Origin of the sequence: Rhizobium indigoferae, from assembly GCF_034554815.1 — a bacterium.
GTDB classification, from domain to species: Bacteria; Pseudomonadota; Alphaproteobacteria; order Rhizobiales; family Rhizobiaceae; genus Rhizobium; species Rhizobium leguminosarum.
On sequence record NZ_CP140639.1, the window covers coordinates 115343 to 230070 of the forward strand.

96 protein-coding genes and 27 pseudogenes (2 of these 123 running past the window's edge) are annotated in these 114728 nt (G+C 58.0%); 67 read left to right on the plus strand and 56 right to left on the minus strand.

What is annotated here, in order from left to right; translation table 11 throughout:
• On the minus strand, positions 1–820 hold the 5' portion of the coding sequence (gene repB / locus U5G49_RS35815; protein ID WP_193444891.1) for a plasmid partitioning protein RepB. The gene continues 218 nt to the left of window position 1, outside the view; only the first 820 of its 1038 coding nucleotides appear in the window; its start codon is at positions 818–820; its stop codon lies beyond the left edge, outside the window.
• Entirely contained in the window at positions 817–2079 is a 1263-nt protein-coding gene (gene repA, locus U5G49_RS35820; RefSeq protein WP_193444890.1) for a plasmid partitioning protein RepA, read from the minus strand. The genes repB and repA overlap by 4 nt, the downstream gene beginning before the upstream one ends.
• A gap of 336 nt (positions 2080–2415) precedes the next feature.
• Between repA and traI the strand changes: the two genes are divergently transcribed.
• From traI to U5G49_RS35885, 13 genes are all read left to right on the plus strand, one after another.
• On the plus strand, positions 2416–3051 hold the full coding sequence (gene traI, locus U5G49_RS35825; RefSeq protein ID WP_193444882.1) for an acyl-homoserine-lactone synthase: 636 nt from the start codon (positions 2416–2418) through the stop codon (positions 3049–3051).
• Complete coding sequence (gene trbB / locus U5G49_RS35830) at positions 3048–4025, plus strand: P-type conjugative transfer ATPase TrbB (protein ID WP_193444881.1); 978 nt, start codon at positions 3048–3050, stop codon at positions 4023–4025. The genes traI and trbB overlap by 4 nt, the downstream gene beginning before the upstream one ends.
• Positions 4015–4398 (plus strand): TrbC/VirB2 family protein, encoded by a 384-nt coding sequence (locus U5G49_RS35835; protein ID WP_193444880.1) that lies wholly within the window; start codon positions 4015–4017, stop codon positions 4396–4398. The genes trbB and U5G49_RS35835 overlap by 11 nt, the downstream gene beginning before the upstream one ends.
• The gene (locus U5G49_RS35840; protein WP_193444879.1) at positions 4391–4690 is read left to right on the plus strand and encodes a conjugal transfer protein TrbD; all 300 of its coding nucleotides are present in this window, start codon (positions 4391–4393) and stop codon (positions 4688–4690) included. The genes U5G49_RS35835 and U5G49_RS35840 overlap by 8 nt, the downstream gene beginning before the upstream one ends.
• Positions 4691–4700: 10 nt before the next feature.
• Positions 4701–7151: a conjugal transfer protein TrbE gene (locus U5G49_RS35845; protein WP_193444878.1), complete on the plus strand. Its 2451-nt coding sequence runs from the start codon at positions 4701–4703 to the stop codon at positions 7149–7151.
• Positions 7129–7926: a P-type conjugative transfer protein TrbJ gene (gene trbJ / locus U5G49_RS35850; RefSeq protein ID WP_193444877.1), complete on the plus strand. Its 798-nt coding sequence runs from the start codon at positions 7129–7131 to the stop codon at positions 7924–7926. Before U5G49_RS35845 ends, trbJ begins: the two co-directional genes overlap by 23 nt.
• Positions 7923–8123 carry an entry exclusion protein TrbK gene (trbK, locus tag U5G49_RS35855; protein ID WP_193444876.1) on the plus strand — a complete coding sequence of 67 codons (201 nt, stop codon included), beginning with the start codon at positions 7923–7925 and terminating at the stop codon, positions 8121–8123. The genes trbJ and trbK overlap by 4 nt, the downstream gene beginning before the upstream one ends.
• Positions 8117–9298, plus strand: a complete 1182-nt coding sequence (gene trbL / locus U5G49_RS35860; protein WP_193444875.1) for a P-type conjugative transfer protein TrbL — start codon at positions 8117–8119, stop codon at positions 9296–9298. The genes trbK and trbL overlap by 7 nt, the downstream gene beginning before the upstream one ends.
• A gap of 20 nt (positions 9299–9318) precedes the next feature.
• Positions 9319–9981, plus strand: coding sequence for a conjugal transfer protein TrbF (locus tag U5G49_RS35865; protein ID WP_193444874.1), 663 nt, complete (start codon positions 9319–9321; stop codon positions 9979–9981).
• A 17-nt stretch (positions 9982–9998) separates the two neighbouring features.
• Positions 9999–10811 (plus strand): P-type conjugative transfer protein TrbG, encoded by an 813-nt coding sequence (trbG, locus tag U5G49_RS35870; RefSeq protein ID WP_193444873.1) that lies wholly within the window; start codon positions 9999–10001, stop codon positions 10809–10811.
• A 3-nt stretch (positions 10812–10814) separates the two neighbouring features.
• A complete protein-coding gene (gene trbH, locus U5G49_RS35875; protein ID WP_193444872.1) occupies positions 10815–11255 on the plus strand; it encodes a conjugal transfer protein TrbH in 441 nt (146 codons plus the stop codon).
• Positions 11256–11266: 11 nt separating this feature from the next.
• Positions 11267–12565, plus strand: a complete 1299-nt coding sequence (gene trbI / locus U5G49_RS35880) for an IncP-type conjugal transfer protein TrbI (RefSeq protein WP_193444871.1) — start codon at positions 11267–11269, stop codon at positions 12563–12565.
• A gap of 310 nt (positions 12566–12875) precedes the next feature.
• Positions 12876–13580, plus strand: a complete 705-nt coding sequence (locus U5G49_RS35885; RefSeq protein ID WP_193444870.1) for an autoinducer binding domain-containing protein — start codon at positions 12876–12878, stop codon at positions 13578–13580.
• A 3-nt stretch (positions 13581–13583) separates the two neighbouring features.
• Here the strand turns inward: U5G49_RS35885 and U5G49_RS35890 are convergent, their stop codons facing one another.
• On the minus strand, positions 13584–13874 hold the full coding sequence (locus U5G49_RS35890) for a transcriptional repressor TraM (protein WP_193444869.1): 291 nt from the start codon (positions 13872–13874) through the stop codon (positions 13584–13586).
• 255 nt (positions 13875–14129) lie between these two features.
• Here U5G49_RS35890 and U5G49_RS35895 point away from each other — a divergent pair, with 255 nt between their 5' ends.
• On the plus strand, positions 14130–14378 hold the full coding sequence (locus tag U5G49_RS35895) for a helix-turn-helix domain-containing protein (RefSeq protein WP_193444868.1): 249 nt from the start codon (positions 14130–14132) through the stop codon (positions 14376–14378).
• 276 nt (positions 14379–14654) lie between these two features.
• On the opposite strand, the pseudogene U5G49_RS35900 reads toward U5G49_RS35895, so the two are convergent.
• Positions 14655–14825, minus strand: a pseudogene (locus tag U5G49_RS35900) (transcriptional regulator); the annotation flags it as partial.
• Between the two features lie 29 nt (positions 14826–14854).
• Between U5G49_RS35900 and U5G49_RS35905 the strand changes: the two are divergent.
• Together U5G49_RS35905 and U5G49_RS35910 are read left to right on the plus strand one after the other, a co-directional pair.
• Positions 14855–14983: pseudogene (locus tag U5G49_RS35905) on the plus strand (transcriptional regulator); the annotation flags it as partial.
• Positions 14976–15893, plus strand: a complete 918-nt coding sequence (locus U5G49_RS35910) for a nucleotidyl transferase AbiEii/AbiGii toxin family protein (RefSeq protein ID WP_193444867.1) — start codon at positions 14976–14978, stop codon at positions 15891–15893. The pseudogene U5G49_RS35905 and the gene U5G49_RS35910, both read left to right, overlap by 8 nt.
• Positions 15894–15992: 99 nt before the next feature.
• Here U5G49_RS35910 and U5G49_RS35915 read toward each other — a convergent pair whose 3' ends face one another.
• The 4 genes from U5G49_RS35915 to traA all read right to left on the minus strand — a co-directional run bounded on the left by U5G49_RS35915 (position 15993) and on the right by traA (position 21669).
• Positions 15993–16610: a TraH family protein gene (locus tag U5G49_RS35915; RefSeq protein ID WP_193444866.1), complete on the minus strand. Its 618-nt coding sequence runs from the start codon at positions 16608–16610 to the stop codon at positions 15993–15995.
• A 16-nt stretch (positions 16611–16626) separates the two neighbouring features.
• A complete protein-coding gene (locus tag U5G49_RS35920) occupies positions 16627–17790 on the minus strand; it encodes a conjugal transfer protein TraB (protein ID WP_193444865.1) in 1164 nt (387 codons plus the stop codon).
• Complete coding sequence (gene traF / locus U5G49_RS35925; protein ID WP_322790966.1) at positions 17780–18277, minus strand: conjugative transfer signal peptidase TraF; 498 nt, start codon at positions 18275–18277, stop codon at positions 17780–17782. Before traF ends, U5G49_RS35920 begins: the two co-directional genes overlap by 11 nt.
• 65 nt (positions 18278–18342) lie before the next feature.
• A complete protein-coding gene (gene traA, locus U5G49_RS35930) occupies positions 18343–21669 on the minus strand; it encodes a Ti-type conjugative transfer relaxase TraA (protein ID WP_193444863.1) in 3327 nt (1108 codons plus the stop codon).
• A 246-nt stretch (positions 21670–21915) separates the two neighbouring features.
• Between traA and traC the strand changes: the two genes are divergently transcribed.
• From traC to U5G49_RS35950, 4 genes are all read left to right on the plus strand, one after another.
• The gene (traC, locus tag U5G49_RS35935; RefSeq protein WP_193444862.1) at positions 21916–22209 is read left to right on the plus strand and encodes a conjugal transfer protein TraC; all 294 of its coding nucleotides are present in this window, start codon (positions 21916–21918) and stop codon (positions 22207–22209) included.
• 4 nt (positions 22210–22213) lie between these two features.
• On the plus strand, positions 22214–22429 hold the full coding sequence (traD, locus tag U5G49_RS35940; protein WP_193444861.1) for a type IV conjugative transfer system coupling protein TraD: 216 nt from the start codon (positions 22214–22216) through the stop codon (positions 22427–22429).
• Positions 22416–24350: a Ti-type conjugative transfer system protein TraG gene (gene traG, locus U5G49_RS35945; protein WP_193444860.1), complete on the plus strand. Its 1935-nt coding sequence runs from the start codon at positions 22416–22418 to the stop codon at positions 24348–24350. Before traD ends, traG begins: the two co-directional genes overlap by 14 nt.
• Before the next feature lie 440 nt (positions 24351–24790).
• Positions 24791–25237, plus strand: coding sequence for a thermonuclease family protein (locus U5G49_RS35950; protein WP_376770325.1), 447 nt, complete (start codon positions 24791–24793; stop codon positions 25235–25237).
• A gap of 240 nt (positions 25238–25477) precedes the next feature.
• On the opposite strand, the gene U5G49_RS35955 is transcribed toward U5G49_RS35950, so the two are convergent.
• A complete protein-coding gene (locus tag U5G49_RS35955) occupies positions 25478–25714 on the minus strand; it encodes a hypothetical protein (RefSeq protein WP_322790967.1) in 237 nt (78 codons plus the stop codon).
• A 204-nt stretch (positions 25715–25918) separates the two neighbouring features.
• Positions 25919–26986, minus strand: a complete 1068-nt coding sequence (locus tag U5G49_RS35960) for an IS110 family RNA-guided transposase (RefSeq protein ID WP_130751121.1) — start codon at positions 26984–26986, stop codon at positions 25919–25921.
• Positions 26987–27562: 576 nt separating this feature from the next.
• Here U5G49_RS35960 and U5G49_RS35965 point away from each other — a divergent pair.
• Positions 27563–27862, plus strand: coding sequence for a WGR domain-containing protein (locus U5G49_RS35965; protein WP_193442116.1), 300 nt, complete (start codon positions 27563–27565; stop codon positions 27860–27862).
• A 550-nt stretch (positions 27863–28412) separates the two neighbouring features.
• Here the strand turns inward: U5G49_RS35965 and U5G49_RS35970 are convergent.
• On the minus strand, positions 28413–28964 hold the full coding sequence (locus tag U5G49_RS35970; RefSeq protein WP_193446705.1) for an N-6 DNA methylase: 552 nt from the start codon (positions 28962–28964) through the stop codon (positions 28413–28415).
• Between the two features lie 68 nt (positions 28965–29032).
• Between U5G49_RS35970 and U5G49_RS35975 the strand changes: the two are divergent.
• Together U5G49_RS35975 and U5G49_RS37350 are read left to right on the plus strand one after the other, a co-directional pair.
• Positions 29033–29266 (plus strand): annotated as a pseudogene (locus U5G49_RS35975) (tyrosine-type recombinase/integrase); the annotation flags it as partial.
• A 6-nt stretch (positions 29267–29272) separates the two neighbouring features.
• Positions 29273–29404 (plus strand): annotated as a pseudogene (locus U5G49_RS37350) (IS91 family transposase); the annotation flags it as partial.
• A gap of 273 nt (positions 29405–29677) precedes the next feature.
• Here U5G49_RS37350 and U5G49_RS37245 read toward each other — a convergent pair.
• Positions 29678–30276, minus strand: a pseudogene (locus U5G49_RS37245) (transposase); the annotation flags it as partial.
• A gap of 243 nt (positions 30277–30519) precedes the next feature.
• On the opposite strand from U5G49_RS37245, the pseudogene U5G49_RS35980 reads away from it, so the two are divergent.
• Positions 30520–30702: pseudogene (locus U5G49_RS35980) on the plus strand (IS630 family transposase); the annotation flags it as partial.
• A 295-nt stretch (positions 30703–30997) separates the two neighbouring features.
• Here the strand turns inward: U5G49_RS35980 and repC (U5G49_RS35985) are convergent.
• The 6 genes and pseudogenes from repC (U5G49_RS35985) to U5G49_RS36010 all read right to left on the minus strand — a co-directional run.
• Positions 30998–32206 carry a plasmid replication protein RepC gene (repC, locus tag U5G49_RS35985; protein ID WP_322790968.1) on the minus strand — a complete coding sequence of 403 codons (1209 nt, stop codon included), beginning with the start codon at positions 32204–32206 and terminating at the stop codon, positions 30998–31000.
• A 155-nt stretch (positions 32207–32361) separates the two neighbouring features.
• Positions 32362–32646: pseudogene (locus U5G49_RS35990) on the minus strand (plasmid partitioning protein RepB); the annotation flags it as partial.
• 16 nt (positions 32647–32662) lie between these two features.
• A pseudogene (locus U5G49_RS35995) lies at positions 32663–32852 on the minus strand (nucleotide-binding protein); the annotation flags it as partial.
• A gap of 387 nt (positions 32853–33239) precedes the next feature.
• Positions 33240–33815 (minus strand): annotated as a pseudogene (gene repC, locus U5G49_RS36000) (plasmid replication protein RepC); the annotation flags it as partial.
• 155 nt (positions 33816–33970) lie between these two features.
• Positions 33971–34255: pseudogene (locus U5G49_RS36005) on the minus strand (plasmid partitioning protein RepB); the annotation flags it as partial.
• 16 nt (positions 34256–34271) lie between these two features.
• A pseudogene (locus U5G49_RS36010) lies at positions 34272–34461 on the minus strand (nucleotide-binding protein); the annotation flags it as partial.
• A gap of 138 nt (positions 34462–34599) precedes the next feature.
• Between U5G49_RS36010 and U5G49_RS37250 the strand changes: the two are divergent.
• Positions 34600–34734: pseudogene (locus U5G49_RS37250) on the plus strand (conjugal transfer protein TrbE); the annotation flags it as partial.
• A gap of 605 nt (positions 34735–35339) precedes the next feature.
• Here U5G49_RS37250 and U5G49_RS36015 read toward each other — a convergent pair.
• Both U5G49_RS36015 and U5G49_RS36020 read right to left on the minus strand, forming a co-directional pair.
• A complete protein-coding gene (locus tag U5G49_RS36015) occupies positions 35340–35501 on the minus strand; it encodes a hypothetical protein (protein ID WP_193446239.1) in 162 nt (53 codons plus the stop codon).
• A 298-nt stretch (positions 35502–35799) separates the two neighbouring features.
• Complete coding sequence (locus tag U5G49_RS36020) at positions 35800–36111, minus strand: DUF736 domain-containing protein (RefSeq protein ID WP_193446234.1); 312 nt, start codon at positions 36109–36111, stop codon at positions 35800–35802.
• A 457-nt stretch (positions 36112–36568) separates the two neighbouring features.
• Between U5G49_RS36020 and U5G49_RS36025 the strand changes: the two genes are divergently transcribed.
• On the plus strand, positions 36569–36778 hold the full coding sequence (locus tag U5G49_RS36025; RefSeq protein ID WP_193446233.1) for a hypothetical protein: 210 nt from the start codon (positions 36569–36571) through the stop codon (positions 36776–36778).
• Here the strand turns inward: U5G49_RS36025 and U5G49_RS36030 are convergent.
• The 6 genes and pseudogenes from U5G49_RS36030 to U5G49_RS36055 form a co-directional block, all read right to left on the minus strand.
• Positions 36751–37677: an ArdC family protein gene (locus U5G49_RS36030; RefSeq protein ID WP_193446232.1), complete on the minus strand. Its 927-nt coding sequence runs from the start codon at positions 37675–37677 to the stop codon at positions 36751–36753. The genes U5G49_RS36025 and U5G49_RS36030 overlap by 28 nt on opposite strands.
• A 298-nt stretch (positions 37678–37975) precedes the next feature.
• A complete protein-coding gene (locus tag U5G49_RS36035) occupies positions 37976–38560 on the minus strand; it encodes a hypothetical protein (RefSeq protein ID WP_193446231.1) in 585 nt (194 codons plus the stop codon).
• A 783-nt stretch (positions 38561–39343) separates the two neighbouring features.
• On the minus strand, positions 39344–40084 hold the full coding sequence (locus tag U5G49_RS36040) for an NPP1 family protein (protein ID WP_193446230.1): 741 nt from the start codon (positions 40082–40084) through the stop codon (positions 39344–39346).
• Positions 40085–40683: 599 nt separating this feature from the next.
• Entirely contained in the window at positions 40684–41796 is a 1113-nt protein-coding gene (locus tag U5G49_RS36045; protein ID WP_193446229.1) for a TlpA disulfide reductase family protein, read from the minus strand.
• 277 nt (positions 41797–42073) lie between these two features.
• A pseudogene (locus U5G49_RS36050) lies at positions 42074–42214 on the minus strand (nitrogen fixation protein FixA); the annotation flags it as partial.
• Between the two features lie 367 nt (positions 42215–42581).
• Entirely contained in the window at positions 42582–42782 is a 201-nt protein-coding gene (locus U5G49_RS36055) for a hypothetical protein (RefSeq protein ID WP_193446228.1), read from the minus strand.
• 211 nt (positions 42783–42993) lie between these two features.
• On the opposite strand from U5G49_RS36055, the pseudogene U5G49_RS36060 reads away from it, so the two are divergent.
• A pseudogene (locus U5G49_RS36060) lies at positions 42994–43692 on the plus strand (transposase); the annotation flags it as partial.
• A gap of 227 nt (positions 43693–43919) precedes the next feature.
• Here the strand turns inward: U5G49_RS36060 and U5G49_RS36065 are convergent.
• The 7 genes and pseudogenes from U5G49_RS36065 to U5G49_RS36095 form a co-directional block, all read right to left on the minus strand.
• A pseudogene (locus tag U5G49_RS36065) lies at positions 43920–45668 on the minus strand (ParB N-terminal domain-containing protein).
• Positions 45669–46146: 478 nt separating this feature from the next.
• A pseudogene (locus U5G49_RS36070) lies at positions 46147–46540 on the minus strand (hypothetical protein); the annotation flags it as partial.
• A pseudogene (locus tag U5G49_RS36075) lies at positions 46537–46788 on the minus strand (DUF1419 domain-containing protein); the annotation flags it as partial. The pseudogenes U5G49_RS36075 and U5G49_RS36070, both read right to left, overlap by 4 nt.
• A gap of 64 nt (positions 46789–46852) precedes the next feature.
• The gene (locus U5G49_RS36080; RefSeq protein WP_246289409.1) at positions 46853–47881 is read right to left on the minus strand and encodes a DUF3991 and toprim domain-containing protein; all 1029 of its coding nucleotides are present in this window, start codon (positions 47879–47881) and stop codon (positions 46853–46855) included.
• A 1166-nt stretch (positions 47882–49047) separates the two neighbouring features.
• Positions 49048–49388 (minus strand): annotated as a pseudogene (locus tag U5G49_RS36085) (SIS domain-containing protein); the annotation flags it as partial.
• A 29-nt stretch (positions 49389–49417) separates the two neighbouring features.
• Entirely contained in the window at positions 49418–50182 is a 765-nt protein-coding gene (locus tag U5G49_RS36090; protein ID WP_193446225.1) for a GntR family transcriptional regulator, read from the minus strand.
• Entirely contained in the window at positions 50179–51060 is an 882-nt protein-coding gene (locus U5G49_RS36095) for an N-acetylglucosamine kinase (RefSeq protein ID WP_193446224.1), read from the minus strand. Before U5G49_RS36095 ends, U5G49_RS36090 begins: the two co-directional genes overlap by 4 nt.
• Before the next feature lie 160 nt (positions 51061–51220).
• On the opposite strand from U5G49_RS36095, the gene U5G49_RS36100 reads away from it, so the two are divergent.
• The 4 genes and pseudogenes from U5G49_RS36100 to U5G49_RS36115 all read left to right on the plus strand — a co-directional run.
• Positions 51221–51487, plus strand: coding sequence for a hypothetical protein (locus U5G49_RS36100; RefSeq protein ID WP_193446223.1), 267 nt, complete (start codon positions 51221–51223; stop codon positions 51485–51487).
• A gap of 91 nt (positions 51488–51578) precedes the next feature.
• Complete coding sequence (locus tag U5G49_RS36105) at positions 51579–52301, plus strand: Crp/Fnr family transcriptional regulator (protein ID WP_193446222.1); 723 nt, start codon at positions 51579–51581, stop codon at positions 52299–52301.
• Between the two features lie 144 nt (positions 52302–52445).
• Complete coding sequence (locus tag U5G49_RS36110) at positions 52446–53657, plus strand: NADP-dependent isocitrate dehydrogenase (RefSeq protein WP_164049599.1); 1212 nt, start codon at positions 52446–52448, stop codon at positions 53655–53657.
• A 101-nt stretch (positions 53658–53758) separates the two neighbouring features.
• A pseudogene (locus U5G49_RS36115) lies at positions 53759–54538 on the plus strand (transposase); the annotation flags it as partial.
• 79 nt (positions 54539–54617) lie between these two features.
• Here U5G49_RS36115 and U5G49_RS36120 read toward each other — a convergent pair.
• Genes U5G49_RS36120 through U5G49_RS36135 form a run of 4 tightly spaced genes read right to left on the minus strand, consistent with a single transcriptional unit; the run spans position 54618 to position 59324 of the window.
• On the minus strand, positions 54618–55541 hold the full coding sequence (locus U5G49_RS36120) for a sugar phosphate isomerase/epimerase family protein (protein ID WP_193446221.1): 924 nt from the start codon (positions 55539–55541) through the stop codon (positions 54618–54620).
• Between the two features lie 17 nt (positions 55542–55558).
• Positions 55559–57268, minus strand: a complete 1710-nt coding sequence (locus tag U5G49_RS36125; RefSeq protein ID WP_193446220.1) for an ABC transporter permease — start codon at positions 57266–57268, stop codon at positions 55559–55561.
• Positions 57265–58269, minus strand: a complete 1005-nt coding sequence (locus tag U5G49_RS36130) for an ABC transporter ATP-binding protein (protein WP_193446219.1) — start codon at positions 58267–58269, stop codon at positions 57265–57267. Before U5G49_RS36130 ends, U5G49_RS36125 begins: the two co-directional genes overlap by 4 nt.
• Before the next feature lie 50 nt (positions 58270–58319).
• Complete coding sequence (locus U5G49_RS36135; protein WP_193446218.1) at positions 58320–59324, minus strand: extracellular solute-binding protein; 1005 nt, start codon at positions 59322–59324, stop codon at positions 58320–58322.
• Between the two features lie 141 nt (positions 59325–59465).
• Between U5G49_RS36135 and U5G49_RS36140 the strand changes: the two genes are divergently transcribed.
• Positions 59466–60623: an ROK family transcriptional regulator gene (locus tag U5G49_RS36140; RefSeq protein ID WP_193446217.1), complete on the plus strand. Its 1158-nt coding sequence runs from the start codon at positions 59466–59468 to the stop codon at positions 60621–60623.
• A gap of 115 nt (positions 60624–60738) precedes the next feature.
• Here the strand turns inward: U5G49_RS36140 and U5G49_RS36145 are convergent, their stop codons facing one another.
• Positions 60739–61998 (minus strand): ROK family transcriptional regulator, encoded by a 1260-nt coding sequence (locus U5G49_RS36145; RefSeq protein WP_193446216.1) that lies wholly within the window; start codon positions 61996–61998, stop codon positions 60739–60741.
• Positions 61999–62284: 286 nt separating this feature from the next.
• On the opposite strand from U5G49_RS36145, the gene U5G49_RS36150 reads away from it, so the two are divergent.
• The 10 genes and pseudogenes from U5G49_RS36150 to U5G49_RS36195 all read left to right on the plus strand — a co-directional run bounded on the left by U5G49_RS36150 (position 62285) and on the right by U5G49_RS36195 (position 73515).
• Positions 62285–63739, plus strand: a complete 1455-nt coding sequence (locus U5G49_RS36150; protein ID WP_193446215.1) for an ABC transporter substrate-binding protein — start codon at positions 62285–62287, stop codon at positions 63737–63739.
• 70 nt (positions 63740–63809) lie between these two features.
• The gene (locus U5G49_RS36155) at positions 63810–64739 is read left to right on the plus strand and encodes a carbohydrate ABC transporter permease (protein ID WP_193446214.1); all 930 of its coding nucleotides are present in this window, start codon (positions 63810–63812) and stop codon (positions 64737–64739) included.
• Position 64740: 1 nt separating this feature from the next.
• The gene (locus tag U5G49_RS36160; RefSeq protein WP_027681768.1) at positions 64741–65574 is read left to right on the plus strand and encodes a carbohydrate ABC transporter permease; all 834 of its coding nucleotides are present in this window, start codon (positions 64741–64743) and stop codon (positions 65572–65574) included.
• Between the two features lie 28 nt (positions 65575–65602).
• Positions 65603–66628 (plus strand): Gfo/Idh/MocA family protein, encoded by a 1026-nt coding sequence (locus U5G49_RS36165; protein WP_193446213.1) that lies wholly within the window; start codon positions 65603–65605, stop codon positions 66626–66628.
• Between the two features lie 79 nt (positions 66629–66707).
• Positions 66708–67874 (plus strand): ABC transporter ATP-binding protein, encoded by a 1167-nt coding sequence (locus U5G49_RS36170; protein WP_193446212.1) that lies wholly within the window; start codon positions 66708–66710, stop codon positions 67872–67874.
• A 182-nt stretch (positions 67875–68056) separates the two neighbouring features.
• Entirely contained in the window at positions 68057–69976 is a 1920-nt protein-coding gene (locus tag U5G49_RS36175) for a methyl-accepting chemotaxis protein (protein ID WP_193446211.1), read from the plus strand.
• Positions 69977–70128: 152 nt separating this feature from the next.
• On the plus strand, positions 70129–70725 hold the full coding sequence (locus U5G49_RS36180) for a TetR/AcrR family transcriptional regulator (RefSeq protein WP_246289408.1): 597 nt from the start codon (positions 70129–70131) through the stop codon (positions 70723–70725).
• Between the two features lie 492 nt (positions 70726–71217).
• The gene (locus U5G49_RS36185; protein ID WP_193446210.1) at positions 71218–71802 is read left to right on the plus strand and encodes a 2-hydroxychromene-2-carboxylate isomerase; all 585 of its coding nucleotides are present in this window, start codon (positions 71218–71220) and stop codon (positions 71800–71802) included.
• A complete protein-coding gene (locus U5G49_RS36190) occupies positions 71799–72497 on the plus strand; it encodes an SDR family NAD(P)-dependent oxidoreductase (protein ID WP_018482080.1) in 699 nt (232 codons plus the stop codon). Before U5G49_RS36185 ends, U5G49_RS36190 begins: the two co-directional genes overlap by 4 nt.
• Positions 72498–72669: 172 nt before the next feature.
• Positions 72670–73515, plus strand: a pseudogene (locus tag U5G49_RS36195) (transposase).
• 129 nt (positions 73516–73644) lie between these two features.
• Here U5G49_RS36195 and U5G49_RS36200 read toward each other — a convergent pair.
• Positions 73645–74919, minus strand: a complete 1275-nt coding sequence (locus tag U5G49_RS36200; protein ID WP_193446209.1) for an ROK family protein — start codon at positions 74917–74919, stop codon at positions 73645–73647.
• A 454-nt stretch (positions 74920–75373) separates the two neighbouring features.
• Here U5G49_RS36200 and U5G49_RS36205 point away from each other — a divergent pair, with 454 nt between their 5' ends.
• The 5 genes from U5G49_RS36205 to U5G49_RS36225 all read left to right on the plus strand — a co-directional run bounded on the left by U5G49_RS36205 (position 75374) and on the right by U5G49_RS36225 (position 80817).
• The gene (locus U5G49_RS36205; protein WP_193446208.1) at positions 75374–76660 is read left to right on the plus strand and encodes a DegT/DnrJ/EryC1/StrS family aminotransferase; all 1287 of its coding nucleotides are present in this window, start codon (positions 75374–75376) and stop codon (positions 76658–76660) included.
• A 140-nt stretch (positions 76661–76800) separates the two neighbouring features.
• Positions 76801–77472 carry an HAD family hydrolase gene (locus U5G49_RS36210; RefSeq protein ID WP_193446207.1) on the plus strand — a complete coding sequence of 224 codons (672 nt, stop codon included), beginning with the start codon at positions 76801–76803 and terminating at the stop codon, positions 77470–77472.
• Positions 77473–77626: 154 nt separating this feature from the next.
• A complete protein-coding gene (locus U5G49_RS36215; protein WP_246289406.1) occupies positions 77627–78154 on the plus strand; it encodes a GNAT family N-acetyltransferase in 528 nt (175 codons plus the stop codon).
• 536 nt (positions 78155–78690) lie between these two features.
• Complete coding sequence (locus U5G49_RS36220; RefSeq protein WP_193446206.1) at positions 78691–79698, plus strand: glycerophosphodiester phosphodiesterase family protein; 1008 nt, start codon at positions 78691–78693, stop codon at positions 79696–79698.
• A gap of 36 nt (positions 79699–79734) precedes the next feature.
• On the plus strand, positions 79735–80817 hold the full coding sequence (locus tag U5G49_RS36225) for a hypothetical protein (protein WP_376770338.1): 1083 nt from the start codon (positions 79735–79737) through the stop codon (positions 80815–80817).
• A 342-nt stretch (positions 80818–81159) separates the two neighbouring features.
• Here U5G49_RS36225 and U5G49_RS36230 read toward each other — a convergent pair whose 3' ends face one another.
• From U5G49_RS36230 to U5G49_RS36255, 6 genes are all read right to left on the minus strand, one after another.
• On the minus strand, positions 81160–81918 hold the full coding sequence (locus U5G49_RS36230) for a hypothetical protein (RefSeq protein WP_376770337.1): 759 nt from the start codon (positions 81916–81918) through the stop codon (positions 81160–81162).
• Between the two features lie 203 nt (positions 81919–82121).
• Complete coding sequence (locus U5G49_RS36235; protein WP_193446205.1) at positions 82122–82835, minus strand: GntR family transcriptional regulator; 714 nt, start codon at positions 82833–82835, stop codon at positions 82122–82124.
• Positions 82836–83040: 205 nt separating this feature from the next.
• Positions 83041–83607, minus strand: a complete 567-nt coding sequence (locus tag U5G49_RS36240) for a hypothetical protein (protein WP_193446204.1) — start codon at positions 83605–83607, stop codon at positions 83041–83043.
• A 1541-nt stretch (positions 83608–85148) separates the two neighbouring features.
• Entirely contained in the window at positions 85149–86135 is a 987-nt protein-coding gene (locus tag U5G49_RS36245; protein ID WP_193446203.1) for a molybdopterin-dependent oxidoreductase, read from the minus strand.
• 4 nt (positions 86136–86139) lie between these two features.
• Complete coding sequence (locus tag U5G49_RS36250) at positions 86140–87159, minus strand: carbon-nitrogen hydrolase family protein (protein ID WP_193446202.1); 1020 nt, start codon at positions 87157–87159, stop codon at positions 86140–86142.
• 63 nt (positions 87160–87222) lie between these two features.
• The gene (locus tag U5G49_RS36255) at positions 87223–87606 is read right to left on the minus strand and encodes a RidA family protein (RefSeq protein ID WP_131714257.1); all 384 of its coding nucleotides are present in this window, start codon (positions 87604–87606) and stop codon (positions 87223–87225) included.
• A gap of 180 nt (positions 87607–87786) precedes the next feature.
• On the opposite strand from U5G49_RS36255, the gene U5G49_RS36260 reads away from it, so the two are divergent.
• On the plus strand, positions 87787–88707 hold the full coding sequence (locus tag U5G49_RS36260) for a LysR family transcriptional regulator (protein ID WP_193446201.1): 921 nt from the start codon (positions 87787–87789) through the stop codon (positions 88705–88707).
• 158 nt (positions 88708–88865) lie between these two features.
• A complete protein-coding gene (locus U5G49_RS36265) occupies positions 88866–90071 on the plus strand; it encodes an aminotransferase class V-fold PLP-dependent enzyme (protein ID WP_193446200.1) in 1206 nt (401 codons plus the stop codon).
• Positions 90072–90360: 289 nt separating this feature from the next.
• On the opposite strand, the gene U5G49_RS36270 is transcribed toward U5G49_RS36265, so the two are convergent.
• The 5 genes from U5G49_RS36270 to U5G49_RS36290 all read right to left on the minus strand — a co-directional run bounded on the left by U5G49_RS36270 (position 90361) and on the right by U5G49_RS36290 (position 93717).
• Entirely contained in the window at positions 90361–90504 is a 144-nt protein-coding gene (locus tag U5G49_RS36270; RefSeq protein WP_193446199.1) for a hypothetical protein, read from the minus strand.
• 77 nt (positions 90505–90581) lie between these two features.
• Positions 90582–90881, minus strand: a complete 300-nt coding sequence (locus tag U5G49_RS36275) for a transposase (RefSeq protein ID WP_210262400.1) — start codon at positions 90879–90881, stop codon at positions 90582–90584.
• 103 nt (positions 90882–90984) lie between these two features.
• On the minus strand, positions 90985–92583 hold the full coding sequence (locus U5G49_RS36280; RefSeq protein WP_193446197.1) for an asparagine synthase-related protein: 1599 nt from the start codon (positions 92581–92583) through the stop codon (positions 90985–90987).
• 72 nt (positions 92584–92655) lie between these two features.
• The gene (locus U5G49_RS36285) at positions 92656–92814 is read right to left on the minus strand and encodes a hypothetical protein (protein ID WP_193446196.1); all 159 of its coding nucleotides are present in this window, start codon (positions 92812–92814) and stop codon (positions 92656–92658) included.
• Positions 92815–93162: 348 nt separating this feature from the next.
• Positions 93163–93717 carry an acyl-homoserine-lactone synthase gene (locus tag U5G49_RS36290; protein ID WP_193446195.1) on the minus strand — a complete coding sequence of 185 codons (555 nt, stop codon included), beginning with the start codon at positions 93715–93717 and terminating at the stop codon, positions 93163–93165.
• 577 nt (positions 93718–94294) lie between these two features.
• On the opposite strand from U5G49_RS36290, the gene U5G49_RS36295 reads away from it, so the two are divergent.
• Together U5G49_RS36295 and U5G49_RS36300 are read left to right on the plus strand one after the other, a co-directional pair.
• Positions 94295–94990, plus strand: coding sequence for a protein rhiA (locus U5G49_RS36295; RefSeq protein WP_193446194.1), 696 nt, complete (start codon positions 94295–94297; stop codon positions 94988–94990).
• A 49-nt stretch (positions 94991–95039) separates the two neighbouring features.
• Positions 95040–95699: a phage tail protein gene (locus U5G49_RS36300; RefSeq protein ID WP_193446193.1), complete on the plus strand. Its 660-nt coding sequence runs from the start codon at positions 95040–95042 to the stop codon at positions 95697–95699.
• A 755-nt stretch (positions 95700–96454) separates the two neighbouring features.
• Here U5G49_RS36300 and U5G49_RS36305 read toward each other — a convergent pair.
• Positions 96455–96907, minus strand: a pseudogene (locus U5G49_RS36305) (helix-turn-helix transcriptional regulator); the annotation flags it as partial.
• 82 nt (positions 96908–96989) lie between these two features.
• Between U5G49_RS36305 and U5G49_RS36310 the strand changes: the two are divergent.
• Positions 96990–97139: pseudogene (locus U5G49_RS36310) on the plus strand (transposase); the annotation flags it as partial.
• Positions 97121–98092 carry an IS3 family transposase gene (locus U5G49_RS36315; RefSeq protein ID WP_322790971.1) on the plus strand — a complete coding sequence of 324 codons (972 nt, stop codon included), beginning with the start codon at positions 97121–97123 and terminating at the stop codon, positions 98090–98092. The pseudogene U5G49_RS36310 and the gene U5G49_RS36315, both read left to right, overlap by 19 nt.
• A gap of 51 nt (positions 98093–98143) precedes the next feature.
• Here U5G49_RS36315 and U5G49_RS36320 read toward each other — a convergent pair.
• A pseudogene (locus tag U5G49_RS36320) lies at positions 98144–98437 on the minus strand (autoinducer binding domain-containing protein); the annotation flags it as partial.
• A gap of 1336 nt (positions 98438–99773) precedes the next feature.
• Here U5G49_RS36320 and U5G49_RS36325 point away from each other — a divergent pair.
• The 11 genes and pseudogenes from U5G49_RS36325 to U5G49_RS36375 all read left to right on the plus strand — a co-directional run.
• Positions 99774–99983: pseudogene (locus U5G49_RS36325) on the plus strand (HigA family addiction module antitoxin); the annotation flags it as partial.
• Positions 99984–100463: 480 nt separating this feature from the next.
• On the plus strand, positions 100464–101048 hold the full coding sequence (gene msuE, locus U5G49_RS36330; RefSeq protein ID WP_193446191.1) for an FMN reductase: 585 nt from the start codon (positions 100464–100466) through the stop codon (positions 101046–101048).
• An 11-nt stretch (positions 101049–101059) separates the two neighbouring features.
• Positions 101060–102163 (plus strand): dimethylsulfone monooxygenase SfnG, encoded by a 1104-nt coding sequence (gene sfnG / locus U5G49_RS36335; protein WP_193446190.1) that lies wholly within the window; start codon positions 101060–101062, stop codon positions 102161–102163.
• 124 nt (positions 102164–102287) lie between these two features.
• Entirely contained in the window at positions 102288–103202 is a 915-nt protein-coding gene (locus U5G49_RS36340; protein WP_193446189.1) for an ABC transporter ATP-binding protein, read from the plus strand.
• Entirely contained in the window at positions 103202–104098 is an 897-nt protein-coding gene (locus U5G49_RS36345) for a branched-chain amino acid ABC transporter permease (RefSeq protein WP_193446188.1), read from the plus strand. Before U5G49_RS36340 ends, U5G49_RS36345 begins: the two co-directional genes overlap by 1 nt.
• 3 nt (positions 104099–104101) lie before the next feature.
• Positions 104102–105142 (plus strand): branched-chain amino acid ABC transporter permease, encoded by a 1041-nt coding sequence (locus U5G49_RS36350; protein ID WP_193446187.1) that lies wholly within the window; start codon positions 104102–104104, stop codon positions 105140–105142.
• A 98-nt stretch (positions 105143–105240) separates the two neighbouring features.
• A complete protein-coding gene (locus U5G49_RS36355; RefSeq protein ID WP_193446186.1) occupies positions 105241–106575 on the plus strand; it encodes an ABC transporter substrate-binding protein in 1335 nt (444 codons plus the stop codon).
• A gap of 130 nt (positions 106576–106705) precedes the next feature.
• Positions 106706–107488: an ABC transporter ATP-binding protein gene (locus U5G49_RS36360; RefSeq protein WP_193446185.1), complete on the plus strand. Its 783-nt coding sequence runs from the start codon at positions 106706–106708 to the stop codon at positions 107486–107488.
• Between the two features lie 23 nt (positions 107489–107511).
• Positions 107512–108759: an SfnB family sulfur acquisition oxidoreductase gene (locus U5G49_RS36365; RefSeq protein WP_193446184.1), complete on the plus strand. Its 1248-nt coding sequence runs from the start codon at positions 107512–107514 to the stop codon at positions 108757–108759.
• A 51-nt stretch (positions 108760–108810) separates the two neighbouring features.
• Positions 108811–109038: pseudogene (locus U5G49_RS36370) on the plus strand (histidinol dehydrogenase); the annotation flags it as partial.
• Between the two features lie 61 nt (positions 109039–109099).
• Positions 109100–109327, plus strand: a pseudogene (locus U5G49_RS36375) (integrase core domain-containing protein); the annotation flags it as partial.
• Between the two features lie 23 nt (positions 109328–109350).
• On the opposite strand, the gene U5G49_RS36380 reads toward U5G49_RS36375, so the two are convergent.
• Together U5G49_RS36380 and U5G49_RS36385 are read right to left on the minus strand one after the other, a co-directional pair.
• Positions 109351–111414, minus strand: a complete 2064-nt coding sequence (locus U5G49_RS36380) for a recombinase family protein (protein ID WP_284200498.1) — start codon at positions 111412–111414, stop codon at positions 109351–109353.
• The gene (locus U5G49_RS36385; RefSeq protein ID WP_065283532.1) at positions 111404–111601 is read right to left on the minus strand and encodes a hypothetical protein; all 198 of its coding nucleotides are present in this window, start codon (positions 111599–111601) and stop codon (positions 111404–111406) included. The genes U5G49_RS36380 and U5G49_RS36385 overlap by 11 nt, the downstream gene beginning before the upstream one ends.
• A 517-nt stretch (positions 111602–112118) precedes the next feature.
• Here U5G49_RS36385 and U5G49_RS36390 point away from each other — a divergent pair.
• The 3 genes and pseudogenes from U5G49_RS36390 to U5G49_RS36400 form a co-directional block, all read left to right on the plus strand.
• Positions 112119–112268: pseudogene (locus tag U5G49_RS36390) on the plus strand (transposase); the annotation flags it as partial.
• A complete protein-coding gene (locus tag U5G49_RS36395; RefSeq protein WP_322790971.1) occupies positions 112250–113221 on the plus strand; it encodes an IS3 family transposase in 972 nt (323 codons plus the stop codon). The pseudogene U5G49_RS36390 and the gene U5G49_RS36395, both read left to right, overlap by 19 nt.
• Before the next feature lie 168 nt (positions 113222–113389).
• Entirely contained in the window at positions 113390–113665 is a 276-nt protein-coding gene (locus tag U5G49_RS36400) for a hypothetical protein (RefSeq protein ID WP_193446044.1), read from the plus strand.
• Positions 113666–113745: 80 nt separating this feature from the next.
• Here U5G49_RS36400 and fabG read toward each other — a convergent pair whose 3' ends face one another.
• Positions 113746–114483: a 3-oxoacyl-[acyl-carrier-protein] reductase gene (gene fabG / locus U5G49_RS36405; protein ID WP_193446043.1), complete on the minus strand. Its 738-nt coding sequence runs from the start codon at positions 114481–114483 to the stop codon at positions 113746–113748.
• Positions 114484–114513: 30 nt separating this feature from the next.
• On the minus strand, positions 114514–114728 hold the end of the coding sequence (gene fabD / locus U5G49_RS36410; RefSeq protein ID WP_193446042.1) for an ACP S-malonyltransferase. 712 nt of this gene lie beyond the right edge of the window; only the last 215 of its 927 coding nucleotides appear in the window; its start codon lies off the right edge, out of view; the stop codon is at positions 114514–114516.

Consider the following 114728-nt stretch of genomic DNA (forward strand, 5'->3'; position numbering starts at 1 on the left):
CACGCTGAAACCTTTGATCAGAGGTCTCGGCCGTCTCGCCCTTCCTAACCAGTACCGCCCGCAGTGCATCGAGCGCTCCCGCGTCGCCCGCAACCGTCTTGGCAAGATCCAGCCAACGTGGCCGCCCGATCTTTGGCGCCCGCCCAATGGCCTCAATGATGTCCGCGGGAATGATCCTGTAGACACTCCTCATCCGAGCCAGTTCTGCGTCCTCGATCGAAAGCGCAGCGTAGATGTGCCGAGGCTTGATCCCCGCATCATCCATTCGGGAGGCAAACAGCGCGCGCTCGATCCAGGTGAGGTCTTGGCGACCAGCGTTTTCGATGCCTTGTGCAAGAACTAGGTCGAGGTCGGAAATCTCGACTTCGAGAGCGCGAACAGGCCTATCAAGCTGCCTGGCAGCGAGCCACCGTCGATGACCGTAGACGATCTGATAGCGACCTGGGGACGAGGGGTGTTTGCGGACCTGGACGGGAACCTGTTGCCCCTCAGTCTCGATCGATCGCTTGAACGCCTCGAAGCTTGTTGCGTCATCGTCCGGCAGTCTGTCCGGATAAGGGGAAGGGTCGATGAGCGACGGATCCAACTCGCGAACCGCACCACCGCCCGACTCGACGATAGCCTTCAAGCGATCTCGCTCTGTCCGAATGTCGTCGATTGCTCGGTGAGCAGCACCGATTACACCTGCTCCGACACGATTTCCGGGAACCGGGGCAGGGGCCTGCGACGGCTGCTGTTGATCCGCAGCCTGATCGCTCTCGAGCTCTGCGGAAAGCAACCCGAAGCTCGCGACAATCGACTTGCGAGGGGATTTGCTCATGTCCGCCCCCAGCAATCATTGACCAGGCGAACAATCGCCTCGTTCACAGCATCTACCGCCTCGCGGGCACGCTTGTGAGTATCGCGTCCGATCTGTCCCAATTCGAGCTCGTATACCGAGCGTTTCGCCAAACCGGCTGCTTCCACAGCGGTGCTTTCAATGGCAGTGGGCAATAACACATCCGAGCCAAACAAGTGCCGAAGCATCGCAACGACTTGCGACTGTGGCGCGTCATTGGGGTCGTGTCGTGTAACCAGATACCGAATGAAGTCCTGGTCCAACTGAGCGCCGCTCTCGTTCAGAACACTAATCAGATCCCCCATCATGAGAAGGAACTGGCTCATCGACGCGACGTCCAGCATGGCCGGGTGGACCGTAATGATCATGCTAGTCGCGGCGTATATTGCGCTCAACGTCAGAAAGCCGAGGGACGGCGGAGTGTCGAGAATCACGATGTCGTAGTCCGCCTCGACTTCCGAAAGGGCGAGTTTCAGTCGCTCAAAGAAGATTGCGCCGGAGTTGCCCTTGTTCGCCAAGATCCGTGGCGTTTCGTGCTCATACTCCATGACCTCGAGATTGCCAGGAATGAGGTCGATGCTATCGAAATATGTCTTGCGAATTATATCGCGGATGGGACGACGCTCGGCGTCATCGTAACGCAAAGCGGCATAGATCGTTTCATTCGACCCGACGTCAATTTCTGGCTGAGCACCGAACAAAGCGGACAAGGATGCTTGCGGGTCCAGGTCGAGTGCGAGGACGCGATACCCATGAAGGGCGAGATAGTGGGCAAGATGGACACAGGTTGTCGTCTTCGCGCTGCCGCCCTTGAAGTTGGCTATGGCAAGAACCTGGAGGTGCTCGCCCGCACGACGACGAGGAAGGAACCGCAAGGCGTCTGCAGGTTTCTGAATCGCGAACAATTCACGCAGTTCATTGATCTGGTCCAGCGTGTAGACGCGATGGTTATTTTCCAGCCTACTGGGAATCGGCCCTCGTCCTTCGGTGGACATGAGCTTCAGGGTGGAATCGGGTATAGACGTCAGCTTCGACACTTCGTTGGTCAGAAAGGGACGCAGGGTCTTTTCCGATTTTGGCGGATACATACGAGTTCTGAGCTGTTGCAATTGCCCGGACAGAAGCCCGGCATGGCGCATGATTTTGCTGCCGGCATCTTCCTTTGAGCCAACACTTGCTTCTACTCGGTTTGCTATCGCCATCTGTCCCTCTTGGCGGCTTTTCACCGGTTTACCGGCCATTGCCCGCCAAAAATAGAACACGATTCTCCAACCTGGTCCAGAGGTTTAGGGTTAACAAAAGGTAAACGACCGGGGACAATCTGCATAAGGCTGTTCGGATTTTTTCTTTTCCGCTCCGGGAGTTAGCCTCAAATGCCCGGCTCGCTGATCCCGGAATGTTCTCCTGTGAATCCTACAAATCCGAACAGTGTAGCAGCAAGTAGATTAGGCGGTTCTGTAGCGCCACACCACTCATGAACCGCGACTCACCTCGCTACGTGCATGTTGAATCCTACAACTGCCCTCCGATTCCAAACTGTGCTGATTTCCGCCGACCAACAACGACGGAGAAAAATCATGCAGGCTCTCGCGCTCTCAACACCCCGGACGATCCAAGAGGCGCATCTCCTACACATCCACTACCAGCTTCGTGCTCGGGTCTTTTCCGATCGCCTGGGTTGGGAAGTCGATGTAACGGCGGGGTGCGAGTCCGATCGTTTCGACGCGCTTCGGCCGACCTATATTCTCGCCATCGCAGAGACCGGCCAATTGGCGGGGTGCGCGAGGCTTCTTCCTGCGCTTGGACCGACAATGGTGGCCGACATTTTCTCGTCGCTTCTCCCAGACGGTCAACTCAACGGTCATGCCGCGATGATTGAGAGTTCTCGCTTCTGCGTCGACACGGCACTTGCGGAGGGGAGGGACGGCTCGGTTCATGAAGCCACGCTGACCATGTTCGCTGGGATCATCGAATGGTGCATGGCTAATGGCTATACCGAGATTGTCACGGTGACCGATCTTAGGTTCGAGCGAATCCTCGCTCGCGTCGGATGGCCGCTGCAGCGTTTGGGCGAACCCAAGAAGATTGGCGTGACGATGGCCGTAGCAGGCACACTGGCCGCCGACGCAGAGAAGTTCCTCAGGCTCCGTCCCTCCAACTACCGTTCTGAACTCGCCCCCTGTCAGCCGGGCAGCCTAAGGAGAAATCCGTGAACCAGCTTCGCTCTCACCCTCGGCTCGTCCGCAAACTTCAGGAGGCGCTCGGCGATCAGCTTTGTGTTGCCCTGGACGACGCGAACGTCGTCGAAATCATGCTCAATCCGGACGGCAAATTATTCATCGAACGGCTAGGTCACGGCGTTGCGCCCGCCGGCGAGATGTCATCCGCTGCCGCGGAGATGGTCATTGGGACAGTGGCGCACGCGCTTGGGTCAGAGGTCGACACAGAACAACCAATCATCTCCGGCGAGCTGCCGATCGGTGGCCACCGCTTCGAGGGGCTGTTGCCCCCCGTTGTCACCAAGCCTGCCTTCACGATTCGTCGCCGGGCAGCGCGCCTCATTCCGCTCGAAGACTATATTTGCGCCGGCGTGATGACAGAATACCAAGCCGCAACGATCCGCAGTGCCATTTCCACGAGGCTGAACATCATCATTTCCGGGGGAACGGGCTCGGGCAAGACGACGCTAGCGAACGCGGTCATCCACGAGATCGTCAAATCTGCGCCCCAGGATCGTCTCGTCATTCTTGAGGATACCGCGGAAATCCAATGCGCGGCCGAAAACGCCGTTCTCCTCCATACCAGCGATTCGATCGACATGGCCCGGCTCTTGAAGAGCACCATGCGCTTGCGTCCAGACCGGATCGTGGTCGGCGAAGTCCGCGACGGCGCAGCCCTGACACTGCTCAAGGCCTGGAACACTGGCCACCCTGGCGGTGTGGCGACGATTCACTCAAACACTGCCATGTCAGCGCTGCGCCGTCTTGAACAACTCACGGCGGAGGCAAGCCAGCAGCCGATGCACGAGGTGATCGGAGAGGCCGTCGACCTGGTCATCTCGATCGAGCGGACGCCGCGCGGCCGGCTTGTTCGCGACATCATCCAAGTCGAGCGGTTCATCAACGGACAATATGAGATCGAATCCGATCAACTCACCGAAAAACAGGAGTCGCGCCATGTCGCGTAAGCACGCATTCATCGCCGTAGCACTCTTGGCGGCGCCCATCGTACTTGCCTCGGTCGCGCCGTCGCTTGCCAGTTCCGGCGGCAGCCTTCCGTGGGAGGGGCCGCTGCAGCAGATCCAGGAGTCGATCACCGGCCCGGTTGCGGGCGCAATCGCGCTTGCAGCCGTGGCTATCGCGGGCGGAATGCTCATCTTCGGCGGTGAGCTGAACGATTTCGCGCGGCGCCTTGTGTACGTCGTTCTCGTCGCCGGCATCCTGCTCGGCGCCACCAACATCGTCGGCCTGTTCGGTGCGACCGGCGCTTCGATCGGACTGACCGACGAGCAGGTCACGTCAATTGGTTCGAACGGGGAAGGGGAGCGAGTTCATGGCTAAGTCCGTGTCCGGCTTGCGAAGCAATCGCATCCATCGTGCCCTCTCGCGCCCGAACCTTCTAATGGGCGCGGACCGTGAATTGGTGCTGATAACCGGCCTTGCGGCCGTGATCCTGATCTTCGTGGTTCTCACGGTTTATTCTGCGCTCTTCGGTGTAGCCATCTGGATCGTCATCGTCGGGGCGCTCAGAATGATGGCCAAGTCGGATCCGCTCATGCGGCAGGTCTATATCAGGCACATTTCCTACAAGCCTTATTACAAGGCGACCGCCTCGCCGTGGCGGCGGTATTGAGGAGGCGGCCATGGTAGCTCTCAAACGCTTCCGGGTGACCGTCCCATCCTTTGCCGATCTCGTTCCCTATGCCGGCCTCGTCGACAATGGTGTCCTCCTCTTGAAGGACGGAAGCCTGATGGCCGGCTGGTACTTCGCTGGCCCGGACTCCGAAAGCGCGACAGACCTCGAGCGCAACGAGCTGTCGCGGCAGATCAATGCCGTTCTGTCTCGGCTTGGAAGTGGCTGGATGATTCAGGTCGAGGCGATCCGCATACCGACAGTCGATTATCCATCGGAAGACCGTTGCCATTTCCCGGACCCAGTGACCCGCGCGATCGATGCCGAGCGGCGCACACATTTCGCACGCGAGCAGGGGCATTTCGAGAGCAAGCATGCGCTGATCCTGACCTACCGGCCACTCGAGTCCAAGAAGACTGCTCTCAGCAAATACATCTATTCGGACGAGGAAAGCCGGAAGAAGTCCTACGCGGACACGGTACTCTTCGTGTTCAAGAACGCGGTGCGAGAGCTTGAGCAGTATTTTGCTAACACACTTTCGATCCGACGAATGGAAACCCGCGAAACGGTCGAAAGGGGAGGGGAGAGGATTGCCCGATATGACGAGCTCCTCCAGTTCGCCCGGTTTTGCACCACCGGCGAAAGCCATCCAATCCGCCTTCCCGATGTTCCCATGTATCTCGACTGGATCGCCACCGCAGAGCTTGAACACGGACTAACGCCAAAGGTCGAAAATCGTTTCCTCGGCGTCGTTGCGATCGACGGTCTGCCGGCCGAAAGCTGGCCGGGCATTCTGAACAGCCTTGACCTGATGCCGCTCACCTATCGGTGGTCATCGCGCTTCATCTTCCTTGATGCCGAGGAAGCCCGACAAAAGCTCGAACGCACACGCAAGAAATGGCAGCAGAAAGTCCGGCCGTTCTTCGACCAGATATTCCAGACACAAAGTCGATCCGTCGACCAGGACGCGATGACCATGGTGGCCGAGACGGAGGATGCGATCGCACAGGCCTCGTCGCAAATGGTTGCCTATGGCTATTACACACCGGTGGTCGTGCTATTCGACAGCGACCGCGAAGCACTCCAGGAGAAGGCCGAAGCGATCCGGCGGCTGATCCAGGCGGAAGGTTTCGGTGCGCGGATCGAAACGCTCAATGCCACTGACGCCTATCTCGGCAGCTTGCCGGGCAACTGGTATTGCAACATCCGTGAGCCGCTGATCAACACCGGCAATCTCGCCGACCTGATCCCGCTGAACTCGGTCTGGTCCGGAAACCCAGTCGCGCCATGCCCCTTTTACGCACCGAATTCCCCGCCCTTGATGCAGGTTGTGAGCGGCTCCACAGCCTTTCGTCTGAACCTGCATGTCGATGATGTCGGCCACACACTGATCTTCGGGCCGACCGGTTCTGGCAAGTCGACTTTGCTCGCCCTGATCGCCGCACAGTTTCGCCGGTACGAAAATGCGCAAGTCTTCGCCTTTGACAAAGGCAGTTCACTTCTGCCCCTGACGCTCGCAGCCGGCGGCGATCACTATGAGATCGGCGGCGACAATTCGGACCAGGGGAGGACGCTGGCCTTTTGCCCATTGTCCGAACTCAAAAGTGATGCCGATCGGGCTTGGGCGACGGAATGGATCGAGATGCTGGTCGGCTTGCAGGGCGTTACCATCACACCCGATTATCGTAACGCCATCTCTCGGCAGGTCGGGCTGATGACGAGCGCATCCGGTCGCTCGCTCTCGGATTTCGTCAGCGGCGTGCAACTGCGCGAGATCAAGGACGCGCTGCATCACTATACCGTCGATGGCCCGATGGGCCAACTCCTCGATGCGGAAGAGGATGGCCTCACGCTTGGCGCCTTCCAGACCTTCGAGATCGAGCAACTGATGAATATGGGCGAGCGTAACCTCGTGCCAGTGCTGACCTACCTGTTCCGCCGGATCGAGAAGCGGCTGGATGGGTCGCCAAGTCTGATCGTGCTTGACGAGGCGTGGCTGATGCTCGGCCACCCTGTGTTCCGTGACAAAATTCGCGAGTGGCTGAAGGTGTTGCGCAAGGCGAACTGCGCTGTCGTCCTTGCGACCCAATCGATCTCCGATGCCGAGCGGTCCGGGATCATAGACGTACTAAAGGAATCCTGCCCGACAAAGATATGCCTCCCAAACGGCGCCGCACGCGAGTCGGGGACGCGTGAATTCTACGAGCGCATCGGCTTCAACGAGCGGCAGGTCGAGATCGTCGCTACCGCCATGCCGAAGCGCGAATACTACGTCGCCACACCGGAAGGCCGGCGGCTCTTCGACATGTCGCTTGGGCCAGTCGCGCTGAGCTTTGTCGGCGCGTCGGGCAAAGAGGACCTCAAACGCATCCGCGCACTGAAATCCGAACATGGCCGCGACTGGCCGGTCCACTGGCTTGAAACGAGAGGAGTTCACGATGCCGCATCGCTACTCAAATAGATGGCTCGCCTGCTTGGCGGCCGCAGCTCTCACGATCGGCGCTGCAGGCTCAGTGTATGCCGGTACAGCCACCGGTGCTGCGACGGAATGGACGCAGCTCGCCAACAATGCGCAGCTCGTGGACCTCATGAAAAGCTCCGGCATCCAAGTCGACAATCAGCTGACGCAGATCAGCCAACTTGCAGAGCAGATCCAGAACCAGCTCAAGATCTACGAAAACATGCTGCAAAACACCGCGCAGCTTCCTGATCATATCTGGGGGCAGGTCGAAAGCGATCTCAACCAACTGCGCAGTATCGTCGACCAGGGGCAGGGCATCGCCTTTTCGATGGGGAATGCGGACGACGTTCTTCAGCAGCGCTTTCAGAGTTATGCCGATCTGAAGACGAATTTGCCTGATAACGCGACGTTCTCCTCAACCTACCAGTCCTGGTCGGACACCAACCGTGACACGATCGCCAGCTCGCTGAAAGGGGCGAGCCTCACGGCCGAACAGTTCGATAGCGAGGAAGACACAATGTCCTCGCTGCGGTCGATGTCCGAAACGGCCGACGGGCAGATGAAGGCTTTGCAGGTCGGACACGAGATTGCCGCCCAGCAGGTTGCCCAGATGCAGAAGCTTCGCGGTCTGGTCTCCCAACAGATGACAATGATGGGAACCTGGCTTCAGACGGAGCAGACCGACAAGGACCTCGCGCAGGCGCGGCGGGAAAAATTCTTCAATGCCGAGGTCAAGAGCGTTCCGGAAGGCCAGAAAATGGAGCCGCGCTGGTGAGCCGCCCGGTCCTGATCGCCTTGCTGCTGGCTATCGCCGCCGCATCCGCTGTCGCGACAGCGCTGATCCTCAATTCCCGAAACACAGGCAAACCTGCGCTCACCGAGGAGCAACGCGCCGTCAGGGAAAAATTCTTCGGCTCTAGCAAGGAGCTGCCGCCGATCAAGGAAGGTCAGGAGATGCGCCCAAGATGGTGAAGGTAACTGTCGCACGCTCGTTCCTGATTACAGGTCTCTTTTTGCTCGCCTATGCTGTTCCCGCATTCGCGCAGGAGGGACAGGTCCTCACGGAACTGGAAAACCAGGTCTCGTCTGCTGCTAAGGGGTGGGAGACCACCATCATGGAGGCGGCGAAATCCCTGTTCTGGATCCTTGCAACGATCGAGATCGGCATTGCGGCCGTTTGGTTGGCGATCCAGTCGGCCTCACTGGACAGCTGGTTTGCTGAGCTGGCGCGGCGGATCATGTTCATCGGGTTCTTCGCGTTCGTTCTGACCCAAGGTCCGACCTTTGCGCGAGCTGTGGTCGACAGCCTCTTCCAAATTGGCGCCGGCGGTGGTTCGGCCTCGCCCGCCGAAGTGTTCGATGCCGGCATCCGCGTCGCCTCGCAAATGTCCCAACAGGCGCAGTTCGGTGTGTTCGAGGATAACGCCCTCGCGATTGCCGCCGTTCTCGCCATGGGCGTCGTGGTCATATGCTTCTCGCTCGTCGCCGCGATTTTCGTATCGGTGATGGCGGAGATGTATGTCGGCTTGCTCGCGGGTATGATCATGCTCGGGCTGGGTGGTTCGTCCTTCACCAAAGACTTTGCCGTCCGCTATCTCGTCTACGCCTTCGGCGTCGGCATGAAGCTCATGGCCTTGGTGATGATCGCCAAGATCGGGTCGCAGGTCCTCTTGGGTCTGGCCAATGCCCCGACCGCATCCTCCGACCAGTTTGTCACCACCTTGGCCACCGCCGGTATCTCCGTCGTGGTCTTCATCATCGCCATGTACGTGCCGAATATCATCCAGGGCGTCGTCCAGGGCGCATCGGTTTCCGGTGGCATGGAAGCGATCCGCCACGGCGGGCAAGCGGCGTCTTTTGCCGCCGGTGCTGGCTTCCTCGCCGCCGGCGCTGCAGGCGCGGGGTTTGCGGCCGCGCAAGCCGCACGAGCTGGCGGTTCATCCGTTGGAGGTGCTGCTCTTCGCGGCGTGGGCGCGAGCTTCACTTCCGGCGCGCAAGCAGCCGGATCTGCCGCGAAGGAAAAGGCAATCGGCTCTCCCGGCGCCTATGCGGGGTCGATTCTCGGACTGGCCAACGCCAAGCTCGATCAACAGCGCGGCGGTCATAGCGGACCGAAACCTCCTCCCGAACGCAACGACAAACCGTAATCGAGACAAGGGAAGAATAAATGGCAGCGAACCGCGCCCCGGAAAACCCGTATCTTGCCGCCCGCCAGGAATGGAGCGAACGCTATGGCTCCTACGTGAAGGCCGCAGCCGCATGGCGCATTGTTGGTGTCCTCGGTCTGGTCATGGCCGTTATCGGCTTCAGCTACGCGATGTATCTCAGCACCCAGCTCAGGCTCGTGCCTTACATCGTCGAGGTCGATAAGCTGGGGACGGCGGTCACGGCAGGTTTCCCCGAGCAGATCGAGTATGCCGATGTCCGCGTGGTGCGCGCCACACTCGGTAACTTCGTCACGAGCTTTCGCTCGATCACTCCAGATGCGGTGGTGCAGAAGCAATATATCGACCGCACCTACGCCCTTCTTCGCACGTCCGATCCGTCGACGGAGAAGGTCAACGCCTGGTTTCGAGGCAATTCTCCATTCGAGAAGGCGAAGTCTTCGACAGTTGCCATCGAGGTCAACAACATCGTGGCGCTCTCGAACCAAACTTATCAGATCGACTGGACGGAATACGAGCGGGACCGCAAGGGCAAGGAAACCGGCACGAGGCGGTTCCGCGGGATCGCAACGGTGACGCTCACCGCGCCACAGGATGAGACGACGATCCGCCTCAATCCGATCGGCCTCTACATCCGGGATTTCGACTGGACGGCACAGCTTTAAAGGCAGGGATTCTTTCAATGAAAAAAACAGGATTGATCGCAGTCGCCGGCTGCATGGCCGGACTCTTGCTTGCTGCGGGCGCGCAGGCGCAAAGCATGACGAGCAACGAGGTGAAAGGAACAAATCTTTCCAGAAAGTGGCGCGGCACGCCGGGACTGGTCACGACAGGTCCGGACGGAAAGGTCATTTTTCTGTTCGGCGAGACCCAGCCGTCCGTCGTCTGCTCTCCTTTACAGGTGTGCGACATCGAACTTCAGGGTGGCGAGATCGTTCGCGACGTCCTCGTCGGCGACACTGTGCGCTGGAAGGTGGAGCCGGCCACCTCGGGGGCCACAGGCGGGCAGGCGATCCATCTCATCGTCAAACCGTCGGAGCCAGGCCTTCTCACCTCAATGGTCGTAACCACTTCACGGCGAACCTATCATATCCAGCTCAAGTCCCATCCCAGCCAGTACATGGCGCGCGTTGGTTTCGAGTACCCTGAGGACGCATCCACCAAGCTCGCCGACATCAATGCCCGTCTCGAAACCGGGGGCATTCCCGGCACGCCGCCGGACAAGCTGAACTTCTCCTATTCGATCAGCGGCGGTGCTTCGTGGAAACCGAAGCGGGTCTATTCGGACGGGGTGAAGACCTACATTCAGTTCCCGAAATCGATCTCCGGCCAGGACGCGCCTGTGCTCTTCGTCGTCTCCAGCGGTCAAAATCGCATCGTCAATTATCGCATGAAGAACGACATGATGACCGTCGACTATGCGATCGACAAAGCGATCCTCGTTTCCGGAGTCGGTTGGCGGCAGCAGAAGATCACCATCCGGCGGGGAGGCTGAACCATGCGGAAGCTATTCGCGTTCTTCATCGCGGTCGCGCTGCTCTCCAGCTGCCAAACGGCCGACGACGCGCTCACCACCAGCTCGACCCCTGTGGCCGTCACCGGACCGGCTGCAAGCGCCATCGCCGGCGACATTGCAAGTCGTCTGGCCGAACAGATCGGCCCGGCAGGTGCTACGACCACGATCAAAATGGAGACGGACACATCGGAGTTCGCATCCACCCTTGAGGCGGCCCTGAAGGGGTGGGGCTACACGTTCGTCACGGACGGCAAAGTCGCCAAAGACGTCAAGCCGGTCGAGCTTGCTTATGCAATCGAGGGCTTCGACGGGCAAGTGCTGGTGCAGGTCTCGACGCCTTCCATCGCTCTTGGCCGCGCTTACACGCCGACGGCGGCCGGCGCGACGCCGGCCAGTCCCCTTTCGATCATGCAGCGCAACTGACGGAGATTAACATGGTTCAGTCGCTCCAGCTTGGCACGTCGAGCCAAGCCGACGATCAGCAGGGCATGCGGCGGCTCAACCGCCTGCCGATCATCGTCGCCATCATTGTCATCGTGCTGTTCGTCGGCGTCGTTGTGATTGGTCTGTCGCTGCGCGGACTTTCCTTCAATCGTGGCGACATCGAGAGCGCTTCCAACAGCCCTGCGACCAGTTTCGGCGACCAGCTTAAGCGGGGCGTCACGGACGGCATTATCGGTGACCCAGAAAAGCAGGAGGTGTTTCAGCCGACGCCCGTCGTCGTGGAGAAAGAGGAAAAGCACGAGCCGGTCGTCGAGCGCCGACCAGAGGAGCGACAAGACCATCGACAAAGGCTCGAATCCGAGGAGGAGTGGAAGGCGCGCCTGAAACGGGAGCAAGATGAGCAATATATGCGAGAGGTGCAGCGGCAACGGATGGCGCGTCTCCAGGCTCGTTCCACGGCGCTTGATTCACCGCTAAAGGTAGACATTTCCGAAGTCGAGAAGGCTGCAAGCTCCACCAATGCCACCGGCCGCCAGCCGACAAATGCCGTGGCGAACAGCGCCTCAGACCTTTATGTCGAGGCCATGAAATCCGACCTGATGGGGCAGAATGTCGATCAGAACGGGCAGACGTCGAAGGAGGATTTCTTCAATCAGGACATCAAGGATCTGGGCTACCTGCCAAACCAGGTCGTGCCGCAGATGTCACCCAATGAATTGAAGCGCGATTCGGTCATCCCGGCGACATTAATCACCGGCCTGAATTCCGACCTGCCAGGGCGCGTTACAGCTCAGGTCAGCCAGAATGTCTACGACAGCGCCACCGGCTATCGCCTTCTCATCCCGCAAGGCGCAAAGCTGTTCGGCCGTTACGATTCCAAGGTGTCCTTCGGCCAGGAGCGCGTTCTTGTCGTCTGGACCGACCTCATTTTTCCGAACGGGTCTACACTGCAGATCGGTGGCATGGCCGGCACGGACGCCGAAGGATTTGGCGGCTTCCAGGACAAGGTCGACCGCCATCTCTGGAGGACGTTCGGTTCGGCGGCGCTAGTAGCAATCATCGGGACCGGGATCGATATGTCTATGCCCGAGAGTTCGACGCTCGCGACGCAGGACACCGCCTCGGATGCAGCACGACGTAATTTTGCCGAAGCATTCGGCCGGGTAGCGGAAGAGACGATCTCGAAGAATCTGAATGTTCAGCCGACGATTCGCATCCGACCGGGCTACAAGTTCAACGTCGTGGTCGATCAGGATATTGTTTTTCCGTCTGTCTATAGCGGCCGCTAACCAGCTAAAGGACCCTCAGATTTTCGTTACTTTGCTGAACGTCGCAAGATCATTCCGAGTGGCGGCGCAGGTGTGACTAAAAATCTCTATAAACATCATCGTCTTTAGATCAGAAGGAGTTGAATACTCCGCAGAGGTGAATAGACCTAAGCCATGCAACGACCGTGGATCTGCTTCGCGTAGAAGCAACTGCCGTATCGTCCAATGTTCCATGTGGCACCGGCTGGCCGAACGTGGCAACCGGTACCTCGCGGCGTCAGAACGGCGCGACGAGTGGGAGGCTTGCACCGTCGCAAAAGGAGAAAAGTTAATGGACGGTGACCTTCGCTCTCTCATCGATATGACAGAAGCCGCGCATGATGAACGTATGATCAAAAGTGCTCTTAAGACATTTGCGCACGCATGTGGCTTCGACCGTTTTGCTTTTCTGCAGACTGAGGGGCTGGAAATCCGCACATTCAACTCCTATCCGGAGGAATGGCAGGGCGTTTATCTCGAAAGCCAGTATTCCCGTATCGACCCGGTCGTCACGGAAGCCAAGCGTCGCATGGAAATGTTTTCCTGGACGGCCGACGATTGGCCCGCTCGTGGAACCTCAGAACTCAGGCGTTTTCGGGACCAGGCGATCGATTACGGCATTCGGAGTGGGGTGACTATACCCGTCGAAGGAAGTTTCGGGTCGACGATGATGCTGACGTTTGCATCCTCAGCACAAACGGCTGACGTTAAAAAGCTGCAGGATGCGAAAAAAGCGATCCGGGCGGTTCTGGTGATCCATTACCGCCTGAAGATCATCGCTGCGACGACGATTGTCGCTCCGAAACGGTTGCTTTCACCAAGAGAAGCAATGTGCCTGATGTGGGCGGCAAAGGGCAAAAGCGCTCCGGAAACCGCAATGTTGACAGGCATCAATCCGAGGACAGTGCAGCATTACCTCGATAAAGCGCGCGAAAAGCTCGAAGCGGCAACCGTTCCGCACCTTGTCGCGATCGCCAAAGATCACGGTCTGGTATGAGCGTCATTCTTCACCATCTGGGGCAACTTCAGGGACGTAGCCAAGCGCATCGATGATTTCCGACAACGCCTCCTGCTGGGCTTCGGATTTTTTCTGACGTGCGACATACTCATCCTGCAGGCTTTTGAGTACGGCGGCGGAGATCGACGGATCGGCGCTCGCGCGAGTCCATTCCTCATAGACAGCCTCATCGGCGGCAATAAGATGGCGGTGCTCACGGATCGCAGCAACTGCCAGCACCTCTAGTTCTGACTCTTGCATCCAACTGTAGCGAGATGAGCCCACATCGTTCATCCGCTTCTCCCTAACTTCATTCTGCTGCCCGAACCTAAGGCTGCGGCCTTATTATATCGGTTGAGCGCCACCACAATATCCGCTGAGCATCATCTGGGTCCTGTGCGATTCTCGCGCCTCTCCATACCGACGTCGATGAGTGCAGGGACTTGAATGAGACGGCCTTGCTTATTTGCTCAAAAGGATTCGGCCCTCGCTTGAGCTGTAGAGAATACTCCGTGGTAGGATACTCATCAAGCCGCTGTTCTCCGGATCATGGAGATTCGAGAGGTATTTGCGCGAAATTTGCGAGCTGCGCGGCAGGCTAAAGGCTTGTCCCAGGAGGAACTCGCCCATCGCGCGGATATCGATCGCACCTACATCAGTTCGCTCGAGCGTAGCGTCTACAATGCAAGCATCGATGTTGTTGACCGTTTGGCGACCGTCTTGGGCATCGAAGCCTGTGAGTTGCTGAAGCGGCCCCCGATGGAGTCACAGATGCCAACCGCCGAGCTTGACGATTAAGAGAAGTTGTCCTGCGGACTGACGGGTTCATACCCAGGCGGCAATGCTTTCACGTCTGGCTAGGTCCGTCGTCAAGGCTACATCTTTACTCTTGACGACCACTGGATTTGTCAGCTCTCATGCAGTCGAGGCATTTATTCGTGGTGAAGAATTCACAAAGCGAGGACTTTCTCCACCTCAGGGATTGTGATACAAATCCTAGGATAATAGATCCATTTTTTCGAGCTTTTATATCAATGCCCGGTTCCGTCACGCAACGCCAAATCGCCCGGACCGGCAGATAACGGCTTTGGGCGCGCGTTTGGCAACCTCCGCTAGGCTGTGGTTGACGTCGAGCTGCGCATCAGGAAGTTGATAAAGACCGCGGGCAAGCCGCAGTACTTCAACATCTCGTTCCATTCGGCTCATAGTGGCAGCCGTCACACCTGCGTTCCGCAGTTCCACCAAACGTGCTATTCCGCGCTCAGTTAGCACCGATAGAAGGGCTGCAGGAGGCGCTGCGGCAACGAAGGGCTACTCCTTGCGAAATCGCCAACCAGGCCGAACGCGGTGGCGTCGGATCGGTGATCCGGCCGTATCTCGAGGCGCTGGCCGCCAATGGCTAAAGAAATCAGAAACGTCGGCGCCTCGGTGCGCGCCCGACTGTTGCAACTCGCCAAGGCAAGCGGGCAAAGCTTCGATCTGGTCCTGACGCGTTTCGCTCTTGAACGGTTATTGTTCCGGCTTAGCCAGTCGCCCCACGCCGGTCGCTTCGTTCTAAAACGGGCGATGTTGATGATGAGTTGGTTTGACAATCCGCACCGAGGCACGCGCGACCTCGATCTTTTGGGTTTCGGTGATCCGAGTCCGGACCCGATGCTTGAGACATTTCGGGAAATTCTGGCGCAAGAGGCCGACGATGGCGTTACGTTTGACGCTGATACGCTGCATGTGGATCGTATTCGCGAGGCATTGGATTATGGTGGGCTCAGGCTGCGGGTGATCGCTTCGATCAGCGGAGCCCGGATCAACCTGACGATCGACATCGGTTTTGGCGATGCGCTTGAGCCTGGGGTGGAGGTTTTGGATTATCCTTCTATGCTCGATTTTCCGATGCCGCGGCTTCGGGCCTATGCGCGAGAAACGGTCATTGCCGAGAAGTTCCAGGCAATGGTGATGCTGGGGCGAGGAGACAGCCGCATGAAGGATTTCTACGACATCTGGATCCTCAGCAGGTCTTTCGACTTCAGCGATGATCGGCTGGCGCACGCAATAGCCGCTACCTTTGATCGCCGCGAGACATCGATCCCCATTGACCTCCCCGACGCCCTAACGGACGCCTTTGCCAAGGACCAGCAAAAGCAGCGGCAATGGCGAGCTTTCGTTGAAGGCGTTGCACACAATCCTAGCGATCTGACAGACGTCATCGCGGAGATTGTCACATTCCTGATGCCGCACGCGGTCGCGGCTACGAGGCTACGAGGCTACGAGGCTACGAGGCTACGAGGCTACGAGGCTACGAGGCTGGACGAATGAGCGGTTTGGTCGCAATCTGTCTCACTTTAATTTCATGCTTTGGAGCCTAAATTCTGGCTTGGCCGGAAGATGCCCCGCGAATGCAGGATAAACTCAACGCTATTGCTGACCACCAATGCGGGAAAGATCGATCCGCATCCCCGCGCGTCCAACATCCTGCACCGTCTCTGGCTGTACGTCTTTCGGCGTTGCTTCCTCGCCATCCACTGACTCGGCGGGACGGGTCTCATCTCTTTTCTGCGGCGCTTCGATGGGTACGCCAGGATCCTCCGCCTGAAACACGCTCACGCCCTCGAACTCACCGGTCTTCCATGCGTAAACCCCATCCTCGAAAATCTGCGGGAAGACATCTTCGCTCGTGGGGTTGCCATACCATTTCGCAACGATCCTGAGGATCTTGGCGAACATCGCCGTGCCTTTGCGGAGGTTCTGGCAAGGATCGACGAGATCAGGCTTCAAATCAGCGGGCTCCTTGACTCCAACCTGAGCAGGAAACTGGGTCAGGCCGACTCGGACGACCGCCTGACCAGCGTATTGGCGCACGATCGCCATCGCCTCCTCAGAAGATGTGGCTTTCGGAACGAGGATCAATCGACCGCCCGATTTGACGGTAACGGCGAGGGGATCATCCGAGCCCGCTGCCATCACGAACTGCCCGACGATCGCGGGCTTGAGAGAAGGGTCTGCACATTCTTTTATGAGGGCTGCGTCGATCATGGTGTCTCCTGGGCACTCAGGTGTTGAAGGCTATAACAAGCGGTTTTGCGAAGAGTTTCGCCCAAGCCGTGGTAGAGGCGCGCTGGATGGCGATGATCGACGTCCCTTCGGTCCACCAGCCGTTTCCCACGGCGACGACAAAATCCGGATCGTGGAGCATGGACTGAAGGATCGGCCAAACGATCAGTTGCTCGTAGCAGATTAGCGGTGCTGCCCGGCTGGCACCGATCGGGACGACCGGGTTCGCGAAAAAGTCCGCCCTGGCACCGCCACTCTCCCCAGACAACAAATCCCACGGCTGCCACATGGAGCCGGGAACAGGCATGCGTTCGCGATAGAAGATGCGGCCGCCCTTCCTATCGATCGCGACAAGGACATTGTCGTAGCCCCCTGCGTCGAGCAGCGCGGCACCAGCGATGGCCGTCGCATCGCCGTCGCGGAGGACGCCTACCCAAAGCCGCTCCACGGTCGGTGTCCAGAAGCCAATCGCACTTTCCGGCAGCACCACAAAGCGGGCGCCATCTCCCGCTACCCCACGTACCGTTGCTATCAAGTCACGCTGGCGTTGAAGACCGGCCTTCCGACCAAGCGAAGCCCCCATTTCCAGATCGACGCCGCGCCAGCCTTCCGGTAGTTTCGGGTCGGTCCACAAGACGGCGGACCACAGCCAAAGGCCTGTCAAGGCGATGGCGACAGCTGGCCAAATGCGGGTTGCGAGGCCCGCAAGGCCGGCTGTCATAAGCCACAGTCCCCACCATCCCCATCCCGGAAACAGAGCACCCGCAGCCGTGACAGGATGCGCCCATCCCGTGATGCCGAACGGTGGGATGGCCATGATGATGGTCGCGATGAGATAGCGAACCGGACGAACGTTCGGGTTCTTCGTCCAGAGGACGGAATGCACGGTAACGAAGCTCAAAGACGCACACAGCCAGAGCAGGAGGCCCGGCCAGATATCGGACGAATAGAAGGTGGCCACGCCTTGCGGCAGACCGCGCGACGCGGCCAGGAAATATCCGGCGGAGACAAGTGCCGCCACTAATCTCGTTCGCGAGATCGACCATAGAAGCGGAAACCCCAGCGCGACGGGTAGAAGCGACACATGGCCGCTCCAGCCCACCGCGCCGATCGCGATCGAAGCGAATATCAGCAGCGCCGGCCGAAGGTAATCACGGCACATAGGTGAACACCTTCTGCGCCAGCCCGAGAATGCCAGAGATCGGCACTGGGCCAAAATATCGAGAGTCGTAGGAGCCGGAAAAACCGGAATGCAGGAAGACATATCCTGGCGGGACGATGCCGCTAGGAAAGGGCGTCAACGGCCGGCCTTTTCCATCTCGTGGTGCGAGTCTAGAAGAGGAAATCACCCTCCCATCCACGCTCACGCTGGCGCCGATTTCGGCATTCTGTCCTGCGACGGCGATCACTGTCTTGATCAACGGTGCGACGCCGCCCGGGCAGGAACCAGAACGGAGATATCCTCGTACCCTCGCTACCCGCATCGCAGCCGTTTCCGGAGGGCAGATGAACACCAGGTCGTCTATAGCCACCGGACGATGAAGCGGAACGATGCGCCACAGGCCGAGTGGCTCGCTCGGCGTCAGATTAATGCGGTACCCGCCGACGAAGCCGGTGCCGATCGCCAGTATGACGACCAATGCGGCCATAAAAATGATTCCAGCCGCTCGTCGTTGTTGTGCGGTCATCGCCCGCCGCGTTCCAGCTCCCGCCGTCATTTAAGCGAGAGCCCTTGGCTCTTCGTCTGACGCAGCGTCTCGGCCTGCTTCAGCGCTTCGGTCGTACGCTCATGAGAGCTAAGTTGCTGGACCGTGCGCATTGAATTCCACGCGGACTGGACCTCGGCCTTCTGGCCAGCCGTCATGCCCGATGTGACGGTCTCGAAGGTCTTGCCACTCGTGTCTTTCGCGACCAAAGGCAGGAAGGTCCGTTCCCCGAAACGCTCGGAAACCGCTTTGGCGAAACCTTCGAGTTCGGCCTTCACCATTCTGTCGGCCAGAGCATATTCGAGGCCAGCCGGAAGATCGTTGCGGTCGATCGCATCGCGCACGCGTTCGAGCGTTTGCTTGGCGGCTGGAGAGAGCGCCGGGATGTCGACCGAAACCTTGAGCCGGACCGCGCGCTCCTCCGTCTCATGTTTGAATTCGGCCTCGGCCCGCTCACGAAGGTAGCGTTCAAGATTTCGGGCGAGCGCCGGCACGTTGGCGATGGCTTTTTTCCGGTCCTGCCTGTCGGCACGGCTGGCGAGAAGACCGGTCTTGCCCTTCAGCGCACCGAAGCTTTCGGGGGCGCCGGCGACCTTCGCGAGGGTGGACTGCGCGACCGACTGGTCCTTGACCATGGCGTCGACATTGATCGCCTTGAAGGCGGCTTCCGGCTGCGCGTAGACGAGATGGAAGCGCGTCGAGACGTCCTCCCATTGCGTCTTGAGGCCGGGATCGGCGGCGAGCTTATCCTCGACAGCCTGGTCGAGCGATTTCGGGAAGGTGGTGATGCCTGATACCATGGGCTTGGCCTCCTTGATTGTGTCCGGGATGGAGTGTTTGTTGCTGCCGCGGACCAACCCGAGTGCCGCACCGATGGCGGCTAGACGGGCGCCGAGGTCGGCGAGTTTCTGTTTTTGCCGAACGGCCCATTGGAGGCGATCGTGTGCGATCGTGCGGGCGACGTTGACAAGATGAAGGCCCCGCGCTTCCGCGAAGCGCAGCGCCTGGCCATAGAACGACGCCTTCTCGTAATCGAGGGTCGTCTCCTTGGCGTTTCGGCGCGAAAGGATCGGGATGAGGCCGCCGGATTTGGCGAACGAGCGACTGCCGTAGTAGACGGCGAGATCCTCACGATGGCGCGTCATGGCCACATAGGTGAGATGCCGGTCCAACGAGAGCGAAGCAAGCACCTTCACCCGGTCGACCGTCGCGCCCTGGCTCTTGTGGATCGTCGTCGCATAGCCATGATCTAGATTGTTGTAGAAGCGCTGCTCGATCGTGACCTGGCGGCGGTGCTCGCCGTCACCAATCTCTGCAACGATCCGGCCAGGTGCGGCTTCAAGCACCTTTGCGAGCATGCCGTTCTTGACGCCAAGGCTGCCCTCGTTCTTGAGGAACACGATCTGGTCGCCGGTGGCGAACATGCGGGTTCCGTCCTCGGTCTTGAACGGTAATCCTTCTGCGACGACGCCGCGCTCGACCAGCTTGGCGCGCGCCATATCGTTGAGCATTCGGACGTCGCGGCGGAGGTGTGCAAGGATCAGGCTGGTCTTCGAAGAGTCGTAGTCGCGGTCCCACGCTGCGATCAGGCTCTCGACCGCGTCGTCCTTCAGTCTCAAACCAATCATTCGACCATGAGCGGTGTAGGCGTCGACAGCCCTGCGGATATTGCCACGAGCGAGATCGAGCGAGGCATCGCGCATCCATTGCTGGCGCTGACGATAGATTGTCTCAAGTTCTGCATAGCCGATGCGATCGGCAATGGCGCGGAACGCGGCACCCGCTTCGATCGGTTGAAGCTGTTCCGGATCGCCGACAAGTACGAGTTTGGCGCCGGCCTTGGTTACGGCTTCGACAAAGAGCGCCATCTGCCGTGACGACACCATGCCGGCCTCGTCGAGTACGAAAACAGTTTTGTCGTCGAGCTGGTTGCGACCCTGGTTCCAGCGAAGCTCCCACGACGACAGCGTGCGGGAGCCGATGCCAGCTTCCTTCTCCAAACCTTCGGCGGCTTTGCCAGCCAAGGCACCGCCGACCACACGATAGCCGGCCATTTCCCACGCCTCGCGCGCAGCCTTCATCATCGTCGTCTTGCCGGCGCCGGCGCGACCGACAACGGCGGCAATCCGCGTGGCCCCGGCGACATGCTCGATCGCCGTTCGCTGCTCATCCGACAGACGGGAATGGTGCGCAAAGGTCGCCTGCACCACCACCACCCGGACGCCATGTGAGGCGCGAGCGGAGAGCCAGATCGCGCGATTGGCCATCTCGGCTTCAAGCCGGATCATTTCGCGCGTGGTGTACTTCGCGGGTGTCCGAACACCTGTCGCAAAGTTGATCCGCTCGCGTTCGAGCCGGAGCGCTTCTGGACTTTGCAGAATGCGGACCATCAGACTTTGGAACAGGACGGCATCGTCGATATAGCGATACAACACCTTCGCAACATCGCGTTCGTCGAAGACGCTCTTCTCCCGCGTGATCAGGTCGAGCACGATCTCCGGACGGCGCTGGATGCGGCGGGCGTTCTCGCTGCGGCGCTGCTCCTGAAGCTCGACGCGTTCGAGCTTGCTCGCCGAGGTCTCCTGCATCCGATCGAACTGCTCGGCCTTGCGCTCGATGGCTTTGACGCCGACGCCGAGGTGAATGGTTGGCTCGAGGTCGATGCCCTGCTTTTCGTAGGAACGGCCATCGATGAGGATATCGAGGTCGGCAAGCGCCAGATGTTTGTTCTGGCAGGCAAACCAGCCGTCGCGAAACGCATTGAAATCCTCAGTGCCGCCGGCCCAGAGCTGATAGACGATCTTGCCGGCATCATTGCGGATCGGCTTGCCGTCCGGGCTGAGGACCGCAACCTTCTTCGAACCAAAGCCATCCTCAGTCAGCGGCCGCAATGTCGTCATCAGATGGACATGCGGATTGCCCGGTGCGTCGTGATAGACCCAGTCCGCGACCATGCCATGCGCGGTGATATGCCGCTCCACAAAGTCGCGCATGAGCGCGATGTTCTGCTCGGCCGTCAGCTCGAGCGGCAGGGCTATGGTGACGTCCTTGGCGAGCTGCGCGTCGCATCGCTTCTCGAAGCCCTCCACCTTGTTCCAGAACATCTCGGATGCGCCGGCGACCGAACGATCGGCAATCATGCTGCGCACCCATTCCGGCGCGTCGGCAGAGATCACGAACTCCTCATGCAGGAGCCCCTGCTTTCGCGTGTAGTCGATCGTCCGGCCTTCCCGCTCAAACTCCATCTTAGCGCAGTGCCGGTAGGCCGCCGACAAGACGGCGCTGCGGCCGGAGCCACGGGCGACAACGCTGACAGAGAAGTGAGGGACGGCCACGGCGGAGTTCTCCCGGAACGAAATCAAAGAGTTCGTTGGGAGCGGCGGCCCCACCAGGCTCTCAGCAACACGTCGCGCCAGCGACGTATAATTGCGCCCTTGGAAGCCGCTCCTTCGGAACGGCCGGGATCATTCCCGAAAGCATCGCCGCTGGCGATTGTAGGATTCACAGTAGTGCGTTCCGCACCCCGGTCCGAAAAACTGGCTTCGAAAGACACGCTTTCTCAGCCAGGGAGACAGACGGACATGAAGAAGCCATCCGCGAAAATCCGCGACGAAATCGCCAAACTGCAGGAACAGCTCAAGAACGCCGAGACAAGGGAAGCCGAGCGGATCGGCAGAATTGCGCTCAAGGCCGGCCTTGGTGAGATCGAGATCGACGAGTCGGAGCTGCAGGCAGCTTTCGAGGAAGCAGCCAAGCGGTTTCGCGGAGGCAAGGCCGCTTCGAACGGAAAGGAAAGGGGAGGGCAAGGGAACGTCACGCAGCAAACCCCGCCGAACTCAATTGGCCCGGGCGCGGGCGGCGCTGGCGAGGCTTGAGCGCATGGCGAGGACGATGACATCCGATGCCCGCAAAAAGGACACGCGCGAAAAGATCGAGCTCGGCGGCCTGATCGTCAAGGCCGGTCTGCGCTACGAGAAGCGAACGCTGTTGCTGGGCGCGCTGATCGATGCAGCGCGCCGCATCAAGGGTGACGATGGTGAGCGGTCCAGGCTCACGGCAATCGGCGTGGAGGCCTTTGGCAATGACGATCAATAGGATTGCGCTCGTCGTCGTGCCAGGGACGCTGATGATCCTGGTCGTCATCGGAATGATCGGGATCGAGCAGTGGCTTTCAGGCTTCGGAAAGACCGAGGCCGCGCGACTGGCATGGGGACGGGCGGGGATCGCCTTGCCCTATATCGCCAGTGCGGCGATCGGAATTCTGTTCCTGTTCGCGAGCGCCGGCTCGATCAACATCAAGCAGGCAGGTTGGGGTGTCCTTGCCGGATGCAGCGGGACGATCCTGATCGCGGCTACACGCGAAACGATGCGCCTTGCCGCTTTCACGAAGGCGCTCAACGCCGACAAGTCGGTCTTGACCTATCTCGATCCAGCAACGTCGATCGGAGTGGGCGCAGCGTTCATGTGTGCCTGCTTCGCGCTCCGCGTGGCGTTCATCGGCAATGCGGCCTTCGCAAGGGCTGAGCCGAAACGCATTCAGGGGAAGCGAGCACTGCATGGTGAAGCAGATTGGATGAAGCTCACGGAAGCGGCAGATCTGTTCACTGATGCCGGCGGCATCGTCATCGGCGAGCGCTATAGGGTCGACAAGGACAGTGTCGGGAGCCAAACGTTCCGGGCCGATAGCGCCGAGACATGGGGCGCCGGCGGCAGGTCGCCGTTGCTCTGCTTCGATGGCTCCTTCGGTTCATCGCACGGGATCATCTTTGCCGGTTCCGGCGGTTTCAAGACGACGTCGGTGACAATCCCGACGGCACTGAAATGGGGCGGCACGCTGATCGTACTGGATCCATCGAACGAGGTCGCACCCATGGTCTCCGCGCATCGCGGCGGAGCGGGAAGAGACGTGTTCGTCCTCGATCCCAAGAAGCCGGGCATGGGCTTTAACGTCCTTGATTGGGTCGGGGGTTTCGGCGGAACCAAGGAAGAGGATATTGCCTCGGTCGCATCATGGATCATCAGCGACAGCGGCGGCGCGCGCGGAGTCCGTGACGACTTCTTTCGCGCGTCAGCACTGCAGTTGCTGACGGCGCTGATCGCCGATGTCTGCCTGTCCGGCCACACGGATGAAAAGGACCAGACGCTTCGGCAGGTGCGCATGAACCTCTCGGAGCCGGAGCCGACATTGCGCAAACGGCTGCAAGACATCTACGACAATTCGGGCTCGGATTTCGTCAAGGAGAACGTCGCTGCCTTCGTCAACATGACGCCGGAAACCTTCTCCGGCGTCTACGCCAACGCGGTCAAAGAGACACACTGGCTTTCCTATCCGAACTATGCCGCCCTCGTATCGGGAAAGAAATTCTCGACCAGCGATATTGCGGCGGGAAACACCGACGTCTTCATCAACATTGACCTCAAGACATTGGAGACCCACTCGGGTCTTGCGCGCGTCATCATCGGCTCGTTTCTCAACGCGATCTACAATCGCGACGGACAGATCAAGGGGCGTGCGCTGTTTCTTCTGGATGAGGTCGCCCGCCTCGGCTACATGCGGATCATCGAGACCGCGCGCGACGCCGGCCGCAAATTCGGGATCACGCTGACGATGATCTATCAGTCGATCGGCCAGATGCGTGAGACCTATGGCGGCCACGACGCGGCAAGTAAGTGGTTCGAGAGTGCCAGCTGGATTTCGTTTGCCGCGATCAACGATCCCGAAACCGCGGCCTACATCTCCCGACGCTGCGGCATGACAACGGTCGAGATCGACCAGGTGAGCCGCAGTTTCCAGGCAAAGGGATCATCGCGGACACGCTCGAAGCAACTCGCCGCCAGACCACTCATCCAGCCTCATGAAGTTCTGCGCATGCGCGCCGACGAACAGATCGTCTTCACGGCCGGCAATGCGCCGCTCCGATGCGGACGAGCCATCTGGTTCCGGCGCGACGACATGAAGGCATGCGTCGGCACGAACAGGTTTCACATGATCGGGGATGCGCCAAAGCCTGCATGATCCAAGCCGGCGCGCAGTACAACCGGGCAAGGCTGATCCAGGAAAATGAAGAGTATCGGAGAAATCAGCATAGCGACGCCTGACGGGCGAGATTTCGGGAATTCTCGTCGTGCGATGGGTGGGAACAGGGCAGCCGCAGGAGCCTCAACATAGTGGCCCGAAGGGGAGGCGGGATCGACTGCTCGCCGCCCCTCGCGCACCATTTTGCCGGCCACACTGCAGCCGGGAGCCAAGCTCGTCCGTAAACGCAGATGAAACCGAGTCCGACATAGGCTGAGCCGAAACGAGGGGATCGGATAGTGGCGAAATCGAATGTGGTTCCGTTCAGAAAGCCGCCGAAGGCCGGAGGCGGCCGCGATCGACAGCGCCGGGGGGGAGGACTGCTGAGATCCGGGCAGAACAGATGGCGTAAACACTCGACGGCAGTTCTATGCACCGTAATCATTGCAGTTGCAGGTTGGCTTGCCTATGGCGGCGCCGACGCTCTCCCTGGTTTCGCCACTTTGGCCAAGGTACCGACGACGGATTCATTGTCGGCCGCATTTTCGATCTGCGACGGAAGCCATCGAGCGAACTGCGTCGTCGACGGCGACACATTCTGGTTCAACGGCCAGAAAATCCGCGTCGCCGACATCGATACGCCTGAACTCAGCCCGCCCCGGTGCGAGGCGGAACGGATAAGGGGTGAGGCGGCAAAATCCCGCCTGCTGTCGCTGCTCAACGCCGGCAAATTCTCGCTAGCGGCCGGGTTCCGTGACGAAGACAAATATGGACGCAAACTGCGGACCGTATCCCGTGCGGGCAACTCGCTGGGCGACGCCTTGATCAAGGAAGGGCTTGCCCGATCATGGTATGGTGCCCGACACGGCTGGTGCCAGGGCGGGTGACAGCCATCATCACCTTCCCTGCACGGGAGAGGGATAGGGGTTTGGGGAAAGGGAGGAGGGAACCGTCCCCTTTCCTCATGGGAGGAAGTTTGAAGGAGGGGCATTGCCCTTCCTTCATGGGGTGAGGTTGAGAGGGGCGGCGGAGCCCCTTTCATAGCCGCTCTGGTTGGTCGATCCGGCTGGAGCGGCTCATGTGAAGAGGCAGAGACCAGAGGCGACAAGCCGCCTCTGGTCTCTGCCTCAATCGCCCGGGTCGAAGGGTTCTTTGTCCTCAAGGCCGATGTGCCATCGTTTGTTGGACCACCGCGACGGGAGGTAGATCTCATCACCGCCAAAATGCGCAATGATGATCTCGTCCGCCTCGTGGAACAAACCGAAATCGACCTTGTTGTCGACTGCCCAAAGCAGCGCTGCAGACAGAAACTCCCGCGAGATATCGGCGGGAAGATGCACTTCCGCATCGAAATTTCCGCGCAATCGTTCAAGCCATCGGCATTCGTACCGATCGGCAAAGTCTCTCTTTCCGCCGGACAGATCGCTTTGCTGTCCTTCGGTTCTTGAACCAGTCTCCAATGCGTGACCTGATGCCTGGGGCTTCGGTCACAGAGTGGCGTTCGGCTCCCGGTTTCCCATTCTCCTTGAGAAGCGCAACCCAGTTCTACCGGGCTCGCTAGACTGCCATCAGGACAACCGGGATATCGTCGACGCGCCTTCCATGGTGGCGGTGCCGCGCGGCTCGTAGGCGCGCTGGTCACGCAGGATCTGGAAGGCGATCGTCAGAAGCTTGCGCGCGATGGCAACCCGCGCCTTGTTTATTCCTTTGATCTTCAGATGCTCGTATTGGGCGCGCAGCTGTGGATCGCTGGCGATGGCAGGTGTTACCGCCTCGACGAAGGCCCAGCGCAGCCACTTGTTGCCCTGCTTGATGATCTTGCCGTGGAAGGTCTTGCCGCCGGAGGAATAGGTCGAGGGCACAAGCCCGGCATAGGCGGCAAGCTTCTTCGGTTGGCGGAACCGCGATATGTCGTCGATCTCCGCATCGATCAGCCGGGCGAAGAACTCGCCGATGCCGGGGATCGTCTTCAACAGCTTGACGTTGGCATTGGCCTTGGTCATCGCCCGGATCGTTGCTTCCGACTGTTTGATCCGCATGTCGATGTCGCCGATGAAGGCGAGACCACGGTCAATCTGGATGCGGTCGATCTCAGAGACGTTCACTTGAGCCAGCTGGACGCGGCCGGCCTTGCCAAACAGGTCGCCAAGCTTCTTCAATTGCGCCGTCTGCTCCGGATAGCGGTCGAACACCGTGACGATCCGGTTCTTCGTCATCGTGCGCAGCCGCACGTAAAACATCCGTTCGCGTAGCGCGACGCGAAGGTCCCGCGATCTCTCGCTTGGCGCCCAGGCTTCGGGTACCAGATCGGCTCTGAGCAGATGTGCCAGCACCGTCGCGTCGATCTTGTCGGTCTTGATCTTGGCGTCGGCGATCGCCTTAACCTTCAGCGGATGGGCGAGAACGACATCATCACAAATGTCGTCGAGCCAGTCGTACATCACCATCCAGTTGCGCGTCGCCTCGACAACCGCATGCGAGTTCTCTCGATAGCGTTCGAGAAACCCGCCGAGCGACTGTCGGTCGTTCTTCACCCGGCCGGATCTCAGCGTCTTGCCGCTGCTGTCCTGAACCACCAGGTGGCTGTAGGATTTGTGGTAGTCGACCCCGATATGGTATTCATAAGAGGCAGTCATGCTTCCAACTCCCTTATTGAGATCTTCGAAACCCCAATAAGATAAGCCGAAAGGCTGGAAGTGTGACTGTCCCTCGATCATCATCTGCATCTCAGTGATCCGTTCTCTCAACGGCCGCGGCCTCTTTCATGCCACCTCCTTTTCGTTTTCTGACGAAAGGTGTCCGCACTGTAGCCCGTGAGGGGTCAGGGACCGCGGGACGCGGCCGCGCTGCGGCGAGCGGAGGAACCGATTTTGTCTGTGCCGCTTGCGGTGTTGGGAAAATTGGAGGGGCCGCGATGTCCTTGACGCCGGAACGGCGGGTGCAAAAATGGGGGGTCAGAGAGAGATAGAACCGCGTCCTGAAAGGACGCGACCGCTTGCCATCTCCGATGGCCACGAGACCTTCCGGCTGTCGCCTGACAACGATTTTTGACAGAGGCACGCTTTTAGTGCTGCGAGAGGATCGTGACCCAACGGGGTGGAGACCGCGTGCGGGCTCCGGTCGCAGCGCGACTAGAGCCGCGCGCCATCGGCGCCTCGCCCGAAACGCCATTCTTCACGAAAATGAATCGGTCGCACCTGTAGGATTCACATATGTCGTTGGACGTGGCGGCACCGTGCGACGATCATGTGGACATGATTTCGCAACCCTACCAGCTCTATGTCGAACGAACGGATCCAGCCAAGAACATGGCGCGGTACTATGCCATGGAGATCGAGCAGACGATGTTCGGAGAGGCCTGCCTGACCCGGCGATGGGGACGGATCGGCAAGCGTGGCCAGGAGAAACAGCATGTGTTCGAACGGGAAGAGGAAGCGGTTCGGTTGTTCCTTGAGTTGCTGAAGCAAAAACGTGGTCGCGGCTATCGGCCAAAAGCAACGCTCCGATATTAGGGAAGCTGACCATAATTGTTTTCCGCGTTCCAGCTGGTAGAGGAGGGGCCGACGAAGCGGCCCTGGTGACGCATCACTCGCGCCGGTTCCAGTCGGTCTCGAACGACGCCTCGATTTCGACGACGAAGGGAATCTTGATGGCCAGTTTGAGGCCGAGTTTTCCCTTGCGGAAGAAGTGACCAGATCACCTTGCCGAGAGTGCGGAGCCGACGGCCGGTCGCGGTGAGGAATTGAGCGAGCTGTTGCACGGTGCGGATATCGCGGGGATAGGCCGTATGACGGACAAGGAGGCGGCGCACCTGAACGGCCGAAACGAGAGTGAAGGACCTGCCGGCGACAAAATTTTGGCGCGCGAGGAGCCGCAACGCAGTGAGGAAATTCTGGCGCCGGCAGGTTGCGGCGCGAGGTACTGGATGCAGCATCCCCGATGTCGGACAGGGGGTCGGAAGGAGGAGTGCTGTAAGACTCCCGCTACATCGCCGGACGATCCCGTTGCTCTTGATGAAAAGCTAATCGAACCGCTCGGAAGTTCGGCCCGACGCCACGCCTTTCAGAACAGACGCAGTTGTCCATTCCTCTCGACAGCGGTTGCCGATGGCTCCCGCTCGGGCGCGGAAGAGTTGGCAGCAAAGATCGCAGCGGTTCGCGGCATTGCAGGGAGAAGCCATAGCCCCCGCGCCGGGTGCTTTGCCTCGCTCCTCCCGGAACCCCACGCTAAGCTATCGCCCACGATCAGGGTCGCGGGGATATGAAGAAGCGAAAACTGGATGTGGGCCATATGGACGGCGCGCGAGTCGATATCCACGGCGGTTACATGGAGAAACTGCTGGTCCTTTAATCCTGCCTCAAGGATGGCTTCGGTAACCGCAATGATCATCGCTCCGCTGCCGACTGCGGGTTCCTGCGCGATCATTAAGCCGCGTTCCGCAATCACCTTCTGGATATCCTCAGCCCTTCCGGCAGCCATTCGAGCTATCATTTGGTAGATGGGATATGGCGTGAAGAACTGTCCTTGCGCCTTGTTGTGCAATTCGAGCGCATGGAACGTCGCGAATCCCGGCGCGCAAAGTCGGCGCCGGCCGGGATCTCGAACGCGAGGCAAACGTGTCGCTGGCGAAACTGGCTCATTGGGTCAGGCGGCATATCTCCGATGATGAGATGCGGACGTCGCAACTCGCGCAGCATCTGAGAGTCTATTGGAAGCTGGCGCGACTGCAGGTTTGGCTGTTTCCCGGGCTAGACCAGAGCAAGCCCATCGATGTTCCGGTTTTAAATTCAGCCTGCCGTTCGGCGTGCGATGCGGCCGGCATCGAGAAACGGGTGACGGTGCATACGCTTCGCCACAGCTTTACCACCCATCCTCTGAAAAGCGGAACCGACATTCGCATCATCCGGGTTTTGCTCTAGTGTCAAATTCGTCACTATGGCAACTCCCAAATGGTCATCGGCAACTGAAGTTGGACCTTTGCCGAAGCCTGCTCGACGTCCTGCCGCCGGCAGCGGCCAGTCGAAGAACAAGACGTAAAGCCACCACCTTCCGCGCTTGGAAACCGCTCCAGCCGGCCAGCATGGAACGAGGTCATAATCATATCGTACGTGGTATCGTTGCAATGATATGGCAGGCGGAAGAGCCGGCGTGATCGCCATCCAGTCGCGATAGAGGATCTCAAGGGCCGATTCCTTACGCCAGGCTTTCACCGCCATCTGCACCGTCTGCAGGCTGAACCGTGCTGATCGACGTTCATCTGCAGCCGCAGCACTATGGCTGCCGAGAGTGGCGGCTCAGCCTCCAGCCATACTTGGATCTGAGCCTCCGGCAATCACAAGACCGCGTTCTCGCGTCCGCACTGGCACGCACTCGGCCCAACCGGTGGCGATATCGGTGAACACTATTGTCTATACGAAGCCGCCGGATGAAGAGGTGACGGATTGGGCCACGAAATCGAACTCGACTGACCTGGCGGCGGATCGTTCCACTCCCCAAACGTGCGCATAGGAACCAACCGCCGATCCGCAGAACTCATTCCGGCACGAAGGCGTCGTTCGCCGCGGGCTACAGCACGCATTTCCGACCGAAGGCGATCCATGGTCGCTTGCGCTGATCGTCAACAGCTTGTCGCGCAGCTCGATACCAAGATCCAGCTGGCCATGCCGCTCAAGGACCGGCAGCAGGATGGGGATCAGCGGCTTGAAGGTGTTTCTAGAAGAGGCGGTCAGATGCTTCCCACATCGCTGCTACCAATGCCTCCTGAACTTCAGCGCGATAGCCCACGGGAATACTGTCTAGCGGTGACGAACCGGTCGCCCGAACTCGCCTAGAATCCGTTGGTTGTCGGCCCGGCAGCTCGCTCGATATCACTCGACAATTGCTTCGACCAATTCCGATGTGTCGCCATGCTAACCCGCCTCGCCATCCATCTCCGGACCAGGAAGACAGCAACGGCTTCTTCGCCTCGGGTCGTAGACTCTACCGGTAGCAACCAAGTGAGGCAATGCGCCTCTCCAGTTTCTCAGTTCGCCTAACACACGCTCGATGAGTTGTGCATCGGACTGGCGTGACGCGGTCTGCTGGTCCACGCTCTACAGTCGGCCGATCACGCAACCAATACCAAGCCGACCAGGCGCGCCGGATTGGCATCCAAGGCGAGCGCTATCGCACCCACGCGCCCTTCGGCCATTGGAATACGCAGACCTTCAACGCCGGCCTGCGCTGAAATAGCCAGATCGCCCCTTGGATCGTCACTGCACCAATGAACCGGCGCATCTTCGAAGCTTGGATCGAAACACAACTCGCTACGACGCTGTCAAGCGGCGACGTCGTCATCCTCGACAGTGAAGCGGAAAAGCAAATGATCCTGTGAATCATTTGCCCGCCGAACGGCTTCGACAAAAGCGACAGGAGCTAGTCAGTTGGTTAAATCCAAGGCGCCGGGCTCCTCTTCCTGCCGCTTATCCGCCCAATCTCACCGAAATGGCATTTTCCAAACTCCAGACCTTTGGGGCGCAAACGACCAACCCGAAGCTTCGATTTCATCACTCCAAGCCCTCGGCGAGATCGTCAGCGTCTTCTCGCTTTCAGAATGACGACACTTCTTCAAAGCTCCCGGCTATGGGGCTGAGTAAATGCGAACGCTTTTAACCTGACTCCGCCTTCAGTCTCCTCTGCCGACGTGCGTTTATCATCGGCCCAAGTGAAAATTCGCCCCGTGCCGCCCTGCGTGTGAGATCTCGGAGATATCCCCCAGGCGAGTTGATGACCCCTGCCTGCTCGAGGATGCAAGCCACTACGACCGCCGCATTTTCCGGCTCCATCACCTCGCAGGCCTCTTGATAGGCCGACGGGCTGACGCCCAGCATCGACCGGACGACCTCCCCTGCATGCATCATGTCGCGCCAACTTCCGATCATACCGCCCGGCCCATATATCGCGATCTCGGGGCAAGCCCGCAGCACCACCTCAAGAGAAAGCTTCTGGAGTGGCTTCCTCTGCGGCCGATCATCGTCCACCGCCTTTGCGCCCAGCTCGTTTTCGGAGCGTGTTTCAAGTTCAAAGATGGATTCGGTATTTGAATTCTGTATGTGGCGCTCATTATGGTCACCATTGGTGCTATAATTCTCGTCTTTTTGCTGCATTTCCAGGATGTTGGTGACCTCCTGCCGCAAGAGCTCCATCTCGTCCAAGATTGAATTCACCTCACTGAGCGTCGGAGAGCGCGGAATCCTGCCCACGAGACCGCTGTACATCGCTTCGATGCTTTCCCAGTTGCCGGACGCACCTCCCTCGATCGCAGCAGAAATGAGCTTTCGAACGTCACGCCGGCATATCGTTAAATCTTCCTTCGCCCGGCGGAGGGCAAAGCGATCGGAAACGACCTGTTGCGCCATCACGGCAAGCTCTTCCGCTCGCATGAGCAACGGTGACAGATCAAAGCCGAATGCGCTATCGATCGCACCGGCCTTGTCCTTCCGGGCGAAGCGCTTTCCATTCGCACTGTCCTTCCGCACGATCAGTCCCGCCTCTACGAGAAGGGCCAGATGTCTACGAAGCGTGGCACCTGCTATACCGTGCGCACGAAGGGCCAATTGCACGTTGGACGGGAAAACAATGAGCTGCGCGTCTTGGCGCAATTCGGTGTCCGGATAAAAGCTCAGGAGCGCGTCCAGGACGGCAAGGCTGCGATCTTGCAGTCCAAGCAACTCCCTCGCTTCGGAAGCATCCCTAAACACCTTCCATTTGTCCGCGGTCTTACCTGGCTTGATCTCGGCCGTCGCAAGCTGTAGCTTCACCGAGCCAAGCGTCATCGGCCGCCGCCCAAAGGGCGTCGTCACACTTCCAATCTGCATTTTCTTCACCTTCAAAAAGGCAATAGAAAGCTGCTCACCAAATTACGGTGCCAAAGACTCTTGACTGGGATTCGGGGAAATGCGATTTCTGTTCGTGCTAAGGAAACAGAAGGGCTTCCACGACGGCAAGGTTTGGGAGCTCTTTTTCTTTGCCGTTAAATTCCCTGTTTCAGTTGATGCTTTGCACGGTGCGCCTCATAGAGCGCCGGCAAATGTTCCAAAACGAATGCTGCAAAGTCCGGCGTTGCTTTCCTGTCGATCGTGACCTCCACCTTGGACTTGGTCTGTTTTACCTGCGCTAGTCTGCCTCCACCCGGAGTTGACATGACGTCCGGCAGTCCACGCACAATTCGACGTGGCTTCAGGTGGTCGACCACCGCCTTGAATCTGTCTGCCGATCGCAAGGCTTGCACCTCTACCGAGGCTGCGAACAAAGGCGCGGCGGCGTAAAAGCTGCTTTTCGATCGGCACCTGCTCATCATCGTACCTAATAGCCCCATAAAGGGTTTCGTTTTGCCCGACATCAGCGGGCTGACGTAACCGCGCAAAGCGAGATACTGCGCTGGATGCGCAGCGGTGGTGGTCTTCCCAGACCACCTTTGAAATTCATGATAGCCGCGATCTTTTCCATTCCAGAATCCATCCGTTTGCCCCTGATTAGAATCGTTAAATTTTGTTTTTAGAGAAAGGCATAAAAGGCATAAGGTGAATATTTGATTGCGCAGATTCTCAGGTTGTGCATTAAATTGCCTCATGACGGTTTAAATACGCCTTGGCGTATATCTTCCGTCACGCAATCTAATGATTCGCCTGGACCAGTCAATAGCCAACAACATTTGCCGCCAACAAACTTACCCGCTCCATCGGAGCAGCCTTCGTCAGCCTCATTGAGTTTTGGTGTATTCCCTCTTAGTCGGGGCACAGCGAGGCAATTTCCTTGGCGATCCGCTCCGCGGTCCGGCGTGAACTAGCCTCCGACCGGGATGAGCGCTCCTCCATGCGGGCGACGCCTTCGCAGCGCGCCACGACTGCTCGACGCACCTCCCTCGATCGCAGCAGAAATGAGCTTTCGAACGTCACGCCGGCATATCGTTAAATCTTCCTTCGCCCGGCGGAGGGCAAAGCGATCGGAAACGACCTGTTGCGCCATCACGGCAAGCTCTTCCGCTCGCATGAGCAACGGTGACAGATCAAAGCCGAATGCGCTATCGATCGCACCGGCCTTGTCCTTCCGGGCGAAGCGCTTTCCATTCGCACTGTCCTTCCGCACGATCAGTCCCGCCTCTACGAGAAGGGCCAGATGTCTACGAAGCGTGGCACCTGCTATACCGTGCGCACGAAGGGCCAATTGCACGTTGGACGGGAAAACAATGAGCTGCGCGTCTTGGCGCAATTCGGTGTCCGGATAAAAGCTCAGGAGCGCGTCCAGGACGGCAAGGCTGCGATCTTGCAGTCCAAGCAACTCCCTCGCTTCGGAAGCATCCCTAAACACCTTCCATTTGTCCGCGGTCTTACCTGGCTTGATCTCGGCCGTCGCAAGCTGTAGCTTCACCGAGCCAAGCGTCATCGGCCGCCGCCCAAAGGGCGTCGTCACACTTCCAATCTGCATTTTCTTCACCTTCAAAAAGGCAATAGAAAGCTGCTCACCAAATTACGGTGCCAAAGACTCTTGACTGGGATTCGGGGAAATGCGATTTCTGTTCGTGCTAAGGAAACAGAAGGGCTTCCACGACGGCAAGGTTTGGGAGCTCTTTTTCTTTGCCGTTAAATTCCCTGTTTCAGTTGATGCTTTGCACGGTGCGCCTCATAGAGCGCCGGCAAATGTTCCAAAACGAATGCTGCAAAGTCCGGCGTTGCTTTCCTGTCGATCGTGACCTCCACCTTGGACTTGGTCTGTTTTACCTGCGCTAGTCTGCCTCCACCCGGAGTTGACATGACGTCCGGCAGTCCACGCACAATTCGACGTGGCTTCAGGTGGTCGACCACCGCCTTGAATCTGTCTGCCGATCGCAAGGCTTGCACCTCTACCGAGGCTGCGAACAAAGGCGCGGCGGCGTAAAAGCTGCTTTTCGATCGGCACCTGCTCATCATCGTACCTAATAGCCCCATAAAGGGTTTCGTTTTGCCCGACACCAGCGGGCTGACGTAACCGCGCAAAGCGAGATACTGCGCTGGATGCGCAGCGGTGGTGGTCTTCCCAGACCACCTTTGAAATTCATGATAGCCGCGATCTTTTCCATTCCAGAATCCATCCGTTTGCCACGGGATTTAGAAATCGTTAAATTTTGTTTTTAGAGCAAGGGCACAAGTTGAATATTACGCAGGTTTAATGTACGTATTCGCACGGTAGATAGCCGCTAACACAAGCGCGGGCACGCGCGGCCCGACTCACTCCATCGGAAGACCGTTGCCATTTTCCCGACCCAGCGACCCGCGCGATCGATGCCGAGCGGCGGGCGCATTTTGGGCGCGAGCAGGGGCATTTCGAGAGCAAGCATGCGCTGATCCTGACGTCCCGGCCACTCGAGTGTGAGTTGCTGAAGCAAAAAGCGTGGTCGCGGCTATCGGCCAAAAGCAACGCTCCGATATTAGGGAAGCTGACCATAATTGTTTTCCGCGTTCCAGCTGGTAGAGGAGGGGCCGACGAAGCGGCCCTGGTGACGCATCACTCGCGCCGGTTCCAGTCGGTCTCGAACGACGCCTCGATTTCGACGACGAAGGGAATCTTGATGGCCAGTTTGAGGCCGAGTTTTCCCTTGCGGAAGAAGTGACCAGATCACCTTGCCGAGAGTGCGGAGCCGACGGCCGGTCGCGGTGAGGAACTGAACGAGCTCTTGCACGGTATTTTCTCCTTTCGAAATGCGGATATCGCGGGGATAGGCCGCATGATGGGCAACGAGGGACGCACCTGACGGGCCGAAAGGAGAGGGGAGGACCTGCCGAAACCCGAATTTTGCGTCCACGAGGAGCCGCAACGCGGCGGGCAAAGCTCTGGAGGCGGCAGGTTGCGGGCGACGGACGGGATGCAGCATCCCCGATGTCGATGACAGGAGATCGAAAGGAGAGTCGCAGTGGATCGCTCCTCTCCGTGCTGTGGATGGCGGCGGTCCCCAGCGCTGGTGATATGCCGCCCTCAGAAGGGCGGCTCGACGTCGATGGAACCGTCCTGTTCACCAAGCATCACGATCAGCTCGGCCTGGGCGATTTCGAGCTCGGCCTCGATCTCGCGACGCTCGGCGGGCTCGATGCAGGCGTTCAGCTCGGCGCGCAGTTCTTCGATGTGTTGTTCGATCATCGTCATCTCCTTGATGTTTGAGAAAGATGACGCCCACCGGCGTGATGGTGGGTCAGGGTCAAGGATCGCGCATGCGACCGCCAGTGGCGGTGAGTGGGGGAGCCGAAATGCGTCAGCATTTTGGGGGAACCGCTCATCCTTGAAGCTGGCCCGGCTCCACGGCACGATTGGCTCGATATGAGCAGACCCCACCTCTCCGTATCGCACCCGAAAAGCCGGGAGCGGGCTCGACGCCCGTTACCGGCTTTCTCGAAGCGGCCAGTTGGCCCCGCCTCGGTGGCGGGGCCTTGTTGAGATCTCAATCCCGATTGGGGCGGGACCAGATCAGCTGGTAGCCGTCCTCGCCTTCGACCTCGGAGAGCGTTGCGTAGATCGGGGCGGGGAAGCTCGGGTCGTCCAGCTTGACCGAGAGATAGTCGCGGTCGCTCTCGCCGGAGCGCTTCTGCCAGGCGGCACCGAGCTCGACATTGCCGGCGTAGATGCGGAAGTGCGGACCCTTGTCGGAGGGGTTGTCGACGCAAGCGATGCGGGCCTTGACGTTGAGTGCGAGGGTGCGGATCGAGCCGGTGAAGCCGTTTTCGTTTGCGGTGAAGATGCCGATGGTAGCCATTGTCTGTTCCTTTCGGTTGTTTTCGGGCCGCGCCCTTCGCGGCCTCGATGGCTGTCGCAAGGATCGGGGACGATCGGACCGCACCCCGAAGGGGCTGAAACGAAGTGGAGGGCGGTCGGCCGCGGCTTTGTTGTTGCGCGAGGAATGGGCGCGCAGCGCTCAGGGGAAGAAAGTTGCGGACGACCGTTGCGGGAGAACGATCGAGGCGAAGCCGGTCGCCGATCAGACATGCCTCATCGAGCACGCGGAGGACGTGGCCTATGACAGCGGTGGGAGGAACTTGACATGGCGGCCCTCGTCAGCGCCCAGTCGTGCCGGAACGTTGCCGCCGCGAACCCATTGCCCTGTCTCTGAGTCAGGGCAACGGGTTTGGATACGACAAACTCGGCTGCCCGGGCAGTTGCCTCCTCTCATCAACGCGATATTGTCGGGCCGCGATTCGGCGCCTGGAGGATCTATGCGTCAGAAGACAAAGCCGTTTATCGTCGAAATCAAGCAGTCCCGAAAGCTGAAAGCCACCTATCGGAAACCATCGATATGGGGGAAACTGGACCTCAAGTCCGATCAGCACGCGCTCGCGGAGAGAGCGCCGAAAGAGCTGTCTGCCGTTGCGGTGACAACGACCGACCGTGACGACCCCTATGCAGCCGCTCTCTCATCGGCCTGAATGGGCTGGAGACCGTGCAGGAAGCTGACAGCACGCTGGGCATGCGCCGCGGCTTGGAAGACAGCCCGCCTGTCGTCGGATAGAATCTTCAGCCACGAGCCGAGGTAAGAGGCATGGTCCGGCCGTGGCTCCAACTCCGGCATAATCCCGAGATCGGCGCACAGGAAGCAACTGCCGAGCTCGGCGATCAGCTCCTCGCGGGCGCGTTCGCTCTTGTTTTTGGCATATCGGCTGAGATCGCGACCGACGCGATCAGGGCGCGCCGTCCAATGGCAACTTTCGTGACTCAGCGTTGCCACGTACGACGCGGCATCGCGAAACGTCTCGAACGGCGGCATCTGGATGTGATCCGTGACCGGCGAGTAATAAGCCTGCGAGCCGCCATGCCGAATGACGACTCCCGTATTGCGGAAAAAGCGATCGGCGTGCTCGACGCGCTCGAATGGACCGAGTACCGCATTCTGTCGGTGATGATAGTGCTCCGGCAGCCCATCGATCTGCTCAACATTGAAAACGGTGTACGCCTTCAGAAACGGGATCTCCCGGTCGACTTCTCCACCATTGCCGTCCGCCTCGGACTTGGTGAAGCGGCTGGCGAAGACGACCGTCGAACCGGTCTCGCCCTTGCGCACCGCCGCTCCCAGTTCGAGCGCCTGCTTGAACGTCATCCACATGGGTGACGTGAAGCCGCGCGCCATTCCCTCCGACCATAACAGGAGAATGTTCATGCCCGAATAGGGCTGACCGTTGTGGCGCAGCGGCCGGGTAATCCGGCCATCCGTGTTGGCCGCGTGCCAGGGTTTCATCCAAGGTTTTACGCCTTTTTCGAGATCGGCGACGATCCTATCCGTGATTCGCGCATAGATGTCGGCGCGTTCGCCTTCGGCTTTCCTGCTCATGTCATTATCCTCCGTTTGAGGCTGCGCCCATCGCGGCCCCGTCGCGGAGGTCCGAAGGCAGGAGCCATCGGGTGGCTTGCCGCACCGGAACGGCCGGAACGGAGAGAAGGACGGCGAAGCCGTTGCGGCAGGCCGCCGGCTCCTGCAGGACCGCCGACCGGGACGGGGCCGCGTGGCGGGCAGCGTCCGTGTTCTTCCTTTCCTTCCTTCGCGTGACATGGAAAAAGGCCGGTCCGAAAGGAACCGACCTAAGATTAGAGGGAAGTAGTGGCGGAGCCGAAGCTCCGCCCGAAACGGCTCAACCAAAAGCCGCCATCTGTGCTTCGGCCGCCTTGCGGTCGAGCGAGTGGCCAGGATTGTCGACTGGGCGGTCGAAAGGCTTCCAGGCTTCGCCGATGACTTGGCCGTAGGCTGCGACAGCGCCCTCGGCGGCCATCCGCAACGCGTGGGACTGTATACCCATATCGGCTGCGAATTCCCGTTTGCGCTGGGCGGCGCTGTCGTAGCCGACCGGGCCATCGAGGTCCTCGTCGCGGGCATCGTTTGCCGACTTGGCGGTGGCGGCGCGGGCCTCGGAGACTGCTCGGCTGTAGAACTGGCCGGCTCCGTGCGCCGAGCTGACATAGGCTCCGACGATGCGCTGGAGATGGATCTGCATCGCCTTTTCGCCGAGGCCGTCCGAGAGGCTGTCGGCGGTTTCGATTATCAGGCGCTCGTGGAGCTCACGGATGCCGTCGCTGTCGACCACCGCGGTCCCGAGATTCTCGGCGATTAGCATCGCCTGAGCGGTGTCCGGGCATGTGAGCCTGACCATTTCGAGGGTAGCGCCCTTGCGGAGCGGCACGACGCGGGCTGCGGATCGAGTTGTTACGGGCTTGGCCATGTGATCTTCCTTTCGTAGTTTCCACCGAAGCGGCTCCGGCCCCTGCCGGTCTGCCCTTCGATGCGGTCGACAGGAACCGGTTGAGGACGGGCGCTTTCACAGGTCCGGGAGGGCCGGACGAGCGAAACGGGTTTGCGGACAAGCGGGGTAAAGCCCCGCGCAGGACGCGGAGCCGTTTTGCGAGGAAGGCTGGACCGGCCGCTCCGCGGCGCGCCAGCGGCCTTGAAACGATCGGGCCGCCGGTTCAGACCGCAGCGAACACGAAGGGCAGACCGGCAGGGGCGGGGCTATGACAACGAACCACGGAGGAGAGAAGCCCTTGAGACCGGTAGCCCGCATCCCTTCCTCCAGCTCGGATCAGCAGCCACGAAAGCCCGCGCTCCGGTTGGGCTCACGCCGCCGCACCGTCCGAGTCATCGCCGGGGGCCGTACACATTGTGGCTATCGTCAACTCCGGGCGTTCGAGTTTGCGAGCCAGGAGCGGCGATTTCCCGTTCGCCGCTGGAAGATGTGCCGCTCGACGTGATCCTGAAACAGCTGTTCCTTGGCCGGACGCGACTCGCCCGGCGGTGCAAGTGGAGCTTGGCGTTCTCAGTGACCGTGATGCGCTCGGCCCGACCCCTGATCTACCGGCTAATGCAATCGATGGCGGCTTGTCTCTCGCCGCGCCGTCACCATGCCGGGCAGAAGAAGACCCGACCTAACTGCGGTCACACCTATCCCTCCGCCCGAAACGCGGATGACTTGATACACGATCTTCTAGCGCCGCAAGCAACCCCAGCATCAATGATAATACGCCTTGGCCAGATTTTGGTAAAAATTGCGATCGATGAACGGCACGCCCACGCCGAAGTCGTACAAGTCGAGCGTGAGCATTGCTTCATAGGTCAGATCGGACCAACTGATTGCAGGCTGCGTACCGCCACGGGTTCTCGTGCCCACGACCGTGTACCCGATTGAGTCGTTATTCACATACGCAACCAGTGGATGCGTTCCATGCATGTGCGGCTTTGTCGTCGTGTGGTAACCACGATTGCTCCAGTAGCTGACCGCGTTGACGTGCGCTTGGCCGTCGCAACTTGATAGCCATACGATGACATTCTGCCAATCATACCGGGACCCCATAGTGGATGGCCAAGGTCCGATCTTGTTCTTGGGGAAGAACCAAGAATACATGACGGCGCATTCGCCCCTAAAGTCCTCCCCCCTGACATAAATTTGTCCAAGGTTCTTCGAGCAACCGCCCGACGCAAAGCCCGATGGATACAGACCGCCGCTGACGTTGCCGGCGGCATCTACTGCCGGGAAAGGCACACATCCGCCAGAGACCTTGAGGTAAGGCTGGTAGGTCTTGAGGTAGCCGGTGGTGCTGTCGGGAAACCCTTGCACCGCGTCGTGGTTGATGACTTGAGGAGCGTTGGCCTCAACCGATCGTCCGCAAATGAGGGCAAATATTAATGCGGCTAAGAGCGTTCGCCGACGAGATGCACTGGTGAGAGCGACCTTGCTTTTTTTGCGTAGCAACTTTATTCCTCCTTGTCTTAAACCGTTTTGACCAGCTTGCGCGCCGCGGCCGAATTGTCCTTCGAGACTCGCGCCGGATCTCTCGTGAGCAGACAAGTGATGACTGCTTGTTTCAGGCCGCGCGGCATCGTCACATCCCTCCCCCAATCTTCAGCGTCCGCCTCACCTCGCTTGACCCGCCAACTGCGGCGGATACAGATTGAGAGTGGCAAAGACTTTGGGCCAGACACGCGGCTTTCGTTCCTAAAGCGAGCTTAAATCGCCTGACTGGGGGTCGCGTCTTCGAGACCCGGTATTTGCTTGTGAAGTTTTGGATATCGTCCGGAGATGTTTGGACTTTCTGGCTTTGGGCAACCCACGATGCGTCGTTCAGGAGTTCCCTCAGCTCGACATCAGACATTCTGGCACAGAGCCACCACCTGTCGGGGTACACTCGAGTGCGAAGCCGCGGGACCCGGCCCACAGATCCGCGAACCTGTCCGATGCAGAAGCTCGCGCGAAACGCGCGCGATCCGGTCGGATCAAACATGCGTTTTGCTCCAATGGTTCGTTAGAATTCCTGTCGACGCTGCCTGAGCAGCGCCAACAGGTTGCTATTTTCAACTCTGCTTCGGCGGAGCCGCACAAATCTCCCCATAACAAACCTGCTCACCCTTGTACTTCGTCAGGCGATCCAGCAAATGCGCCACCATCCGTTCATGCTTCTCGACGTCCGGGAGAGGCTCTCCGTCCAAGAACTTCAAAGCCTGCTCGATCAAATCCACAGCGCGGTCATTATCGCCGCTTTCATGATAGTAACGGGCAATCGTCATGTAAGACTCAGCGCGTGAGAGAGCATCCTGCTGCGGATACAGTCTCAGGATTCGTTCGGAGAGCTCCTTGCCCATCGAAAAGCGTTCCGCAGATGGAAGGCCCGAGTAATCATAGGGACCGAAGAGTTCTCGCATCGCCGCGAGCAGCCAATCTTCAGAGTTTCGTTCAATTGCAGTGCGAGCAAATTGGTCTAGTGCTGTCCAGCCCGCCTCCATGTCCCGCATTTCTCCCATCAATGTCTCGACATGCCGCTGGTGGAACTTGAAGTTGTCCGGGAAACGGCTGATGCCCTCTTTAATGGCCGAGAGCGCCGTCTTCCAATCCTCAATCTCTGTCGCCGCCCGGATTCGATCAAACAACGCTCTCATAGGAGCAGCGATCTCGGCTTCGGCAATGCGCTCGTTTTCGGCATTTTTTGCTTCGGCGCTGGCGCGCCAGCTGCCGTCCATCACTTTTGGCAGAACGTCCTCGAGCGCATCCGGATGACCGATAAAGGCGATGCTGCCGTCTCGGTCGACAACGAACGCCTGTGGAACATGGAAAGTTAGGCTAGCCTGCTTCCAATGCTTATCCATGTCGCCTGAGTAGTCGAACGCGATCCGAATGTTCGTATTCGGGAGCCATTTACTTGCCCATGCGTCCACCTGAGCTCGGGCCTTGTCAGCCGTTGCAGCTTCCTTATTTGCTGCGACGCCGATGACCTCAACTCCCATGTCGCTGTATTCCTCCTGCAGCTGCGCCAAGTGGGACAGCGCCGGCCCGCAACCACTGCAGGTAGTCGAAAAGAACTCAAGGATGTATATCTTGCCGGACTGGAAGTTGGAAAGCGGATCGCCGCGCAGCCAGTGCTGTACGTTGATTGACGGAGCTGGAGAGTCTATGCCTAAACGAGAGGTCATTTTTATTCTCCACCAGTGTTTTATCCTGCGCTTCGTGCGCCAGGAATGAGCGTGTTAAGGATCAGGTCGAGTTGTTTCGATTTAGAAACGCGGCGTCTGTTGGACGCACGCTTATGATCTCGTCTTCTGAAATGGCTTCTGCGGGTGCGGGCCATTGCGATAGTGTCCTTCTTTTGAAAGCATGGAGATGTCCCCGTCGTGAAAGGAAGACACCGAGCCTTGATGCAGATGGAGGTCGTCAAAGAGTTCCCATTAGTCTTGAACACCGATTATGCTTCTCCGCATTAGACGCCGTAGGGTTGTGCAAGCGACGCCTGTAAGTCAGTTGCCGGAGGGTTAGCCTCTTTGCAATTCCGGGTCCCACCTGGGCCGGGTCACCATCAATTGTCTGCTTTCCGGTAGAGACGATATAAGGCGCCTGAATGTCCGGCACTCGTTTGATAAGGTCACGGTGTCCATAGTCGTTTGATCTCCCAAAGTCGGATTAGGTCTGTAGCGACCTGGCTTACTCTGAGCACTACTCGTGCCAGTCAGGTTGCGCCGGTAAGCCTCCGGGATTGCACATGTTTCGTTGTCGCTATTCGGAGGGTTTTGTAGGGCTGCCGACATGTCGTGTCGCAATCCGCCCGCGATCACTACCGCGTTGGAGAGGCGGTCCGATGGGCTTCAAATCGGATAAGTCATGAAGGCTGCGCTACGAGCGGGGAGATTTGAACAATCCCCGAGACATCCCATAGATACCCATCCCCCTGGTCGCGCCCTTCTCCGGGCGCGTTTCTCGCATCCTAGACGACGGCCGGGTTGCGCAAGATCAGGAGATCCTCACCCTCGATAATGAGGTGGTTGGCGAAAAGCTCATGGCGGTCAGAGCCAATATTCGCGCTAGCAGCGATCTTGCCATTGACCTCAAAGCTCTGATCTCGTCCGGGACCACCATCAGCCCTGTCCGCCTCCTCACCGAAACGGTTAAGGCCGAGCAGGCGCATTTTCTCAACCTGCTGCGTGAGAACGAATTTTCCCGTAGGAATGACGCGGCGGAATTGGACCTCGCTATGCGACTTCCAAGCGGTCGACGCGAGGTGGCTCGCCGTCATGAACCCAGCCTATGGCGACACTCGCAAGCTGTCGCACGAGGAGTTCACTACGCAATGGACCGGCGTCGGTGCATTTTCCTGGCTGGGAAAGGAACGGAAGACGATGAAGGCATCGCAATTTTCGCACGCGCAGAAGGCGTCATTCTGAAACGAGGCGATGAAGGTGTCTCTGTTGCTGCGATCTGCCGCAAGGCGGGTATCAGCCAGGCGACCTACTTCAACTGGAAGAAAAAGTACGCCGGCATGTTGCCGCCGGAGATGAAGAAGCAGAATAGTCTCGAGGACGAGAACGCTCGGCTGAAACGGATCGTCGCGGATCTGACGCGGATCACGAGATGCTACAGGACGTCGTTCGGCGAAAGCTCTAAGGCCTGCTCGGAAGCGGGGGGGGGGGTGGTGAAGGACATGTGCCGGGATTGGATGATCTTGATCCGGCGTGCCTGTGGAGCGTCGAAGTTCGATCGGTCCACCTACCACTACACCTCTCTCCGCGCCGATCAGGCCGGTCTGGAACGTCGTATTCGTGAGATCTGCGAAACGCGTGTGCGGTACCGCTATCGTCGCGTGCATGTGCTCTTGGAACGCGAGGGTTGGGGCACCAACATCAAGCGAACCTATCGCCTTCTACAGGGACTTGGGCCTGCAATTGCGGAACAAGACGCCCAAGCGCCGGGTAAAGGCCAAACTTCGCGAGGATCGGCAAATGGCTGTCGGAGCGAATGATGTCTGGGCGACGGACTTCGTTCACGATCAGTTCGCCACCGGAAAGAAACTGCGCGTTTTGACGGTGGTCGACACCTTCGGATCAGCCGCCCTTGCTGTAGCGGCTTTCCCTGCGGCGAGCTTCTTCCTTTGGCGTTCGGGCGGGCGAGGCGTGCCGTCGCACCGGGCGACGATCGAGCCACTCGGGGCGAGCTCATAAACCAAAGACGCAGACATCCTCGTTCTCCTGTTTTGAGGTGAGGAAACAAAGCCGCCGCCGGTGATGGCCGGCGGCGGTATCGATCAGTATGGAGTGGTGGGGCAGGGTTACTCGGCCGCAATTCCGTAAGCGGTATCGGGATCCTCAGTGCCGGTGTCAGCGTCGGCTTCATCCAGCTCTTCGAGCTCGGTGTCGGCTGCGTTGCCGTCGTCCTCGATGCCGCCCATCGGCCCGTCGGCGGGTGCATCGTCGTCCTCGCCCCCTTGCTCCATGTTCTTGGCCAGCCAATCGCCCATCTTCACGTCATCGGGTGCGAAGAGGCCAGACGGATGCACGAAACGCTCTTCCTTGAAGTGCTCGACAAGGGCAGCCCGGGTGTCCCTGACGCGCGGGCGGGGAGCGACACTCCTACCGCCGCAGGACGCTTCCAGTGCCGGACGCGATAGGCACGCGAGGAATTGCTCCGTGCCCATGTTCGGAAGATAGGTGTCGGCGCCTATGGCATCGCCGGCGATCCGGGCGACAATGCCGCTGTCCGTGCGGTTGGTCCGCGCCGACAGTGCGTCGATCAGGGTCGACCTGGCCACGACACGAAGCGTATCCGTGTCGAACTACAGCTTGCCGCTTTCACCGATCAGCCGGACGGCGTGCCGAGCGAAACGCCTGGAGCCGTAGAAATGGTTGGAGGTTTCGGAGCCGGAATCGACCGAGACGTTCTGCCCGGCGAATGCGAGGACGAGCAGCGCCAAGAGGGTAACGTCTTCGATCGGCGCTCGTGCCAGTGCCTCGTGCAGAGCGTCTGTGCGGAAATCGCCGATCATGTCGAGGCCGTTTCGGGTCACGTCGGGACGGGTCTTCGCTGCAACGTCGATGGCCTCGTTTCTGTCCTCGCCGCCGGGCGCGGTCGGATCGCTCTTTCGCTTCGCCCTCTTGATCTCCGGCAACCGGAAATGGGCGGACTGCACCTTGCCCTCGCGATTGAGATACATGGCGGTGCAACCGCCTTTGCCGGGCTTGCCGTAGACACGCTCCGCCTTCGGCGGCAATTGCGGTTGGCCCCAATTGTTGAGCTCGACGATGGAACCCTTCTTGGGAAGATTGCTACTCATCCATTCCTGCTGCGCACCGAGGAATGCTTCGACGTTGGTGGTGTAGCGGTTATCCTCGTCGGCCGGTCCGAACAGGTCTTCCGCCCACTCGATGCCGTAGGCCCGGCGGAGATCGTCGCCGAAACTCGCCTCGCGCGCGAACATGCGGGTCTTGGTGAGGCCGTTGGCTATCGCCCACCAGGATGCCGTGTCACCCTTCTTCGGCTTGTGTGCCTTCCAGACTTCCTTCTGCTCGTCGAGTGACGCTGCGGAAATCGTGCGAAGCTACTGCTCGCTCGGCATGTCGCCCTTGGCCATGTGGTCGAGCATCGCAGGCAGCACATTGGCGAGCAGACGAAGCTTGCGGATCTGTCTGACCGGCAGGGCCAACGCAATCGCAGTAGCTTCCTCGGTCCAGCCGAGAGCAACGAGGCGCTCGATGCCGCGCCATTGATCGACGGGGTTGAGCGGTTCGCGCGCGATGTTTTCGATCATCGAGCGCATGGCGCCGTTGTCGTTCGCCGCCTCGACGACGATGACATCGATTTCCTCGATCCCCGCCGCGATCGCCATGCGGGTGCGCCGGTGACCGGCTTCGATGATATAGCCGTTGCCGGCGGCTTCGGCAAAAATAACGGGCGGCTGTATTACGCCTACGGCCTTGATGGTCGCAAGCAGCAGCGCGTCGGCCTGGGGCGTCGACTTCGACTGGCGAGTATTGTCGGGATTGTCCTTCAGCGCACGCGGATCGACCTTCATGAGTTGCATGGGAGTGTTCCTTTCCGGGGATGGGGACGCGGCCTCCTGCCGGTCCTTCCTGTCTTCATTTTTTCCTGAAGACATCTCCCGGACCGCAGAGCGGCCCGACCGGCGCAACTGCGGGCGAGCGGCCCGGCCACGAAGTACAAGCGGGGCTAACAGCCTTGCGAAGGACGAGTGGCCGGGATGCGCAGGCCGCGGTTGAGCGACAGTGGCGACGGGAGGACCGATCTGCGACCGGTTTCTCTTTCACTCTCTTTTCCTGTTTTTCAGACGAGCGATCCCATGCGAAGGTCAGAATTCCGGTTGAGCGGGAACAAAAAAATGGGCCGTCGGAAGAACCGAGGCCCATGAAGTGTGAAGGTTATTTAACCTCCAGAGGGGAACAGCTGTTGCAGCGGCACTGGGAGGAGACCGCCATGTGCATCAGCTGTGTGCACTATGGTGATATTTTGATCAGATGGAAAACATTTATTGTGCAACGCACCTATGCATATGCTGCACTGCTTCCAAAATCGGGTTGCTCCCTCGGAGCCACCGTACCTGCCTCGCGCGCCTCGGCCGCCAGCTCCGCCTCAATCTGCCGGAGCTGGCGGCGCTTTTCGGCCAACTCACTCGCGAAGGCAAAATCGCCACCCTGACGGGACTGGTAGGAAGCAAGACGCCGGCGCGCTTCCTCCAGCCGCTGGCGATAGCGTTCCCGCTCCCCCGTCGAAATCATCCAGCGCATGCTCGAGGCGGAAGACGGCGCCGAGTGGCGTCACCGTGACGGCGAGATCGATCTCGTAGTCCGCGCGCCCGTGCGCTGAAGCATGGTGGTGTAGCGATAACCGTCAGACTTGCTGACGCTCGCCATCGTAGACTAGATCGAAGCCACCAATGATGTCACCGAGCCAGTCATGAACTCGCGCATCGCAAACAGGGATCCTCGGGTCCACAATGGTTGAAGGACCTCGAACATGTAGTCATGCTCGGTCTCGCCGATCTCGAACCATTCGCCCGAGTAGAACGGCGCGCCATCACCATCCCAACGCTTCGGGCGCTCCGCGTGGCGGTCAAACATGCGGAACATCTGTTGGCGGCTTGCGACACCCTGGAAAACCTTAGTGGTTGCGGGAGAGGGGATCATCTGCGGCTCCTTACGCGTTTTCGGACCGAAGTGCGGCGCCATCCTATCGACCTCGCCATCCCCTTCAGCCCTTCATGACCGCTTGCCTGGCGCCGGCATCGCGACCGGCTGGGTCAAGGGCCGGCTCCGCCGGGCGACGCCTCCCTTGACGCGGGCGGTGCGAATGCGGCACGCTTCCTGCCTTTCTTTCCCTCTTTTCTTTCTCCCTGACCTTCAGGGTTTCGTTCCAGTCCTCCTCGGCCGGGCGCAACCGGGTCCACTCGCAACCGGCATCCTCGGCAAGCGACCGCAATCGCGTGGCAAACAGATCCCCTTGTGTATTGGCGTCCGTCGCAGCGACCAGCCGGGCGTCCGGTCGGGAGGCCAATTCCCGCAGTGCGGCTTGCGTGGCCGGCGACCACCCGCCGCCGGTGCTGAGATAGAGCGTGCCGTCATGCAACTCTTCGATTGCCGCAAGGCTCATGGCGTCGATCGCGGCTTCGGTGACGGCCAGGCGCAACGCAGTATCCAACCCGAGACGGAAGAGAACCTTCGCTCCTCCAGAGGCGAAGCCACGGTATTGCGGTCCGCGCGCCTCCAATCCGGTCACCACGCCGGCATTGTCCGTATGCGCTGCCCATATGCTGCCACGCGGGCCTTCCCGAAGAAGCCCCGCTTTGATCGCCTCACAGAGTATAGGTGCTGGCAGCCGGCGCTCGCCGTTGAGGTAGCGCCACGTCGATGAATCGGGCCATGGGCTGCGGCGCGCTTGCCAGCGCTCGGCAAGAGAGAGGTTGCATCCTCCATCACGGCTCGCAGGCTGCCACTCCGGTTCCGTGGTCTCGAAACCAACGAGATCCGCGACCCTATCGGCGCCTTCGAGAAAACCGACATGATCGAGATGCTCGACAAGCCCGAAGACATCGCCTTTCGCATCGCTGAGCGGATCGAACCATCCGCGCCCCTCATGCGTGACGATGATGATTTCACCACCGCGGCGAAACTTGACTGCCCGCCGCGTGCTTTCCTTGATGTCGATGGCGAACCTCGCCTGTTCAAGAACGGCCGCGCACCTCACCTGCTCACGCAGCGCCTCTATCTCTCTTCTTTTCATTTTGCTCCCGATCGCACTGCGATCGGCCTCCATTGCCTTTCCTTGCCCGTCGCTTCGTGGGCACCCTTCGGCCCGCCGCGAAGAGCAAAGGCTGCAAGGGCGCGACCGGCAATTGTCGGATCATGCAATGCACGGCCTCGGCGAAGCCTCCCTTGCGGCCTGCTTCTCGCAAGCGGCACGCCAAAGGCCGGCTCTAAGCGCCGGCCAGGGGAAAAATTCAGGGACGATCTCAAGGTCGTCGTCGGCATCGATCTCGTCAGAGGGAAAGACGCTGTATTCACCCTCGACTTCAAAGACGGTGACCGGACCATCAGGTCATGGGAGCTGGAAGGCGCGGGACTGTGCGAGGTAATGATCGAGCGAGTTTAGAAGGGCTCCAGTGGGAGCGGGCCAATTCCCGCTCGATGGCTCCTCAAAGGCTCGGGACGGGCGCGATAGCCACGCCGCGGAGCGGCAGCGGCCGCAGCTCGCGAGCGGACCTTTCAGCGTGTTATTCGTGGAATCCGGAACTCGGCCACGACCCATCACAAACGCGCGGATTGGCTTGCTTTCGTGGTCACCTCGGATCGGCTGCGTTCCGCCGACCGCAGGAGCCATTCTCTCCATTTTCAAACCGATGGCGCGATCTTGCTGCGGGCCCGACGTCGCCAAAAACGGTGCATTTACAAGCAGCATGCAATGTAAGGTGAAAGTGTCCGGCGCCAGCGACCATGATGCGATCAGTCTGATCTCGTGAGCTTCATTTTCTCGAGCGCCTGTTCCACTGAGTCGGCGTTGAGCGAAATAACCGCACGCTCCACGCACGCCTGAATTTCAGCGGTATCCTTTCCCTCGATCAACGCGATATCAGCTACAGTCCAGCCTCTCGATATCCAATGGAGACAGGTTCGTTCAAACGGCGAGAGCATTGCTATCTTCATGACGCGCTGGTCCCACTCAGCTAAAGCCAGTAGGTTTCCGAGCGGAAAACATCGACCATAAGATTGGAGAACCTGTGCAAATTTGATCCAAGATCACCATGATCGCTTGTCTCGAAACCCTTTGGCCCACCTGTCCAGCTCGACTTCAACTCAAACTTAGGGTCAACACCAAGAGATCTGCGTCGTCTTCAGGCACAAGCCGACCTCTGTGCTCAGCATGCTCATGGCGTTGGTGGGTCCCGCAAGCGGGAAGCGTATTTTCAGCGCAATCCAAGCGGCGATGGCGCGCGTGGCTGCCTTGGGAAGGGGGCCCGCGACCAAGTTGGGCTCGAGACCGTAGATTGAAGCGAGTGAAAGCCGAATCGAAGCGACGGCAATTTTGCGCTTAGCTCGATTGAATATTTCAGGGACATGGCGGCGTGGTCGGACAAGCCGCACGCGGCTGTGACGACGAATGTGGAGTCCTCGGCCCGCAAAGCCGCTCCGGTGGCAGCGAAGTCTTTCGCTAAGCGATCGAGCAATCTGGCCGCAGCTTCTGGAATTTCGTCGATCTCACGGCGCATGTTCGTTTGCACGGTGGCCTGCATGATAGGATCCTGTCTTGTAAGAAGAGCGGTCAGTTTTCGAGAAAGGTGAGCTTGCTGACAAAACCTCCGGCATCGCCTCGAAAAAGTGAGCGGGTGAATTCGATCGCACGGCCCGAAGCAAGATAGGCAACGCGCTTTGTCAAAAGACCAGCCGTTCCAATCGCCACGCCAAGCAAGAAGGCGTCCGGATCTTCGATGTTGGATGCGAAAGTGCGCTGGATCGCACGAACGGGTCTAAAGTTTGCGTCCGCGAGTGTGTTGCAGATAGAAGAGGTAACGGTACGAGCGTGGGGCAGGAACTCCGAGGAAATGCACGTGCGTTCGATCGCAAGCGGCTGGCCCACCGAGCTCCGCAAGCAGGTGATGCGCACGACGTGACTGTCGCTTGACAGGCCGAGTGTCATCATCTCCTCTGGTGCGGGATGAGACGTGCGGCGCTCGATGCACTCGACTTTCGTGTCCGATCCACGCCAGGAAATGTTACCCGTCAAAGAGTTCGCGCATAACGGAGGCTGATCTGCGTGGACCGCCGATCCGCCAACGAAGGTTCCTGAGCCGCGGCGACGGACCAGAAAGCCGTCTTGGACGAGATGGTCGATTGCTTTGCGGACCGTTACACGGCTAACGCGGAGATGTTCAGCGAGGTCTCGTTCGGAATAAAGAACGTCGCCCTCTTTGAGTTTACCCGACAGGATTGCCTTTTCAAGCACCAGGCGAAGCCTATGGTAGAGCGGGCCGGCGCCCTTGATGTCTATCCCCCATCCTGGAAGCATGGCCGCAAGCCTGTCACTCATTCGATCGCTTTCAGATGCCCGAAGCGCGACACAGCCAGGGCCACGGCCCCGCTCAGTGCATCGCCTTCGGGAGTTACCAATAATCTTTGATGCCGTGCAGCGATCCAGGACGAATACAGCGGCCCCAATCCCCCGAGCAGACAAATCTTCTGCGTTCCTCGAGCGACTAGACGATCAAGTGCTTCGTCAACTGAAACAGCGGCTTCTTTCAACAGGCGCGCGGCGACGGCATCACCCTGTTTGATGTGCTCGAATACGCGCGGCGCATAGCGACCAAAGGCGCCGGGCTTTGCCTGCCGCGCAAACTCGACGATATTGCGTGGGTCATTCTTGAATTCCGCAAGGACTGAGGCGGTCATCGCGGACATGTCATGGATGCCGTCATATGCGAGCAGCGCTTCTTGCAAAAGCGCATGTCCAATACGAGCGCCGCTGCCGAGGTCGCCGACAGTAAAGCCCCATCCGCCGGTGTAGGTTACCGAATCGCAGTGGCGGGAGATGTAGATCGTGCCTGTTCCTAAAATGGCGACGGCTCCGTCTTTATCGCCAAGCGCGCCTTGTAGCGCGATCAGCCCGTCTGACTCGATGTCCGCCTCGGCGAAGGGTAGCCTGTTTCTCACGTAGTGAACGGCCTCGCCGACATTATTGCCCGCGACCCCAAGAACTGCACGCGCCGAGGCGATGCTACGCGCATTGATGCCAGCTGCGTAGAAAGCCGCGCGGGTCGCACTGGCAATGTTGTCGAGCGCCGTATCCGGATCGGAAAGAATGTTGGCGGGCCCGGCTTGAGCCCGCGCAAGGATACTCCCGTTCGCACCGGCGACTGCCGCACGGCAGCTGGTGCCACCGCCGTCGATTCCGATTAGATAGACAGTCATCCGCCCGTTCCTTCAGGAGGTCATCTGACACAACGTCGATCGCGTTCGGGCCGCACCAGCTGCGCGCACTGTGTTAGTACGTACGTCGCACAAACATACTCGACTGTCAACTGGAAACCGGCTAGAGAGAGTATGGGCGACCCAGCTGAAGGAACCCGTAATGCCTTTCGACCTGAACCCTTTCCCCGTCGCGAGTAACCGTCATACAATTTGGGAAATGCTCGTGCGCAAACAGGTCGGCGGCTTCGTCGCCCAGGATTGGAAGATCTTTGCTCCGTCGTTCAAGTTTGAAGGATTGTGCGGGACGGCCTCGTGTCGAGGCAGGCGCTTCCAAAAACAGCCATGGCACCGAAACTTTGATCTGGATCAACTCGCGGTCCCGGCGAAATTGGTAATCATCAAGCCGCGCCGGAAGAAATCGGGATAGCCGAACCCGCAATCACGGCGTAATCGTCTGGGGTACGCCCAGCATGCGCAGCCACATCATGGCACACGCGGATTTTGAAGGGAATCAGGAAATGGACGTTGCACGCAGTAAGGTTTCCGACGCCGGCACTCCCGTCGCTTGCGCTTCCTGCCAAGCGCGGCACGGCGTCGTCTGCGGCGCGCTGTGGAGCGACCAACTCCGAGAGCTCGGCCGCCAGTCGCTGCGCCGCACGGTCGATGCCGGCAGCGAGATCATCGCTCAAGGGTCGGAAAGCTCTGTCTATTCGAACATCATGCGCGGGGTAGTAAAGCTCTGCAAGGTGATGCCGGACGGGCGCCAGCAGATCGTCGGCCTGCAATTCGCCCCCGATTTCGTCGGCAGGCCCTTCGTGCCCGAAAACATGCTGTCGGCTCAGGCTGCGACCGACGCCGAAATCTGCGTCTTCCCCCGCGACCTGCTCGACCGCATGATATCGGAGACGCCGAAGCTGCAGCGCAGCCTGCACGATCAGGCGCTGAAGGAGCTGGACGCCGCGCGCGAATGGATGCTGACGCTCGGCCGGCGCACCGCCGAGGAGAAGGTCGCAAGCCTGCTCCACCTCATCGCCACCCACGCCGAACCGCAGACCGCCACGACCACCTCTTTCGACCTGCCGCTGTCCCGCGCCGAGATCGCCGATTTTCTCGGTCTGACCATTGAAACCGTCAGCCGCAAGTTGACCAAGCTGCGCAAGAGCGGTGTCATTCGCATCGAGAACTTTCGACATATCATCGTCCCCGACATGGATGAACTGGAGCGGATGATCAGCGCATAGAACGGGATCATCTGCCGAATTCGGAATCAGCGCGTGATCACGACGCGGGTATTGGCGAGGCCAGCCTGTGGCGCCAGCAGCGCTCCGGATCATATCACCCACCCGGGACGCCCGTCCCCATTGAAGCTCGAACGAGGCAGATACATGAACAAGATCAAGGTCGCCAATCCCGTCGCCGATCTCGACGGCGATGAAATGACGCGCATCATCTGGCAGCTCATCAAGGATAAGCTGATCCATCCGTATCTCGACCTCGACATCGACTATTTCGACCTCTCGGTCGAAAACCGCGACGCCACCAACGACCAGGTCACCGTCGACGCCGCCAACGCCATCAAGAAGTACGGCGTCGGCATCAAGTGCGCGACGATCACGCCGGATGAGGCCCGCGTCAAGGAATTCAACCTCAAGGAAATGTGGAAGAGCCCGAACGGCACGATCCGCAACATCCTCGGCGGCGTCATCTTCCGCGAGCCGATCATCTGCAAGAACGTGCCGCGCCTGGTTCCCGGCTGGACCAAGCCGATCGTCGTCGGCCGCCACGCCTTCGGCGACCAGTACCGCGCCACCGATTTCAAGTTCCCCGGCAAGGGCAAGCTGACGATCAAGTTCGTCGGCGAAGACGGCACCGTCATCGAGAAGGAAGTCTTCAACGCACCGGGCGCCGGCGTTGCCATGGCCATGTACAATCTCGACGAATCGATCCGCGAATTCGCCCGCGCCTCGATGATGTACGGTCTGATGCGCAAGTGGCCGGTCTATCTGTCGACCAAGAACACCATCCTCAAGGCTTATGACGGCCGCTTCAAGGACATCTTCGAGGAAGTCTACGAGACCGAATTCAAGGATCAGTTCAAGGAAGCCGGCATCACCTACGAACACCGCCTGATCGACGACATGGTCGCCTCGGCGCTGAAGTGGTCTGGCGGCTACGTCTGGGCCTGCAAGAACTATGACGGCGACGTCCAGTCCGACACTGTTGCCCAGGGCTTCGGCTCGCTCGGCCTGATGACCTCGGTTCTGCTCACGCCCGACGGCAAGACGGTCGAAGCCGAAGCCGCTCACGGCACGGTGACCCGCCACTACCGCGAGCATCAGAAGGGCCAGGAAACCTCGACGAACTCGATCGCCTCGATCTTCGCCTGGACCCGTGGCCTGGCGCATCGCGCCAAGCTCGACGACAATGCCGAGCTTGCCCGCTTCGCCGCGACGCTCGAAAAGGTCTGCGTCGACACCGTCGAATCCGGTTTCATGACGAAGGACCTGGCGCGGCTGATCGGCCCCGACCAGCCATGGCTCTCGACCACTGCCTTCCTCGACAAGATCGACCAGAACCTGCAGAAGGCCATGGCGTAAGCCGGCCTTTCCAAGATAACTTCGAAGCGGCGGGGATTTCCCCGCCGTCAGATTGCTGACAAACCCCTGGCCTTGGCTGCGGGTTTATGATTCAGTGGGACATGTTGAAGAAACCCGCGCCGCAGCAGAGGGCTCTCGAGATGGTGACGCTCGACAGCTTGGTTCCGAAGGATCACCTGCTTCGCAAGATCGACGCTGTTATCGACTTTTCGTTCATTCGTGATCGTGTTGCGGGACTTTACTGCCCCGACAACGGCCGCCCTCTGCTCGACCCGACCTTGATGTTCAAGGCGCTGTTCCTCGATCTCTATGGCATCCGCTCGGAGCGGCAGCTGGTGCGCGAGATTGAGGTCAATGTCGCCTATCGCTGGTTTCTGCAGTTGAAGCTGACGGATGGAGTGCTCGACGTCTCGACGCTCAGCCCAGAACCGCCGCAGTTACAAGGATACATCGGTTGCCCAGGACATCTTCGATCACATCGTCGAACAGGCGATCGGCCACGGGCTGGTCGACGGCACCCCATCTGAAGGCCAATGCCAACAAGGGCAAATACGATCTTGCGATGGTCGAGAAGCCGCGCGCCGACTACTGGGCCGATCTGGATGCGGCGATCGAGGCCGAACGCAAGCTGCACGGCCAAGCCCTTGAAGGACAAGGAGCGCCGGCCGGAGGTGAAGAAGACCAAGGTCTCCCGCAGCGATCCAGACAGCGACTATATGGTGCGCGACGGCAAGCCGAAGAGCTTCTACTCTCTCGATCATCGCACGGTGCACGGCAAGCTCGCCATCATCACCGATGCTCATGTTACGCCGGCCAATGTCCACGACTCGATCGTCTATCTCTCAAGGCTCGACCGGCAGCAGACCCATTTCGGCTTCCGCCCCGGAACTGTTCAAGCGTCAACGCTGCTACCTTTGTCACGACATAGTGGAGAAATGTCGAGGGTAAGCGCATTCGCCATCACGTGCTTTTCCTCTCGCGCGCCTCAGCGACCATCTCCTCGAGCCTAACAGCAACACTGTGAGCGCGGCGATAGTAGGCGGATTCTGGAATCCCATACCGGTCCATTGGCGTCTCGAAGTTGAGCGGAGTCTGATAAGGAGTTGCGGCGATCGCCGAGGCGATCGTGTGCCAATCTAATCGTCCGTCGAATGGCAAGAGATGGTTATCCATTGCTCCGAAATTGTCGTGAATGTGAGTAGCAATGAGGCGATCCGCGAAACGCTCAAGCACGCTGAGCTTGCCTGGCTCGATCAGTTCCCAGTGGCCACAATCGAAGCAGACGCCGATGAACTCCTTGCCGTATCGAGCGAACAGCCGATCATAGAGGTTGAGGAAATTCTGGGCGTTGGCGCAAAGGAGAGTTTCCGCGGCAATCTGGACGCCCTTCTCGACGCAGTAAGGCCTGATCTCGTCGAGAGACTGGAAAAGGGGGTCGAAGAACGCTCGTTCGGCGGCTTCGCTGCCGAAAACGTTGTCGTTGATATCGATGTGCAGAACAATATTGGGGGACTGGAACGCGGCCGCCAGGTCGACACGGTTGCGCAACAGCTCGACTCCGCTGCGGCGCTGCCATTCATGCGGCGATAGGAAGTCCTTGCGCGTCTCCATCGCGAAAGGGCCAGGGTTTCTGTGGCCGATCTCGGTGATAGGATTGCGGCCATTGCTGCCATGAACCGAGTGCACTTTCAGCCCAGCATCGGTCACGATCCTGCTTGTAAACTCGATCTCGGCGTCGGCCAGCCAGTACGAACTGCCGGAGTCGGGATTCCAGTTGATGTGTGTGAAGCCAGCTTCCTTGATGAGGGTGAGCGAGTTGCGAATGCCTTCGTCGTACCAACGCTCCTGGTGCGGCCAATGCCAGACGGTGATGCAGGTATCCAATGGATCAGTCTCCTGTTCTACAATGTTGTGGTTTCTGGACCTTTGCCAAGGCCGATGCGCTCGGCCAACAGAATGATCGCCAGTGAAAACGCCATGATCAGAGTGACATAGACAAGGTTGAGCGCGGCCTGCTCAGGATCGACAGACAGCGAGCTGTCTACGATTGCAATCGGCAGCGGTTTGTTGTTGACGTTGTATAGAAACGCCGACAGGGGGTATTCCGACAGGAGATCGTTGAAGGCCATCCCGGCGACGAGGATTACAGTCGGCGCCACTATCGGCAGAATGATGCGGCGATAGCGATAAAGACCAGTGGCGCCCATCGAGCGGGCCGCCTCGTTATAGGCCGGATCGATTCCTACGAAGGCTGCCCGCAGGAACCTCACCATAAGCGGCAAGGCGACGATGGCGTAGCCAATCGGCAGGAGCCAGTAGCCGCCAAGGAGGACTGCGTTTCCAACGAGCGGGTTTGGCGTGTCGAAGGTGACGATCAGCCCGACTGCGAGCAGAATACTAGGAACTACCCATGGCAGGAAGAAAGTGATGTCCAGAAGGCGCGTCAGCCAACTGCGCCGACCAAGAATAACCGGGACGGCAAACAGTGTAACGACGAGCGCCGCCGATACCGCGACAAGGCTCATCACTATGGAGTTGAAGAACGGAAGAAAGGCGGTGCCTTCGGTAAAGACGCGGGCATAGTTCTTCAGTGTCAGGCTGGATGGGATCACTTCGATGCCGATGCTCGCGGCCGGGGCGAAGGAGAAGAGTACGACAAGAGCGATCGGCACCGCATAGATAGCTACCAGAAGATAGGCAAAAAAATGTAGCACTGCATTGCCGATCGGGTTGCAAATTTTGCGTAGCTGGATGGGCGCAGTTGCTTTCGCGCCGCCGACATAGGAGCCGCGCGCTTCGTAATATTGAGACAGCAGGATAAGCGCCATGAGACACAGTCCCATCATAAGCGCCAGTAAGGCGGCCATGTCGGGACGGCGCAGGCTGTTCAGAGTCAGCACCATCTGGCTCAGCATGTGGAAATCGCGACCGCCCAGCACCTGAGGGGCGGCGAAAGAGCTGATCGCGGTGTAAAGGGTGAGAAGGGTGACAGCGAGGAGCGTCGGCATGATTGCGGGCAGTACCACACGCCCCAGGATCGTATATTCCGAGGCACCCATACTGCGCGCGGCTTCGATGGTTGCGTAGTCGACGCGGCGCATCGCAGCACGCAGAAAAAGATAGTAAAAATTGGTCATCAGAAAGGTATGCGTGAAGAGCACGCCAAACCAGCCGATGAACCAGTCTTGCGGGAGGCTGGAAACGATCGCCTTCACCAGATGTGTCACCGCACCGCCGGGACCATAGGTGAAGTTATAGCCCGCCGCCGCAACGACACCGCCGAAGACCAGCGGCGTTGCATAGGCGATTTTCACGAGTGCACGACCGCGTACGTGAAAATATTCAAGGACAACCACCTGGAAAATCCCGACAATGGTCACCGTGACCATGGTCGCTGACGTCATCCAAACCGTGTTCCAAAGGGCAGCACGCACTCTTCGTGATCTTGAAAGTTCGCTTACGATCTGGCCAACCACCAGGCTGCCGTCCTTGAAAAATGCCGCATGAAGTGACGCGACGAGCGGCAGTATCAGGAAGGTGACGACGATCCAGATCAGGGCCGCCAACCCGATCCAATAGACTACGCGCTCGACGGCAGCCGCGCGGTTCATCTGTCCGCTTCCTCGAAGATATGCACCGACCCCGGCCGGATCGTCCAGGACACGGTCTCACCGATTTCGGGTAACTCGTGCCCCATCCTAGCGGCCGAAATGAAATATCCGTCGGCATCCAGGTCGATACGGCTGTGGGCGCCAAGGAATTCCACATGACGGACGGTCGCGGGCAACCCGGCTGGTATCGCTTTCCCAACGAACACATCTTCGTGGCGAACAAAAATGCGCCCCCGAACGTCGCTGCCCAGGATTTGCCCCGCAAGCGGCGTGGGCAGTTCGTTGGCGGTGCCGATAAACTCGCAGATGAACGGCGTCGCAGGCTTCCGGTAAAGAGTACGCCCGTCACCGATCTGTTCAACACGACCGTTTGCCAGCACGACGATCGTGTCCGACATCGTGAGTGCATCTTCCTGATCATGCGTGACAAAGACTGCCGTGAAGCCAAACTCCTGCTGGAGCCTCTTGATCTCGCGGCGCATCGTCACTCGCACCTTGGCGTCGAGATTGGACAATGGTTCGTCGAACAAAAGCACCTTGGAGCCCGCGACGAGCGCGCGCGCAATCGCGACCCGCTGTTGTTGCCCGCCTGACATGGTCGATGGCTTCTTGTGCAACTGCTCCGTAATCCCGGATGTTTCGGCGATCTGGGCGACGCGCTTGCCAATCTCGCTCTGCGGCATCTTCGCCACACGCAAAGCAAAGGCGATGTTTTCGAACGCCGTCATCGTTGGAAACAGCGCATAGTTCTGGAATACCATGCCGACGTTGCGGCGCTCCGGAGGCTCGTTGGTGATATCTTTTCCTTCAAGAATAATCCGCCCGCTCATCACCGAATGAAAGCCGGCGAGGGTCCTCAGAACGCTGGATTTGCCGCTGCCGGAGGCCCCGAGCAGAGCAACGAACTCGCCTTCGTGAATCTCAAGCGAGAGGTCGCGGATGACCACCTTGTCGCCATAGCCAATATGCAGTTTATCGATGATGAGGATCGGGGTCGGCATGATCATACTCCTGTGAAGCCTGGCGATCTGCATCGCCCGGTCCTACATCCTCACCGGATTTCAAGCTCGATCTTCTGCAACCAGCCGTCGAGTTTGGGCGCGATCGCATCCCAGTCGATCGGCTGCGCCTTGACTAGTTCCGCATTCGCCTGCACCTCTGGCGGTGATTTCGCCAGCGCCGCCGGCAGCACCGGAACCTGACCGAACTTTTTGGCGTAGCCGGCCATGACATCGGCAGAGCCGAACCAGTCGACGAATGCCTTTGCCTGCTCCAGCTGATCGGTTCCCGCCATGATCGCCACGCCTTCGGAGATGACCGGTGTGCCACCTTCCGTGTCAATGACCTTGACTTGCATGCCGAGCTCCTTGGCGTCCTTGGTGACGCCACCGAACCAGTTCAGATTGATGATCGCACCGCCCGATTTGAAGGCTTCTTTGCGCGCATCGGCGTCATCGACAACGATCGCGTTCGCATAGAATGCGCCAAGAAAATTCCATCCAGCCTGAGTGACGTCGCCCTTGTCGTCGAGGAACCGGGCCAAGATGCCGGCAAGATAGACCCTTGTCGTCTGCCAGGCGGTGTTGCCGATGACGTATTTGCCATTGTATTCGCCCCTTGTCAGGTCCAGCCAGCTTTTCGGCGCCCGCTCAGGGGCAAGCTTGTCGGAATCATAGGCGATGACAACCGGTGTGCTCCAGAATTTGTAGACAATGCCTTCTTTGTCCTTGTATTGCGCCGGGAGGTCCGGCGCCCAGACTGGTGTGTATGGCTGGAACAGGCCGTTCATTTTGAGCAGAGCCATAGACGTGTCGACCATGCCGAGTACGACATCGGCCTGGGGGTTGTTCTTCTCGGCGACCAGCCGATCAAAAAGTTCTCCTCCGGGTGCGCGCAGAAACTGCACATCGTGACCGGCGGCTTTAGCCTGGTCGATTATCCACTGAACGTTCTCTTCACCCTGAGGTGAATAAACGACAAGACTATTGGCCAAGGCCGGAGAGGTGATCGCGATCAGCACGGCTGCGAGGGTCAATAAACGTTTGATCTGATGCATGGTGTTCTCTCGTTTCAGTTTGGCCAGTCATCCCCGGCGCCTTCTTAATGGAGCTTCATGACAGTTTAATTACATTGCGTAATTTAATATATATTGCAATAGCTCTTTGGCTACTAACGATTTGAGGCACTCCTGGAACCAATGGACCTTTCACGGAACGAACGACGACTGGTCGAACTGATTTTCGTGGGCAAGAAGATTGCGCGCGTCGACCTGGCCGAACGGTCCGGCATGACAGGCGCTTCTGTCACTCGGCTAATAGGTCGCTTAATTGAGATCGGACTTCTGATAGAGGTGGTCGAGCGGACCGGCGCCCAAGGCCAGCCTCGGCGCTTGCTGAGCTTGCGGGCTGACCGGTATCTTTCCGCAGGAATAACATTCTCGGTCTCCCGAATGGAGGTAGCAATTGTTGATCTAGCAGGTAAGATTCTTACCTCCCAATCAGTCGACATCGAGACCAGCACGGCTTTGTCTGTGGCAGGCGCGGCGCAGGCGGCTATCGCGGCGATGCTGGCCGACCTTGGAGCGCCTAAGGATCGCCTTCTCGGGGTCGGTTGCTCGGTGCCCGGCAATTTCGGCACGATGTCGAACATCCTCAAGGCCCACAGCTTCTTCCCGGCTTTCGATGATGGTGAGGCGGACCAAGCTTTTAAAGCGACTTTCGAAGCGCCCTATTACATCGAGAATGATGGAACAACTGCAGCGCTCGGAGAGTATGTGTTCGGCGGACGCATCCCGCAGCCTGATCCGATGTTCTTCATTCACATCGGACACGGTGTCGGGGGAGGGGCGGTTATCGACGGACGGCCGTACCGCGGTGTCAATGGAAACGCCTGCCTGCCCGGAGTTCTCTACCCGTACGACCAGCCGCGCCCATCCGGCCAAGACCTTTTTGCCACCCTCAACGGTGCCGGCTTCGCCATCCACGACTTCATCGATCTCGATCGGTTGCCAGACAGCGCCGAAGCGGCGTTAGAAATCTGGGTTGAACGCGCCGGAAAGCAACTCAGGGAGACGGTACGTGTAGCAACGGCGATGTTCGACCCCTCGCTGATTGTCCTTGGGGGACGGCTGCCAGAACTAGTGACAGACAGGCTGGTACGCGCAATTTCCAGTCAGCCAATCCTTGGCCCGTCGCGCGGCTTGGAGGCTGCCGCAGTCGAGGCCTCCCGATTGGGCCCTCGCGCCGGCGCGATCGGGGCGGCCTGCATTCCGTTCTTTGCCTCTCTCTTTTCCGCCGCCGTCGCAGACGATGGCAGTCCTTACCTTAACGGTCGCAAGCCCAAATCCCGAGCTTAAAAAATTGATTGCGCGCCTGAGTCTCTTTAAGAGGTCTACCGGGGCTGGCCCCGGCGCGAACCGCACCTTGCATGCCCGCGAGCCCTTCCTTGCAGATCGGTGCCGCTACAAAGCCTCAAATGACCAACTTGAGGTGGCTGGATAAAACCAGGCCCGCGGCGCCACGCAGAGCCGTATGGCCTTCGCCGATACCATTGACCGTGATCGAGATCTCCTGACCAGGTCTCTTCACCACTAGCTGCTCGACATGCTGCCTGATCAGCTCCGCAGCCTTCATTCCGCCTCCGGCGACGTCTCCATGAAGGACGTAGGAGTTGAGGGAGAGTGTTTGCTGTAGGTTGACGATGCCGAAAGCCACGTTCCGTGTATAACGGTCGAGAAGCTCCTCTGCCGCGTTCGAGCCTTCGTCTGCTTCCATGACAAGCCTGGCACAGGTGACGCTTTTGGGATGCGGCAAGCCCATTCGGGCGGCTTCCTTTCGTAACCAAGGAAGGGCAGCGACGGTCTCCCAGCAGCCGTGCTTCCCGCAATTGCAAAGGGCACCATCGATCTGCACCACGCTGTGACCGAGTTCGCCGCCGGAGCCGGCAAGTCCACGGTAGACTTTACCATCGATGAAGAAAGCTCCGCCGAGAACCTCGCCAGTATAGACTGCTGCAAAATTTTGTTGGCCACGTCCAGGTCCGAACCATCGGTCACCGACAAGCAAGGCGCGGGGGTGATGATCGATGACAACCGGGAGAGAGAAGTGTTCCTGTAATATGGCTACAAGTGGAAGTCCCGTCAGAACGGGAGCAAGGTTCACGGTAAGAATGACCCCATTGTCACTGTCGATCATTCCAGCGGATGCCACGCCAATGCCGAACGGTGCCTGCTGGGCCTCAGACAGGGTAGTAGTAAGCGTTTTTGTGATAATCGCTATGAATGCTTCTTTGTCGCCAAACGGATCGAACTCAGCTTTCGTAATGGCCTTGATCTCACCGGTTAATGCGACCAGGCAGCCCTGTATCGTGCCGGGCAGAAGGAGGACTGCGCCGAGCATCGGTGCATCGGGGTTAAAATAAAGCGGTCGAGCCGGCTTGCCGCCTTTGACGTCGGAAGGCGACGCATCTCCCTCGATAAGAAGCCGGTCTTCGATCATCGGCTGCACAATACCGGTTATCGTGGTCCGGTTCACACCTGCAAGTCGAGCGAGATCTGCCCGGCTTTTAGGTCCGTTATCATATAAGGCTTGAAGGACGCGACCGCGGTTTATCGCGCCAAGTGCCGATTGGGAGACAAGTGTCACGTTGCCGCCGTTCTCGCCGGCAGCGACTTCTCTGCTGGCAGGGGTGCGCTGGCCCAACGAATAGGACGGCTGGCTCTCAAACTTCAATTCTCTTCTCCAATCTACCGGATCCTTTTAGCCCGTACATTATCGAACGGCCATACAGCATAAGGCCCTTTCTGGTGATGCAAGTAGGATGTCGATGACAACCGCGGTACAGCGCCGAAATTTTCGCCGCGACAACTTCTTGACACTAACATAAGTTTGTGCGAGGTACAAACTAACTGCTTACAAAAAGCAAATTAGGGGTAACAATCTCAGTATCGACAAGCGGAAGCCCGGGGCTGCGCTGAAGGGCCGGGGTTGGGATACGAAGCAACTGAGGAGGCTGTTTATGACAATCGATATCGGAAATATGTCGCGACGTGACCTGCTGAAAAGCGCTTCCGTCGCAGCTCTTGTGGCTGGCGCGGGATCATTGGCCATTCCACGGCGGGGTGCCGCGCAGGATGCGAACACGGTTCGCGTCCTGTCCGTTGAAGACCCATTCTTTTTCTCAATGAAGGCGCTGGTGCCAGAATACGAGAAGGAAACCGGCATTAAGGTGGAACTGGAGAGCCTCTCCTATGACGCCCTTCAATCGCGCCTCGTGTCTGCCTTTGTCGCCAAGACCTCAGACGCCGACGTCATCGTTGTCGATCAGATGTGGCTCGGGCAGTACCTCGACAATGGCTGGATCATCTCGCTGAATGATTTTATTGCCAAGGACAACGAGTTCGATCTCTCAGACTTCATCCCGGAGGTCCTTTACTCCTCGAATATGTGGCGCGGCCAGGTCGGCACATTGCCGGTCGCCGCCTATGCCCAGGGGGTTATGTACCGCAAGGACGTCTTTGACGAACTCGGCATTGCAGCACCGCCGACCGAGACATCGGAAGACTGGACCTGGACGAAATACGTTGACACCCTGAAGTCGATGGAAGGCAAATCATTTGGCGGCAAGCCGCTCTTTCCAACCGTCGTTTGCGGCTCTCAACCGTCGCCGATCGTCCACATGTTCACGCAGGTCTCAGCAAGCCACGGGGCGAACTGGTTCAAATCGTTCCCGGCCGCTCCGTGGGATTTCTCCCCGCAGCTGACAAGCCCCGCCTGGATCAAGTCTGTCGAAGTCTACAGGCAGCTCTACAAGCTGTCTCCGCCTGAAGCCATCAATTATGTCTGGTTCGACGCCGGCACCCGTTTCGCCAAGGGCGACATCGGCATGTTCTACTGGTGGACCCCGTACTTCTATCTGATCAAGAATTCCGGCTACATGACCGGCAAGAAGTCGGACGTCATGGAGAAGTATGCAACCGCGGCCTTGCCGAAGGCTGAGGGCGTGCCTCAGACGGTCAGCCTCGGCGGCTGGAGCCTTGGCATCCCGTCCAGTTCCGAAAGGCAAGAGGCAGGCTACGCCTTCATCAAATGGGCGACCTCGAAGGCCACGCAGAAGAAAATGGCTCTTTGGCCGGACCTCAACTACCAGTTTTCCGACTTTGCGCGCGTTTCGCTCTATCAAGACGAGGAAGTCAAGGCGATCTATCCTTACCTCGATGTGCAGTATGCGATGATGAAGCAGGGCAATGGCAAGGTCACACGCCCGCCTGTCCCTGGTTACACGGCTGTCGAAAGCGTGCTGGGTCTCACATTGAACCAGCTCTTGACTGGTAGCGAAGAGCCGAAGACGGGTCTTGAACGTGCCAACAGCCTGTTCGAGAGCATCCTAAAGGGCAATCTCATGATCCCTTATCAGAAGGATAGCTACGCAGATACTCTTGACGGGGCCAAAGCCCTGATCGCCAAAAAGTAACAGAGTTCTCCTCGGGCCGGCGCGAAAGCGATCGCGCCGGCAGCCACTTGAAGAAGAACTGGATCTGGCAATGCACACGACTATTGTTCGCTCTCCGCGAGCCTTAGGGCCTGCCCGGAAGAGCTTTATCCGACGAAACCTGCCATACTTGCTGATCGCGCCTTCGGTGGTGATGCTGCTCGCTCTGATCGCCTACCCCTTGCTGTTTGCCCTAAGATCGAGCTTCTATTTCTGGAACCTGCAAATCGGCCCGGAGCCGCTCCAGTTTGTTGGCTTCGAGAATTATGTGCAGGCGTTTAACGCCTTCGATTTTCGCGCCGCACTCACCAACACCCTGATCCTGTCGATCCTTGGCACGACACTTGAGTTCACGATTGGCCTGGCGATCGCGCTCATCCTGCTCAAGGCGCTGCCCGGCATGAATGTCGTGCGTGCCCTGCTGATCCTGCCCACCACGATTGCGCCCATCGTCGTCGGCTTTTTGTTCCGCTACCTCTATGATCCCGGCGGTGGACTGTTGAGCTGGCTGTTGCAGTCGTTCTGGCTCCCCGTTCCCGCAGAGGGAATTCTTGGCTCGCCATCGACGGCACTCGCGGCGATCCTCTTCGTCGACATCTGGCAGTGGACGCCGTTCTTTGCAATCGTTCTCTATGCGAGCCTTTTGGCCGTGCCCGACGAGATTTTGGAGGCCGCACGCCTGGATCGCGCGTCCGCGTGGACGATCCTGATGCGGATCAAGCTGCCGCTGATCAAGCGCACCGCGATCATCATCGTCATGCTGCGCTTCATGCAGATCTTCAACACCTTCGACACGGTGCTTGTGCTCACCCGCGGCGGACCAGGCACCTCCACGCGCACGCTTGGGTACTCTCTATACGAGCAGGGCCTTGTCAACTTCAACATAGGCCTAGTCAGCGCAATGACCTGGATCACCGTGCTAATCGTCAACGTCATCGTTGCCCTCTACGTCTTCTTCGCGTTCCGAAACGAGGAGTGGTGAAATGTCCCGCCGCCACACGAGCTTCAACACGGCACTCACCTACGCCGCCGGCCTCCTCTTCCTGGCAATCTTCGTCGGTCCGATCCTATGGTTCATCGCCCTTGCGATCCGCCCGGCCGAGACGGCGTTCACCATGCCGCCGCAACTCACATTCGAGCCCAATCTCGACGCATTCCGGCACATCCTCGTCGATCCGGGCACCAATGCACCGCAACTCGTCAATAGCCTCATCGTCGCGATTGGTGCTGTGCTGCTCAATCTGCCCTTTTCCGTTCCTGCGGCCTACGCATTGTCCCGTTTCAAGCTCCGCGGCAAGAAGAACATCATGTTGTGGTATCTCGGGCTGTTGATGGCCCCGCCGGTCGCGTTTCTGATCCCGTATTTCATCCTCATCACGCGCATTGGTCTCCAGGGTTCCTACTTTTCGATGATCCTGGTCCTCCAGACGCTGACGATCCCGTTTTCCGTCTGGTTGATGAAGAGCTTTATCGATGAGGTGCCAGTGGAACTGGAGGAAGCTGCCCGGGTGGACGGCGCCCGTTGGTACACGATCATGTTGCGGATCACGCTGCCCATCGTACGTCCCGGCATCATTGTCACCTCGATGTTCGCCTTCGTGTTCGCATGGAACAACGCCGCTTTTCCGCTGGTGCTGAGCTCACGCTCGACCGCCACCCTTCCGATCGGAACACTTGGATATTTCGCAACGAGCGGAGTGACCTGGAACTACATCGCCGCCGCCGCGGTGCTCGCGATGATACCTCCGATGATCATCTTCCTTGTTTTCGATCGATACGTCGTACGAGGCCTCACCTTTGGTTCGGTGAAGGGCTGAGCTTTCCCTTTATGAATGGAGTAATGAAATGAGCAGACTGCGAATGGGCGTCATCGGCGCCGGTCTCTGGGGCGGCAATCACGCCCACACCTTTAATGTCTTGCCGGAGACCGAGCTGGTCGGCGTCTGCGACCTCGATGAGGGCAGGGCGCTGAAGATGAAGGAAACCTACGGCGCAACGCAGGCCTTCACCGATTATCAGAAGCTGATCTCCAGCGACCAGATCGATGCGATCTCGGTTGCGACACCCGACTTTACCCACACGCCGATAATCCTCGCCGCTCTGAAAGCTGACAAACACGTGTTGAGCGAAAAGCCGCTTGCGACGACGGTGAGTGAAGCCGAGGAAATTGCTGCGGCTGCCGCAAAATCCAAGGGCAAGCTGATGATTGATTTCCACAACCGTGTAAATCCCATCCTCGCCCAGGTTCGCGACATGATCCAGGACGGTCAGATCGGCTTGGCCAAACACGGGACCGCGCGTCTTTCGAATACGACATTCGTTCCGTTCGAAATGCTGAGCTGGGCTGCAAAGTCTTCGGCACTCTGGTTCCTGGGCAGCCACCTCGTCGATGTCCTGCGTTTCATTCTCGCAGACGAGGTCGTGCGTGTCTATTCCGTCGCCCGCTCTGGGACACTGTCTGCCGGCGGCGTGGATACGAAAGACTTCCATGCGTCGATCCTTGAATTTTCCAAGGGCACGGTCGTGACCATGGAGAACAGCTGGATCCTGTCGCGCGACAATCCTTCGCTCGTCGATTTCAAGATCGAGTTCGTTGGTGAAAAGGGTCAGATCCAGGCAGACCCGACCCATAGCGGCGGCCTGCGCCGTATCGTCGACGGCGGACTGAAATACAATGACTACATCGGCATAACGCCAACCGGCGCGACGCGTATCGGTGGCTTCGTATTGGAATCCATCGCTCGCTTCGTCGATAGCGTGGTCCGTGATGCTCCTCTGCTGGCAGATGCACAGGACGGTCTGGAAAACACCAAGATCCTGGCGGCGATCGAACAATCGGTCGCAAGCGGCAAGGCTGTGAACATCGGCTAATGCCGGAACCAAAAGCTCGGGGCAAATCCGTGCGAACAGTTCGGCTTGCCTCGCCCAAATATACTGGGAGTAGATAAAAATGGCGTCCATGACCTTTGATGGGATAGGCAAGACCTTTCCGGACGGAACCGTTGCTGTTGCGAATGTAAGTTTTTCGGTCGCGAACGGAGAATTCGTCGTTTTGGTCGGCCCGTCTGGTTGTGGCAAGTCGACATTATTGCGGATGGCAGCGGGTCTTGAAACGCTCAACAGCGGCCGGCTGCTCATGGATGACGCTGACGTCACGGAGACAGAACCCCAGGATCGGGATATTGCGATGGTTTTTCAGAACTACGCGCTTTACCCTCATATGACTGTTTACGACAACATGGCTTTTGGCTTGCAGCAGCGCAAAATACCCAAGGACAAGATTGACAAGCTGGTGCGCGATGCAGCCGAAATGCTTGATCTCGCGCGCTATCTCGAGCGCAAACCGGGGGCATTGTCTGGTGGTCAACGCCAACGCGTGGCGATGGGTCGAGCGATCGTTCGCCATCCCATGGCCTTCCTGATGGACGAACCTCTTTCCAACCTCGATGCCAAGCTCCGCGTGCAGATGCGCGGTGAACTGAAGCTCCTTAATCAGCGACTCGGCGTCACAACCCTTTATGTGACCCACGATCAGGTCGAGGCTATGACCATGGGCGATCGCGTGGCTGTGCTGAAGCCGGTGTTTAACGGACAGGAGAGTAATCTTCAGCAGATCGACACGCCGCAGATGCTTTACGACAAGCCGTCTAATCTGTTCGTCGCGGGGTTCATCGGTTCGCCCGCCATGAATTTCGTACGCATCGAGCTGACAGCGGAAGCCGGGACGCTGAAAGCTGCGATTACCGGGACGAAGATATCCTTCTCCATCCCCGCCCAGCCAGCATTGTCGGTCTTTGCCGGGCGACAAGTCATTGTTGGAATTCGCCCGGAGATGTTCAAGGTTTGTCCCGAGGCCGAGGCGTTGTTCAATGAGCAGATCCCGGTTGCCGAAGCGCTTGGAGCCGACACTTTCGTGTTTTTCGACATTGCGTCACCGCCGGTCAATATCAACGATGCTGAGGATACCGAAGACTTTCCCAATAAGGGTAAGAACCGGCTTGTGGCGCGTATACCACCGGCGCTGACGCCTCGACCCAATCAGGTGCTGCCATTGACTGTCGACCTGGAGAAATTGCACTGGTTCGATCCAGTAACGGGGACTGCGATCCGCGACTGACAGAACGTGCACGAACTATCGCCAGCTCGGGTTTCAACTCTTTTCTCCTGCCCTCCCAGGCAACTTGGCTGTCGTCGATTACGAGGTCGGCGGCAGCCATTTTTTTAAAACTCGAGACATCAAACCATCAGAATCTGAACATCCATCCGCCGTAAGTGACACCGAGCTTAGAGGAGTGGCCTGTGAAACACGTTTCCATTGTCGGTAAGTTCTTTATCATCATGGCCGTCTTTGGCATCATGGCACTCGGTCTGACGTTCTATCAGAGCCGGCAAATGCTGAGGGTTAGCGACAGCTATCAGGAGCTTCTCGACAGAGATGCATCTGCAGCACTTCGCTTGACCCAGTCGAACCGAAGTCTGGAAACCGCGCGTGCTAGCATCAGCGACATGGTGATGACGCGGTCGAAAGAGGCGAGGGCGCGCGCAGAAGCTGGCTTGAATGACGCACGAGAAAACTTCGTCAGGTTCATGGATCTGGCGATCGCTGCCGTTCCTGAGCAGAGCGAACTGCCGAAGTTGAAGGCGGATGGATTCTCCGTCCTGACCGATACGTGTGGCGCAGCCATCGCAGTTGGTCGCGGCGCAACTAGTGAAGCCGAGCTTGCCATGGTCCAGCAACTCTATCTCACTCTTTGCCAACCCGCCTTTGCTGCCATCTCACCGAGATTCACATCCGTCACGGAAAAACTCGCTTCGGACGCAGAGCAAAAGCGTGCTGACGTTTCGAGCGTTGTCCGTGACACGTCCGTGCTGAGTTTGGGAGCAGCTAGTGTGGCACTCCTGGCTGTCTGGTGTTTCGGCTTTCTCGCAATTCGCGCCTGGTTGGTCAAACCGATCAAGCAGATGGTTAGGACGATGAAGGTCATAGCCGACGGCGATCTCACTTCGACTGTTGAGGGAACGATCCGCCGCGACGAGATCGGATCGATGGCCCGGGCAGTACAGATCTTCAAGGACAACGAGTTAAGGGCGCGCGATCTCGGAAAGGATGCAGAGAAAAGTCGTGGCGCAAATGAGATTGAACGTGCGCGTCTCGCCGAGACCGAGCGTCAGCGGGCGCGGGATATGGCGGGGGCAACGTCCGGGCTTGCAGAGGGCCTAAGGTATCTCGCCGACGGCAACCTCGTGTTCAGCCTCGACGACAAGTTCGCCGAGGACTTCGAACCGTTGCGGACGAACTTCAATGCTGCTGTTGCCCAACTCGCTGAGAGCTTGAGAGCTGTGTCGAACGCAACCGAATCGATAGATGATGGCGCGCAGGAAATCAGTTTGAGCGCGCAGGACCTGTCACGCCGCACAGAGCATCAGGCTGCTTCACTGGAGCAAACCGCCGCCGCTCTGGATCAGATTACCCAGAACGTCGCCCGTTCCTCAAAGCGCACAGCGGAGGCGCGACATGTTGCGATCGAGGCAAACAAGTCGGCGCGCCACTCCGGGGAAGTGGTCTCCAGCGCTGTCGCGGCAATGCAACGCATCGAACGGTCATCCTCGCAGATCTCCAGTATCGTCGGGGTCATCGACGAAATCGCGTTTCAGACCAATCTTCTGGCGCTCAACGCAGGCGTCGAGGCGGCTCGATCCGGCGAGGCAGGAAAAGGTTTCGCGGTTGTTGCCCAGGAGGTGCGGGAGCCTGCTCAACGCTCTGCGCATGCAGCAAAAGAGATCAAGGATCTTATCCTCAATTCGGTTGATGAGGTCAGCAGTGGCGTCAAGCTGGTCCGCGATACCGGCGAGGCGCTCAAGATCATCGTGGACCAGATAGTGCTGATTAACACTCAGCTTGATGCCGTCACGGCCGCTTCCAACGAGCAGTCCGCAACTCTTTTTGAGGTCAATCGGACAGTCAATCAAATGGATCAGGTGACGCAGCAAAATGCAGCCATGGCCGAGGAATCCACGGCTGCAAGTACGGCACTTGCCATCGAGGCAAAACAGTTGCGCGGGATTGTGTCGGAGTTTCAGATTGACGCGGCCGACAAGCCGCATGGCAGCGTCATTCTCTTCGATAGAGAGCCACTCGCCGAGATGACGCTGACACAGGCCGACAAAGACCCTTTTGAGGCTCCCCGTAAAGTCGGTGCATCCGTCGAAGGTGGGTAGCAAAATAGCCTTCACTGATAAAATCGGCGAGTGCGGCTTGTAATAGAAGCGATGGGTAATGTCCGGTTTTACAGGCAACCCGCCTTGAACCCTTCCTTTATTTATATGCTAATGGCCAAGGCAGACCGTCAGTTGGCAAGGAGACATTGGTCTTGGGGCATTCACAGGCCGAAAAGGTACAAAATCGAGAGCGGATTCTGATGGAGGCCGCTGACCAGATCCGCGACGGCGGGCTCGAATCGGTGAGTGTAGGCAAGCTTATGAAAAGCGTTAATTTGACGCATGGCGGCTTCTACGTCCATTTCGCATCGCGTGCGGACTTGCTCGCCCAGGCTCTGACGCGCGCCCTGGTTGATGGCGCGCGTCGGTCGCCAAAGGGATCAGGGGGCGCGCGCGCCTTCGCCAACGTGGTTAAAGACTATCTAAGTCGGAACCATCGGGACTCGCGCAGCTCTGGGTGCGCGATTTCGGCGCTGGTTTCCGATGTCGGGCGTGCCGATGCCCAGTCCAAGACGGTCATGGGAGCCTATGTTGAGGATTACATCGCTGCCACTCGGCAACAACTTGGCGACGACGACGATTCGAGGGCGATGTTGGCCGTCAGCGCGATGGTTGGGGCTCTGGCGCTGTCGCGGGTGATGACCGACCCCGACCGTTCGGACGCCCTGCTCCGCACCGTCCGCGATCACCTGGCGGCGTTCGACGACGCCAATGAGCTGGCGCGCTCAGGTAACCGGGGCGAGGCCTGAGTCGTGGCACGGGCCGGGAACTGTTAGCACCCCGGTCCCTTTGCGCATAGTTCAGCCTCTTCGCAACCTGGCGGGCCGCTCTCGCGACCGTGAGCACCTATCGCAGGTTTATAAAGACCAACTTCAAAGTGCCGATCAAAACGACTGCGAGCCCGAGAGTTTGCCTCATCGGTACGTCCCCGCCCACCAATCGGCCCGGCGTATGACGATCTGCGAAGCATTGGGGTAGACAGGATGATGGTCATCATGCAGAATGAATGTGTGATTGGTTGTGACGCTGGCAGTTTTCGGTTTCAAAGCCCGCTGGACGAACAACTCCGCCACCGTTCATAGGCGCCAGGGAGACAATGCGTTGGCCTAGGTGTGCATCTGTTTCTACTTACCTAATCATCGGCCTTCGGGCCGGAGTTCGGTTCTATCTCGCAGCCGAGCGCGGAGCCGGCGTGCACGATAACATTTTGTACAACGACGGATTGCTTTAAGGAGCCCCGAATGAGAACGCTCGACTTTTATTTCGACTATCGCAGTCCATACAGCTTCCTGGCGCTGTCCCAGGTCCAGAAGATGGATGTGGAGATCGCCTTCCATCCCTTGGAGATCGGAGACTTGATGAAGCAGGTGGGGAACGTGCCGACGAGCATCACCTGCGCACCCAAGGGCCGCTATGTGATGACCGATCTTCAGCGATGGGCAGCTCATTATGGAGTGTCGCTTAACTGGCACCCACAGCTGCTGGAGATCGATGCTAGCCGGCTCTTGCGCGCCACGCTCGTGGCTGGGCAAATGGGTGCTATGTCCGCGGCGGTAGAAGCGATCTTCAACGCGATATGGTCGGCTCCGGCACCGCTTGCGACGGCGGCAGAGGTCGCCGCCGTGCTGGGTGCCGCCGGTCTCGACGCCGAGGAACTTGGAAGGCGAATGGACGAGCCGGACGCGCAGGGCTTGCTGGAGGAGGCAACCACAAGGGCGGCGTCGCGCGGCGTGTTTGGCGCGCCGACCCTATTTGTGGGGGACGAAATGTTCTTCGGCAATGATCGGCTGCACTTCGTGCAGGATCACCTGGCGCGCGCCGCATGAGCCCGCTTGTCATCATCACCGGCGTCGGGCCGGGCACCGGCTCAGCATTGGTGCGACGGTTCCACGACGGTGGCTACCAAGTCGCCATGCTCGCACGCACCGCCGAGCGCTTGAGCGATCTTGAGAGCGAGCTTCCAAACGCTTTCGCGGTCCCCTGCGATGTGGCCGACCCTGCGGCGCTCGCAAACGCCCTTGAGACCATCGAGCAACGCGCCGGCGCACCTAAGGTGGTGATCCACAACGCGGTGGGCGGGGCCTTCGGCAACTTCCTCGACATCGAGCCGGAAGTCCTTCAGCAGAATTTCCAGATCAATGTCATGGCGCTGCTACAACTGGCCAGGTGGGTTGCACCGCGGATGGAGGCGGCAGGGGGCGGTGCCTTGCTGGTGACAGGCAACACTGCGGCTTACCGCGGCAAGGCCGCCTTTGCCGGCTTTGCGCCAAGCAAGGCGGCGCAGCGCGTTCTCACCGAGTGCATTGCCCGCGAGATGGGTCCTCGGGGCGTACACGCTTCTTTCATGATGATCGACGCGGTCATCGACCTGCCTTGGACTCGCGCGCGGTTCGCGGATATGCCGGATGACTTTTTCATCCAGCCATCCGACATCGCCGAAGAGGTCTGGCACGTCACTCACCAGCCGCGTTCGGCTTGGTCGTTCTTGACGGAATTGCGGCCCTTCCGCGAGCCTTGGTGACCGGAGGGCTCAGCATCAGGTAGGGGGCTGCAGGCTGGTACAGGCAAGGCGATGACAAAGTCTACAAGTGACGTCGCCATTGTCTGCTTGATGCGCGGAGTTCAATCCCGCTCATCCGGTTCTCTTGCCGCCGCCAAACAGGCCTATCCGCCTGGCCGCAAAGGATGATCATATAGGCAAGTCTGATGCGTTGGATATTCGCGAGCGTGTCGTGTCGATGGTGGACAGTCTCGGCGGGCCGCGGCGCGGCACTTCTGTGTCAGCGAGAGTGCTGCGATCAAGCTACCGCGTCGTCGCGCAGTGAGCGGCACGGTTGCGCGCCGTTGCGGGAGGGCCGTCCGCGAGGCAGCGGCAAGCTTTCAGCCTATCTGTCGTTCCTGATCGCTGAGGTCGAGCGCAAGCCCGACATCACCATGCTGGAACTGGCTGACAAGCTTGATGGCACGCATGGTGTTCGGGTTCCACCGTCGTCACTGTCGCGTGTCCTGGCCGCCCACGGGCTCACAAAAAAGCCCTGATGGCGTCGAACGCGCACGCGCGACGGTGCGGCTGGACCGTGACGTCTGGATCGGCAAGCGTCGGCCAAGAATGCGACTGGATGCACCGTTCGGGCATTGGGGGACGCAGACCTTCATCGCAGCATTGCGCTGTTACGGCCTGACCGCGCCGTGGATCATCCATCACGCCAGGAACCGCGTCTCGTTCGAGACCTATGTCCCGACCCAGCTCGCGCCAAGGCTTGAACCCGGTGATCTCGTCATCCTTGACAACCTCGTCGTTCAAAAGCACCAGCGCGGCACAGGCCGTTAAACGAGGAGCCGGGCTACTGTTTCTGCCGCCCTACAGCCCCGATCTCAATCCCATGGAGATGGCATTTTCCAAGATTAAGGCTGACCTGCGCGCCGCCGCCGCAAGAACCTTCGATACCCTCTCCGACGCTCTCGGCTCAATCTGCAATCTCTTCAACAGAACCGAATGCTGGAACTATCTCAAAGCCGCAGGATATGCGTCCGATTAAGCGTAAGGTGCTTTAGGTTCGAAAGTCGCCTATAAGCCCGACTTATGGAATTACCTACCGTTTGCCAGATTGCTTTCAAAGGCAGCCCAGTTTGGCGCCACTTATCCGAGGATCGTATTGCGGAGGCCATTAGATGACGAAATTCAGCAATTCAGAAAGAAGCAGACTGGCGGCACCGCGCAAAGCCGCCAGGCATTCGCTATCTCCGAAAGCAAGGGCAATTTCATCACCCGGGCGATGGAATACCAATTCCCGGAAGCTTTCCTGGATTAAATGAAGTATGGGGTTTCCCCCTCGTACGATGTCGCCGTGAATGACGATAAAATTGGGCGCCATGGACTGCTGGAGGTTCGCCAGGCCGACCGAAATATTGAACGCGTAGTCGCGAAGTAATTCTCTTGCGCCTGGGACATTGTCGTTGGCCAGAGTCAATAATCGGCTCACATCCAGCGAGTGAGGTTGTGGCAACCGCCTGACCTTGGCCTCGTCCATTAACCACTTCGAGCTGGCGATTGTTTCCCAGCATCCGCGTCGGCCGCACTGGCATATCCGACCTTTGATGTCTACGGTCGTATGACCGATTTCACCGCCTGCACCTGCGGGTCCCCGATAGAGATGCCCATCAAGATAAAGCGCCCCGCCCAAAGTCTCGCCGATATGGACGGAGGCGAAGTTTCTCCGACCGCGGCCCTGTCCAAACCATCGGTCCCCAACCAACAAAGCTCTGGTATCCTGATCGACACACACGGTAACTCCGAATCTTTTGTGCAGCTCGGCTTCGAGCGGTAAGCCGTCCAGGAATGGCCCGAGACTTACGGTCACGATTGTGCCCGTCTCCGTATTGATCATTCCTGCAACTGCTACACCTATCCCCAAGATCGGTTTGCCAGATGCGATAGTTTCTTCGACACAGGTGCTTATAATACGGAATGCGTCGGAGGGGTGTGTTAGGTTCTTCGGAAAATCGGCGGCGTGTTGAGCATAGACCTCGCCCTCCAATGAGACCAAACACGCACTCACGCGGTCGTGCAGCAGGAGCACCGCGCATATTGGCCTTGCATCCTTGGAAAACCACAACTTGGTAGCCGGTTTGCCGCCTGCTTCGTTGGGAGGTATCACCTCTCCTTCCGCAAGAACACCCTGATCGATCAGGGGCTGCACAATCCCTCCGATAGTTCCTCGAGTCACACCGGTAAGGCGGGCCAGGTCCGCCCTGCTAGATGGCCCTATGTCGTACAAGGCTTGCAGCAATCGGCCCCGATTCGCAGGGCCCAAGGTTCCCGTTGGAATCAGTTTTTGGGCGGGTACTATACCCTTAGCGCTCTCATCTTTATGGCGATCGTCAGAACTGCCCTCACTTTCTCCCAATCGGTGAGCTTCGAGTCTTCTTATCAACGAGTCCATAGCATCCAATCCTGTTGGCCGAATCAATTGCGCCACCAACGGCCAGCACTATCAGAGGGCTAACCGCTTCTTCGCCATCCGGTGAGGCTCGGGTTATGATCTGGGGCCATGTGCTGTTCTTCCAAGGCATCTTATGATCGGCACCTGGCGCTTACGGGAAACTTTGGCCGGTTCACGTCAAGCCTTCATTCAGTGACCTTAGTTGTCCGCCCAGTCGTTAAAAACTATTGAAATATCCCAAGCGCTCCCTACAGAAGCTGACCAAGGTGACGCCCAAGCGGCTGCCACCATACACAACAGAATCGAATATTATACTTATTTTATCTCGCGTATCTTAAATATAATTTAGAATATACTTTTTTATATACTTAGTTTGAGCTATCATATCTGGGAAAGCAGTGCTAGCGTTCGTGTGGGCTGATCAGCATTCTAATGAGCATGATTGGAGAACGCGATGAACGGATTCGGTGCACTACGGCTCAAAACCCGCAACGCAACAGCCGCTTTCTCAGCCGAGAAGCTCGCCGTTTTCGGTGGAAAGCCTGTGGTCCCCCAGGGACGTGTTACACCTTGGCCCGCCGCGCAGAATAAGCACGTGGATGCCCTCCGTGGCGTTGTCGATGGTGGAAGGTACCACCGCGTTAACCATCCAATCGTGAGCGATTTGGAGCAAAAACTTGCAAGATGGACTGGGAAGTGGCAAGTGCGCGCTGTTGGCAGCGGAACGGCGGCCATTCACATCGAACTCGACTACGTCAAAGAGCGAGGCGAGCAAGTTGTTACCGCGGCACTGAATTGGCCAGGAGCGGTAGGACCAATTACAATCAGTGGCCTCCAACCCGTCTTCGTTGACGTCGACATGAACCTAGCCGGGATTGATCAGTGGGCGGCCGCTGAAAGGTTCAACCCCAATGTCGCTGCAGTTTTAATCACTCACCTTTTCGGGAACAATATTCTCGTCCCCGACGGGAGGTCTGCAGCGCGTGCTCAAGGCATTGCTGTGATCGACGACATCTGCCAATCGATCGGAGCCGCGAAACCAATCGTCGGCGGTGCTCATCTTGATGCAGACGCACTCGCTCTATCCGGAAACGGCGCCAAGCATCTTGGGGCTGGGGAGCTAGGATTTGTCATTACGGAGGACGCCAACTTGATTGCACATGTTGATCGCGTATCGCTGTCCAGCTCGTCGCGGAGTGGAGCGCGAATATTCTCGCCCTATTCCCAAGGCTACAACTACAGGCCTAACGTATTCTCTTCATCTATAGCGAAGCTGCGAGTCACAGAGATGGATACGCAACTCCAAATCCGAAGAGACAACAGCAAGCTTTTATGGGAGATGATCAGCGAGCTTGTGGGTATATTTCCTCTTTTCAACCCATCTGACTGCGACCATTCGATGCTCAACTTTCCCCTCCGGATCGAACCTGCGGCACTTGGCTTCGCGCCAGGCCCGGCTGCAAGGGATTTCGTGGTCAAATCGCTGCAGGCCGAAGGCGTGCCTATCTGTGTTTGGCTCACGAAGCCCGTATTCGAATATCTTCCGGACATTTGCGACAACTGGAAGGCCGCAGATTTTCCAAACACAGTGAAACTCTTGGATACGATGTTTTACGTTTCCGAGATTGCGCCTCCCAACGATGGCGAATTGATGAAGCTTTATGCAGAGGCGTTTCACAAGGTTTGGAATGCTCTTCATAAGCAAGGTCCAAAGATCGCCGCAGGAGCAATTTCCGGCTGAGCACCGTGCGTCGCACCAATTTCCCAGTGCCGCAATGGTCAACATCCGATCGGTTTCAATCATACTTTGCTCAATGCCCGGAAGATTGAAAGCTGCGCTGGGACAAAACTCAGGGCGATTCTACAACGAGGACTCCTTGTATGTCTTTTTCAAAAAGTCCGGAATTACTGATCTTCGACTGCGACGGGGTTCTCGTCGATAGCGAGCTTATCGCAACCAGGGTGCACATCGAAGCTTTGGCGAAATGCGGCTATATCATAGCCGCTGAAGAATATAACGATCGCTTCATAGGAATGACTGACCAGCAAAGTTATTCAGTCATAGAATCCGAGGGCGGCTTACGGCTACCGGAGGATCATCATGAACGTGTGATGGCCGAAGTTGCAAATCGATATGCTCGTGATCTGCGTGCAACCAGCGGCGTTCGGCAAACCTTGGAAGCTATCGATTTAAGGAAGTGCGTGGCGTCGAACAGTGATGCTGCAAAGCTCTGCTTGGCACTTAAAGTCACAGACCTCCATGATTTCTTTTGGCCCCATGTCTTCAGCGCTTCGCAAGTTGCGCGTGGTAAGCCAGCGCCGGATCTCTTTCTGTTTGCAGCACAGAATATGAACACACCGGCTGACAGTTGTCTCGTTATTGAAGACAGCGTTGCTGGAACTCAGGCGGCGGTGGCGGCCGGGATGATGGTGATTGGCTTCGTAGGTGGCTCTCATTGCCTTGCTGGGCATGGAGACAAACTGATGGAGGCAGGTGCCACAAAGCTGTTTAGCCGCATGACGGCGTTGCCACAAATCTTAGCAGGTTTGTGATCGCGCAGTTGCGCGCTTGCGAACCGTCTTGAATCGCAGCGTCACTGTCCAGGATATATCGTGAGATCCGATAGCATCAGTTGGTGCACGGGCTTCACCTGAATTTGACCGCTCCTCGCTCGATTGCTCGGCCCGCCAGAAAAATGGAGATACTATGACCGCGAAACCAATGGTAGCTGAAACTCCGGTAACGATCGAGTACCTGGAAAGACTTCCGAATTTTATTTCCATTTGCGCAAGTTGGACTTTCGGACAATGGGGTTGTCAATCAAATGGCTCGTACGAACAAACGCGAGGCGAGTTTGAAGCAGCAACAAAAAATTCAATGCCGCTAACACTGATTGCTATTGAAAACGCACTGCCAGTTGGGATGGTCACGTTGGCTGATCGTGATTTCGATGGAAAATCTCATCTATCCCCGTGGCTTAAGTCGCTCTTTGTCCATCCATTTCACCGGAAGAAAGGAATAGCCACGTTGTTGATCGAGCGGCTGGAGCACGAAGCATTCCGCCTCGGTTACAAAAGCCTTTACTTGATAACAGAGGACGCGCGAGTTCTTTACGAAAAGAGCGGCTGGCTGGCAATTGATAACGTCCATACAGCGTATGGCGCAGCAGCTTTGATGGAGAAAGTCCTGCCAACGCCTCCTCACCTGAGAACCGCTACGCCAGGACGAAAATAACTGAGTCGGAGCTCCAAGCTGCTTTCATGGAAAATCGCTCAACCCCTGAGCAGGCGATGTTGCAACCCGGCAATGCAACGTCCTTGTTGGGCTCCGCTTTTATGGATCATCTTGATGTCGGACAGCCTGTTATTAAGCCATAGCGCAAGGGGTGAACCAGGCGTCGGCTAACAAATCCCATCGTCCCATCGCGCAGCGAGGGCATCTGCCCTCTTTCGTTCCCACCCCAGGCCTTAGCCACTGCTGAGACGGTTTGTGCTGTTGCAAAAAGCCCCAGCAACAGGCCGTACACCGCAGCGAGCTACCCAAATTCCCATCGAAAGGTTCTGAAACCCTATGCACACCAGCAACAACGTAGCATCAGCGATCCTAAATTTTTACTCCTCGCGTTTTGGTTACCTCGGCGGCCGACGGGATCTGCGGGCATCGCTCATTTTCACTTCTTTTTTTGCTTTCCTATTCCATCCTATGCCGAAGCAGAGGCGCTGCTTCCGGTAAAGCCTTCACCATATCTTGTCAGTGCGATTACAGGAAACATGTTTAAGCTGCCGAAACCCGGCGATGACTTGGTCCTGCTATCTGCGCACCGCGGATCTTGGGAGATCTATCCCGAGAATTCAGCCTATGCCTTGCAAGACGCCTGGAATTCGCAGATTGAGAGTGTGGAAGTCGATGCCCGCTTCACCGCAGACAATGAAGTCGTTCTGTCTCACGACTACAGGATTGAGCGCGAGTCAACTGGAAGCGGCCTATTATATAGTCAGAACTTTTCGCAGCTACGACAGGCCGATCTACGGGACCGACATGGCCGCGTTTTTACGGATTCACAAGGGCGAAAGGCGAAGTTCCTAACGTTCTCTGCGGCGCTCGATCTACTCGCCCAATATGTCTCCGATGATGGTCATGGCTACGTGATGATCGTCGATATCAAGGCGGCAGTCGATGATCAGGACCCTACGGATCCCATCGAGCTCATGCAACGCTGCCTTGACATTCTCGCGACCAAGGGAAATGCGAAACTCAGCAAAGCCGTTGTATTCAAGCTCAAAGCAAAGGATGCGGCGGATGTCGGCACGATTTTAAATCGGACAACCTACGACCCCAACCTCATTGGCGGACTCATTATCGTCGAAAACCCGGATGACGAGAATGTGAAGGATTCTAGCTATGATCCCCACGAGGACTCAATCTACGATCAATGGAATGTGGCGCCGTTCCCCATTCAGTTTGAAATGAACCAATTCTATAAAGGTGACGGTCTGCAGGCATATTTCGACTATACCGACCAGACGCAGGGCTTCGCCACCTATCATGAAAGTAACTACTTTCCAGAGGGCGTCGCCAACAGCGCCGGAAAATGCTGCTTCGAGCACAACACGGATCCGAGATCGACCGCTCACCGAGGGATCGTGCCAGATTACCGAGGAGATCCGGAGATGGCGATCGTCAATCGTACCAATCTTATCACTACTGATTGGCCCGACGTAGTCGGCGATATGTTGCGCCAGATAGGGCGCCGCAACACCACCGAGCTGACTCGCTAGAGCAAGACCTCCGCTTCCAAAAAAAGGATTGTTTTGATGAACAATGGAATGAAAATCTTCCTATTGTTTTCCACGCTGGGCTGTCTTCTCGCTGGCGAAGGGCAAGGGGCATCATGCACCAATGAAGCCAATTGTCTTAGAAGCGCGTCGGACAAAGTATCTCAAACGCTCACACCGAAGGTAGTGCCAATTTTCGGGGAATTTCCAAAGCTGTACATACACGACTCGGCGGCAGAAGCGGATTATTCGGTGCCCGAAGATACGAGGCAGGCATTTGACTTCTATACCAACAAGACTTCCTTCAACTTTCCACCGCGCGCGTCAATCGTGACAAGTCAAAGCGCGTCGATCAGACCGGACACGGGGTTCACTGTCCTTTTGGTCGAAAAGACCCGTGAAAATACCGTTCCTAATGGCGGTAGCGCCTTATCCCTTCTAAGTTCTAATTCGAACGATGCTTACCTATCATTCGCGTTGGGAGCCACGCCCAATCCAAATGGTCAAAAGTGGTCTTTTGCGAAAAGCCTGCTTCAAAGCAACATGGCGTCTATTGCATGGTGGCAGAAGCCCTGGGATATGAACGTCGTGGGGCCAACAGGGGCATTCTCCGGCACAGAGTGGATTTACTATACCTTTACTCCAGACGGCAAAGTTCGCATCGACCGTTTTGCGCCATATACCTATTTTCTAGCGTTAACAGCTTACCAATGGGATGAGGCAGTGCTCGACAGTGGGTTCCCGCATTCTCCTTTCAGCTCTGGCACCCCAACCGATCGTCCGAAATCCGTCATTTTCGGATCGGTTGGCCCATGGGTTATTGGCGCTGCAGCAGTGCCCGGTCAGACATCGCCCATGGATGAGCCAATAGAGGCGCTACCGGGATTTGAGGGAGTGACGATCTTCTCGACCCCGTTGTCGATGAAAGAAGTCGTAGCGTATCAGAATTCCCTGAAGAGGAGCGACTTTCTCGACGTCAACATGCTGCCCTGCAACAGCGGCCAGTACCTTTCCGGCGAGATAAGGACTCCCTGCGGCACGGCTCGTCCTGGCAATCCTCCGTCGAATGTAAAATCGGTGGCTGGTGATGGGATCCGCTCCAATATCGAACGCTATGACTAGCGATGTTGGACGACTCTCATTTGTTCCGACGGCGATTAGACGGCATCAGTTTCAGCTACCGCGATGCCGCAATCCCGGCCGCTTTTGAACCGAATGTCTGAGCCAGATCGGGCAAAGATGGTGACCACTCAAGCTGTGAAGTCGCCGCGCTAAGATATTCTAGAACCATAGCAGGATTAAGCCGTCTTCAATTCCTTGAGCATTGCAGCAGTGAGATTTTCTCCGGCGCGGCCCCAGGTGGCCGGCGTACGATCACTCAAAATCGTATCGACTGCGAGATCCGTTTTGTGAAATGCCATCTGAACCCGCTAAGCGACTTGAGCGTAGGTTCTCGTCCGGCCCTTATTCATCTTTGGCCCAGCCGTTGGTGTCGGCCGTCTTCGCGAGGAGGAATGCATAATACCTGCTGATCTCGTCGAGCTTTCTCACTAACTCGCTGTCCGGTCCACCGAGCAAGGTTTGATAGCCCTCGCCTCTTGTTGACCTCTGCCAATCATTCCCAATAAAGTGTGCGGTCGCATTGCCGAGGGAAGAAACCTTTGGTTTTGGGTTGCCAAACGATACGGCTGCGCGGCTCAATCCGTCTTGGAAGCTTGCGTCATCGAGTCCGCTATAAGGCTTTCCTTCGAAATTCTTTGCATTAAGGAAGATCTGCTCGTCACCGAACACGGCATATCCGCCGCCCAAGCCTTTTTTCGTTGCGTCCGCTGCCTCGAAGAATCTCTGTGCGACGGTGGCGTTAAGGCTGCCCTGCGGAAACCGCACGACAACAAAGCCTGTCTTACCTGTCGTGTCGTTGAGGCGAGAGGTAAGGACGCGATATTGGCGGAAGACGTAGCCTAGGGAGCCGGCAAGTCGATCCGCCGCGGCGTCATCGAGATCACCCTCGGTCTGAAGCGATGCATTGGTTTTGAGGAGATACCCGCCTGGCGTAACCTCTGTCCTCAAGGTCGCAGCGTCGATCCCGTTGGCTGTTATGATCTTTGGCACAATGTCTTTTGAGACTTCGGCTGAAAACGTCGCTCGATCAACATAGCTGGCTTGGGCAAGCCGCGGCAAATGGAAACCTGCGGAGGGCGTTGCCCGATAGGACACAAGCACTTTTCGCTTTGCCAGCGCTGTATTCTGGAATGCTGAAGGGATGGCGGCAGCCTCTTTGATTTGGCAACATAATAAAAATGCTGGTAGGTGATGCCGACGTCTGCTTTTGGATTGCCCGCAGCAGTCGCAGATATGCGCGGCACTCGACAAAATTCTTCAAGCTCGTTGATTAGGATCATTCGTCGAGATGACGGTATGCGATGTCACAAACTTTTCGCAGGCCCCGGAAAACCTGTTAATCCACGTTCGTTCACCTCTTGTACAATCCTTGAGACGGCACCCTGTTCTAGATCAAGGTGGTTCGTCAACGCGGACTCCACCAGGGTCGTTGCCGTGCCTAATTCAGACATTGCGGCAATTAGCTTCTCGAGGCTTTCAACAAACGCGGGCCGAAGTTCCGACGCAGTTATTTCCATTCGTAAAGGGTGAGTGCAAAAACAGAATCGGTGGACGATTTTGCAAGCCTCGCAATTCGATGCTTCTTGGGCGATTTTAGTGAATATCGCCTCTGCCCTTAAGGCAAGTTCGTCAGGGGACAATTTATCCGTCACGGTCCAGCTCTCTGGGACCTGCGGCCGCATTCGATTTAATGCCGAGATCAGGATCTCACGTCCGACACCATAAAAATCTAACAGAGCTCTTTCCGACATCGACCTCGTGAAAAAGCCTCTTTGAGGGATGTATTGGATCTTCCCTTCAGCTGCAAGCCGCTGAAGCGCTTCGCGAACTGGCGTTCGACCAAGATCGAGCTTAGACGCTAGATCCTGTTCCCTGAGATGTTGCCCCGGCACACGACCGTTACTGTGGAGAATTTGTCGAATAGCATCGTAGGCAATATCGGCCTTTGCAGGTTCTGGTTCAGTAGAAAAATTTGGGTCACCCCCACGACCTTGGGGCGTGTTCTTGCAACACCGCATTTGATAGTTTTCCTCTGTCGATATCCTTCAAGGACCCTACAGGAGCTTTTTGCATTGAGACCGGACGGTCGCTTCGAATTGAAGGTCGAATTAGTCGGCCCTTCCAATACCGGCACCGCGTTTCGCGCCCGAACCAGATTCGGCATCAACCACCTGTATTACAGCCGCGGCCGTAATTGGCAGCTATCGCATTCTGCCACTAATTTCAATGCCATAGGCACAGGGCTGCGACGGGATGGCGCGCTGGTCCAATATCTACCACCTGTCGTATTTCGCGTAAGTTATTCCTATCAATCAGCCGATTATAGGCATCGGCAGATTTGATGTATCCGCGGTTCGCGAGAGCCTCGACTTGTCCATCAGTCGCGATGGTTTCGCCGTTGTCAGAATCACCTCCAGCGCAATCAAAGACACGTTCAGATTTTGAAAGAGACCATGTGATCTGATGCATTCGTTCCGGTTCGTGTTTGGTGGCGAGAAGTGCTTTGGTTAGGTCCAGCCCTATGCTTGCCTCGTGTTCGGCAGATGGTTGTTGCAACGTCGACAATTTTTCAGGGCTCAGCTCCATGCCGGCCACCACGGGACGGCTAACCCGATAATATCTTCCGCTATCTGCGACTTCGCGAAGCGCATCCAGATGCTCGTTCCGTGCGGCCGGCCAGCGTATAGCACGCCGTGGAGCAACCACACGTTCGCCATCGAGGAAGGCGAGCCCCATTTCCGGGCTATCACGCCTGGCTTTGTTTGGATGCATTTTGTCACGTCGGTTCATCTAAGCCTCCCGTCGCTGACCAGGATAGTCCCTTGCCGCGTGTTGAGCAGGTCTAGACGGCGCTCCGCCATAGATCAATATTTAACAATAATATATTTTTTGATATATTTGGCCCATCGCCATAGCGTAGGCTTATACTTTGGTGATCGAATCCAAAACTCGAACCGATATAGTATTGTGCAAGCATGTTGAAGGTTTGCTTGAGTCCGCGAATGTTCGAGCTGACAATCTCCTGTTGGTGATGGCCAAGGCGCGAAGTGGTCATGTACGGCTATGACTCCCTCAAGCAGAACGAAAAGTTCCCCTCTATCTGACAACCCCGACATGTTGGTCGGATTGAGTATTTCGTCACCATCGGGCCGATCGCCAGTAAGTTGAACGTATTGGCAGAATCTGAGTCTCGACGGAGACACTTACTTCGCTCTTGTATTGAAAGTCGAACACAGATCGCTGCCAGGAGACCGCGTGGGAAGAACACCGGTTACGCCGAAGTCAGTTTACTCGGACCACCATTATATTCGGCCGGCAGAGAAAGCGTTCTCGGCAGGTCGGAAACGAAGCCATCCTGGCTCCCCCTTGCGGTAGATCCAACTAGTATCGCTGGGCGAGCGACACACCGCAAAGCAAAAAACGAACGGCATTCTTATCGCGCCAGTCACCGGCGCTCGCTCCCGGAACATTGATACTTTATCCTCGCGACACAGGCGGTCTCATAGCCACAACACGTGGCTGCCGTCGAAACAAGTTCGACGACAACCACGCTGCCTTGGGAGGCGAAAGGTTTTCCCGAGAATCCGGTCTTCCGGATGAGGTAGCAGAGGCAGCTACTATTCGTACACATTCGACGAACGTAATTGTCGCCGCGAGAATCGTTGGAGGCGCCACGCTAGATTATCGCGCCGGCGGCTACGCACCTACAGAGGTGAACAGTCTCACAGCAGATTCAGCAAAGGTACAGCCGATTAATGTCCTCCTCCCCATGGCAGCCACGAGCCGACGCACATTTGCCGATGTCGAGAAAAATACCGGTCATTTTCATAATTTCTTTGCGAGCGACAGAAAGCTAGGCGTGTTCGTCGGGCCCATATTGCCCACAACCGGCGTACGAATGAGGTATCCAGATTGTAGGTAATCCGAGGACATCGGCGAAGAGGTCGTGGCAGCGAGCCTCCCAGGTTTGGCAGGAGTGAGGGCTCTTGCGCATGGTTTTCTCAATCGAGTCACAAACGAAATGCACCCCGTGATGACTAGGGGATAGACGGGTGGCCATGATGACGATACCAGTACGCATTGCAAAACAAGCGCCCTGGTGTCGCCAATGATCGGATGACAAGCGCGAACAGGTGCTGCGACAACTGCTGATCTACAGCGCATGATCGCGATCATCGCCTCGGCCGCTTCGGTTCCACCCGATCGTAACTTTCGCAGGAAAGCTCTTGTCCTGTCGATCTGGCAGACCGTAGTGCCGCTGGCTCATCGAGAAATCTCGAATTTTTTCGTGCGTCGGTGGACGCCCATCCCAATGTCGCAGTGAGCTCCGGTCAAGGATCAACTTCGACTTGAACCGTGTGCACCGCATTTCTCGCGTCAGTCAGCGGCTGTTCTTCCCCAAATTCGTCCGTGCACCGACATAGCAAGATATTCTGGCCTGATGTAGGGGTCCACGGCAACTCGAACCGCTGCCAACTTCTTCCCTCGCGCGGCCCTACTGAGGCAGTCCGCCATGAGCCTCCACCGTCCACGCTGACCTCGACGCTAGAGATCCGATGATCTCCCCAAGCCCAGCCCCATATTTTCGTTGGCATGGCCGCTGACAGCAGATCATTTGGTGACGGCGACACGATAACGGACTCCGGGGCGACACTCCACACCGGCTTCATTCCGGAAGCCGTTGCGTCGTTATAGAAGCGTGTCGTATAGGCGCCGCTCGCGCGCCTATCCGCAGCCGTGATCGAACCAACCCATTTTACGGAGTTTGTGCCATACCAACCTGGCACGACCAGTCGAACGGGGCCTCCGCGCTCCGGAGTGAGCGGCCGACCGTTGATCTCAAGCGCGAGAAGAACCTCTTCTGCGAGTGCTTTCTCGATAGGCAGGTCTTTTTGATAGGCTTCTTCAATTTCCGCGTATTCGCCCCACTCGAGACCGGAAGTCCATACATATGACGCATCGGTGCTAATCTTTGCACGTTCCAGAACAAGCGAGAGCGGCACGCCTTTCCAAACCACATTGCCGATCCTGCGCTGGGCAACTGTCGGGGCAAGCGGGCTTCCAGCGCATTCGTGAAATGACATGTACTCGCGCTGAGGCATGGCTTGGAGATCCGAGAGACGAAACCTCGTTGGGGTGTCCACGAGGCCATCGACATCGAGATGCCAATGGTCGGGGTCGATGTTCAGGAACCCCATATGCGTGACCAGAAAGAGATCGTCCTCCGGGGTGATCCAGGAGCTGAGCGCATGAACACCTTCAGCCGGACCCTGGAAGGAGAAACCCGTGTCTATCATGTGCATACCCGTCCGAGTCATTGCCTTACTCCTGCATGGCCGGTGCATCGAGGCGGGTTCCATATCCCTCCCGACTTTCTTGGAACAGGATCGGTTTGCGGCGTGTTCGGTTGACAGTGACGTCGAATATATCAAAGCGGTTGTAACCGGCAACGACGTCATGAAATCGTTTCGGCTCAACACAATCGTCGAGATCGATTTGGGCATAGCCGATACCTTCGTCGATCATTTCGTCACCAGTTGCTGCTCCAGTCGGCCCTACGAAAAAGCTAGTGGCCCGCGGACTGGCATCTATGATCGCTTCGATCGCAGGATCATCCAAAGCAATGGATTTGCGTGCGACTTCGTCCAAGCACCCCGCCACGATGATCCCAAAGCATTTGGCCTCGAAGCAGTGCGCTGAGGCACGGATGCGGTTGGCTGCTCGATTGTCATAGTTGTCGCTTTCTGTGGGAACGCGAGTGGGCCAGATCGGCGGATAGCTGCTTATATGAACTTGCTCGCCCTGGGTCATCAGACTGTAGCGCGCGAGCGGATTTGTATTTTCACCGCAAATCAGGCCACCAATGCGACCGATTCTCGTGTTTGCGACGACCAACCCTGCGCCATCGCCCGGATCCCAAACTAGTTTTTCAAAGAAGGTTGCGACAAGTTTTCGATGGTGGACCAGGATTTGGCCGGTATCGGAGATCAGAACATTGCTATTCCACAAACCTCCGGCACTTGCCGGGTTGCGCTCGGAAAAACCGATTGAAACGAAAACACCGTTATCGGAGGCGGCCTTTCGCACACGCTCAATCTCCGGGCCGTCAATGTACACCGAAGCTCTCAAGAAGCGTTTGAAATGTTCGTGCGATTGAATCGGCGGGTAAAGTGCTGCCCAGACAGGGAAACCGGGAAGAAAGCTCTCCGAAAATACCACGAGCGATGCGCCGTTTCGGGCAGCCTCTGCTATCACCGAGCAAGCTTTTTCCGCGCTCGCCCCAGGATCGAGATAGACGGGGGCAATATGAGCAGCCGCGGCCCAGAATTTCATGTTTCCCATCGACATTCCTCTACTGATCAAGGCTCACCATCAGCCATCTCGACTAGCTCGGCAAAGGCAGGCTCAAGATTGCCGTTTTGCTGTGAGGCCGATTTCAATGCGTGCTCCAAGCGGCAGGCTGGCGCAGCCGATTGTAGTGCGGGCCGGGTAGGGTGATGAAAAACGCGTGGCGTAAATCTCATTCATCTGGCCAAAGTCACCCATGTCCGTGAGATAGACATTGACGGATACGACATCATCCGACCCCAGACCTGCTGCCTCAAGGACTTGAAACAGATTATCGAAACACTGGCGTGTCTGGTCGGCTACATTTCCGTCGACAAGTTTGCCGGTGCCGGGGTCTAGCGGTGTCTGGCCGGAGCAGAACAGAAGGTCGCCGGCCCATGTCGCGTGCGAATACGGTCCCACTGCCGCAGCGTTTGAAGCATTCACAGTTCGTCTAGACATGCGTTCTCCCAAGGTAGGTTCAAGTAGTGCGACCTGCTGGCGATCAGCGTTTCCGCAAGATATTTTGCTTCGCTGCACACCACACGTACAGCGGCACAGCACGTTTGAGACTATCAAAACGAATTTGCGAGCCAACCCGAATAGGATGCACTACCCTGTGCAAAAATAGACGGAGGTAGCATGGCGACTGCAATCGATCATCTTGATTGGGACGATCTCAAACTCTTCCTCATCGTCGTCCGGTGCAAGAGCGTGACTGGCGCCGCTCGCGAACTAAAAGTCAGCCACTCCACCGTATCTCGGCGACTTGCTCGTCTGGAATATACAGTTGGCAGTGCACTCGTCGAACGGACCAAGGACGGACTTCTGCTGACACCGGCCGGCCTGGTTACAATGCGGCGAGCGGAGGAAATCGAGAACGGCGTGAATGCTCTTCGAAGCGACGTAAGCAATCGTGACGAAATACGCGGCACAGTCAGATTAGCCACAATGGAAGGCATCGCAACGCTTTATCTCTCAGAGCGCCTCGTTGAACTCAGTAGCCGGTACCCTGATCTTGACCTCGAGCTTGTAACATCGCCGCAATCGGTTCGGGTCGCCCGCCGGGAAGCAGATCTATTCTTAAGCTTCTTCAAGCCACATGGAACTGCTCTCGACAGTCAGCTCATCGGACGCTTCAAGACTGGCATGTTCGCTTCGCAGGCCTATCTGGAGCGTAATGGCGTTCCCTCTCAAGCTGCGGATCTTAGCGAGCACCGCTTTGTTGGCTATATCGAGGAGCTGGTTCAGCTCGAAAGCGTTCTTTGGCTGGAGGAACTTGTACCTGCTCCAAAGATTGCGTTCAGCTCAAATAGCATGATGTCGCAGATGTTCGCGGCGTCTGCGGGGGCAGGAATTGTTGCCCTTCCAGAATTCGCACGCAGCCTGGACATCGGTCTGGTTCCAGTGCTGGAAGAGCTCAGCGGCGAGCGTGAAATCTGGATGTCGGCACACCAGGACCTAGCTTACCTTCCAAGAGTAAGAGCCGTAAAGCAATTCCTGAAGGAACTGTTCCGCCGCGACCAACAACGCCTTCTGAGAAACGCACCCTGGTCTTCGTGATGTTTCTCAATCGGACCGCTCGCACCGCTACGGCCGACTTGGCAGGCGACCATACAACGCCGTCCATTTCTGCACATCGGGTTGCGAAAGTGTCGGCTTTCCCGACGATGCCGATTGCGTCAAAAAATTGCTGGCTCGGTCAAAGGAAGGAATCCCTCATGTCGCAAATCAGCCGCGACGCCTGCAAGACTTTGGACCTTCTCCGCCTGCGTGCAGATACCCCCGGCACAAAGAATAGAAACCACCTTAATAATGCCGGGGCTGCGCTGATGCCGAGCGCGGTGATCGATGCAGTGACTGGGTACCTGAACCGGGAAGGCGAAATCGGAGGTTACGAGGCGGCAGCGGAGGCCAACTCCTTGTTAGAGGGAGCCTATGACAGCTTGGCCACTTTCGTAAGCTGCTCTCGCGACGAGATAGCGATCGCTGAAAACGCGACGATCGCCTGGCAGCGCGCCTTTTATTCCCTTTCTTTTGGACCTGGAGACAGGATCCTGACGGCAAGTGCGGAATTTGCAGCTAACTACATCGCCTTTCTGCAGGTTGCCAAGCGCACGGGCGTATCGATCGAAGTCATCCCAAATGACGCTTCTGGCGTACTCGATCCGGACGCACTTGCGAAAATGATTGATGATCGCGTTCGGTTGATTGCAGTTACCTGGATCCCGACGAACGGTGGGCTCATCAATCCAGCAGCAGCGATCGGTCGAATAGCACGAGAAAATGGCATTCTCTATCTACTCGACGCATGCCAAGCTGCCGGCCAAATCCCGATCGATGTCAACGCGCTCGGCTGCGACATCCTCACCGCTACTGGCAGGAAGTTTCTCCGTGCGCCGCGGGGGACTGGTTTCATGTACATGCGTAAATCAGTCTTGGATAAGATCGAGCCAGCGATGATAGACCTGTATGGCGCGCCCTGGACTGGTCCGGATCGATACGAATTGCGACCTGATGCGAGACGCTTCGAAACTTGGGAAAAGAACTATTCGGTTCGCCTCGGCTTGCGGGCAGCAGTGGACTACGCGCTCGGCATTGGGATCGAGAACATCGAAGAGCGTTGCAAGCGCCTTTCGTCAAAGCTTCGCGAAGGCCTGAGGGGGATGCGTGCCGTGTCCGTACATGATCTCGGGACGCCCCTTGCTTCCATCATCTCATTCACTGTCAACGACTGGGACTCGTCAGCTGTCATGGCTTATCTGACTGGCAAGGGAATCAACGTCTCAGTTTCCCCTCCTTCCAGCACACCCGTCGACGCCTATACGCGACAACTCCCGCCCGTAGTGCGAGCGTCGCCACATTATTACAACACCGAGGAAGAGATCGAGGCATTTCTGGAGGCGATCGCTGGTATTGCCTCGTAGCTGGTCTGCTCGGCTGACAAATGAGCGGATCTTTATCGCCCAGCCTATTCGAGCGGCGCCACGTGTTTGCCCGAGACGGACAAGCCGGTAATTTGCGGTTACCAGTCGCTCTGGGAACTGGTCCTGAGCTTGGCTGGAGCCAATGTGGCGGCGGCTATGCGCATCAAGCGCGTCAGACGCCGGACGAAGTTGTGCACGAGGTGAAGACATAACTCGCCAGTAGCCCGTACCGATGATTGCATTTTAACCGACGAGATGCTGCTTGGCGGGCGCGACCGATGGCAAAAGTTCATATAAGTCTCGCTCCGATACCGAACCGGATACGGGCTTCTGCCGTAGCGACGACTGCACCCAGTTCCATCAGCCCGTCGATCCCCTTGCGCATGTCGGTCACGCCGGAGGCGAGATCGACCCGCGCGCCCGGCGCGATCATGCTTCTTCCACCGAGCGGATCAGCGCCTTCAACACGTCAGGTGCAATATCGGCATCGACCTTCAAACACGACCGGCCTCACAGCCAATCTCGATCCGCGTAGATCGTGCCGACCGCCTCGCAGCGAAGCTTTGTTGCCGGGTTCGGTCGCTCTGCTTGACTGGTCGGTTCCGATGCGGTCAATGCGACAGGCAGGAACGAAACGACCGGTTCGGCCTGTTTGCCCGCGAACGCCCTGCGCCAGGTGTAAATCTGCTGAGGCTTGATATCGTGCCGACGAGCAACATCGGCAATCTTTGGGCCTTCAGCGGCAGCCTCTTCCAGTATCGACAGTTTGTCGTCATCGGACCAGTCACGCCGACGCTCGACACCCGTCAAAATCTCCATACGGCCCATAGTTCATCCCTGATGATATCTCTAATGACGGAATTAGTGACGTAACTTCAGGTGTTCGGCGAAAATCTCAAATTGGCGATCTCCTTCAAGTTCCTTCAACTCGCCGAAGCATGTGTTCAACGTTAATCGCGTGGAAGATAAAGCCGAGCTCGCTAAGCGGAGAATCGAATCGGATGTCGTCTATTGTGGCGATCAGGCGGTCAGCATCAATCAGTCCCAGTTCGTGCAGCAGGCAACGACGGGACAATTGACTAGTGATCCCGCTAGCACCGATAATCAGCGAGCCGGTCAGGTAGTTTTCGAAATTTTCTCTTATAGAAACGCCGAAGAACCGTTTGGGATATCCAAGCCGTTCCAACATCCGGCGATGCAGCGCCTTTTCGTGCCTCCAGGCTAAAGGCAAACTCCGATAAAATCGTACGGCTTCTGGCTGGGCGAATGGGCTAATTGGCCATATGCCATGGCTCGCAAACAAAGGAGCCCGCGCGGCGTGTGCCTCCAGTACCGAGATGGGCAGAATAGGAAAGGGTGCCCGATCGCAGCTTGCTGCATAGTCGGGCAATCGGTTTTTGAGCACCCGTGTCATGGCGGAGGGAAGGATCGCAGGAAGGAATGCATCGCTAATATTACGAGCGAATTGCTCATGATTTTGCTCGAAAGCGTGGGCCATTAGCAACTCATCACCGCCTGTACCAGTTGCGACCGCTCGTGGGGCTGAGGCAGTTGCGAGCGACTCCAATAGTTGATGGAGAGGCCGCTGCAGATCGGCATTGTAGGGAGCGGGGATGTAGTCGCTACTCACTTCGAACCCACACGGAACCATTGGTATCGTGTCAACACGCAGCGTTTGGTCGCGAAAGCCAAAGTGCTCGATTGCTATTTCGCGCCGCGAAGTCTGTTGACTACGAGCTGGCCCCTCGACCTCCAAGGCATAGGTTTGCAGGGCGTCAGGATGCTGCCCCGCCAAAATGGCGGCAACGACTGCCGAATCCAATCCTCCGCTGAATTCGCTAGCCGTGAGGGCGGGCGTGAGCGGCCAGCGACGCAGCAGGGTGTCGATCAAACGGCATGCTGCGGCTGCAACGTCGGCCCCAGCCACAAGCGGGGTGGGGATGAAATACGGTGCTGGAGGGGGATATCTCGTCTCGACGGCTCCCGTCCTGCTGATGCAAAGTGACGCGCGCTCCGTCAGCATGAAAACACCGCGAAACATCGTGGTTGTTGCATAGGGGAGCGTCCCGACAAGACGCAGGCCAGTTCGGTCCGTGTCGACGTCGGCGAGGGTCATGCCCGAATAAAAGTCCGCTATCGACCAGGAGAGATCAATGCGCTCGCCGCTGACCTTCAGATAAAGTGGCGCAACACCTCCATGTCCGGCGCTGAACGTCACCGTGCCGGAATGGCGATTGATCGAAATTGTCTGATAGTCCAACGGCCATTGCCCAAAAGCACAGAAATCATGCGCTCGTTCTATCGGCCAATCCCTGAGTGCCACAATCTGCCCATTCGCTTCGGCGGAACGCTCGCGGCAGATCAGGATGATTTGATCAGTGGTGTCCCACCGGAAGCTTTCGAGCAAAGGATGGTCTAGGATCTTGACAGAGATGTTGGGGTAGGCTGGCGGGTACCTCGGGGGCTCAGCCACGCACTCGAGATGACCTCGGTCAATCGTTCCCTTGAACATGGATGATCGCTTAGTTGATGAAAATCTAACGGGCAGTGACCGCCGCCATGGCGACGGTCACACGGATGAAACTTAAACGTCCAGTTTGTCCATGTCGCCTGGCTTGCCCCCCTTGATCATGGCAGCAATTTCTGTGGTCGAAGGGGTCGGTCCGACGCGCGGCGCCTTGGCAAACACGCTCAACTCGCTACCGATTGGATCAATGGGCTTGCGGGTAGTTATCGTTTCCATGTTATGATTCTCCTTTGGTTTTCCTCGCCGTCCCCATAAGGGGCCAGTGACGCGATTGACTGAGGTACACTGTCCCATGCCGCTCTAGGGTGGCATAGGCTGCGGAATTATTTGGCTGCAATCGATCCGGGCGGCTACGCGGCTGGCTCGCTGACCTAAGCACTGAGCGTACGACAATCGCCCGGTAAAAAAGCAGGTCTTATTGCGATGTGGCGCCGCTTGCACAAAAGAATTCCAGGCGGGGACTCGTGCTCGCTTTTGAGCCAGACTGGCGGCGAATTGGTGACCAAAACTTCCTGAGCCGTAAGGTTCAAACATCGAGCGGAATTTCCTATGCTAGCTAATTGCCTAAAACGTCTGCGGAGAGGACGATGGGATGACTTCGAGCGGCACGACCAATTCTTTTTCGAAAATGCTAGGCTCTGAGAGGATGTGTGTTTGCCACCCGTTGGTGCGCAACGAGTTTATCAGTTTTGGGTGCGTCTCGCCGATGAGCGAGCTGATACCAGCAACGCGGCAAAACTCCATCAACCCGATCATCAAAACACGCGATACTGGAACCCCATCAATCTTTTCGTCCCCGCTTGCAACCGCCCACCGCGTCCATTCGAAAACGTCGTGCGACCTTGGCCACTTTTGACCTCGCATGATTTGCGGGTAGACGGTTGAAAGAAGATGTGGCTGAACCGTAGGAAGGAGCCGAGAATACCCGATCACCGCATCGTTCTTGAGAACGCTAAAATGAACAGCGCAATCGTGATCAAATTGATCTATTTCCCGTCTGTCACTCTTGCGTAACGCCTCCCACCCACGTCGTTCCACAAATTGCTGGTGTCGAAATCGCCAGATTTTCTCCATGATTACAGCGTTAGCCCGAGAGTGCCCAATGCAAATCTTGATCATCGCTCCCTTCCTCCCGCATCACTATGCTTGATCTTGCGGTCCTTCAAAATGAGTAGAACTACTCATCTCTGCGCTAGGTCGCGGGTGATTGGCGACTTTTTCGCGCAGCGTTCGTCGCGCAATCATGATTTGAATTCAGACAATCCCGCGCGGCGTGGGAAGGCGGTTTCGGAAAGATCGGCCAAAACGGGTTTAGAATGCCATCATCTCGTGCCGCTAGAGTGAATTTGTAGAGCATAGGTGTGCTCAAAGACGCCTAAGGCTCGATCAAGCCGGCTCTCAGGCCGCTTTTCGTTTGATGGGATTACGCTAGAAAACCATCTCGGCCGGCGCTTATCTGCTACCGACCAAATAGGCTTCGACCGCTCTTACCGTCCCGGATCTCGGGGGCATGCCTATGGGTTGATGGTGGTCTGTCAGGGAGTAAATCTACTCATTTACGTCACCCAGAAATGATTATAGCTGAATTGGTGTCTCCAATAACACTCGCCTCAGTTGGAGCTGGGCCAAGAAGCGGTCCAAACGATTGGATCAGTCCTGGCGTGAAGACAGAAAATCAGCGGAAAGGGAGAATCAAATGTCCTTGCATGTCAGCTATGTAGACAAGGAAATGACGGATCATGCCCGTGCATCACAGCCGGGAAGCGCGGCGCTTGCCCAAGGAACGCAATATTCGTTGCTGTTGAAGAATCAATCGGCGCAACCTTGGACCTTCTATGTCTATCAAAAGATGCCTCAACCTGTTGCCAATGTCTTCTCCTTGGCATGGTTCTGCTCTCCGTATAAAATTCGGGTTGGCAATCAAATCAGATTCACTTGGGAGATCGCCTATAATTTCGTCTGGAGCGACACGGGACAACTGATTCCTGGCGTGGACTTTCTTTCCTCCGGGGTGGAGGACTGCAGCCCCAGCGGGAGAAACACCACTACTTTTTCATTAAGTGATGGACCTGGCCTGACCGCGCCGATCAAGGGTGATCCTGCAGGATCACTGGTCATCAACGATGCTGCCAATGTGCCAAACAACCGGTTCTCCGTGGGCATCGGCATGTCCGGAACAGGAACTTATGTTGCACAAGCGGGCACCAATCTGCTCCACACGTTCACGCCAACTCCGAGCTATTGGATTGCGGCGGGAACAAATGTGACTATCGGCTCGGTGCTCAGTATCGACACGATCACCCAGACCAGGGAAGCCAAGTTTCCCTCTGCCGTCTTCAATCTCGTAGGCGTGCTCCAAGAGGACAATACCTGGGATATCAACCCGGCTTGATGGCAAGGTGAATTGGCATCAGCTCCGCCCGTCAGGGCGGAGCTGATGCATGGGAGCGCCTGTTGTTGCTGATAATTGGCATTCCTTCCCTCACACATCAATCTTGACCGAGGAACCAAAGATGTTTGCAGGGCCTCCAATCGGTGCGATCTGTCCCTTTGCGGGGCAAGTTGCCCCTATCTCGAGCTCGGTCAATACAATCTGGAGCAACACACCCTGCGCAAGCTCTAGCGTGGCTGCGGGTACAAATGCGGAAGCTCCTATCAGCTACGTCGAAGCCCAGGGATGGATGCTTTGCGATGGACGCTATCTCAGGGCAACCGCCTATCCAGAACTCTACGCCGTTCTCGGCGGACTCTATGGAGAGCGGAATTCTACGGCCGATCTGGAATTTCGGATTCCAGACTACCGTGGGCTGTTCCTGCGCGGTTTCGATGCCGGTGCCGGTATGGACCCTGACGCGAAACGACGGCTAGATCCAACTGGAAATAATGTCGCGAATGTTGTTGGGTCACTCCAATGCGATGCTCTGCAAGTTCATGCGCATCCCTATGAGATAACGACGCCGGCGGGAATTTCGCAACAGGGCAGTGCCGCCGGAACTTCCATTTCAAGCAAATCGACAGGTTCACCGGAAAATCCGGCACGCACAGCTCTTGAGACGCGTCCCAAGAACGTGGCTGTGAACTACCTGATCAAGTTTCGGTAACTTGAAAGGGGCGCAGGTCCATTCATTCGATTCAGAGACATCGGTCCGGAAGCGACATCTTGCCGGCCGGCAAAGAGGAGAAGCTTAATGACTGCTACTTTGAGAGCTTTCGGGTGCCTAGCTGCTTTCGCCCTGACCGTCACCTTAGCGCAGGCCGCCGCGGCTGAGGAGCATCAAAAAGGCAAGGTCGCGGCGAAGCCCGTAGAAACTGGCGTTGTGATCCGCGGCGTCACGCTTGCCGGCCCAGTTGGAAATCCGGGAACGTCAACCGGGAAAACATGCGACTTCAGCGGTGAGCCCGTGGATCCATCCGGACGTTTGGAGGGGGCAAGCGTCAACTGCAGGCCAAATGGCACCCGGGCCAATACATTGCCAGGGCTACCCGCACGCTTTAACGCGTATTGCATGATAAATGCGCCGGTCAAAAGTGCGCGGCTAAACCAATCTGCCCGACCAGAAAATGCCAACCACTGCGATCTGTCGGGGATCACCCCAAAAGACGCGACTGGTCAATTCGGGGGGGCCGTCTGGCGATAGGCCATCATTGGACGACTTCTGAGGAAACAAATTCAAAGTGCGTCCTCGCAGCCACCCAATGGATGCTGTTTGCTCGACCTACCGAAAATTGCGTTGCGCCTGTCTATCAATTCAGGCGCAGATCTAGCTCTGCATTTCAACGGGGCTACTATCTGATCATGATGGCTGTCGTGATCCAACAGGCCCGATCTTTGAAGTGGCCGAAAACTCCATATATTTCAGCGAATGATTCTGAGACGAAAGCTTTCGGCAATCATCTGAGGTGTATTAACCACATTGAGCTTTCGTTGGATGTTCAAAATGATATTTTGAATAGTTCGATGGGATCGTCCGAGAATCGTTGCGATCTCTATTGCTGTTTTGCCTGCGGCACACCAATGGATGATTTCGCGCTCTCGCGTTGTGATCATCGGTAAGGCCTGAATTTTTCGACTGGCATCATTCCCAATTTGGGCGCGGAGCAAGCTGTGCGCGTAAGCCGCCATCAAATAGAGCGCGCTTCGGTCGCAGGTTGAGAGCTCCACCTTTTCCGCTCCAAAACTGACAATCGATTGAAACCCGGCGGCAGTGTGTAAAGGAACGCTAAAACCGTCAATAAACTTGAATTCGCGTGCCTCATTCATAACACGACGGCTCTGCCGATCGAGTTTTTGATCTCGCAGAGCTTCCGACTGATCTGAACCCTTCAAACTGGACCAGTTTTGGTTAGAGTTTTCCGGTGCATTTTCCTGGCTTGGAAAGGAACGGAAGACGATGAAGGCATCGCAGTTTTCAGACGCACAAAAGGCGTTCATTTTGAAACAGGGTGATGAAGGTGTGTCTGTCGCGGAGATCTGTCGCAAGGCGGGGATCAGCCAGGCGACCTATTTCAACTGGAAGAAAAAATACGCCGGCATGTTGCCGCCGGAGATGAAGAAGCTGAAGCAACTCGAGGACGAGAACGCTCGGCTGAAACGGATCGTCGCAGATCTGACGCTCGATCGCGAGATGCTGCAGGACGTCATCCGGCGAAAGCTCTAAGGCCTGCTCGCAAGCGGGAGGTGGTGAAGGGCATGTGCCGCGATTGGGCGATCTCGATCCGGCGTGCCTGTGAGGCGCTGAACTTTGATCGTTCGACCTACCACTACACCTCTCGCCGTGCCGATCAGGCCGGTCTGGAACGTCGTATTCGAGAGATCTGCGAGACGCGTGTCCGTTACGGCTATCGTCGTGTGCATGTGCTGTTGGAACGCGAGGGTTGGGGCACCAACATCAAGCGAACCTATCGCATTTACAAGGACTTGGGTCTTCAACTGCGCAACAAGACGCCGAAGCGGCGAGTCAAAGCCAAGCTGCGGGAGGATCGGCAAATGGCAGTCGGTCCGAACGATGTCTGGGCTATGGACTTTGTTCACGACCAACTCGCGACTGGGAAGAAGCTGCGCGTCTTGACGGTGGTCGATACCTTCTCGCGTTACGTACCGGTGCTTGATCCACGTCACAGCTATCGCGGTGAAGATGTCGTGCAAACCCTGGAACGAGTATGCCGGAAAGTTGGCTATCCGAAGACGATCAGGGTGGATCAGGGGACTGAGTTCGTGTCTCGCGATCTTGACCTTTGGGCCTATGCCAAAGGCGTCACCTTGGACTTCTCACGCCCCGGCAAACCGACCGACAATGCGTTCATTGAAGCGTTCAATGGCCGCTTCCGCGCCGAATGTCTGAACCAGCACTGGTTCCTGACCCTTGCGGATGCCCGCGAAAAGATGGAGGATTGGCGTAGAGAGTATAATGAGTTTCGGCCACATGGTGCGATCGGCAATAAGGTGCCGATCTCGCTGATGAAATCAGGAGGCGCAACCAGCCCGCCTCCCTGAATGAAGCCGGAAACTCAAGCCTCAGCTGGTCCAGAAACCTGGGGCGGTTCACGACCAAACAAATCCGTGATCACATGTCTTGCTAAGCTGCACTATGGGATCGGCGTGGATATAGTTGTTTTCACGATAGCGGTCAAACCACCCGGCTGACCAATTGCCCAAAACGAAATAGGGATCAATTCGCTCCGGAGGCGAGGGGATCCCGGATATCGCGAAATAACTAAACCCGAAATATTGTGAAATTTTACCAAGCAAGAGTAACACATCGTCTTTGCTCTTTGCACTGGCTGACTCTGACAGGAAATCGAACACCAGATTCGAGACCGCTGAGGATTCTTCCTTCACGACAACCTCCCGGTTCGGCGCAAGATTAACTTCGTCACATCTAAGCAGTGGGTGCCCAGTTCCGTGGGCGGCTAGACTCTGAAAACCATATTAGATACCCTTGATACATACAACCAAAAAGCGCATCTTCCAGGTCAAGTTGGTCGCCTGAATAAACGTGCGCGTTTTCGCCAGCGGGGTCGTCGGCGGCGAACCGTTTGGCGCCACTCGTCTAAAAAACAATTCGAGCTGTCAATTTTTGCATGTGAGTCTGCACGCTGAAGCCGTCTGCTAGAACGAGCGGCGGGGCAATGCCGGCGAGACGAAGATACTCGACTTGGGAAACTTACCAGCTTACCAGCTTCGGGCATGCGTCCGAATGAGCTTTGTGCACCAATCAATGAAAAGCCGTAGGGTGTGCGAGGAAGAGGCACTTCGTAGTGAACTCCTGGACTGATCGGCACCGGAACGCGACGAACTTTTTTCCCAGTTTGGTGCGTCCCCGTGCGGCAAGTAGCCGGGAACCGGCCTGGCGCTCAGGCGTAAGCTTGCAGTCGGTCGGGATCCACTAAGACGAGAATTTGTTTGTTGCTACCGCCCACCTGGGGGACTTCGCCGACGCCGGCGATCATTTGCAGCCGCTAGGCAATGAAGGGATCCACCAATGCTGCATTCCGGACAGTCAACTACTCTTTGAAAAGACCACGAGCGACAGGATCGCCTGGTCGTTCGCGTTGAACCGCCTAACTTGCGGCTCGGCGACCCCCTCCGGGAGGCGGGCTCCGACCAACGCGACCCGATCTCGACGTCCATAATATATTCGTAAATATATTTACGTACGGTTTTTCCAGGTATTGGTGAACTATCAATGCATTACGGATCTTTGACATAAACAAAACGAATATACTACAAAATATATCCTCTGCGTCTCTTGTCTTCAATCAGGTAATTGTAGAGAGTCTGCTTAAGAAGGAGGTATGATGCTGAAATATTCAACAGGCGAAGGGCTGTCGCAGAGGAACGTCGGGGGCTGTGGTCCAGGAGGTAGGCTCCGGCAAGCACAGCAGCGGCAACGCCCCCTATGTCCCAAATAGCGTCGGGTCGACCCAAGACCCAACGGACGCGATGCAAAACTTGATCCAGTAGACGATCTGGCTCTTCTCATGCAAGCTCATGATGCCCTCTCCGCGGCTATCGCGGGTCAGGCGGGGTTTGCAGACCTTTGGGCGTCCAGCCCAGCACCGGATGCTAGTTTCGCTCGTTATGGGGTTATATATGTCGCTAATTAAAAGAAAAATCTTCTCCGTGGGCGTCTCGACCCTAATTGCATGCGGCGCGTCGGCGGCCGATCATCGAAGAGATTGCGAACCTGCTTGGGATTTCCCGGCAGCAGTTGCGTGATATTATCACTGAGAAGAAGCCTGTTTCCCCGAATATCGCTGCACGTCTAGGAAAGCTATTCGGCATGGGCGCTGGGGTATGGCTGCGTATGCAGGTTGCATATGATGCATGGCAGGCCGAGCATATCGTTGACCTTAGCAACATACCGACGCTTGAGTTTGCGTAGGGTTTCGACGCCAAAGTAGGAGCTATCGAAAGGCAGGCTTAGAAGCCTGCCTTTTTGCATCGAGTACTAGGCAGTGATGGCATCGAGCGGCACGGAAATGAAATGCTATGCCGCTTAGCCTTCTTTGGAATTCGTCCAGCTATCCGAATTAATGCCTTGAAATTCTTCCCGAGCCACCGGTTCGACTCCCTACCAGAGCAGCAGATCTCAAATCAAAATCGAGGGAACGGGAGGCATCTAAAGGGAAATCGTTCGCTTAGATTTTGGCGGTGGTTCGAATTCGCATAAGGCAATCATCGTCAGCACAACGTGGCGAAATCACGCACAAAGGGGCGCCCGCGAAGGGGCTGCTGAGTTTTTATTTCGGCCGGCACGCGATTTCAGGATCAGAATTCCACAATAGAAAGGAATATTAGCATCCTGTCGTTATCATTAGTACATTAAATCTATAGACTATAACTACAAATGAGGTGTTGCGGGATGAAAATTCTGGGTCTATCGGGAAATGTCAAGCAACCGTCGCGAACTGCTTCTGTTGTGGAGGCGGTCGTCTCTGCAGCGGCATCGAAGCTGGGTCTCGAAAGGCGAACCATAGAGCTGGTTGACGCAGCTCCCATTCTATTCAAGGCGCTTCGATCCGACCAGTTGGATGCCGAGGGGCGTGCGATTATCGACGCCGTCGAGGCGGCTGATGTTCTCGTTGTCGGGTCGCCGGTCTACCGGGCATCGTATACGGGCGCTCTCAAGCATCTTTTCGATCTTGTCGACTACCGCGCACTGACGGGCAAGCGGGTCATTCTAGCTGCCACAGGCGGCACACCGCTGCACGGTTTGATGACTGAACATCAGTTGCGTCCGCTGTTCGGCTTCTTCAACGCCCTGACGCTGCCGACCTCGATCTACGCCACCGAATCCGATTTCGTGGACTATGAGATTACCAGCCCTGTGCTTCGCGAGCGCATTGAGCGCGCCGTTTCGGAACTCGCGCAGGTGCTGCCCGTCGCCGATCACGCTGCCGCCGCCCGCGCTCATGGAAACCGTCCAGCGCTCGTCGCCGCGTTTTAAGGGAGAGTACCATGTCCTATGCCAGTAGAGAGCCGGTCAAATTTGCGTACTGGGTGCCCAATGTTTCGGGCGGCCTCGTCATTTCGAACATCGAGCAACGCACCAGCTGGACGATCGAGTACAACAGAAAGCTGGCGCAAATCGCCGAAGCGAGCGGCTTCGATTACGCACTGAGCCAGATTCGCTTCACCGCCGGCTATGGCGCTGAGTTCCAGCATGAATCCGTTTCCTTCAGTCATGCGCTGCTGGAATCCACGACGACACTGAAGGTGATCGCCGCCATTCTGCCAGGCCCGTGGAACCCTACGTTGGCCGCCAAACAGATCGCCACGATCAACCACCTGACCAACGGTCGCGTCGCCGTCAATGTCGTTAGCGGCTGGTTCCGCGGCGAGTTCCACGCGATCGGCGAACACTGGCTGGACCATGACGAGCGCTACCGCCGTTCGGAAGAGTTCATCCGTGCCCTGCGTGGTATCTGGACCGAAGACAATTTCACGTTCCACGGCGATTTCTATCGCTTCAACAATTATTCGCTGAAGCCGAAGCCAATCGATCCGCAGCCGGAAATCTTCCAGGGCGGTTCCTCGCGCGCCGCGCGCGACATGGCATCGCGCGTTTCCGACTGGTACTTCACTAATGGCAACACGCCGGAGGAAATCGGCAAGCAGGTCGCTGACATCCAGGCCAAGGCGAATGGCAACGGTCATTCCGTCCGCGTTGGCGTCAACGCTTTCGCCATCGTCCGCGAGACCGAGGAAGAGGCAAGGTCCGTCCTTGCCGAGATCATCGAGAAGGCCAATCCGGACGCGGTCAATGCCTTTGGCCACGAGGTGAAAAATGCCGGAAAGTCGTCGCCTGAAGGCGAGGGCAACTGGGCGAAATCCTCTTTTGAAGACCTGGTCCAGTACAATGACGGCTTCCGCTCGAACCTGATCGGCACGCCTGAGCAGGTCGCGCGACGTGTGGTCGATCTAAAGCGTGCCGGGGCCGATCTCATACTGCTCGGCTTCCTCCATTTCCAGGAAGAGGTCGAGTATTTCGGCAAACACGTGATCCCGCTGGTGCGGGCCATCGAAGAGGCCGAAGCTTCGACGGCAATTGCTGCGGAATAAGTGAGCATGAGACAGGCGGCCGGTTTTCGGCCGCCGCCGGGAATGACGGAGCCGCAGATGGCGACACCTGCGGGCGGAATATTGCGGGCCAAGCTACCGACTGGGCGCAATAGAAAACGGGGGCATGCGCACGATGACATTGTCTTTTGGATCGCTGGGTTCCGCGCCGTTTCCGCCGGAGATACAGGAGCACTTGGCTGGACTTGACGGTCAGTTGCGCCTGGGCGGCGAACGGCAAGCGACCACAAGTGACACAATTCTAGATCTTGTCGGGGTGACCTTGTCGTTCGGCGGTGTCGTCGCCCTGAGCGACATCGACTTGTCAGCGCGCAAGGCAGAAATCCTTGCCATTATCGGGCCGAACGGCGCGGGCAAGAGCTCAATCATCAACGTGATCAGCGGCGTGTACCGACCGGATCGCGGCCATGTGCGGCTCTCCGGGCGGCGCTACACCCAGGTCCCGACACAGAAGCTAGCCCGCTTGGGTATTTCCCGCACGTTTCAAAACCTGGCCTTGTTCAAGGGCTTGAGCGTTCTCGACAATGTCGCGATTGGCCGGGTGCACAAGACGCGGTCGAGCTTCATCGAACAGATCGTCGGCCTCGGTCGTGCCCGCACGGAACAGACGGATGCCCGCCGTCGCGCTTTGGACGTGCTCGAGTTCCTCCACCTCTCGCATGTCGGCGGTCGTCTGGCCGGTACACTGCCTTATGGTTTGCAAAAGCGGGTGGAATTGGCGCGCGCGCTGGTGGCCGAGCCCGATATCCTGCTGCTCGATGAGCCGATGGCCGGCATGACGGCGACAGAAAAGAACGAGATGGCCGGTTTCGTGCGCGCCGCGCGCGACAGGTTCAGTACTACCGTCTTGCTGATCGAGCACGATATCGGGGTCGTCATGGATCTCTCCGACCGCGTCGCCGTGCTCGACTACGGCCGCAAGATCGCCGATGGAACGCCCCACGAGGTCCAGCGCGACCCGCGCGTGATCGATGCCTATCTCGGTGTCGCCCCTCAGAACGAAAACGGGGAGGGCATCTGATGGCTGATTTCGACTGGCTGTTTTTCATCGAGGTCCTCGCCGGCGGCCTTCTGTCCGGCGTCATGTATTCGCTGGTCGCGATCGGCTTCGTGCTGATCTACAAGACATCCGGCGTTCTTAATTTTGCGCAAGGGGCGATGCTTCTGTTCGCGGCGCTGACCTTCGTCAGCCTGACGGAACGCGGCATTTCCTTCTCGCTCGCACTCACTATTACCTTCGCGATCATGGTCGTTATCGGAATAGCCGTCGAACGCACGGTGTTAAGGCCGCTGACCAACAAACCGCCTATCACGCTCTTCATGGCGACGCTTGGCCTCTCCTATATCATCGAAGGGGCGGCGCAGTTGATCTGGGGCACGCAGGTGCACGGCCTTGACCTCGGTATCGAGGACGTGCCGTTCGACGTCGGTGGTGTCTACATCAGTCAGTTCGACATCTTCGCAGCCGTCGTTGCCGCCTCCATGGTGCTGCTGCTTTCTCTCTTCTTCCGTTACACCCGCATCGGGCTTGGCTTTCGCGCCGTCGCCGACGACCCGTTCGCGGCGCTCACCGTCGGATTGAAACTCCCCTGGATCTGGGCGACGGTCTGGGCGGCTGCAGGCCTGGTGGCGCTGGTCGCCGGCCTGTTGTGGGGAGCCCGCGTCGGAGTGCAATTCTCCCTGTCGCTGATCGTCCTGAAGGCTCTGCCTGTTCTTGTGCTCGGCGGCTTTGACTCGATCGTCGGTGCGATCGTCGGCGGACTGTTGATCGGTGCGTCCGAGAAGCTGGCCGAGGTCTATATCGGTGAATTTTTTGGCGGCGGTATCGAGGGCTGGTTTGCCTATGTCATCGCGCTCGCCTTCCTCCTCGTGCGACCTTCCGGCCTGTTTGGCCAGAAGCTCGTGGAAAGGGTCTGACCGATGTCCACGATCACTCATGATCTTCCGGCATACAGTTTCCCCGCCCGCTGGGGGACACCACTGGCCTGGCTTGCCATTGCCTATGTCGTTGTGCCGCTTCTCGGGTCCGACTATCTGTTTGAGGCTATCCTGCTGCCGTTCCTGGCGCTCAGCCTCGCCGGCCTCGGTCTCAATATCCTGACGGGTTATGCGGGGCAGGTGTCGCTTGGAAGTGCTGCCTTCATGGCTGTTGGCGCCTTCGCCGCGTTCAATTTCAATCTTCGCGTCGACGGTCTGCCTTTGATCGTCAGCATGGTTCTTGCTGGTTTCGCAGCCGCCGGTATCGGCCTGGTGTTCGGCCTCCCAAGCCTGCGCCTCAAGGGCTTTTACCTTGCGGTTTCGACCCTCGCCGCGCAGTTTTTCGTGCAATGGGCGCTGACCAAATTCAGCTGGTTCTCCAATGAGTCCGCATCCGGCGTGATCGATGCGCCGCAACTTTCGGTCTCCGGCCTTGTCTTCGATGGGCCGGTCGGACGATACTATTTCGCGCTGACGGTGGTCGCCGTCCTCACGTTGCTGACCTATCGGTTGGTGAACTCGCGCACCGGCCGGAATTTCATCGCCGTGCGCGACAACGAGACAGCGGCGCGGATCATCGGCGTGCCGGTGCTCAAGACCAAGCTTCTGGCCTTCGCAATCTCCTCCTTCATCATCGGTATTGCCGGCGTTCTGTGGGCCTTCGCCTATCTCCGCACGGTCGAGCCTGCCGGCTTCAATCTCGACCGCTCATTCCAGATCCTGTTCATCGTCATCATCGGTGGGCTTGCCTCGATCCGGGGGGCCTTTTTTGGAGCGGCGCTGATCGTTGTTTTTCCGCTGGTCCTTTCGCGGCTTGGTTCGTTCCTGCTGGGCGATATCTTCAATTCGGGCGTGCTCGATATGAGCCAGCGCATCGTGCTCGGCGCGCTCATCATCCTCTTTCTGATCCTCGAACCAGACGGGCTTGTCGCGCTTTGGGGCCGGGCTCGAAAACGCATCGGCGCCGCGATCGTGCGGTCCTGATCGAAACGGAGCCTTCAAAGCTCTGAAATGCCAACAACCTTCATCAGATCAACCCTGACCGGGGCCTCGCCCGGTCGATACCGGGAGTATGTCCAAAAATGACGATCCTTGCCAAATTCAAGATTGCGGCTCTTGCCGCAGGCCTCGCCTTCACGGTGGCGCTGCCGATGGCCCATGCGGACGAACAGTACTTTCCGCTCCAGAGCTATCGCGTCGGTCCCTATGCTGCAGGCGGCACCGGCTTCTTCGGTGGCTTCATTGACTATCTGAACCTGATCAACACGCGCGACGGTGGCGTGGGCGGCGTCAAGCTGACATGGTCGGAAGCTGAAACGCAGTATGAGGTCGAGCGTGGCGTCGAAGCATACGAGCGCCTCAAGAGCAACCCGAACGTGGCCGCCTGGAACCCGCTCTCCGTCGGCATTGCCTATGCGATGATCGATCGCATCACCGCAGACAAGGTGCCGCTGATCACCATCAACCATGGTCGCACCGATTCGACCGACGGCCGCGTTTTCCCCTATGTCTTTCCGCTCCTTCTCAATCCCTACAGCGAAACGTCCGGCATCGTGAACTATATCGCGGGAAAGGAGGGTGGACTCGAAAGCTTGAAAGGCAAGAAGATCGTCGTTCTCTATCACGGCTCGCCCTATGGCAAGGAAACCATTCCGATCTATGAACTGCTGGCGAAGAAATACGGTTTCGAACTGCAGCAGATCGAGGTGCCGCATCCCGGCAACGAACAGCAGTCGCAGTGGCTCACAATCCGGCGCGCCAAGCCGGACTACGTCGTCCTGCGCGGGTGGGGCGTGATGAACCCGGTCGCGCTCAAGACCGCAGCGAAGGTCGGCTTCCCGGCAGACCACATTATCGGCAATGTCTGGTCCAATTCAGAAGAAGACGTCATCCCCGCAGGCGATGCCGCCAAGGGCTATACGGCGATCACCACCCAGGCATCGGGCGCCGCATATCCGGTCGTCCAGGAAATCGTCAAAACAATCTACGACGCTGGCAAGGGCAACCTCGAAGATAAGAACCGCATTGGCTCGGTCTATCACAATCTCGGTATCGTCAACGGCATCCTGAATGTCGAGGCGATCCGTATCGCCCAGGAGAAGTTTGGCAAGCGGACGCTGACCGGCGACGAGGTCCGCTGGGGGTTTGAACACCTGCAGCTCGACCCGGCGCGTGTCGAGGCGCTCGGCGCCAAGGGACTGTTCCACTCAATCAACGTCACCTGGGACAACCACGAGGGCAACGGCTACGTGACGTTCCAGCAGTGGGATGGGAAGAAATGGAATGTCGTCTCTGACTGGATCGCGCCGGACTGGGCATTGCTACGTCCGATCATCGAAAAGTCGTCGGAGGCTTACGCTGCGGAAAAGGGTATCAAGCTGCGTACGGCGGCAGACGCCGAAGCAGCCACCAACTGATCCTTTGAAGCCGCGCGCGGCCGGCGCGGCTTCAAGCAAAGGCATAGGAATGGCTGTTGTTCCCTCTCAACCAGCCTCGCGCCTTCTCCTTTTTCAATTGCAGCTCTCAGGCATGGACAGGAACACGATCATGGGTCACGACACTGCTCTGCTTGCCGTCGATGGTCTGAAGGCCACGTACAATCATGCCATCACGGCGCTCGATGGCGTCGACCTCCATCTGGCGGGCGGTGAAATCCTCGCGCTCCTCGGCGCCAACGGCGCCGGCAAGACGACTACGCTCAAGGCGCTGTCCAACCTGCTTCCAGCCGAACGTGGACAGGTCGTTGCAGGCCGTATCCGGTTTGATGGGCTCGACGTCCTACACACAAGCCCTGCTACCCTGGTACGCGCTGGTCTCGTGCAGGTACTTGAAGGTCGCCATTGCTTTCGCAGTCTGACGGTCGAGGAAAACCTTATCTCTGGTGGGTTGGGCCGAGGCAGCACACGCGCTCAAATTGCTGGAGATATCGAGAAAGTCTACGCGCATTTTCCCAGGTTAAAGGAAAAGCGCCGCGCCTTCTCCGGCCTCACCTCGGGCGGCGAGCAGCAGATGACGGCGATCGGCCGGGCGCTGATGTCGCGGCCACGTTTGCTGGTGCTTGACGAGCCATCCATGGGATTGGCGCCGATCGTCGTCCAGGACATTTTCCGGACGCTGCGCCACCTCAATCGCGAAGAGGGTCTTTCCATCCTTGTGGCGGAGCAGAACTCCGCCGTCGCTCTGAAATATTCCGATCGCGCCATCATTCTCAAAAACGGCGTTGCCGTGCTCACTGGCAATGCGAACGATCTGCGGGGGCGTGACGACATCAAGTCTTTCTACCTCGGCCAAAAAGCCGTGGCTCCCGGCATCCCGGCCGTTGTCAGCTAATCCAACCACGAGGAGAAACCACCATGACCCTTCCCACCATAAAAACCGAAAATGCCGCAAAGGCCGTGCCACCTGTTCCACGCCCGTCGCAGCCAGCCCACATTATCAAGACTGACGCCGAAGCGATTGCCATCGCCAAGACACTTGCGGCAGAGTTCGTCAAGGAATCGGCAGCGCGCGACCACGACCGCATCTGGCCGGTCAAGGAACTGGATGCCTTTTCGCAGAGCGGGCTTTGGTCTATCAACGTGCCGAAGGCCTTCGGCGGTCCCGAAGTCTCTTATGCGACGCTTGCGAAGGTCATCGAGATCATCTCGGCGGCCGATTCATCGATCGGACAGATTGCGCAGAACCATCTTGGCGTCGTGGCAGCGATCCGCACGGTTTCGGACCCAGCCCAGCAAAAGCTGTTGTTCGCGGAAGTGCTGAGGGGCACACGCTTCGGCAATGCCTTCTCCGAATTCGGATCCAAGCGCGCGGTGGATTTCGAGACCAAGTTCGTCGATGCCGGCGATCATGTCGTCGTCAACGGCCAGAAATTCTATTCGTCAGGGGCACTGCTCGCGCATCTGGTGCCGATCGTGGCACTGGATGACGAGGGTAGGGCCTGGTACGCAATTGCCGAACGCGGTGCGCCGGGTCTGACCGTCATCGACGACTGGTCCTCCTTCGGCCAGCGTACCACGCTGTCGGGCACGGTCCTGCTTGACAATGTCAAAGTGCCGAAGACGCATCTCGTGCCCGGCTACAAGGGCTATGAAGTGCCGACCACCGACGGAGCGATCTTTCAGATTATCCAAGTGGCTGTCGATACCGGCATCGCACAGGCCGCGATAGACGAGACCGTCAGCTTTGTGCGCACCAAGAGCCGCGCCTGGGTGGATTCCGGCGTCGACAACGCCTGGGACGATCCCTACACAATCCAGGCGATAGGGGACTTGACGCTACGGCTTCATGCGGCGCAGGCGCTGCTTGAAAAGGCAGGTTATGCCATTGACCGGGCGATCCTCGATCCGAACGCGGGAACCGTTGCGGAAGCCCAAATCGTTACCGCCGAAGCGAAGATCCTCTCCACCGAAATCGCGATTGCGGCCACCAACAAGTTGTTCGAGCTGGCAGGAACGCGCTCAACCCTTGCAGAGCACGGGCTTGATCGCCACTGGCGCAACGCCCGCACCCATACTCTGCACGACCCGGTCCGCTGGAAGTACGCCATTCTGGGTAAGTATTTTCTGAACGGCGAGAAGCCACCGCTCCATGCCTGGAGCTGAGGTTTCCGATCTGCAGGGCACCCTGAGGTCGGGTGCTCTGCAGATTGTGTCTTGCAGCATATACGAGGGAGGAAGCTTTCGCCTTCCTCAACGACTACGCTCCAGAATACGGTCCTTGCCGACAACGCCTGTCAATATCTCACCCGCTTTGAACATGCAGGTGAGATTCTTTTTGGCCCACACTCCGCAATCAGCGTCGCGGACTTCTTGCTCGGACCAAGCCACATTCTGCCCACAGGAGGGGCCGCGAAAACGACCTCCCCCTTGGCGGTCTTCGATTTTCTGAAGCGTACATCGATCGCTTCCCTGTCCGATGAAGCCTATCGGGGCGTTGCTCAATCCGAAGACGATCCGTGTCGATCAGGAGACGGAGTTCGGGTCCGCGATCTTGACCTGTGGGCCTACGCCAGGGGGAACCTTGGACTTCTCACGCCCAGGCAAGCCGACCGATAATGCGTTCATTGAAGCGTTCAATGGCCGCTTCCGCGCCGAATGTCTGAACCAGCATTGGTTCCTGACACTTGCGGATGCGCGCGAAAAGATGGAGGATTGGCGTAGATACTACAATCCTGTTTCATAACACCCATCTTTCTATGTCATTGAAGGGAATAGGTTTTCCTGATCTGGAGGCGATCCCGCGGGGTGGCGAGGGTTCTTCCGGGCACGATCGAGGATCTGACGTGCTTGTGGGGTCGCGAGTTTGGAACGGCTGAAGATCCATGGGCCATCGGGTAGCGGATGAACCCCCTCAATATCGCCAGCCTCGGCCGCCAGACGCAGCGTCTTTGGCGTTATCCCGAGTAACTTCGCCGCACCGCCCAGATTAAGCCATGGCTCGACCCCGTCGATCTGCGGACGGAAGACCGGAATCTTGCGATATGACCTCAGCGCGGTGACCCGCTCCCGTGTCCAGCGATTGCCATTGCCGGTCGTCAATCCGTTGCGATTGAGGACACCGGCAATCACGTCGTCATTGGCGATCAAGATGAGCTGTCTCACAGCGTCGACAATGTCGTCAGGGGTCGCGTTTCTTTGGCCACGGCGTCGCTTCGGCAGGCGCAGCTCGGTGTGGACGCCTCCAACCCAATGAATGACGAGGACGATCTCAGAGGTTCCATCATCGAGATCGGCGACCACTTCATTGATGAGCGTGCGCACGATGCGCTTCTTCAGTCTTGCATCGGTTGTCGGCGCCGTCCAGACGGTGCGAAGGTTTCCCGCAAGTGCGGTTACCTGTGATGCGGACATAGGGAACGGCTGCGGCGTAACTGTCCGATGTTTGGCAATCTTGGCCTCGATCTCGCCGACGCCAGTCAGCGCCTTGTTCCAGCGCGCCTCCAGCTCCGACGTTACAAGTCTGTTTTCCGGATCGGCCGCGTCATATTGCCGGAATGCCCGGTCGGCTACATAGCGTGCTGCCTCGAGGTCGCGCAGCAGGGCATCCTGAACCTGATCGCGTTGGCTGGCCATATTGCGTTCCGCCTCAACGGCGGCCGCGATGGCTCCCGGTTCGACCACGCCGAGCAGCGCCTCCTCGATCGCATCATCGACCCGCAGACCGCCGAAGGCGATGCAACGTGGTTCGCCACTATCGAGTAGACCACGCCAACAGGAATAGCGCGGGATGTTATGGTTGGCTCCTGTGTAACGAACCGTCAGCTTCCGGCCGCACCTTTTGCAGCGGAACAGGCCGGCAAGCAGAGCGTCGCCATGCTTCGGCGCTCCATGATGGCGACTGGCCGGTACATTGTCGCTGACCATCTTGCGGATCTCCTCCGCCCGTTCCCAACTGATGTAACCTTCGTGCGCGTCCGGGATCAGGGCAAGCCATTCATCACGCGCCTTGCGGCGAATTCCAGATCGGCCATCGTATCCCGGTACGGAACGACTCTTACCATAAGCATAAGCGCCGCCGTAGATCGGGTTCGCAATCATCCGGTGGATGGTGGCATAATTTGGCCTGCGCCAGATGACGTCACCGTTGGCGCACCTGACGGGCAGGTCCAACCCCTGCTCAAGGAACCATAGCAAGGCCTGCCGGGCACTCCCGAGTTCGGTGACCTTGTTGAAGACGAGTGCGATGGCTTCCTGGATGCGTCGGTCTGGATCCTTCTCGATCCTATCACCGGCCTTTACGAAGCCGGCCGGAACAGTGACGACGAGTTCACCGCGGCGAGCCTTCTCATAGCGGGCGGAAAGGGAACGCTGACGCAAGAGATCGAGTTCATACTCGTTGAGGCTGCCCTTCAAACCCAGGAGCAGGCGGTCGTTGCCCTGGCGGGGCGCATAAACTGCTTCCTGGTCGACCAGGACGGTATCGACAACGCGGCACATCTCGATGAGTTGCTGCCAATCGCGGCTGTTCCGGGCGAAGCGCGATACCTCACGCGCGGCCACGGCGCCAACCTTGCCAAGGCAGACTTCCGCCACCATCCGATCAAATCCAGCGCGGGTCACGCCGCCGGCGGCCGAACGACCAAGGTCGTCATCCACCGTCTCTATCTGTGACCATCCAAGCGCTGCCAGACGGTCGCGCATGGCGTACTGGAGGGCGCTGCTCTCTCGATTGTGCAGAACCTGGTGAGCCGAGGACTGCCGAACATAGAGGATGGCCTTCCGCTCCAGATGATGCGGCCCGATCTTCTCATGCATCATGACCGGCCTCCTTCTGTTGGGAGGCATGTCCGCACTTTGCGTGATCGACGAACAGCCGCACGATGAGCACCGTCAACGCTTGGCGAGTCTCCTCCGGCAACTCCGACCATTGCGGCGTCCCTGCCGTCTTCCCCCGCTGCGGGGCCGAGAACAGATCGAACTGGCATGTCATGGGCTGGCGAGGCATGAACATCTCTCCGACTCGTTTCGTGAGAGACCAATGCTGCGCCCATTACCGAAGATTGCGATGACGCATCAGCGTCCTTCAGCAATCTTGCCAAAGTATGCAGGCTTGCGAGATCGACGTGCGGGACCGCCAAGCTGCGCCAACAACCACTCACTGATCGGTCGAACATCCACGACGGGACCTCAAGAAGTCGACCAGAAGAAGAACCAGAAAGGCTGCAGCGGAAAATATGCGTCCCTTTGGACACCGCATCATGCACGTGAACGAGCCGTCCGGACCAGGGATGCCACGGATACATAAGCTCGCGAACCTCGGTCCCGTGGGTGTTCTGTCGTCGTGTTGTACAACGAAGAACGGCCTCATGGTGCAATCGGCAATAAGGTGCCGATCTCGCTGATGAAATCAGGAGGCGCAACCAGCCCGCCTCCCTGAATGATGATCTGAACCCTTCAAACTGGACCAGTTTTGGTTAGAGTTTTCCGGTGCATTTTCCTGGCTTGGAAAGGAACGGAAGACGATGAAGGCATCGCAGTTTTCAGACGCACAAAAGGCGTTCATTTTGAAACAGGGTGATGAAGGTGTGTCTGTCGCGGAGATCTGTCGCAAGGCGGGGATCAGCCAGGCGACCTATTTCAACTGGAAGAAAAAATACGCCGGCATGTTGCCGCCGGAGATGAAGAAGCTGAAGCAACTCGAGGACGAGAACGCTCGGCTGAAACGGATCGTCGCAGATCTGACGCTCGATCGCGAGATGCTGCAGGACGTCATCCGGCGAAAGCTCTAAGGCCTGCTCGCAAGCGGGAGGTGGTGAAGGGCATGTGCCGCGATTGGGCGATCTCGATCCGGCGTGCCTGTGAGGCGCTGAACTTTGATCGTTCGACCTACCACTACACCTCTCGCCGTGCCGATCAGGCCGGTCTGGAACGTCGTATTCGAGAGATCTGCGAGACGCGTGTCCGTTACGGCTATCGTCGTGTGCATGTGCTGTTGGAACGCGAGGGTTGGGGCACCAACATCAAGCGAACCTATCGCATTTACAAGGACTTGGGTCTTCAACTGCGCAACAAGACGCCGAAGCGGCGAGTCAAAGCCAAGCTGCGGGAGGATCGGCAAATGGCAGTCGGTCCGAACGATGTCTGGGCTATGGACTTTGTTCACGACCAACTCGCGACTGGGAAGAAGCTGCGCGTCTTGACGGTGGTCGATACCTTCTCGCGTTACGTACCGGTGCTTGATCCACGTCACAGCTATCGCGGTGAAGATGTCGTGCAAACCCTGGAACGAGTATGCCGGAAAGTTGGCTATCCGAAGACGATCAGGGTGGATCAGGGGACTGAGTTCGTGTCTCGCGATCTTGACCTTTGGGCCTATGCCAAAGGCGTCACCTTGGACTTCTCACGCCCCGGCAAACCGACCGACAATGCGTTCATTGAAGCGTTCAATGGCCGCTTCCGCGCCGAATGTCTGAACCAGCACTGGTTCCTGACCCTTGCGGATGCCCGCGAAAAGATGGAGGATTGGCGTAGAGAGTATAATGAGTTTCGGCCACATGGTGCGATCGGCAATAAGGTGCCGATCTCGCTGATGAAATCAGGAGGCGCAACCAGCCCGCCTCCCTGAATGAAGCCGGAAACTCAAGCCTCAGCTGGTCCAGAAACCTGGGGCGGTTCAAAAACCACCGAGGCTCTAACCAGCGCTGGATGAAAGTGCAGTGGCAGGTCACCGACACTGTAACCGGTGTCTGCCCCACATTGCCCGCTCTTGGCTGATCCAAGGGGGAGTTTCTCCATGGACACTACATCGGAGGTTCTCACGACAAGGCCAGACCGGCGTGAGGTTCATCGCGGCCGGACGAAGGAGAAGGCGCGGATCGTGTCGGAGAGCTTGCGGCAGGGCGCGACGGTAAGCCGCGTTGCGCTTGTGCGCACTCGGCACGTGACGCAGTCGTCGATACCGGCCCTGGTTATGCGTTCGGAGCTGGACCGGATCGCCGCGACGGCCGCCCTTCGCGACGATGGTGACGACCTCACCGATCAAACCATCGCAGGCGAGATTCCGCATTGAATGGCCGCTCTGTAAACGCTCTCTCGACGCTAGCCTACATGCTATTGGCGGAAATATTCCCATGCCAACAGTTTGTCGTTTCAGATCATCGCCATGCCGCCGTTTACGTGCAGCGTCTGGCCCGTCATATAGGCGGCCTCGGAGGACGCAAGGTAAGCAACCGCCGAAGCGACTTCGCCGCCCGTGCCCATGCGCTTCATCGGGATCGCCCCCATGATCGCTTCCTTCTGCTTGTCGTTCAGCTTGCCGGTCATGGCGCTTTCGATAAAGCCGGGCGCCACGCAATTGACCGTCACGTTACGAGTGGCGATCTCCTGCGCCAGCGACTTGGTGAAGCCGATCATGCCGGCCTTGGAGGCGCAGTAATTGGCCTGGCCAGGATTGCCGGTGACGCCGACGACGGACGTGATGTTGATGATGCGGCCATAGCGGCGGCGCATCATCGGATGTGTCAATTCGCGCGTCAGGCGGAAGGTCGCCGTCAGGTTCACCTCGATGACGCTGTCCCAATCTTCGTCGCTCATCCGCACGAAGAGACCGTCGCGGGTGATGCCGGCATTGTTGACGAGGATATCGACGCCTTCAAGCTCGGCTTCGGCCTTCTGGCCGAGCGCCTTGACCTCGTCGCGATCGGACAGGTTCGCCGGGAAGATCTTGACGCGCTCGCCGAGTTCGGCCGCCAGCGCTTCCAGCTTCTCGACGCGAGTGCCGTGCAGGCCGACGATTGCGCCTTGCTTATGAAGAAGGCGGGCGATTTCCTCGCCGATACCGCCGGATGCGCCGGTGACGAGAGCCTTGCGGCCGGAAAGATCGAACATGGAGACGTTCCTTATATCTGGAGATACCAATCAGGCCATGAGGGCGGCGACGGCCGCGTCGATATCCGCCGGACCGTTGACGGAGATGCCGTTGATCGTCTTGTCGATGCGGCGGGCAAGGCCGGTCAGCACCTTGCCGGGACCGAGTTCATAAAGCGTCGTGACGCCATTTCCAGCGAACCATTCCACCGTTTCGCGCCAGCGGACCTGACCGGTCACCTGCTCGACCAGGAGGCTGGCGATCT

Bases quoted from the DNA above. Each gene is read 5' to 3' on its own strand.
- U5G49_RS36260 (WP_193446201.1), top strand. From the start codon at position 87,787: ATGGCGACTGCAATCGATCATCTTGATTGGGACGATCTCAAACTCTTC.
- U5G49_RS36045 (WP_193446229.1), bottom strand. From the start codon at position 41,796: ATGACCTCTCGTTTAGGCATAGACTCTCCAGCTCCGTCAATCAACGTA.
- U5G49_RS36165 (WP_193446213.1), top strand. From the start codon at position 65,603: ATGAGCAGACTGCGAATGGGCGTCATCGGCGCCGGTCTCTGGGGCGGC.
- U5G49_RS35920 (WP_193444865.1), bottom strand. From the start codon at position 17,790: ATGTGCCGTGATTACCTTCGGCCGGCGCTGCTGATATTCGCTTCGATC.
- U5G49_RS36210 (WP_193446207.1), top strand. From the start codon at position 76,801: ATGTCTTTTTCAAAAAGTCCGGAATTACTGATCTTCGACTGCGACGGG.
- U5G49_RS35845 (WP_193444878.1), top strand. From the start codon at position 4,701: ATGGTAGCTCTCAAACGCTTCCGGGTGACCGTCCCATCCTTTGCCGAT.
- U5G49_RS35865 (WP_193444874.1), top strand. From the start codon at position 9,319: ATGGCAGCGAACCGCGCCCCGGAAAACCCGTATCTTGCCGCCCGCCAG.
- U5G49_RS36035 (WP_193446231.1), bottom strand. From the start codon at position 38,560: ATGGCCAAGCCCGTAACAACTCGATCCGCAGCCCGCGTCGTGCCGCTC.
- U5G49_RS36020 (WP_193446234.1), bottom strand. From the start codon at position 36,111: ATGGCTACCATCGGCATCTTCACCGCAAACGAAAACGGCTTCACCGGC.
- U5G49_RS35915 (WP_193444866.1), bottom strand. From the start codon at position 16,610: ATGATCGACGCAGCCCTCATAAAAGAATGTGCAGACCCTTCTCTCAAG.
- U5G49_RS36130 (WP_193446219.1), bottom strand. From the start codon at position 58,269: ATGCCGACCCCGATCCTCATCATCGATAAACTGCATATTGGCTATGGC.
- U5G49_RS36205 (WP_193446208.1), top strand. From the start codon at position 75,374: ATGAACGGATTCGGTGCACTACGGCTCAAAACCCGCAACGCAACAGCC.
- U5G49_RS36345 (WP_193446188.1), top strand. From the start codon at position 103,202: ATGGCTGATTTCGACTGGCTGTTTTTCATCGAGGTCCTCGCCGGCGGC.
- trbH (WP_193444872.1), top strand. From the start codon at position 10,815: ATGCGGAAGCTATTCGCGTTCTTCATCGCGGTCGCGCTGCTCTCCAGC.
- U5G49_RS36155 (WP_193446214.1), top strand. From the start codon at position 63,810: ATGCACACGACTATTGTTCGCTCTCCGCGAGCCTTAGGGCCTGCCCGG.
- U5G49_RS36190 (WP_018482080.1), top strand. From the start codon at position 71,799: ATGAGCCCGCTTGTCATCATCACCGGCGTCGGGCCGGGCACCGGCTCA.
- U5G49_RS35910 (WP_193444867.1), top strand. From the start codon at position 14,976: ATGGCTAAAGAAATCAGAAACGTCGGCGCCTCGGTGCGCGCCCGACTG.
- U5G49_RS35890 (WP_193444869.1), bottom strand. From the start codon at position 13,874: ATGAACGATGTGGGCTCATCTCGCTACAGTTGGATGCAAGAGTCAGAA.
- U5G49_RS36110 (WP_164049599.1), top strand. From the start codon at position 52,446: ATGAACAAGATCAAGGTCGCCAATCCCGTCGCCGATCTCGACGGCGAT.
- msuE (WP_193446191.1), top strand. From the start codon at position 100,464: ATGAAAATTCTGGGTCTATCGGGAAATGTCAAGCAACCGTCGCGAACT.
- U5G49_RS35895 (WP_193444868.1), top strand. From the start codon at position 14,130: ATGGAGATTCGAGAGGTATTTGCGCGAAATTTGCGAGCTGCGCGGCAG.
- U5G49_RS35965 (WP_193442116.1), top strand. From the start codon at position 27,563: ATGTCGTTGGACGTGGCGGCACCGTGCGACGATCATGTGGACATGATT.
- repC (WP_322790968.1), bottom strand. From the start codon at position 32,206: ATGCAGATTGGAAGTGTGACGACGCCCTTTGGGCGGCGGCCGATGACG.
- U5G49_RS36105 (WP_193446222.1), top strand. From the start codon at position 51,579: ATGGACGTTGCACGCAGTAAGGTTTCCGACGCCGGCACTCCCGTCGCT.
- U5G49_RS36200 (WP_193446209.1), bottom strand. From the start codon at position 74,919: ATGGACTCGTTGATAAGAAGACTCGAAGCTCACCGATTGGGAGAAAGT.
- U5G49_RS36140 (WP_193446217.1), top strand. From the start codon at position 59,466: ATGGACCTTTCACGGAACGAACGACGACTGGTCGAACTGATTTTCGTG.
- U5G49_RS36160 (WP_027681768.1), top strand. From the start codon at position 64,741: ATGTCCCGCCGCCACACGAGCTTCAACACGGCACTCACCTACGCCGCC.
- U5G49_RS36025 (WP_193446233.1), top strand. From the start codon at position 36,569: ATGCGTCAGAAGACAAAGCCGTTTATCGTCGAAATCAAGCAGTCCCGA.
- trbJ (WP_193444877.1), top strand. From the start codon at position 7,129: ATGCCGCATCGCTACTCAAATAGATGGCTCGCCTGCTTGGCGGCCGCA.
- U5G49_RS36350 (WP_193446187.1), top strand. From the start codon at position 104,102: ATGTCCACGATCACTCATGATCTTCCGGCATACAGTTTCCCCGCCCGC.
- U5G49_RS36095 (WP_193446224.1), bottom strand. From the start codon at position 51,060: ATGACTGTCTATCTAATCGGAATCGACGGCGGTGGCACCAGCTGCCGT.
- U5G49_RS36400 (WP_193446044.1), top strand. From the start codon at position 113,390: ATGGACACTACATCGGAGGTTCTCACGACAAGGCCAGACCGGCGTGAG.
- U5G49_RS36355 (WP_193446186.1), top strand. From the start codon at position 105,241: ATGACGATCCTTGCCAAATTCAAGATTGCGGCTCTTGCCGCAGGCCTC.
- trbL (WP_193444875.1), top strand. From the start codon at position 8,117: ATGGTGAAGGTAACTGTCGCACGCTCGTTCCTGATTACAGGTCTCTTT.
- U5G49_RS36280 (WP_193446197.1), bottom strand. From the start codon at position 92,583: ATGTTCAAGGGAACGATTGACCGAGGTCATCTCGAGTGCGTGGCTGAG.
- U5G49_RS36385 (WP_065283532.1), bottom strand. From the start codon at position 111,601: ATGCCTCGCCAGCCCATGACATGCCAGTTCGATCTGTTCTCGGCCCCG.
- U5G49_RS36135 (WP_193446218.1), bottom strand. From the start codon at position 59,324: ATGCATCAGATCAAACGTTTATTGACCCTCGCAGCCGTGCTGATCGCG.
- traF (WP_322790966.1), bottom strand. From the start codon at position 18,277: ATGGCCGCATTGGTCGTCATACTGGCGATCGGCACCGGCTTCGTCGGC.
- U5G49_RS36365 (WP_193446184.1), top strand. From the start codon at position 107,512: ATGACCCTTCCCACCATAAAAACCGAAAATGCCGCAAAGGCCGTGCCA.
- U5G49_RS35885 (WP_193444870.1), top strand. From the start codon at position 12,876: ATGGACGGTGACCTTCGCTCTCTCATCGATATGACAGAAGCCGCGCAT.
- U5G49_RS36030 (WP_193446232.1), bottom strand. From the start codon at position 37,677: ATGAGCAGGAAAGCCGAAGGCGAACGCGCCGACATCTATGCGCGAATC.
- repA (WP_193444890.1), bottom strand. From the start codon at position 2,079: ATGGCCGGTAAACCGGTGAAAAGCCGCCAAGAGGGACAGATGGCGATA.
- U5G49_RS36240 (WP_193446204.1), bottom strand. From the start codon at position 83,607: ATGAACCGACGTGACAAAATGCATCCAAACAAAGCCAGGCGTGATAGC.
- fabG (WP_193446043.1), bottom strand. From the start codon at position 114,483: ATGTTCGATCTTTCCGGCCGCAAGGCTCTCGTCACCGGCGCATCCGGC.
- U5G49_RS36170 (WP_193446212.1), top strand. From the start codon at position 66,708: ATGGCGTCCATGACCTTTGATGGGATAGGCAAGACCTTTCCGGACGGA.
- U5G49_RS36265 (WP_193446200.1), top strand. From the start codon at position 88,866: ATGTCGCAAATCAGCCGCGACGCCTGCAAGACTTTGGACCTTCTCCGC.
- U5G49_RS35960 (WP_130751121.1), bottom strand. From the start codon at position 26,986: ATGACTGCCTCTTATGAATACCATATCGGGGTCGACTACCACAAATCC.
- U5G49_RS36295 (WP_193446194.1), top strand. From the start codon at position 94,295: ATGTCCTTGCATGTCAGCTATGTAGACAAGGAAATGACGGATCATGCC.
- U5G49_RS36290 (WP_193446195.1), bottom strand. From the start codon at position 93,717: ATGATCAAGATTTGCATTGGGCACTCTCGGGCTAACGCTGTAATCATG.
- U5G49_RS36185 (WP_193446210.1), top strand. From the start codon at position 71,218: ATGAGAACGCTCGACTTTTATTTCGACTATCGCAGTCCATACAGCTTC.
- sfnG (WP_193446190.1), top strand. From the start codon at position 101,060: ATGTCCTATGCCAGTAGAGAGCCGGTCAAATTTGCGTACTGGGTGCCC.
- traD (WP_193444861.1), top strand. From the start codon at position 22,214: ATGGCGAGGACGATGACATCCGATGCCCGCAAAAAGGACACGCGCGAA.
- U5G49_RS36125 (WP_193446220.1), bottom strand. From the start codon at position 57,268: ATGAACCGCGCGGCTGCCGTCGAGCGCGTAGTCTATTGGATCGGGTTG.
- U5G49_RS36340 (WP_193446189.1), top strand. From the start codon at position 102,288: ATGCGCACGATGACATTGTCTTTTGGATCGCTGGGTTCCGCGCCGTTT.
- traI (WP_193444882.1), top strand. From the start codon at position 2,416: ATGCAGGCTCTCGCGCTCTCAACACCCCGGACGATCCAAGAGGCGCAT.
- U5G49_RS36055 (WP_193446228.1), bottom strand. From the start codon at position 42,782: ATGCGCCTGCTCGGCCTTAACCGTTTCGGTGAGGAGGCGGACAGGGCT.
- U5G49_RS36225 (WP_376770338.1), top strand. From the start codon at position 79,735: ATGAACAATGGAATGAAAATCTTCCTATTGTTTTCCACGCTGGGCTGT.
- U5G49_RS36285 (WP_193446196.1), bottom strand. From the start codon at position 92,814: ATGGAAACGATAACTACCCGCAAGCCCATTGATCCAATCGGTAGCGAG.
- traG (WP_193444860.1), top strand. From the start codon at position 22,416: ATGACGATCAATAGGATTGCGCTCGTCGTCGTGCCAGGGACGCTGATG.
- U5G49_RS36360 (WP_193446185.1), top strand. From the start codon at position 106,706: ATGGGTCACGACACTGCTCTGCTTGCCGTCGATGGTCTGAAGGCCACG.
- U5G49_RS36220 (WP_193446206.1), top strand. From the start codon at position 78,691: ATGTTTAAGCTGCCGAAACCCGGCGATGACTTGGTCCTGCTATCTGCG.
- U5G49_RS36255 (WP_131714257.1), bottom strand. From the start codon at position 87,606: ATGTCTAGACGAACTGTGAATGCTTCAAACGCTGCGGCAGTGGGACCG.
- U5G49_RS36235 (WP_193446205.1), bottom strand. From the start codon at position 82,835: ATGCGGTGTTGCAAGAACACGCCCCAAGGTCGTGGGGGTGACCCAAAT.
- U5G49_RS35840 (WP_193444879.1), top strand. From the start codon at position 4,391: ATGGCTAAGTCCGTGTCCGGCTTGCGAAGCAATCGCATCCATCGTGCC.
- U5G49_RS36150 (WP_193446215.1), top strand. From the start codon at position 62,285: ATGACAATCGATATCGGAAATATGTCGCGACGTGACCTGCTGAAAAGC.
- U5G49_RS35835 (WP_193444880.1), top strand. From the start codon at position 4,015: ATGTCGCGTAAGCACGCATTCATCGCCGTAGCACTCTTGGCGGCGCCC.
- U5G49_RS36380 (WP_284200498.1), bottom strand. From the start codon at position 111,414: ATGATGCATGAGAAGATCGGGCCGCATCATCTGGAGCGGAAGGCCATC.
- trbI (WP_193444871.1), top strand. From the start codon at position 11,267: ATGGTTCAGTCGCTCCAGCTTGGCACGTCGAGCCAAGCCGACGATCAG.
- traC (WP_193444862.1), top strand. From the start codon at position 21,916: ATGAAGAAGCCATCCGCGAAAATCCGCGACGAAATCGCCAAACTGCAG.
- U5G49_RS36250 (WP_193446202.1), bottom strand. From the start codon at position 87,159: ATGGGAAACATGAAATTCTGGGCCGCGGCTGCTCATATTGCCCCCGTC.
- U5G49_RS36090 (WP_193446225.1), bottom strand. From the start codon at position 50,182: ATGAGTGACAGGCTTGCGGCCATGCTTCCAGGATGGGGGATAGACATC.
- U5G49_RS36215 (WP_246289406.1), top strand. From the start codon at position 77,627: ATGACCGCGAAACCAATGGTAGCTGAAACTCCGGTAACGATCGAGTAC.
- U5G49_RS36080 (WP_246289409.1), bottom strand. From the start codon at position 47,881: ATGAAAAGAAGAGAGATAGAGGCGCTGCGTGAGCAGGTGAGGTGCGCG.
- U5G49_RS36245 (WP_193446203.1), bottom strand. From the start codon at position 86,135: ATGACTCGGACGGGTATGCACATGATAGACACGGGTTTCTCCTTCCAG.
- U5G49_RS36015 (WP_193446239.1), bottom strand. From the start codon at position 35,501: ATGATCGAACAACACATCGAAGAACTGCGCGCCGAGCTGAACGCCTGC.
- trbG (WP_193444873.1), top strand. From the start codon at position 9,999: ATGAAAAAAACAGGATTGATCGCAGTCGCCGGCTGCATGGCCGGACTC.
- U5G49_RS36300 (WP_193446193.1), top strand. From the start codon at position 95,040: ATGGGAGCGCCTGTTGTTGCTGATAATTGGCATTCCTTCCCTCACACA.
- U5G49_RS36270 (WP_193446199.1), bottom strand. From the start codon at position 90,504: ATGATCGCGCCGGGCGCGCGGGTCGATCTCGCCTCCGGCGTGACCGAC.
- U5G49_RS36100 (WP_193446223.1), top strand. From the start codon at position 51,221: ATGCCTTTCGACCTGAACCCTTTCCCCGTCGCGAGTAACCGTCATACA.